General features: G+C 58.0%; 83 protein-coding genes, 2 tRNA genes and 5 pseudogenes. 45 read left to right on the forward strand and 45 right to left on the reverse strand.

Annotated features, from left to right (window positions below; genetic code table 11):
• Both ACR0KW_RS18960 and ACR0KW_RS18965 read left to right on the forward strand, forming a co-directional pair.
• On the forward strand, positions 1 to 162 hold a 162-nt coding region (locus ACR0KW_RS18960), incomplete at its 5' end, for a transposase (RefSeq protein ID WP_480806455.1).
• 263 nt (positions 163 to 425) lie between these two features.
• Positions 426 to 788, forward strand: coding sequence for a hypothetical protein (locus ACR0KW_RS18965; RefSeq protein WP_480806382.1), 363 nt, complete (start codon positions 426 to 428; stop codon positions 786 to 788).
• A 123-nt stretch (positions 789 to 911) separates the two neighbouring features.
• On the opposite strand, the gene ACR0KW_RS18970 is transcribed toward ACR0KW_RS18965, so the two are convergent.
• Positions 912 to 1,262 (reverse strand): DUF4238 domain-containing protein, encoded by a 351-nt coding sequence (locus ACR0KW_RS18970; protein WP_480806383.1) that lies wholly within the window; start codon positions 1,260 to 1,262, stop codon positions 912 to 914.
• A gap of 30 nt (positions 1,263 to 1,292) precedes the next feature.
• Positions 1,293 to 3,353, reverse strand: coding sequence for an adenylate/guanylate cyclase domain-containing protein (locus ACR0KW_RS18975; protein ID WP_480806384.1), 2,061 nt, complete (start codon positions 3,351 to 3,353; stop codon positions 1,293 to 1,295).
• Between the two features lie 160 nt (positions 3,354 to 3,513).
• On the opposite strand from ACR0KW_RS18975, the pseudogene ACR0KW_RS18980 reads away from it, so the two are divergent.
• A pseudogene (locus ACR0KW_RS18980) lies at positions 3,514 to 4,229 on the forward strand (IS5 family transposase).
• Here ACR0KW_RS18980 and ACR0KW_RS18985 read toward each other — a convergent pair.
• Positions 4,217 to 5,110 carry a LysR family transcriptional regulator gene (locus tag ACR0KW_RS18985; protein WP_480806385.1) on the reverse strand — a complete coding sequence of 298 codons (894 nt, stop codon included), beginning with the start codon at positions 5,108 to 5,110 and terminating at the stop codon, positions 4,217 to 4,219. The pseudogene ACR0KW_RS18980 and the gene ACR0KW_RS18985 sit on opposite strands and share 13 nt — an antisense overlap.
• 135 nt (positions 5,111 to 5,245) lie before the next feature.
• Between ACR0KW_RS18985 and ACR0KW_RS18990 the strand changes: the two genes are divergently transcribed.
• The 5 genes and pseudogenes from ACR0KW_RS18990 to ACR0KW_RS19010 all read left to right on the forward strand — a co-directional run.
• On the forward strand, positions 5,246 to 6,262 hold the full coding sequence (locus ACR0KW_RS18990) for a TRAP transporter substrate-binding protein (protein WP_480806386.1): 1,017 nt from the start codon (positions 5,246 to 5,248) through the stop codon (positions 6,260 to 6,262).
• Between the two features lie 71 nt (positions 6,263 to 6,333).
• The gene (locus tag ACR0KW_RS18995; protein ID WP_480806387.1) at positions 6,334 to 6,939 is read left to right on the forward strand and encodes a TRAP transporter small permease; all 606 of its coding nucleotides are present in this window, start codon (positions 6,334 to 6,336) and stop codon (positions 6,937 to 6,939) included.
• Positions 6,936 to 8,216: a TRAP transporter large permease gene (locus ACR0KW_RS19000; RefSeq protein ID WP_170327457.1), complete on the forward strand. Its 1,281-nt coding sequence runs from the start codon at positions 6,936 to 6,938 to the stop codon at positions 8,214 to 8,216. Before ACR0KW_RS18995 ends, ACR0KW_RS19000 begins: the two co-directional genes overlap by 4 nt.
• Positions 8,217 to 8,238: 22 nt before the next feature.
• Positions 8,239 to 9,204: an agmatinase gene (speB, locus tag ACR0KW_RS19005; RefSeq protein ID WP_480806388.1), complete on the forward strand. Its 966-nt coding sequence runs from the start codon at positions 8,239 to 8,241 to the stop codon at positions 9,202 to 9,204.
• A 471-nt stretch (positions 9,205 to 9,675) separates the two neighbouring features.
• Positions 9,676 to 9,756, forward strand: a pseudogene (locus ACR0KW_RS19010) (IS5/IS1182 family transposase); the annotation flags it as partial.
• Positions 9,757 to 9,880: 124 nt separating this feature from the next.
• On the opposite strand, the gene ACR0KW_RS19015 reads toward ACR0KW_RS19010, so the two are convergent.
• Complete coding sequence (locus ACR0KW_RS19015) at positions 9,881 to 13,165, reverse strand: adenylate/guanylate cyclase domain-containing protein (RefSeq protein ID WP_480806389.1); 3,285 nt, start codon at positions 13,163 to 13,165, stop codon at positions 9,881 to 9,883.
• A 245-nt stretch (positions 13,166 to 13,410) separates the two neighbouring features.
• On the opposite strand from ACR0KW_RS19015, the pseudogene ACR0KW_RS19020 reads away from it, so the two are divergent.
• Positions 13,411 to 13,799 (forward strand): annotated as a pseudogene (locus tag ACR0KW_RS19020) (IS5 family transposase); the annotation flags it as partial.
• A gap of 17 nt (positions 13,800 to 13,816) precedes the next feature.
• On the opposite strand, the gene ACR0KW_RS19025 reads toward ACR0KW_RS19020, so the two are convergent.
• The 4 genes from ACR0KW_RS19025 to ACR0KW_RS19040 are packed head-to-tail and all read right to left on the reverse strand — an operon-like array spanning position 13,817 to position 17,700.
• A complete protein-coding gene (locus ACR0KW_RS19025; RefSeq protein WP_480806390.1) occupies positions 13,817 to 14,614 on the reverse strand; it encodes an HpcH/HpaI aldolase/citrate lyase family protein in 798 nt (265 codons plus the stop codon).
• Positions 14,608 to 15,444 carry an HTD2 family dehydratase gene (locus ACR0KW_RS19030; protein ID WP_480806391.1) on the reverse strand — a complete coding sequence of 279 codons (837 nt, stop codon included), beginning with the start codon at positions 15,442 to 15,444 and terminating at the stop codon, positions 14,608 to 14,610. The genes ACR0KW_RS19025 and ACR0KW_RS19030 overlap by 7 nt, the downstream gene beginning before the upstream one ends.
• Position 15,445: 1 nt before the next feature.
• Positions 15,446 to 16,540 (reverse strand): CaiB/BaiF CoA transferase family protein, encoded by a 1,095-nt coding sequence (locus ACR0KW_RS19035; protein ID WP_480806392.1) that lies wholly within the window; start codon positions 16,538 to 16,540, stop codon positions 15,446 to 15,448.
• Positions 16,540 to 17,700, reverse strand: a complete 1,161-nt coding sequence (locus tag ACR0KW_RS19040) for an acyl-CoA dehydrogenase family protein (RefSeq protein ID WP_480806393.1) — start codon at positions 17,698 to 17,700, stop codon at positions 16,540 to 16,542. Before ACR0KW_RS19040 ends, ACR0KW_RS19035 begins: the two co-directional genes overlap by 1 nt.
• 107 nt (positions 17,701 to 17,807) lie before the next feature.
• Here ACR0KW_RS19040 and ACR0KW_RS19045 point away from each other — a divergent pair, with 107 nt between their 5' ends.
• Entirely contained in the window at positions 17,808 to 18,734 is a 927-nt protein-coding gene (locus tag ACR0KW_RS19045; RefSeq protein WP_480806394.1) for a LysR family transcriptional regulator, read from the forward strand.
• A gap of 190 nt (positions 18,735 to 18,924) precedes the next feature.
• On the opposite strand, the pseudogene ACR0KW_RS19050 reads toward ACR0KW_RS19045, so the two are convergent.
• Positions 18,925 to 19,114 (reverse strand): annotated as a pseudogene (locus tag ACR0KW_RS19050) (DDE-type integrase/transposase/recombinase); the annotation flags it as partial.
• A gap of 153 nt (positions 19,115 to 19,267) precedes the next feature.
• Between ACR0KW_RS19050 and ACR0KW_RS19055 the strand changes: the two are divergent.
• Together ACR0KW_RS19055 and ACR0KW_RS19060 are read left to right on the forward strand one after the other, a co-directional pair.
• Positions 19,268 to 19,552 (forward strand): hypothetical protein, encoded by a 285-nt coding sequence (locus ACR0KW_RS19055; RefSeq protein ID WP_480806395.1) that lies wholly within the window; start codon positions 19,268 to 19,270, stop codon positions 19,550 to 19,552.
• Between the two features lie 738 nt (positions 19,553 to 20,290).
• The gene (locus tag ACR0KW_RS19060) at positions 20,291 to 20,578 is read left to right on the forward strand and encodes a hypothetical protein (RefSeq protein ID WP_480806396.1); all 288 of its coding nucleotides are present in this window, start codon (positions 20,291 to 20,293) and stop codon (positions 20,576 to 20,578) included.
• 294 nt (positions 20,579 to 20,872) lie between these two features.
• On the opposite strand, the gene ACR0KW_RS19065 is transcribed toward ACR0KW_RS19060, so the two are convergent.
• The 3 genes from ACR0KW_RS19065 to ACR0KW_RS19075 are packed head-to-tail and all read right to left on the reverse strand — an operon-like array spanning position 20,873 to position 23,455.
• Positions 20,873 to 22,201 carry an ATP-binding protein gene (locus tag ACR0KW_RS19065; RefSeq protein ID WP_480806397.1) on the reverse strand — a complete coding sequence of 443 codons (1,329 nt, stop codon included), beginning with the start codon at positions 22,199 to 22,201 and terminating at the stop codon, positions 20,873 to 20,875.
• Positions 22,201 to 22,860 carry a response regulator transcription factor gene (locus ACR0KW_RS19070; RefSeq protein WP_480806398.1) on the reverse strand — a complete coding sequence of 220 codons (660 nt, stop codon included), beginning with the start codon at positions 22,858 to 22,860 and terminating at the stop codon, positions 22,201 to 22,203. The genes ACR0KW_RS19065 and ACR0KW_RS19070 overlap by 1 nt, the downstream gene beginning before the upstream one ends.
• Before the next feature lie 40 nt (positions 22,861 to 22,900).
• Complete coding sequence (locus ACR0KW_RS19075) at positions 22,901 to 23,455, reverse strand: PepSY domain-containing protein (protein ID WP_480806399.1); 555 nt, start codon at positions 23,453 to 23,455, stop codon at positions 22,901 to 22,903.
• Positions 23,456 to 23,661: 206 nt separating this feature from the next.
• Between ACR0KW_RS19075 and ACR0KW_RS19080 the strand changes: the two genes are divergently transcribed.
• Positions 23,662 to 24,651, forward strand: a complete 990-nt coding sequence (locus ACR0KW_RS19080) for a hypothetical protein (protein WP_480806400.1) — start codon at positions 23,662 to 23,664, stop codon at positions 24,649 to 24,651.
• A 225-nt stretch (positions 24,652 to 24,876) separates the two neighbouring features.
• On the opposite strand, the gene ACR0KW_RS19085 is transcribed toward ACR0KW_RS19080, so the two are convergent.
• Entirely contained in the window at positions 24,877 to 25,065 is a 189-nt protein-coding gene (locus ACR0KW_RS19085) for a hypothetical protein (RefSeq protein WP_480806401.1), read from the reverse strand.
• 298 nt (positions 25,066 to 25,363) lie between these two features.
• On the opposite strand from ACR0KW_RS19085, the pseudogene ACR0KW_RS19090 reads away from it, so the two are divergent.
• Positions 25,364 to 26,027 (forward strand): annotated as a pseudogene (locus ACR0KW_RS19090) (IS5 family transposase).
• Between the two features lie 421 nt (positions 26,028 to 26,448).
• On the opposite strand, the gene gph reads toward ACR0KW_RS19090, so the two are convergent.
• Positions 26,449 to 27,123, reverse strand: a complete 675-nt coding sequence (gph, locus tag ACR0KW_RS19095; RefSeq protein ID WP_480806402.1) for a phosphoglycolate phosphatase — start codon at positions 27,121 to 27,123, stop codon at positions 26,449 to 26,451.
• A 223-nt stretch (positions 27,124 to 27,346) separates the two neighbouring features.
• Between gph and hemP the strand changes: the two genes are divergently transcribed.
• Positions 27,347 to 27,514, forward strand: a complete 168-nt coding sequence (gene hemP / locus ACR0KW_RS19100) for a hemin uptake protein HemP (RefSeq protein ID WP_170328602.1) — start codon at positions 27,347 to 27,349, stop codon at positions 27,512 to 27,514.
• Entirely contained in the window at positions 27,511 to 27,987 is a 477-nt protein-coding gene (locus ACR0KW_RS19105) for a hypothetical protein (protein WP_170328601.1), read from the forward strand. Before hemP ends, ACR0KW_RS19105 begins: the two co-directional genes overlap by 4 nt.
• A 52-nt stretch (positions 27,988 to 28,039) precedes the next feature.
• Here the strand turns inward: ACR0KW_RS19105 and ACR0KW_RS19110 are convergent, their stop codons facing one another.
• From ACR0KW_RS19110 to ACR0KW_RS19135, 6 genes are all read right to left on the reverse strand, one after another.
• On the reverse strand, positions 28,040 to 31,105 hold the full coding sequence (locus tag ACR0KW_RS19110; protein ID WP_480806403.1) for an aminotransferase class III-fold pyridoxal phosphate-dependent enzyme: 3,066 nt from the start codon (positions 31,103 to 31,105) through the stop codon (positions 28,040 to 28,042).
• A 106-nt stretch (positions 31,106 to 31,211) separates the two neighbouring features.
• Positions 31,212 to 32,084, reverse strand: coding sequence for an NAD(P)-dependent oxidoreductase (locus tag ACR0KW_RS19115; protein WP_480806404.1), 873 nt, complete (start codon positions 32,082 to 32,084; stop codon positions 31,212 to 31,214).
• Positions 32,085 to 32,180: 96 nt separating this feature from the next.
• A complete protein-coding gene (cueR, locus tag ACR0KW_RS19120; protein WP_170328598.1) occupies positions 32,181 to 32,570 on the reverse strand; it encodes a Cu(I)-responsive transcriptional regulator in 390 nt (129 codons plus the stop codon).
• On the reverse strand, positions 32,567 to 35,044 hold the full coding sequence (locus ACR0KW_RS19125) for a heavy metal translocating P-type ATPase (RefSeq protein ID WP_480806405.1): 2,478 nt from the start codon (positions 35,042 to 35,044) through the stop codon (positions 32,567 to 32,569). Before ACR0KW_RS19125 ends, cueR begins: the two co-directional genes overlap by 4 nt.
• 102 nt (positions 35,045 to 35,146) lie before the next feature.
• Positions 35,147 to 35,308 (reverse strand): hypothetical protein, encoded by a 162-nt coding sequence (locus tag ACR0KW_RS19130; RefSeq protein ID WP_480806406.1) that lies wholly within the window; start codon positions 35,306 to 35,308, stop codon positions 35,147 to 35,149.
• Between the two features lie 41 nt (positions 35,309 to 35,349).
• The gene (locus ACR0KW_RS19135) at positions 35,350 to 35,970 is read right to left on the reverse strand and encodes a pyridoxamine 5'-phosphate oxidase family protein (RefSeq protein WP_480806407.1); all 621 of its coding nucleotides are present in this window, start codon (positions 35,968 to 35,970) and stop codon (positions 35,350 to 35,352) included.
• 280 nt (positions 35,971 to 36,250) lie between these two features.
• Between ACR0KW_RS19135 and ACR0KW_RS19140 the strand changes: the two genes are divergently transcribed.
• Positions 36,251 to 36,814: a TetR/AcrR family transcriptional regulator gene (locus ACR0KW_RS19140; protein WP_480806408.1), complete on the forward strand. Its 564-nt coding sequence runs from the start codon at positions 36,251 to 36,253 to the stop codon at positions 36,812 to 36,814.
• A 109-nt stretch (positions 36,815 to 36,923) separates the two neighbouring features.
• Positions 36,924 to 38,081 carry an acyl-CoA dehydrogenase family protein gene (locus ACR0KW_RS19145; protein WP_480806409.1) on the forward strand — a complete coding sequence of 386 codons (1,158 nt, stop codon included), beginning with the start codon at positions 36,924 to 36,926 and terminating at the stop codon, positions 38,079 to 38,081.
• Positions 38,082 to 38,238: 157 nt separating this feature from the next.
• Here the strand turns inward: ACR0KW_RS19145 and ACR0KW_RS19150 are convergent, their stop codons facing one another.
• A complete protein-coding gene (locus ACR0KW_RS19150; RefSeq protein WP_480806410.1) occupies positions 38,239 to 39,138 on the reverse strand; it encodes a LysR substrate-binding domain-containing protein in 900 nt (299 codons plus the stop codon).
• A gap of 161 nt (positions 39,139 to 39,299) precedes the next feature.
• Between ACR0KW_RS19150 and ACR0KW_RS19155 the strand changes: the two genes are divergently transcribed.
• The 3 genes from ACR0KW_RS19155 (at position 39,300) to ACR0KW_RS19165 (ending at position 43,834) form a co-directional block, all read left to right on the forward strand.
• A complete protein-coding gene (locus ACR0KW_RS19155) occupies positions 39,300 to 41,492 on the forward strand; it encodes a dehydrogenase E1 component subunit alpha/beta (protein ID WP_480806411.1) in 2,193 nt (730 codons plus the stop codon).
• Entirely contained in the window at positions 41,489 to 42,523 is a 1,035-nt protein-coding gene (locus ACR0KW_RS19160; protein ID WP_480806412.1) for an ACP S-malonyltransferase, read from the forward strand. The genes ACR0KW_RS19155 and ACR0KW_RS19160 overlap by 4 nt, the downstream gene beginning before the upstream one ends.
• Before the next feature lie 132 nt (positions 42,524 to 42,655).
• Positions 42,656 to 43,834 (forward strand): NAD(P)/FAD-dependent oxidoreductase, encoded by a 1,179-nt coding sequence (locus ACR0KW_RS19165; RefSeq protein ID WP_480806456.1) that lies wholly within the window; start codon positions 42,656 to 42,658, stop codon positions 43,832 to 43,834.
• 10 nt (positions 43,835 to 43,844) lie between these two features.
• Here ACR0KW_RS19165 and ACR0KW_RS19170 read toward each other — a convergent pair whose 3' ends face one another.
• Complete coding sequence (locus ACR0KW_RS19170; RefSeq protein ID WP_480806413.1) at positions 43,845 to 44,747, reverse strand: LysR family transcriptional regulator; 903 nt, start codon at positions 44,745 to 44,747, stop codon at positions 43,845 to 43,847.
• A 75-nt stretch (positions 44,748 to 44,822) separates the two neighbouring features.
• On the opposite strand from ACR0KW_RS19170, the gene ACR0KW_RS19175 reads away from it, so the two are divergent.
• From ACR0KW_RS19175 to ACR0KW_RS19195, 5 genes are all read left to right on the forward strand, one after another.
• Complete coding sequence (locus ACR0KW_RS19175; protein WP_480806414.1) at positions 44,823 to 48,035, forward strand: reductive dehalogenase; 3,213 nt, start codon at positions 44,823 to 44,825, stop codon at positions 48,033 to 48,035.
• A gap of 128 nt (positions 48,036 to 48,163) precedes the next feature.
• Positions 48,164 to 49,030 (forward strand): FAD binding domain-containing protein, encoded by an 867-nt coding sequence (locus ACR0KW_RS19180; RefSeq protein ID WP_480806415.1) that lies wholly within the window; start codon positions 48,164 to 48,166, stop codon positions 49,028 to 49,030.
• Positions 49,027 to 49,506 (forward strand): (2Fe-2S)-binding protein, encoded by a 480-nt coding sequence (locus ACR0KW_RS19185; RefSeq protein ID WP_170447616.1) that lies wholly within the window; start codon positions 49,027 to 49,029, stop codon positions 49,504 to 49,506. Before ACR0KW_RS19180 ends, ACR0KW_RS19185 begins: the two co-directional genes overlap by 4 nt.
• A complete protein-coding gene (locus ACR0KW_RS19190) occupies positions 49,506 to 51,761 on the forward strand; it encodes a xanthine dehydrogenase family protein molybdopterin-binding subunit (RefSeq protein WP_480806416.1) in 2,256 nt (751 codons plus the stop codon). The genes ACR0KW_RS19185 and ACR0KW_RS19190 overlap by 1 nt, the downstream gene beginning before the upstream one ends.
• A complete protein-coding gene (locus ACR0KW_RS19195) occupies positions 51,754 to 51,999 on the forward strand; it encodes a MoaD/ThiS family protein (protein WP_170547084.1) in 246 nt (81 codons plus the stop codon). The genes ACR0KW_RS19190 and ACR0KW_RS19195 overlap by 8 nt, the downstream gene beginning before the upstream one ends.
• Here ACR0KW_RS19195 and ACR0KW_RS19200 read toward each other — a convergent pair.
• Entirely contained in the window at positions 51,996 to 52,700 is a 705-nt protein-coding gene (locus ACR0KW_RS19200) for a lysophospholipid acyltransferase family protein (protein WP_480806417.1), read from the reverse strand. The genes ACR0KW_RS19195 and ACR0KW_RS19200 overlap by 4 nt on opposite strands.
• A 143-nt stretch (positions 52,701 to 52,843) precedes the next feature.
• On the opposite strand from ACR0KW_RS19200, the gene ACR0KW_RS19205 reads away from it, so the two are divergent.
• Both ACR0KW_RS19205 and ACR0KW_RS19210 read left to right on the forward strand, forming a co-directional pair.
• A tRNA-Trp gene (locus tag ACR0KW_RS19205) sits at positions 52,844 to 52,919 on the forward strand.
• Positions 52,920 to 53,011: 92 nt separating this feature from the next.
• Positions 53,012 to 53,470 carry a hypothetical protein gene (locus ACR0KW_RS19210; RefSeq protein ID WP_480806418.1) on the forward strand — a complete coding sequence of 153 codons (459 nt, stop codon included), beginning with the start codon at positions 53,012 to 53,014 and terminating at the stop codon, positions 53,468 to 53,470.
• Between the two features lie 64 nt (positions 53,471 to 53,534).
• Here ACR0KW_RS19210 and ACR0KW_RS19215 read toward each other — a convergent pair whose 3' ends face one another.
• Positions 53,535 to 53,747, reverse strand: coding sequence for a DUF1127 domain-containing protein (locus ACR0KW_RS19215; RefSeq protein ID WP_480806419.1), 213 nt, complete (start codon positions 53,745 to 53,747; stop codon positions 53,535 to 53,537).
• A 193-nt stretch (positions 53,748 to 53,940) separates the two neighbouring features.
• On the opposite strand from ACR0KW_RS19215, the gene lptF reads away from it, so the two are divergent.
• The gene (gene lptF, locus ACR0KW_RS19220; protein WP_480806420.1) at positions 53,941 to 55,080 is read left to right on the forward strand and encodes an LPS export ABC transporter permease LptF; all 1,140 of its coding nucleotides are present in this window, start codon (positions 53,941 to 53,943) and stop codon (positions 55,078 to 55,080) included.
• On the opposite strand, the gene ACR0KW_RS19225 is transcribed toward lptF, so the two are convergent.
• On the reverse strand, positions 55,077 to 55,904 hold the full coding sequence (locus ACR0KW_RS19225; RefSeq protein ID WP_480806421.1) for a LysR family transcriptional regulator: 828 nt from the start codon (positions 55,902 to 55,904) through the stop codon (positions 55,077 to 55,079). The genes lptF and ACR0KW_RS19225 overlap by 4 nt on opposite strands.
• Before the next feature lie 101 nt (positions 55,905 to 56,005).
• Between ACR0KW_RS19225 and ACR0KW_RS19230 the strand changes: the two genes are divergently transcribed.
• Positions 56,006 to 56,596 carry an HD domain-containing protein gene (locus ACR0KW_RS19230; protein WP_170328577.1) on the forward strand — a complete coding sequence of 197 codons (591 nt, stop codon included), beginning with the start codon at positions 56,006 to 56,008 and terminating at the stop codon, positions 56,594 to 56,596.
• On the opposite strand, the gene speB (ACR0KW_RS19235) is transcribed toward ACR0KW_RS19230, so the two are convergent.
• The 10 genes from speB (ACR0KW_RS19235) to ACR0KW_RS19280 all read right to left on the reverse strand — a co-directional run bounded on the left by speB (ACR0KW_RS19235) (position 56,593) and on the right by ACR0KW_RS19280 (position 67,638).
• A complete protein-coding gene (gene speB, locus ACR0KW_RS19235; protein ID WP_480806422.1) occupies positions 56,593 to 57,435 on the reverse strand; it encodes an agmatinase in 843 nt (280 codons plus the stop codon). The two genes, ACR0KW_RS19230 and speB (ACR0KW_RS19235), sit on opposite strands and share 4 nt — an antisense overlap.
• Complete coding sequence (gene nspC / locus ACR0KW_RS19240) at positions 57,432 to 58,601, reverse strand: carboxynorspermidine decarboxylase (protein ID WP_480806423.1); 1,170 nt, start codon at positions 58,599 to 58,601, stop codon at positions 57,432 to 57,434. The genes speB (ACR0KW_RS19235) and nspC overlap by 4 nt, the downstream gene beginning before the upstream one ends.
• An 84-nt stretch (positions 58,602 to 58,685) precedes the next feature.
• Entirely contained in the window at positions 58,686 to 59,909 is a 1,224-nt protein-coding gene (locus ACR0KW_RS19245; RefSeq protein ID WP_480806424.1) for a saccharopine dehydrogenase family protein, read from the reverse strand.
• Between the two features lie 25 nt (positions 59,910 to 59,934).
• Positions 59,935 to 61,824 carry a biosynthetic arginine decarboxylase gene (speA, locus tag ACR0KW_RS19250; protein ID WP_480806425.1) on the reverse strand — a complete coding sequence of 630 codons (1,890 nt, stop codon included), beginning with the start codon at positions 61,822 to 61,824 and terminating at the stop codon, positions 59,935 to 59,937.
• A 100-nt stretch (positions 61,825 to 61,924) separates the two neighbouring features.
• A complete protein-coding gene (locus tag ACR0KW_RS19255; protein ID WP_480806426.1) occupies positions 61,925 to 63,007 on the reverse strand; it encodes a DUF1513 domain-containing protein in 1,083 nt (360 codons plus the stop codon).
• A 3-nt stretch (positions 63,008 to 63,010) separates the two neighbouring features.
• Positions 63,011 to 64,021 (reverse strand): imelysin family protein, encoded by a 1,011-nt coding sequence (locus ACR0KW_RS19260; protein WP_480806427.1) that lies wholly within the window; start codon positions 64,019 to 64,021, stop codon positions 63,011 to 63,013.
• Between the two features lie 3 nt (positions 64,022 to 64,024).
• Entirely contained in the window at positions 64,025 to 65,566 is a 1,542-nt protein-coding gene (locus tag ACR0KW_RS19265; protein WP_480806428.1) for a di-heme oxidoreductase family protein, read from the reverse strand.
• Positions 65,526 to 66,011 (reverse strand): bacterioferritin, encoded by a 486-nt coding sequence (gene bfr, locus ACR0KW_RS19270; RefSeq protein ID WP_170328569.1) that lies wholly within the window; start codon positions 66,009 to 66,011, stop codon positions 65,526 to 65,528. Before bfr ends, ACR0KW_RS19265 begins: the two co-directional genes overlap by 41 nt.
• Positions 65,959 to 66,252, reverse strand: a complete 294-nt coding sequence (locus ACR0KW_RS19275; protein ID WP_480806429.1) for a (2Fe-2S)-binding protein — start codon at positions 66,250 to 66,252, stop codon at positions 65,959 to 65,961. The genes bfr and ACR0KW_RS19275 overlap by 53 nt, the downstream gene beginning before the upstream one ends.
• A gap of 114 nt (positions 66,253 to 66,366) precedes the next feature.
• On the reverse strand, positions 66,367 to 67,638 hold the full coding sequence (locus tag ACR0KW_RS19280) for an imelysin family protein (protein ID WP_480806430.1): 1,272 nt from the start codon (positions 67,636 to 67,638) through the stop codon (positions 66,367 to 66,369).
• A 232-nt stretch (positions 67,639 to 67,870) separates the two neighbouring features.
• Here ACR0KW_RS19280 and ACR0KW_RS19285 point away from each other — a divergent pair, with 232 nt between their 5' ends.
• Together ACR0KW_RS19285 and ACR0KW_RS19290 are read left to right on the forward strand one after the other, a co-directional pair.
• Positions 67,871 to 68,404, forward strand: coding sequence for a ZrgA family zinc uptake protein (locus ACR0KW_RS19285; RefSeq protein WP_480806431.1), 534 nt, complete (start codon positions 67,871 to 67,873; stop codon positions 68,402 to 68,404).
• Between the two features lie 96 nt (positions 68,405 to 68,500).
• Positions 68,501 to 68,869, forward strand: a complete 369-nt coding sequence (locus ACR0KW_RS19290; RefSeq protein WP_480806432.1) for a response regulator — start codon at positions 68,501 to 68,503, stop codon at positions 68,867 to 68,869.
• Positions 68,870 to 68,880: 11 nt separating this feature from the next.
• On the opposite strand, the gene ACR0KW_RS19295 is transcribed toward ACR0KW_RS19290, so the two are convergent.
• From ACR0KW_RS19295 to gntH, 6 genes are all read right to left on the reverse strand, one after another.
• Entirely contained in the window at positions 68,881 to 70,494 is a 1,614-nt protein-coding gene (locus ACR0KW_RS19295; protein WP_480806433.1) for an adenylate/guanylate cyclase domain-containing protein, read from the reverse strand.
• 3 nt (positions 70,495 to 70,497) lie between these two features.
• Positions 70,498 to 73,572, reverse strand: coding sequence for a response regulator (locus ACR0KW_RS19300; RefSeq protein ID WP_480806434.1), 3,075 nt, complete (start codon positions 73,570 to 73,572; stop codon positions 70,498 to 70,500).
• A 144-nt stretch (positions 73,573 to 73,716) separates the two neighbouring features.
• A complete protein-coding gene (locus tag ACR0KW_RS19305; protein ID WP_480806435.1) occupies positions 73,717 to 75,174 on the reverse strand; it encodes a pyridoxal phosphate-dependent decarboxylase family protein in 1,458 nt (485 codons plus the stop codon).
• 130 nt (positions 75,175 to 75,304) lie between these two features.
• Entirely contained in the window at positions 75,305 to 76,564 is a 1,260-nt protein-coding gene (locus tag ACR0KW_RS19310; RefSeq protein ID WP_480806436.1) for a HupE/UreJ family protein, read from the reverse strand.
• A gap of 4 nt (positions 76,565 to 76,568) precedes the next feature.
• Positions 76,569 to 78,479, reverse strand: a complete 1,911-nt coding sequence (locus tag ACR0KW_RS19315; RefSeq protein ID WP_480806437.1) for a hypothetical protein — start codon at positions 78,477 to 78,479, stop codon at positions 76,569 to 76,571.
• A 688-nt stretch (positions 78,480 to 79,167) separates the two neighbouring features.
• On the reverse strand, positions 79,168 to 80,499 hold the full coding sequence (gene gntH / locus ACR0KW_RS19320) for a guanitoxin biosynthesis MBL fold metallo-hydrolase GntH (RefSeq protein ID WP_480806438.1): 1,332 nt from the start codon (positions 80,497 to 80,499) through the stop codon (positions 79,168 to 79,170).
• 178 nt (positions 80,500 to 80,677) lie between these two features.
• Here gntH and ACR0KW_RS19325 point away from each other — a divergent pair, with 178 nt between their 5' ends.
• Positions 80,678 to 82,018 (forward strand): tetratricopeptide repeat protein, encoded by a 1,341-nt coding sequence (locus ACR0KW_RS19325; protein ID WP_480806439.1) that lies wholly within the window; start codon positions 80,678 to 80,680, stop codon positions 82,016 to 82,018.
• Positions 82,019 to 82,259: 241 nt separating this feature from the next.
• Here ACR0KW_RS19325 and ACR0KW_RS19330 read toward each other — a convergent pair whose 3' ends face one another.
• Positions 82,260 to 83,138 carry a LysR family transcriptional regulator gene (locus ACR0KW_RS19330; protein WP_480806440.1) on the reverse strand — a complete coding sequence of 293 codons (879 nt, stop codon included), beginning with the start codon at positions 83,136 to 83,138 and terminating at the stop codon, positions 82,260 to 82,262.
• Between the two features lie 161 nt (positions 83,139 to 83,299).
• Between ACR0KW_RS19330 and ACR0KW_RS19335 the strand changes: the two genes are divergently transcribed.
• The 10 genes from ACR0KW_RS19335 to ACR0KW_RS19380 all read left to right on the forward strand — a co-directional run bounded on the left by ACR0KW_RS19335 (position 83,300) and on the right by ACR0KW_RS19380 (position 89,318).
• Positions 83,300 to 83,914, forward strand: coding sequence for a nitroreductase family protein (locus tag ACR0KW_RS19335; protein WP_480806441.1), 615 nt, complete (start codon positions 83,300 to 83,302; stop codon positions 83,912 to 83,914).
• A 9-nt stretch (positions 83,915 to 83,923) separates the two neighbouring features.
• The gene (locus ACR0KW_RS19340) at positions 83,924 to 84,808 is read left to right on the forward strand and encodes a DMT family transporter (protein WP_480806442.1); all 885 of its coding nucleotides are present in this window, start codon (positions 83,924 to 83,926) and stop codon (positions 84,806 to 84,808) included.
• Positions 84,805 to 85,386 (forward strand): hypothetical protein, encoded by a 582-nt coding sequence (locus tag ACR0KW_RS19345; protein ID WP_480806443.1) that lies wholly within the window; start codon positions 84,805 to 84,807, stop codon positions 85,384 to 85,386. The genes ACR0KW_RS19340 and ACR0KW_RS19345 overlap by 4 nt, the downstream gene beginning before the upstream one ends.
• A 7-nt stretch (positions 85,387 to 85,393) precedes the next feature.
• Entirely contained in the window at positions 85,394 to 85,978 is a 585-nt protein-coding gene (locus ACR0KW_RS19350; RefSeq protein WP_480806444.1) for a hypothetical protein, read from the forward strand.
• A 27-nt stretch (positions 85,979 to 86,005) separates the two neighbouring features.
• A complete protein-coding gene (locus ACR0KW_RS19355; RefSeq protein ID WP_480806445.1) occupies positions 86,006 to 86,584 on the forward strand; it encodes a phage portal protein family protein in 579 nt (192 codons plus the stop codon).
• Between the two features lie 25 nt (positions 86,585 to 86,609).
• Positions 86,610 to 87,062, forward strand: coding sequence for a hypothetical protein (locus ACR0KW_RS19360; RefSeq protein WP_480806446.1), 453 nt, complete (start codon positions 86,610 to 86,612; stop codon positions 87,060 to 87,062).
• A 110-nt stretch (positions 87,063 to 87,172) separates the two neighbouring features.
• Positions 87,173 to 87,388 carry a hypothetical protein gene (locus tag ACR0KW_RS19365; RefSeq protein WP_480806447.1) on the forward strand — a complete coding sequence of 72 codons (216 nt, stop codon included), beginning with the start codon at positions 87,173 to 87,175 and terminating at the stop codon, positions 87,386 to 87,388.
• 99 nt (positions 87,389 to 87,487) lie between these two features.
• Positions 87,488 to 88,045, forward strand: a complete 558-nt coding sequence (locus ACR0KW_RS19370; RefSeq protein WP_480806448.1) for a phage tail-collar fiber domain-containing protein — start codon at positions 87,488 to 87,490, stop codon at positions 88,043 to 88,045.
• Positions 88,046 to 88,047: 2 nt separating this feature from the next.
• A complete protein-coding gene (locus tag ACR0KW_RS19375; protein WP_480806449.1) occupies positions 88,048 to 88,713 on the forward strand; it encodes a pyocin knob domain-containing protein in 666 nt (221 codons plus the stop codon).
• A 2-nt stretch (positions 88,714 to 88,715) separates the two neighbouring features.
• The gene (locus ACR0KW_RS19380) at positions 88,716 to 89,318 is read left to right on the forward strand and encodes a hypothetical protein (RefSeq protein ID WP_480806450.1); all 603 of its coding nucleotides are present in this window, start codon (positions 88,716 to 88,718) and stop codon (positions 89,316 to 89,318) included.
• Between the two features lie 250 nt (positions 89,319 to 89,568).
• Here ACR0KW_RS19380 and ACR0KW_RS19385 read toward each other — a convergent pair whose 3' ends face one another.
• A complete protein-coding gene (locus ACR0KW_RS19385) occupies positions 89,569 to 90,141 on the reverse strand; it encodes a hypothetical protein (RefSeq protein WP_480806451.1) in 573 nt (190 codons plus the stop codon).
• A 403-nt stretch (positions 90,142 to 90,544) separates the two neighbouring features.
• On the opposite strand from ACR0KW_RS19385, the gene ACR0KW_RS19390 reads away from it, so the two are divergent.
• Positions 90,545 to 91,144: a hypothetical protein gene (locus tag ACR0KW_RS19390; protein WP_480806452.1), complete on the forward strand. Its 600-nt coding sequence runs from the start codon at positions 90,545 to 90,547 to the stop codon at positions 91,142 to 91,144.
• A gap of 923 nt (positions 91,145 to 92,067) precedes the next feature.
• Here ACR0KW_RS19390 and ACR0KW_RS19395 read toward each other — a convergent pair.
• Positions 92,068 to 92,144: transfer RNA gene (locus ACR0KW_RS19395), tRNA-Met, on the reverse strand.
• A gap of 83 nt (positions 92,145 to 92,227) precedes the next feature.
• Positions 92,228 to 93,190: an alpha/beta fold hydrolase gene (locus tag ACR0KW_RS19400; RefSeq protein ID WP_480806453.1), complete on the reverse strand. Its 963-nt coding sequence runs from the start codon at positions 93,188 to 93,190 to the stop codon at positions 92,228 to 92,230.
• Between the two features lie 548 nt (positions 93,191 to 93,738).
• On the opposite strand from ACR0KW_RS19400, the gene ACR0KW_RS19405 reads away from it, so the two are divergent.
• Positions 93,739 to 95,562: a BCCT family transporter gene (locus ACR0KW_RS19405; protein WP_480806454.1), complete on the forward strand. Its 1,824-nt coding sequence runs from the start codon at positions 93,739 to 93,741 to the stop codon at positions 95,560 to 95,562.
• Positions 95,563 to 95,806: the final 244 nt, after the last annotated feature.

Genomic DNA, 95,806 nt, shown 5'->3' on the forward strand with positions numbered 1-95,806 from the left:
CCGGTCAAACACGATAAGCGCAGGTACAAACGCCGCAACCAGATCGAGATCATGTTTGGCAGGCTCAAGGACTGGAGGCGCGTCGCAACCCACTATGACCGCTGTCCCAAAGTATTCCTTTCTGTTATCGCGCTCGCAGCAACCGTCATCTACTGGTTATGAATCCTGACCCTAGTCGGTATGCTGCTACTAATAGCTTGGAAATTCCATTCCATTTGGATTTTGTTTGAACCCAAGCACTTAAAAAAGCCGTCAAGAACTTCAATATTTCCTATTTGCTTGCTTTGAAAGAAAACCTGATGGGCGTTTTAGCAGGTGATTTCGCCTATAGGATCGGGCCTGGAGCGGGCATCCACCTTTGATTTCAAAAGGACGAACTTGTTTCAACTGAGAACATCGATGGCGAAAAAACGGAGCAGTGGAAGATGCACGTTTCAGACGTGGAGTTCTCTAACCGGGAAGGAAACCGCATATTGAATCTCTCGCCCGACGTCCAAACAATGTTCTCAACTTGGGATCTAGAGGTGACGGAAAAACATGAGGAAGACCATATTTGGGTAAGTCACGTAGCGAGAGATATGGGTATGCAGTCCTGTCACACAGCGCTGGTTCGTCTGCTCGATTGGGCTAAACCGACCGATGCCAAAATGTCATGGCGCAGGGAGGCTGGAAAAGAAAAACTCAGTACCATTGAGGGCATCCGAACAGCTATGAAAACCGCTATTGATGAGAAAATCGTTCAGTATGTCATGGGTCAGAGACCGCATTCGATGCCTTTTTTTGAGTGACTAATACTCCAACCCGAGGTTCTCTGAGGAGTCATGCTAAAAGTCACTCTGCTGTTAAAAGCCGTTTTGCAGACCAGCAATTCGCAGCTAATTTAGGGCGCACGTTGTCGTTAGGGCGCGCATTTAAATATGCTTTTGTTGGTCGATGGCACCACGGTACTTTCTTATGACATCTTCGTTGTCACCAATGATATGCGCTCGGGCTTGTCTCGCGAGACTGAGGTTTATTTCGTCAACCAAACTGTTTGAAACCTTGTGGATGCCGGTTGGGAAAGCATCGGAAAAGCTCACTACAATCGCGCGATCTGGAGACAACGGGTAATAGAAATCGGCTTGGTCTGTTTCATGCTGACCATCACGCCGCGACAGGTTTGTTACTGGTACGTCCGAAGTAATGAAGGGTTCTGACCCATCGTTAAAGCATACCTTGAGATTGTTTGTTGCTGCAAAAACTCTCTCTGTTCCAATTTTCAACGGACATTTAGCGTCTACGGACCCCGCAAACTACTGCTTCTTATTGGTGTTCGTAACTGCATTCCAATCTTCCGGTGGCGGATTCTCCAGCAGAACTTGGGCGCGGGACATCATGACGGTTGAGGCGGGATCTCCGTTTCGCGCTTGATCAGCGGCCTTAAAGGCCGCAACAGCCTTTTCAAACTGCCCTGCGCGATAATGTGCAAGGCCTTCTTCGTAGGGCTCAATCCACGCAAGCGATCCGTCAACCCCATCCGCCATCGCGATCAGCTCGTAGACCACCAACTCCTTCGTGCGCCCAAATACTGTTAGCGTGTCCAGTTCGCGCACCACGATCGTATCAGCCGCTTGGCGTCGGGTTTCCGGACCAATCAGGATCAGTGTGTCGTAATCCTTATTGGCTCCCTCCAACCGGCTGGCAACGTTCACCACATCGCCAATTGCAGTATAATTCAAACGCTGCTCTGACCCTATATTACCGACCAGAGCCTCGCCACTGTTTAGCCCGATCCTGACGCGCAGGGGGTTGCCTGCGTCGTCTTCAATTCCGGCCTCTGCTACAGCAGTGACAAGGTCCAGTGCCGCGCGACAGGCATTTTCGGCGTGATTAATATCCTTGCGCGGCGCGCCCCAGAAGGCCATCACAGCGTCGCCCATGAATTTGTCGATAGTTCCCCCATTACGAGCGATGGCCGCAGAGGACGCGTTGAAGAAGGGTTCCATCATTTGGACGATCTTGGGGCCCAGTTTCTCAGACAGACCTGTGAAACCCGTGACATCGCAAAATAACACGGAAATCTGCTTTATTTCTCCGCCTGGCTGAGTCTTGATACCCTCGGCAACCAGCATGCGCACCAAGTCGGTAGGTACGTACTTGCGGAATGCTGATAGCCCTGCAGCCATACTAGCGGTCGCAGCAGAGAGGTTTGCAAGCTCAGAAAGTTTGGAGGGCCTGCGCGAAATGCGTTCGACGTCAAAGCGTTCTATTTTGCTCAGGTCTTCGGCGATATACGACAATGGGTTCGCGACTATTTTGCGAACCAGCCAGATCGCCAAGCCGGTGGCAACAATAACCACACCGATCAATATATAGATCAGGTTTATCAATGTCTTGTCGATTTCCTTAAGAAAGGCAGACTCAGGAATGACCGTGGCAACGCGCCAGCCGTAAAACCCCAAAGGCGTAAGAGCTACCGCATAGGGCACACCTCCCAGAACAACACGCTTTGTCGATGCGCCCGGGGCATTTGTTGCAGGGTCACCCAACAGCTTTTCTCCCGCGATCTTAGCGACCTCATAGAGCTCCCCCTCACCCATGCCTGCGGGTGTAATCTCATCCGCTTCCGCATCCGGTACCGCAATCACATTACCATCGGAATCCAGAATAAACGCCGCGCCAAACTCGCCGGGCGCAATAGTCGCCAAAAAGCGCGAAAGTCGATCCGTATCGATCGCCACAGCTAGAACACCTTGCCGAGTTCGGTTGACGTCTATCGGGCCAGCAAAGGCGTAGACGGTTTTGTCACTACCCGGGAGGTCGCGCGCTTCGATCCACCCTGTGGACTCGAGACCCATAAAATTTTCGAACCAGGCATGTCTGCGTGGATCGTAGGATGTTTCGGTAAAGGTTCGCTCTTCGAACTGAATGTCTCCTGGAATGAAGATATAGCGGTCATTTCGCAACATCCTTTCACGGATATCCTTGTCGATTTCAATCATCTCAAGCCCGCCGTCACCTAAACGATGTGACGCGAAAAAGTTCCCATCCGGCCAACCGAAGAAAATCCATGAAATATTCGGCTGCGCCTGCAGTTGAGATAAAAACACAAACTCTCTCTTGTCGGCTTGTCGCGTCGCGATAACGTTCTGGACAAAGATCGTGCGTACGGCTGCCCAGGCGGCTTCGGCTGACCTGAGCGTAACGCCCACCTCTATGCGGACGGTGTTTGCAATTTGACTGTTGATCTCGGCTGCGAGCATGCGGCTATTGTCGCGCGCTGTTTTCCACCACAGGGAGTGGACTATAACCGTCGACACGCCGATGGATATAGCAACCAGTATTGATACAGCGATGCCTACGCTAATTCGCACTAACACTCCGCAAGTAGCGACATGTGCTTTAGTATTGAGTTGAGACAGTTCGAAGAGCAAAGCTTACTTCGCTTTAACGCTGAAAATTCACGCAACTGTTAAGTTCAGCAAAAAGATCCGCTTGTGAAGCATTTGCCGGAGCTAGTATTCGGCTTTAGTTATTACCCGCACCGAAACAAGAAAATCGCACGGTAAACCACGCGTTGATGACAGGCGCGTGTTGAGCGGCATTATCTTCATCAACCGCAATGGCTTACGATGGCGTGATGCACCTAAAGAGTATGGCCCTTACAAGACGCTCTGCAATCGTTGGAAGCAGTGGGGCGATAAGGGTATCTTCGCCGCGATGCTCACCGGCTTGGCCGCTGATCATGGTGAGGAAAAGACCGTCATGATCGATGCAACGTATCTCAAAGCCCATCACACCGCGTCCAGCCTTGCGGTAAAAAGGCCGACGTGGACGCCTGATCGGCCCAACGAAGGGCGGTATGAACACAGAGTTCATGCCATCTGCGACAGCAGAGGCCGCCCGCTGAACCTTTTGTCACCGCCGGTCAGGTTAGCGACTACATTGGCGCAGGGGCATAGCTTTGCAGCCTGCCAAAGGTAGATTGGTTGCTCGGCGACCGGGGATATGACGCCGACTGGTTCAGAGAAGCGTTGAAAGACAAGGGGATACGCGCCTGCATCCCAAGTCGGAAGCAGCGCAAGACAACCGTCAAATACGACAAGCGCCGCTACAAACGCCGAAATCGGGTCGAGATCATGTTCGGACGGCTCGAAGACTGGCGGCGTGTGCCCACGCGATACGACAGGTGTCCGAAGGTCTTCCTATCCGCCATCGCACTCGCAGCCCTCGTTATCTATTGGCTATGAGTCCTGAGCCTAAGTACATCCTCAACAAAAAGCTCAACAGCCCGCCTGTGCAGGTTTGTTGCGCGGGTTGCGAGGTAGAAAGTAGAGGTCCAGTGCAACCTGTTCGGAGCCAGTTCCCGGAGTTTCCCATTCTTCGATCTGCTTTCCACAAAGTGAACCGGCAGTGGCCCAAGATAGTGCCCGGTCTCAATCAGCGTCGCCATAGCTTCCATATTTGCCACGACAGCCTTCGGATCAGTGGACTGAAGCTCTGGTGATACCAGCATGCTGTAGGAACGTTGGCATATCTGATACCCCGAGATGACGTCGAGATCGATCTTGTCGTTGGGCAAATCGAATAACGGGTGGTCGCGGCCGCAATAGAGCCTGTGTTCTTCCTGGCACAATTTGGTGTAGGTCAGATCGGCAACCTGATTACGGAACGGTGCAATCGCGACATGCAATTCGCCGGTGATCAACCGTTGTGTCAGTTCTGTCGGCGAGGCGACAACGATTTCCAAACGAACGTCGTTTGGTCGGTTCAGGAACTGTTTTAGCGACTTCCCAAAATTCAGATCGGAAAGTGTGTTGACGGCATCCACGACACCGATCCGCAGATCACCAGTCGTGACGTCCCGAAGTTCCAGAAGTTCCGCGTCGAAATCGCGTGCGCTGCGCAGGATATCTTTTGCCTTGGCATAGGCTATCTCTCCTCGTTCCGTAAGGCGAAAGCCACCGCGTCCGCGCTCACACACTCGGTAGCCAAGCGCCGCTTCCAGGTCGCGGATTCGGATGCTGATGGCGGATTGAGTGATACCCAACGCAAATTGTGCATCCGTGAAGCCGCCGCAATCAACGACTGCCACAAATGTTTCAAGAAGCGTATTTCTCAGCAGTTTCAAAGATCAATCCCCCCTGATCACATTACACGAAGTTTTTTAATGTGAACATTTATAAAATAGTATTTTTTCATGAAACAACTCATGATGTGATCCTCCCCAGAAGTGATCGACTTAGCGAAATGGGAGGACATTCGCGTGACATTCTCTTTCAACACAATGAAGACAACCGCAGCCGTTGCGCTGTTGGGGCTGGCACCGCTCGCCGCTCTGGCCGAGGACTGGAAATTCGCCATCGAAGAAATTCCAGGCTCGATCATGGACGCCTACGCGCAAGAGTTCAAATCGCGCATCGAGGCGGCTACGGACGGCGAAGTGACCGTCACCGTTTATCCGATGGGCACGTTAGGTACACCCACCGAAACGGTCGAACAGGCCGCCGATGGCGTCATCCAGCTCACCAACGTCTCGATCGGCAACTTGGGCACCGTTGTACCGGAAAGCCAGGTCTTCCTGCTGCCCTACCTGCTGCCTTCCGACCCGGCGGCGATTTCGAACATCCTGAGCAGCTCGGAAACCATCTATGGTCCGCTGAACGAGGATTTCCGCAAGCGTGGTCTGGAAGTTCTGACCATGTATTCCGAAGGCCCGCAGGTCTGGACCACCAACCGGGAAATCCGCACTCCCGAAGATTTTGACAACTTCAAAATGCGCGTCATGGTCTCGCCAATTCTGGTGGAAACCTACAACAACATGGGTGCCAGCCCGACCCCGCTGCCGTTTGGCGAAGTGTTCGGCGCATTGCAGCTGGGTGCCATCGATGGTCAGGTCAACCCGATCCCGACCATCGAAGAGATGAAGTTCTACGAAGTCACCAGCCACCTGATCTGGGCCGGCGAGCAGGAGCTTGTCACCACAGTTGTCGCCGGTTCGGATTGGTTCGAAACCCTGAGCCCCGACCGTCAGCAGCTGGTGCGTGATACCATGGCCGATATGACTGGATTCATCGACGGCGTTGTCACCGACTTCAACCAACAGCGGTTGGACATCATCAAGGAAGCCAAGCCTGACATCGGTCTGGTCGTCCTGAGCGAAGAAGAGCGCGACGCGTTCCGCGAGCGCAGCACCGGCACTTCGGCGACCTATGTCGAAACCGTTGGCCCCCGTGGGCAGGAGCTGCTGGACGCGCTGCAGGCGGAACTGTCGGGTAACTGATCCCTCCCAACCACTCACGTAAAACTTCCTCACGCGCCTTGCGCGTGAGGCTTTCAAAAAGGGGGGACACCATGGAAAACGGTACTGCCACTCCTTTCGGCTTCTTGGGAAAGATCGATGCTGTCATCGGACGGATCGAAGTCTGGATCCTGGGCTGGGGGATCATCCTGATGGCCGTAAACACGATCGCCAATGTCTTTGGGCGGTACGTGTTCAGCCAGTCCATCTATTTTTCCGAGGAACTGAACGAGTTCCTGATCGTCATCGTCACCTTCATGGGGCTGGGCTATGCCACTCGCAAGGGCATCCATATCCGCATGTCAGCGATCTATGACGCGCTACCGATCAAGATGCGCAAGGCCCTGATGGTCGTGATTGCCGCTACAACAGCCGTCGTCATGGCGGTGTTGGCCTGGTACGCGCTGGAATACGTTCAAAAAGTTGCCGCCCGAGGGCGCATCACCCCGGCGCTGCAGCTGCCGCTGTACTTGACCTATGTCTGGGTCGTGATCGGCCTGGCGCTGGCTTCGTTTCAATATCTGCTGACCGCGATCCGTAACCTGAACTTCGCCGAGGAAGAGGTCTATGTCTCGTATCTCGAAGTCGACAGTTACGAAGATCCCGAAACAGCGGCAGCCATCAAGAAATTCGAAGACTCCGCGGAGGCAGAAAAATGACCGAGTTGATGCTAGCCGTCATGATCATCCTGCTGCTGGCAGGGTTTCCGATGAAAATGCCGCTGATTTCGGCGGCGGTATTGGGGTTCCTTGTCTATTTCCCCACGATGAACATGCAGATCCTGATCCAACAGATGATCGGGGGTGTTAAACCAGCCGCGCTGATTGCAGTGCCGATGTTCATTCTGGCCGCTGACATCATCACACGCGGACATTCGGCAAACCGATTAATCGACCTTGTAATGAGTTTCATGGGTCACATCAAAGGTGGTCTGGCCATTTCGGTTACTTCAGCCTGCGCGCTGTTTGGTGCGGTGTGTGGCTCGACCCAGGCGACCGTGGTGGCAATCGGTGGGGCAATGCGGCCCCGGATGCTGAAATCGGGTTATAGCGACAGTTTCTCGATCGGTCTGATCGTGAACGCTGCGGACCTGGCCTATCTGATCCCGCCCTCCATCGGCATGATCATCTATGGCGTTGTTTCGGGCACTTCGATCTCACAACTGTTCATCGCGGGCATCCTGCCGGGGCTGCTGATTGTCGTCCTGTTCTCGGCCTATTGCATGGTCTACGCCTATCGCCACGACATCCCCGTGCTGCCGCGCGAGGGCTGGGGGCAGCGCTTTACCGCCCTGCGCAAGGCGCTGTGGCCAATGGGTTTCCCGGCCATCATCGTGGGCGGCATTTATGGGGGCGTCTTTTCCCCGACCGAAGCAGCCGCGATCTGTGTGCTTTATGCGGTCATCCTTGAGGTCGCGATCTTCCGCTCGATCAAGGTGAAAGACCTGTTCGACATCGCCCTGTCCACCGGAGCCATCACCTCGGTCGTGTTTATCCTGATCGCGGCAGGAGCGGCCTTCAGCTGGACGCTCAGTTTTGCGCAGGTGCCGCAAACCATCATTGCAGCGCTGGGTCTGGAAAGCGCCAGTCCGCTGATGGTGTTGCTGGCGATCAACGTGGCCTTCTTTGTCGGCTGCATGTTCGTGGACTCAATCGTGGTGATCCTGATCCTGGTTCCGATCTTTGCGCCCATGATCAAGGCCAGCGGGCTAGACCCGGTTCTGGTCGGCGTGCTGATCACACTTCAGGTCGCCATCGGCGCGGCAACCCCACCCTTCGGCTGCAACCTGTTCACCGCCATTGCGGTTTTCCGGCGGCCCTTTGTCGAGGTCGTGCGTGGGGTACCGCCCTTCCTGATCATCCTGCTGATCGTGACCGGGCTGTTGATGGCATTCCCACAAATCGCCCTGTTCCTGCCGGAACTGGCTTACCGATAAACCCTAAGAAACGGAGAAAATCATGTCGGGACATGGTTATGAAGCTGGTCGTCTGAACCTGCCCTTTGTCGGCATCTCGACCTTTGGCAAGAAACCTTATGTCGAGAACTGGGACGAGATCGACGCAGACGTGGCGATCCTCGGCGCGCCGTTCGATTTCGGCTGCCAGTTCCGCTCTGGCGCGCGGTTTGGCCCGCGTTCGGTGCGCGAAGCATCGACCCTGTTCAGCTTTGGTCATGCGGGTGCCTACGATCACGAGGATGACGCCACTTATCTGGGCGAGGATGTCCGTATTGTCGATCTGGGCGACGCCGACATCATCCACACCAAGACCGAGGAGAGCCACGCGAATATCGAATATGGCGTGAAGAAGATACTGGATGCAGGCGCGATACCGGTCACTATCGGCGGCGACCATTCGGTGAACATTCCCTGCATCAACGCCTATGCCGAGGATTGCGAAAAGAATGGCCCGATCCACGTGATTCAGATCGACGCGCATCTGGATTTTGTCGACGAGCGCCACGGCGTCACTGTCGGCCACGGCAACCCGATGCGCCGCGCGATTGAAAAGGACTATGTCTCGGGCATGACACAGCTGGGTATCCGCAACGTGTCCTCGACCGCGAAAGAAGGTTATGAGGACGCCCGCGCCCGCGGCTCGGACATCCTGTCGGTGCGGCAGGTGCGCAAGCTGGGCACCGAAGGTGTTCTGGACCGCATCCCCGAAGGTGCCCGATATTACGTCACGATTGATATCGACGCGTTCTGCCCCTCGATCGCGCCGGGAACGGGTACGCCCAGCCATGGCGGGTTCCAGTATTATGACGTGCTGGAAATCCTGCAGGGGCTGAGCAAGCGCGGAGACGTTGTCGGGGTCGATCTGGTCGAGGTGGCTCCGGCTTATGACCCATCCGAAAGCACGCAGATCCTTGCAGCTCAATTGTTGTTGAACTTCATCGGCTTCATTTTCCACAACAGAAAGTAGACTCCCTCCCGAGGCATTCTTCATCTTGAATGCCCAGATACCCCGGTATGCAGTCAGCCAGAACTGCGTGCCGGGGTTTTCCATTTTCGTGTCAATAATCGTTACGACAGGGAGGTCATCTGCTTGTCATCCAACCCTATAGCACGCCAGTGCTTTCCTTGCGCTTTGCAATTCATTACCTGACCGAGTCGTCGCCTCAAAATTCCTATGGCAGGTTTCGATCCTTATGCTGACATCAAATCGCAATTAGCGAAGTGTAGGTATGTTGCACGGAATCTGTTGCAGGCTTTGGCAGTTGGCGTTCCCGTGGTGAGTAGTCTCATCTGGCTGGCCTAGGGGGTGAAGAAAGCTCTGCCGCGCTGTGTCGTCGGGAGGGGATCGCCGAGAGCCTGTATTACGTTCTGGACCCAAAAATTTGGTTGCCGTGATCTCGCCGGCGTGATTCAAGCCCCTGAGTTTCAGGGGTGTATCATGAGCAATCTATTCTGGTTGACTGACGAGCAGATGACGCGTCTTCAGCCTTACTTTCCGAAGAGCCATGGCAAGCCTAGGTATTCAGTGCCGGTCTCTGATTAAACGCGTCGCGTTCAAAACCATGCAAAAACCGGGCAGGTTAACCAGAACCCAAAATCAAACCGCGCTTGTCGACCGCAAGCAGATCCTGCGGGAAATCCACTTACGACAAGTATTCACGCGCTGCTTTCAAATACCGGCTGTCGAACCCCTCTTCGAACTGCGACAGCAATGGTTCGATAAGATCACGCTGCGCGTCTTTGGCGGACAGCAACGACGCCAGCCCAAGCGCGGCGCGCAGTTGCCACGCCAATGCTGACCGGCTCTTGGCCGCATCAAAGGCTGCGCGGTAGTGCCGTTCCGCATCAATGGCATCACCATGTTTTTGCGCCAGTTCGCCTTTGACCAGACTCAGGTCAATTGCGTGGTTCAACTCACCACCATCCTGCAGCGGTTGTTCGAGTTCACCCAGAACACGCGCCGCTTCCTCAACCCGGTCCAGCGCCAAAAGAAGTCGCGCATGGTTGGCTTCGAAACACACCCGGTGGTAATGCACGCCCGCATTCTTGCAGGCGGCAACGGCTGTGGCCGTCATCTTTTCGGCTTCTTCCAATTGCCCAAGCTGTGCCATGGCACGGGCGCGCCAGAAAGAAGCCCAGACACCCAGGAACTTGTAACCGTATTCTCCGGCGACGGCGCTGCATTCCTCGGTCAGGACCATGACCTGCTCCCAGTTGCCATTCCAGTCGTGGATGCGGATCACACCGTTCGAGAGCGCATAGACCAGTGAGTACGGATCCGGCAGCGACCGAGTATACTCCAGAATGTCATTCCCAACCTTCTCGGCCTGATCGGGGTAGCCCAGCGACCAAAGCGCTGCCGCCCGGAAACATTCCGAGATCACCTTGGGTTCGGCGGCCGAAAGCCGGGGCCCCGGTTGGTCCCATATGCCGTCATCATAAAGCTGCAGCACCCGTTCGCCATAACGAGCTGATAGAACATAGTCGCCGCGGTTGAAATGCGACCACGCCTGCATTGAGGCTGAATACACCTCATACCGGGCATTGCCGCTGCGTTCGGCCTCGTCGGCCAGCGCGGCAAAGGTTTCGTGCCCGGCGCTGACATCGCCGCGCATGGTTTCAAACGCCCCAATCCCGTAAAGAACCGCGACGCGCAGGTCAGGATCGTCTACATCGACGAACAGTTCGCGGGCGCGTTCAAAAGCGGCCTGCGCCTGTGGTGAGGCATAACTGGTGGCGGCAAAATGCACGACGCCAATGGTCGATTGCAGTTGCAGTTCAAGCCGGGCGCGATCGGTAAGGTCATCGATCTCATCAACAAATTCCAAGCCCTGGCTGAGCTGCGCAAGCGCTTCCGTCATCGAAGCGCGGCTCCATGCGGATTTCCCGGCGGTCAACCAATAGGGAACCGACCGGTCCCCCAGACCTGCGGCGACAAAGTGGGTCGCCACCTGTTCAGGGCCGGATTTACAGCGCTCGGGAAACTTTTCTTCCAGCGTCTCCGCAATCTTGCCATGCAACTGTTGCCGCCGTCGCCGCAGTATCGATCTGTATGCCGCTTCCTGAATCAAAGCGTGACGGAACAGCAGACTGTTGCCGCTTTGCGTCGGGTATACCAAGTCCGCCTTGGCCAAAACCGATAGCGATTTTGACAGTTCCGGCAGCGGGGTTTTGGTCACCTGCGACAGCAGATCGATATCAACTTCGCGGCCGATCACCGACCCGATCTGGGCGTATTCGCGGACTGCGCCCAACTTATCAAGTCGCGCCATCAAACTGTCCTGCAGGCTTTCCGGCACCAGATCCGCGCTATTCTTGGATTCCAATACCGAGCGGGTCAGCTCTTCCACGAACAGCGGCACACCATCCGACCGCTCAAACAACTGTTTGCGCTGCTCGACAGAGAACGTGCCCGCGCCTGTCATGCTGTCCAGCAGTTCTTCGACCTCGGCAGGCGTGAGGCGGGACAGTTCACAGGTCTCCAGATGATCCACCTGCCATTCATGGGCAAATTCCGGCCGGCAAGTTGCCAGCAACAGAATCTGGTGATCGGCGAGCTTGGTGACGAAACTGCTCAGCAGCTCCAGCGAGGTGGGGTCGACCCAATGCAGATCCTCGAAATGTACAAGCAGCGGTGCCTGTTTGGCCTGCACGATGACCTGTTCGATCAGCATTTCGATCGTGCGGGTCTTTTGCAATGCGGGTGACAGGTTCAGGGCCCGGTATCTGTCGCATGGCAGCGAAAACAAGGACGCCATCAGGGCGCGGGTCTCGTCCAGATCGGTTTCGGCAACCACCAATTTTTCCAGCTTGTTCAGCCGGGTGTCGTCGTCGTCGCCATCGGTGAATGCAAGCAGGGTCTCGATCTGACGGCGGATGGGGTACAAGGCCGTGTTATTAAAATAAGGCGCAGACTGTAGTTGAAAGACCCGCGCCCCTTCGCGTTTGGCCTGGTCAACGACTTCGTAAGTCAGGCGGCTTTTGCCGATGCCTGCTTCACCTGTGACCAGACACACGCGGCCTTTACCCGATTTGGCATCGTCCCAGGCCAACATCAGGCGCGCCCGCTCGGGGCGGCGGCCGACCAAAGGTGTGAGCTGCCGACGTGCCGAGGTGACAGCGAACCGGTCCTGACGTTCCGCCACAGAAATGACGCGCCAAGCCACCTGACCGGGATCAAACCCCTTCAGTTGGATGTTCTCCAGCGCCTCATAGACGAACATGTCCCCTAGCAGAGAGCGTGTTCTGTTTCCGATGACAATCTGGCCCGGTTTTGCCAGCCCCTGTAGCCGCGCTGCAAGGTTGGGTGTATCCCCGGCGACAGCAGAGGTTGAGGCCGCCCCGGTCCCGTCAAGATCACCGGCCACCACCAACCCGGTTGCGATACCGATACGGGTCTGCAGGCGTTCACCTGCTGCGGTATCAAGTGCGGCAACGGCTTCCACAATTTCCAAAGCGGCACGGCATGCGCGCTCCGCCGCGTCCTCCTGCGCCACGGGATAGCCAAAATAGACCACAACGCCATCACCAAGATACTGGGCGACGTGACCGCCAGCCTCTTTAACCAACTGCGAAACCGAGTCCTGATAGAGCGCCATGAGGTCGCGATAGTCTTCCGGATCAAGCCGCGCCGACAATGAAGTCGATCCGACCAGATCGCAGAACATGATCGTGAGGTGCCGGCGTTCGGCGCTTTCTTCGTCCGCCATGGCTCCGATGGGCTTGGGCTGTTCCGGGTCAGGCTTCAGTGCCGCGATAGCTCTGTTGAGTTTAAGCCGATGACCAAGCACCGTTACACCTATTTCCCTGAGATGATCGCCTGTTACGTCCTCAAGAATTTCCAGGTCGATGCCATTTTCCTCAAACAATTCAGCGTATTGAGGGAGGCCAATATCACTCAACCATGCCGCAATCGATTTGGCCGTCATTAATCCCCTCTCGTTTGCGCGTGGTATTTCTTAGCTACTTTCGTCGCCTACCTTCTTTAGTGTAGTTCCAGAACAGTGGACCAAGGCCCAAAGCTCTTTTATTCCATTTTCCTGCAGGAAGCCAATCCGTAAACAATGACGTTTCTGGGTTGTGTCGCAAACTTTGGGCATTGGTTGACCTGGGCTCTGGGCATATTGATTTTCATCTGCTGGCTTGGTTCACGGCACAAAAACAAGCTGTGAACATGTCTGATCTTTTCTGGCTGACAAATGCGCAGATGGCGCGTCTTGTGCCCTTCTTTCCGAAGTCCCACGGCAAATCACGCGTCGATGATCAGCGGGTACTGAGTGGGGTTATATTTATCAATCGCAATGGTTTACGCTGGCGAGATGCGCCCAAGGAATACGGCCCGCTTAAGACGCTCTACAATCGTTGGAAGCGGTGGAGGGATAAGGGCATCTTTGCGCAGATGTTGATCGGGGTGGCCGCTGATCACGGCAAGGAAAAAACAGTCATGATCGATGCAACCTATCTCAAATCGCATCGCACGGCATCCAGCCTCGCGACGAAAAAGGGGGCCGTGGACGTCTGATCGGCCGCACTAAGGGCGGCATGAACACGAAACTGCCGGCGCGTTTCAACCAGTTGCCCTATTCCGCACCTGTAGACTTTGCGGCCAGAATGGTGCGGGCTCGGATGCGCACCGGCTCGTCCACCATTTCGCCATCGATCATCACCGCGCCCTCGGCAGCTTTCAGAACGCGCTGTGCCCACTGGACCTCAACATCGCTTGGCATAAAGGCATGCTTTACCTTGGAGATTTGGTTCGGGTGGATGCACATTTTCCCCGTCATCCCGAGTGCCCTCGAATGCTCAGCATCCCCCCCGGACACCGAAGGGTTTGCAACCTCGACTGTCACACCGTCAAGAGGTGCGGATATTCCAGCAATTCGAGATGCAAGAACAAGCTCGGCACGAGCCAGCAGAAGCGCGTCGCGCTGATGCTCACAACCCAAATCGGCGCTGAAATCAACCGACCCGAAGGCGAGCCGCGTTACCGCCGGAGCCGCTGCGATTTCACGCGCGCGGCCCAGGCCTTTGGCTGTCTCCACAAGTGCGATAATCGGCAGATGGGGAACCTGCGCGGTAATCTGATTGATGTCGCCGGGGTTTTCCGATTTCGGTAGCATCACAGCCGAAAAGCCGCGATCCTTCAGCGCCCGTACATCGTCAGCAAACCAAGGCGTGCCCACTGCGTTGATACGCAGAATGACCGGCAAATCCGTAAATAATCCGTCGACATTTGCGCGCGCCGCATCCTTGTCGGCAGGTGCCACGGCGTCTTCCAGATCCACGATGATGGCATCCGCACCCGAAGCAGCCGCTTTTGCAAACCGTTCCGGGCGCGTGGCAGGAACAAAGAGTGGCACTTGGATCGTATTCACCATGCCGCAACCGCCTCCATTGCGATCGGCCCACCAATAGCCGCTGTCCAAAGTTTCATGCCATCGCCAGTCGCCTCGGCGTTCAACGAAAAATCGGTGTCATCGAAGACAGGCGAATGACTGCGGAAGCGGAAACTCTTGGGCGGTGCGCCCTTCAGATTGGCTGCGTATTGGCACAGCATCGTGGCCTGCATTGGCCCGTGTACGACGAGGCCGGGGTAGCCTTCCGTGTCGATGCAGAACGGTTTGTCATAGTGAATCCGGTGTCCGTTGAAGGTAAGCGCGGAATAACGGAAAAGCAGCGTTGGATGTGGAGTGACTACCTTACTATAGGTGCCGATTTTGGCTGGTTCAGGCACCGCCTTTGTCCGCCCTTCCTTGGGCAAATCTCGGTAAACGATCTCCTGACGCTCGCTAAGCACGGCCCGTCCAGCTATCGAAACCTCGTGATTGACCGTGACGAAACACAGCGCGCCAGTTCGTCCGTTTTTCAGCTGAACATCCGAAACCACCGAGTGACGTTCGACTTTATCACCTATGCGAATGCTGTCATGAAATTCGATCGCACCGCCCGCCCACATACGACGCGGCAACGGAACGGGAGGTAGGAAACCCCCAAGCGCGGGATGCCCGTCGCGCCCAAGCTCTGACATTGGTGCGATGGGCTGACTCAAGCACCAATGTATGAGCAGCGGGGCTCGGTCTTGCGGTGCAGCATCGGAGGGAATGTCGAATGTGGCGTCAAACTGCGCCGCCAGCGAAGGGGACAGAGTTTCACAACCGGTTTCTTCCCGACCAATCCAGCTTTGAAGATATTGGATATCGAGTTCCACATCAGCCTCCAACAGGTTTAAGAGCCGGGACAGCGCCGAATGTGCGGTCCTCACCCATGAACCGTGCTCCCGGAGCGGGAAACCTGACAGTTCCATTCGGGCTGGCCACGCTGATCCGTCGCAGATGGGGGTGAGTGGAAAGCCCCGCCATATCGTTGACTGAAGCAAGAGCGATATTTGCCTCTGAAAGCATGGCAACCGCCTCTTCGGAGTCGTAGCGAGCAAATGCCTCGCTTACCAGTGCGTCTACCTCGGTACGGTTGCTGACCCGCGCAACGTTTGTCGCAAATCGAGGGTCTGTGCCGAGTGTCGTATCGCCTATGAATTCAGTGCAAAGTTTGATCCATTCCCGGTCCGACTGGATCGAAATCAGCACCGGTGCGCCACTCCTGGGATAGAACACCCCGTATGGCGCAATCGACGGATGCGCTAAACCGATGCGTTTGGGACTTTTGCCACCTTCATAGTTCAGAAGCGGCACAGTCAGCCAATCCGCCACGACGTCAAACATAGACACCGAAATCTCGGCACCGGTGCCAGTGACCCCACGCCGGATCAGCGCTTCGAGGATCGCGGAATGCGCAGCTGCACCTGTGGCGATATCGACAATGGAAATCCCCACGCGTGCTGGCTCGGACGGTCCTCCTGTAATCGAGCACAATCCACTTTCTGCTTGGATCAGCAGGTCATAAGCCTTGCGGTTCGCCATCGGCCCGTCTTCGCCGAAACCAGATATGGAACAGGTGATGAGCCGGGGGTTTTCTTTCCGAAGACGTTCGGTGGAAAATCCAAGTTTCGCCATGGCGCCGGGCTTGAGGTTTTGAATGAGCACGTCCGCTTCGGAAATAAGCCCTTCCAGCTCGGATTTGCCTTCTTCTGAAGAAAGGTCCAGCGTTACCGACTCCTTACCCCTGTTCAGCCAGACAAAGTAGCTCGATTGCCCCGAGGCAACGTCATCATAGCCGCGCGCGAAATCGCCCTCGGGTCGCTCGACCTTGATCACCTTCGCTCCGGCATCCGCCAGTCGACCGGATGCGAACGGGGCTGCAACCGCCTGTTCGATGGCAACTACGGTAACTCCTTCCAGCGGCAGCATCAGAACGACCTCGGCATGCCAAGCATGTGCTCGGCGACAAAGGACAGGATCAGGTTGGTCGAGATCGGAGCCACCTGATACAGCCTGGTTTCACGGAACTTCCGTTCGATGTCGTATTCATTGGCAAAACCGAAGCCGCCGTGGAATTGAAGGCAGGCGTTGGCAGCTTCCCAGGATGCTTTTGCCGCCAGATATTTGGACATGTTCGCCTCGGCCCCGCAGGGTTTGCCGGCATCGTACAGCGCGCAGGCTTTCCAGCGCATGAGGTTGGCCGCCTCAACCTCGATGAAGGCCTCGGCAATTGGGAATTGCACACCCTGGTTTTGTCCGATCGGCCTGCCAAAAACTTCGCGGTTGCTCACGTATTCCGTGACCTTGTCCGTGAACCAATACCCGTCGCCGATACACTCAGCCGCGATCAGCGTTCTCTCGGCGTTAAGGCCTGTTAGGATGTATTTGAACCCTTTGCCCTCCTCGCCGATCAGGTTCTCTTCCGGGATCTCCAAGTTGTCGAAGAAAAGCTCATTGGTCTCGTGATTGACCATATTGGCAATAGGCTTGACCTCCATCCCGGACGTCATCGCTTCCTTGATGTCCACGAGGAAGATCGACAGGCCTTCGGACTTCTTTTTGACCTCTGCCAGCGGCGTGGTCCGGGCCAACAGGATCATGAAATCGGAATGCTGTACGCGGCTGATCCAGACCTTTTGGCCATTGATCACATAGCGACCATCTTTCTTGACCGCCGTGGTTTTGATCTTGGTGGTATCGGTGCCCGTGGTAGGTTCCGTCACACCCATGGACTGAATGCGCAATTTACCTTCTGCAATCAGAGGCAAGTACTTCTGGCGCTGCTCTTCCGAACCATGCCGCACCAGCGTGTTCATATTGTACATCTGCCCGTGGCAGGCCCCCGAGTTGCCCCCGGCACGGTTGATCTCTTCCATGATCACCGAGGCTTCTGCCAGCCCCAGGCCAGAGCCGCCATATTCCTCAGGGATCAAAGCTGCCATCCAGCCTTCTTGGGTCAAAGCATCCACGAATTCTTCCGGATAGGCTTTTTCCTCATCCACTTTGCGGTGGTATTCCGCCGGAAACTGGGCACAGAGCGCCCGCACACCGTCCCGGATGTCCTGATAGTTGTCTGACACGAAGTTCATGGCTGACCTTGGATTTCATTGCTGTTGCATGATCCTAAATCGAGTCACCGCCATTGAACAAATATATGATTGTGATACATGCTATATAATAATTTTATGAGGCTGAAGTGGACATACGACAACTCCGATATTTTTTGGAAATCGTAGAACAGGGTTCATTAACCGCTGCATCGCGGACATTGAACGTCGCGCAACCGGCTCTTTCACTGCATCTACGCAACATGGAGGAACGGCTCGATACACCATTGCTTGTTCGAAAGGCCAATGGCGTTGAACCAACGGAAGCTGGCGAGATTCTCAGATCAAGGGCACGCAGTATCCTCAATGAATTGGAGCGAACCGAAGACGAAATTCGCAATCTGGACAAATCACCAGGCGGCGCCGTTCGACTGGGACTGTCGGCCACGATCAGCGAAATTCTAACCTTGCCGCTTATTGACGCTCTGCTGGAAAAATACCCTCGAATTACTCTGAACATCGCAGATGCAATGAGCGGTTTTGTCACCGAGTGGCTTGAGGAAGGCCGTGTGGACCTGGCTGTTCTTTACAATACGTCTGCGGGTGGTCAGACGAATGCAAACGTTCTCGTCGAAGAAGAACTTGTTTTGATACAGCCACCGGACAAACCGATCTCAAATGATGTTTCCCTTCGTTGCCTCTGTGAGGCGCCGGTCATTCTTCCATCAAAAGGCCATGGGCTGCGCGATCTGGTCGAGTCAGCTGCCAGATCAAGAAAGATCGAGGTAAATGTAGCGATGGAGATTGATTCCTATCGCAACATCAAAAACTTGGTGGCCAAGGGTTTTGGCAATTCAGTGCTGCCACTGCATGCTGTGATTAATGAGGTGTCTGAGGGCTCTTTGACGTATGCAAACTTCGCCAACCCAGAACTGCGCAGAGGCGCAATTCTAAAACGTTCCGGTATACCCAACCGTGCACAGCAAGCCGTTGAAGAAACGATTCAAGAGGTCGTTGCCGATTTGGTTCAAGGCGGCAACTGGGCGGGAGCCACTTTATCGGCCAGTTTGAGTTAAGAGATTGACGTCGCACGGTTTTTCCGCAAACGTTCGATAACGTGACAGTCGACATTTCGCAGGAAAAACCTATCCTGCCAGTAGGGCAAATTGGTGAAAGCAAGGATTCGTCGTGTCAGAGAATTGTCGTTTTCGGAGGTTGTGTCGCGAATTTTCGTAGAAACCGGAAATGCCCGACTGGCGGGCGCACTTATCCCGCGACTTCAGCAAATTTGCGAAACCCAGAGGTCCACGGCAAATCGAATTGCTTCTTGCGGATCATATTGGCGATTTCGATCGCCATCTAAGGTCGCAGAAGCAAATGATTTAAACCCGCACATGTGCCTAACTCTGCGTTTGATGAAACGGTGATCCTGCTCGATCAGGTTGTTCAGGAATTTCGACCTGATCGTCTGTATCGTCGCCCTGTAACCAACGCGCTCGAGCGATTGCAGGAAAGGCTCAACTGGGAGGTGGAAATCCAATGACTGACAGTCGCAGTGATCTTCTCGAACGCCTCAAGCCTAAATGGGAGGCCGTGGACAGGTTAGGGAGTGAAGGACTCCGGTTCTGATCTCAAGACCTTTCTCGACGAGATGTGGGGTGAGGAATACGAAACACAAACCGCCGTGTCGGAGATGGAAAAGAATCCGGATTGTAGGGACGAAGACCTTGCGGAAGATCCTGCAGCTCAGTTCAAAATGATTACAGTCGCTTATGCCACAGGAAAGGCGGATGAGATCGACCGGGTTGTAGGTTACATTGCGTTGATACGTCGCATGAAAAAGCAGGGTATCTATGAATTGGGTGGCTCGGATGAAGAATGTCCGGATGGGTGATGCGATGGATTGAAGACGCACAGATCGGCGGTGGATTAACTCGCATCTGGCCTTGGCTACAAACCTACCGGATCGGAGATAGGAGATAGCGGTCAAGATCGGCTGCGGTTTGCCGCGGGGGTATGGTCGCTTGCCTGGCGAAATTGACTCGGCTGACACCTCGGAAATACAGTATTTGATGTTTGACAGCGGTTTCGGGAGATAACGGCGATGACGAGATCCAATACGCCCTTGGACGCAGAGCTCTCCGCTATGGTTCGTGAGGTGTTGGCGCAATCGATAGAGCGAGCGAAAGTGCCCACTTGGCGAGTAGCACTGGCACCAATGTTGTTAGGGGCGGCATTCACCTTGACCCTAATGGTCGTAACAAAATGGCTCATAGATATCGGCTTGCTTTGATGGTTTCGGCTCAACGGGTGGCCGCGTCCGATACAGTGTGGTTTCCGGTTGTTGGGCACTTGGATTGTGCCACGCAGAAGCGGCATAGCGAGGAAGAGTTCTCTGGCTCGTTTCCATGTGTACGGACGAAACCGTAGAAATACATTCGAATACGATGAGAATGTAGTCTGGTGGGGTTATTTTTGGGCGGGCAGAACCTCCCACTGAATGAGCCAGTCGACGCGTGCTAGTACTGGCCACCACTGATCGGACAAGGATGTAGAAGCTACTTGACGATAAAATCGGTTGAACAAGTATTGCTTGTGTTGTTGCTATTCCCGGCCTGAAAGATAGGAAGATATGACTGACTACACAGACTGGTTGCGTCAGCAAGTATTGTTACAAGCCGAGACCTTGGCACCTGATGAATTTGCGAGGATTCCGACCACACGCGGGCTGACCGCCATTGTCGACAAAAAGTTTGCCAAAGCCGTCAGCCAATATCGATGGTTTGCCGTTCGTGCGCAGCCGGAACATATCTACGCAGTGGCTGACATTGATGGTCGCCGCATTTCCCTGCCGCGGCTGGTTTTGACGCTCGAAACTCCGGGTAAGACTGTGGATGACTTCAAGCAAGTGTCATTCTAGAACAAAATCAGCTTCGATTGTCGCTTGAGCAATCTTGAATTTCGGGTGGGTCGCCAAGCCGTTATGCGCAAGCGAAAACCCAAGCGAAACACATCCTCGAAATACAAAGGCGTAATGCGTGCCAAGTGAAACAGAAATTAAGGTTCTGAACATCGCTTGAACGGGCGATGCCAAAACGGCCAGATCTAACGCATTTGAGTTGGTCCAAACGAGGGACGCGAACGCGCAGCGCTAAGTCGGGACCTACCTGCGTAGGCCGTTACGCTTATGCAAATGCCGCTATAGGGTATTTGGTCAAATCGGGATGTCTATGCGGCAATTCAGGCCGCCAAGGGACGGTGATGTGCTCAGGTCCAGACGCGCCCCATAAGCGTTCAGTAAGTCGACTGCGATTGCCAGCCCCAGCCCGCTGCCGGTGACGGATGTGTCAAGCCGCCCGCCCGAGCGCAGGGCTTCGCGCACGTCGCCCTGCGGGATTCCCGGCCCGTCATCTTCGATACTGATGTCGATAGAGTTGTCTTTGCGTACTGCCGTCAGACGCACCGACTGTCGGCACCATTTGATCGCGTTGTCCAGAAGGTTGCCCAGGATCTCTTCGATATCCTGCGTGTCCATCCGTACCCAGAGGTTGGTGTCTCTTGTCACATCCAGCGTCTTGTCCTCGCGTTCGGCCATGAGGGAAAACAGACGCGTAAGCCGGTCAACCGAGTTGGATAGATCGGTGCGGGAATGGGTCAGCTCGGCCGTGTTTATCGCCCGCATCCGGGCCAGCGAGCGGCCGAGTTGCGCGTCGATCCGGTCCAGCGCTTCTCGGGCTGTCTCGGTTTCCGCGCCCGTTTCCGACAGGTTCTGCAACTCGTTCCGCAGGATTGCGGCGGGGGTTTTCAAAGCGTGCGCAAGGTCTGCCGCCTGCCGCCGCGAGCCGCTGACGATGTCCCGGTTGCGCCGCAGCAACTGGTTCAGGTCTTCGACCAGCGGGGACACTTCTTCGGGGTAATCCGCAGGCCTGAGATCCTCATCCCTGTCCCAGCGATGCGCCACATCGGACCGCAGCTTGCGCAGCGGCCCCAGAATGACAGACATCAGCAGCAAAGAACCCGCGACCCCGATCACCCCGACCAACGCAAAGACAGGCAGCAGGCTTTTCTGCGCCGCCCGTCTTTCGTTGCGAAGCTGAGCCCGGGATTCGGCGACGCTGACGCCCCAGACCGTGCCATCTTCGTAAGAGATTTCCTGGTAGACGCTGCGCAAGGCCTCGTCTTCCGGGCCGCGCGTGTTCCAGAGGACAGCCTCCTCGGACGCGCCCTTCGGTTCGGCGAGTGTCTCGTCAAACAGGGATGCCGATGTGAAAATCTCTCCGTCGCTGCTGGTGACCTGCCAATAACGTCCGGAATAGGGCGTGCCATAAGCCGGGTCGAACATGAGATCGCGCAGCGCGTCAGGGTCCTGGGTCGTGACGCTCAGCCCGACGACGACCTGCGTGTGGCGGTCACGCAGCGTGGTGTCGAATTGCTCGGACACACGTGAATCGATGTAGGAGAACACCGCCAGAGTCCCCAGGCCAACAGACACGGCGCCCGATGCGATGCCACCCAGCAATGCCCGTTGACGCAGGGATAACATCAGGCTGAATCGATCATGTATCCACGCCCGCGGACCGTGGTTATCAGGTCGGGGCCCAACTTTTTGCGCAGCCGGGTGATGAAGACCGCGATCGTGTTCGAATCCCTGTCGCCGTCATATTCATAGATATGCTCTGACAGTTCGGTTCGCGAGATCATTCGCCCGGCGTTATGCGCCAGATAGGTCAGCACGGCGATTTCCTGTGCGGTCAGAACGACCGGGATGCCATCCACCGTGACCCGCCCGTTCCGGGTATCGAGGATGACGTTCCCCATCTCGATTACCGGGTTCATCTGTCCGCTCTGCCGCCGCAGAATGGCCCGAACCCGCGCCGCAAGCTCAGGCATGTGGAACGGTTTGGTCATGTAGTCATCGGCACCGGCATCCAGACCGTCGACGCGTTCGCTCCAGCCATCGCGGGCGGTCAGGATCAGCACCGGTGTTTTCACACCTGCGCTGCGCCAGGCGCGCAAGACGGACAGGCCGTCACGTTCGGGCAGGCCGATATCCAGAATGATCATGTCGTAAGGTTCAGTCGAGCCCAGATGCAACGCGTCCAGCCCGTTGTGGACCACATCCACAACCCGTCCTTCTGCGTTCAGAAGTTTCTTGATCTGTTCGCACAGGTGCGGCTCATCTTCTGCCAGAAGGACTCTCATATTCAGGACCTATCGGCGCGTTTGGTCGGCAGGTCAACCATTACTTCCTGCCGCCGCCGTTTCCACCGCCGCCGCTGTTTCCACCGCCGCCGCCGTTTCCACCGCCGCCGCCGTTTCCACCACCGCCGCCGTTTCCACCACCGCCGCCGGAATTTCCGCCGCCATTGCCGCCAGAGTTCCCGCCGCGGTTGCTGCTATTCCCCTTGTTGCCTTTGCTGCTGGAATTTCCTTTGGATTTTGCATTGGCTGAGTTGCCGGGGCTGGATCGGGCTGCTTCAGAAATCTGGCGGCCGATGCTGGATCGGTTGGACACGACGACTCCGGTTTTAGCGTTAACGATAACGCTGATGATCTTACCGTTGGGTTTCTTGACCAGAATTCGGTAGTAGACTTGGTCCGCCCGGAAAGCGCGCGCATCGACCGGGGTCCCGCCAAAGGTTTTTTCGACCCCTTTTATGACCTTCTTCAGGCGAATTGCTCCACCCGAGGCGGTCGCCATGCGTAGTTCGGCCTGTTTCAGTTCGCGCGCCGCCGCATGCCCTTCAGTCGTCTGAAGAAGGGTGGCTAAACCAACCATGACCAATAGCTTTTTCATACCTAGTACTCTTTACCGAGCAAACGCACCTTAATCTATCTCTTTCAGCATGAACTGGCGGTGAACAGTCAGTTACGCGTGGGTTAAATGCAAATCGGTTTAAATGGGTTGTGGGGGTCGATTCCGATCCGCTTGGCAAGTGCGCATATTTGGCAGGCTGAGCTGCCCGGAGAAATGAAACCTGATTTCGGTAGATGAGGGCCGTTATGAAAATCAAGACGACCAACCTGATGAGGGCCACAGCCATTGCAATTGCCCTGCTTGGGTCTACGGCGATTGTTGGTGCCGTAGCTTTTCCTGATATTGCCTATGCGAAGGAAGGCAAAGGCGGAGGTAACGGCGGCGGCAACGGTGGCGGCAACGGCGGTGGAAATGATGGCGGCGGCAAAGGTAAGGGGGGCGGGTTTGGAGCGTCCAAGGGCGACGGCCAGAAAGCTGCGGGTAAATCGGGTCACAAAAGCAAGGGTTTTGGTGGTGGACGAACGATATCCTCAAAGGAAAAAGGGTTTTCTCTGAAGGGATTGTTCGGCGGCAAGAAAACACTGAGCCTGAAAAAAGCGCCCAAAACCGTCAGTGTGGTGCGCAAGGCTGATAAGCCCGTTCGCCCCGAAGCGCGGCCGAAGGGCAACAAGATAGCTGACATACTGGGCGTACACCCATCCGATCTGGGCGCGCTGAATGCGGCCAATGCCAGTGCTACCGCTCTGAACAATGCAGCACCTAATTCCCGCGTGGGCCGCATTGCACATTACCGCGATACGGTTCTCGCCGGAGAGGATCTGCGTGCCGATCTTGCAGAAAAACAGAGTCTGCTGGACGAAATGACCGTGCCGGACCGGACTGTCCCCGAGATTGAAGAGGATCTTGCGGCCGCACTGACGGATGTGCAGGAAAAACAAGACCGCGTGGCCGACCTTGAAAATGCTCTTGAAGAGGCTGGGGGGACCAATCCGGATATCGAGGCGCAACTGGATGATGCCAAGGCGGATCTGCAGGATTCGATCGAAACGGCCGAAAGCCTGAGCGCCGAACAGCAAGCAGCGCAAGACTATGACGATGCGGTCGCTGCCGTTGATGACTTGAACGAGGCCGTCGAAAACCAACCTCAGAAAGAACGCGAAGCCCTTGAGGCTGCGGCCAACAAAACCGTCACCGACGAGGTCGAGGCAGCGGTGAAATCGCTCCTCGGGCTTTGATCTTCGGGGCGGGGGCGACAAGACACTCACGGAGACAGGGCCAGCCACGCATGATGGGGATCATGTGGCTGGCCCTTTTGCTTACGATAGAACTAGGCGATCAGATTGCACGCTGTCCCAACCCTTGCTGAAAAAAGCCCGCTCTGGAGTGGAGCGGGCTTTGACCTTAAGGTGTTTTCCCGGGCAGGACGAAGCCTGGGAAAACTAGGGCATCTGGGTAACCAATCAGACGTCCCTTTTAGCCTCTTCAAGTCGTGTATTCTTGATGATGTCCAACAATGCACTCTCGATAGGTGGGAAGCGTCCACTGCTTGCATTCACAGTTTTCGACGACTCACGCTGCAGAGCGGTGCGACAGGAGTGCATGGCTGCTGAAGCACGGTTGGTAGTAACTTCGATGGCAGTTTTGATCATGCTGTTTCCCCTTTCGTGGAATCAGGCCCTTCGTATTCGGCCAAAGGCTACGCAGCCCAGTATGCGCGAAGGCGGTTGAACTCTTCACGAATGCCCTGTTCACGTTCGGTTCACAACGCCGCTTGAGCTTGGATACGGCTAAGAGGCCTTGATGCGGCACAGGGCCGGCCGCTTTTGCTGTACGGCCGTCCGTTTGGCATCGAAAAGAAAGGTTCCGGGCGCTAACCGAAACTAGTGTCAGGATGCATTGATTTTTAAAGCGCTGCGTGATTCACGGCCTGGAAAGCGGAGCTGTGATATGAGCGGCCTTTTCTGGCTGAGCGACGAGCAGATGGCCAGGCTTTCCCCTTTCTTCCCTAAGTCGCACGGCAAGCCACGGGTCGATGATAGAAGGGTGTTGAGCGGGATTATCCCCATCAACCGCAATGGGTTACAATGGCGAGATACGCCGGAGGCATACGGGACGCACAAGACGCTCTACAGCCGGCGGAAACGTTGGAGCGAGAAAGGCATCTGTGCCCAGATGATGGTGGGCCTGGCTGCCGAACACGGCGAGGGGAAAACCCTGATGATCGATGTGACCTATCTGAAGGCACACCGTGCCGCGACCAGCATGGCCGCGAAAAAGGGCGGCGTGAACGCCTGATTGGTCGAACCAAGGGCGACATGAACACCAAACTGCATGCTTTCTGTGACAACCAAGGGCGACCGCTCAGCCTTTTCGTCACCGCTGCTCAAGTCAGTGACTACATCGGCGCGCAAGCGCTACTGAGCAGCTTGCCAAGGGTCGACTGGTTGCCTGGGGATCGTGGCTACGGCGCCGCTACAAACGGCGAAACCGGATTGAGATCATGTTCGGCAGGCTCAAGGACTGGCGGCGTGAGGCGACACGCTACGACAGATGCGCAAAGGTCTTTCTGTCGGAAATCACTCTCGCTGCAACCGTCATCTACTGGTTATGAAGCCGGCCCCTAAAGCTCCGCGCGCCGGGCAAAGGGTGTTCAATCGGCAACTTCACGGCGATCGGCTTAACGAGCGGCTCTCAGGGTCGGCGAACGTCCCAGCAGCCCATGCTGTGGCGACGTTGGAGGGCTGTTTTCTCCGCTACTTTATTACCGAGATGGGTGTTGCCAGGTACTTTTCTGTTCAACCCTGATCTCAGGTGCGAAATCGCAAAAAATATTTGCGCAATTTCAATGGTTTTGGGTGGCCTACGGGAAACCCCCAATACCGGGATTTGGGGCAATTCGTTAACTGTAACGTATTGATCGGATCATTTCGAACGATACCACTTTTCCCCTATGAGGGGCTGGCTACTTACCCCCTCGGCCGGCCCCTCAGCAAACACCCGCGAACCGTTTCGATACCCCCCTAACCTGGTCGTCAGGCGTTTTTCCCCAGTGATTGCACTACCCGTGTGACCAGTGCCGGAAGCTCTGACGAGTCGCCATAGCTGGCGGTGTGCGGAATCTCGGTTACGGGTGATTTACGATAGCCTTCGGTGAACAGAAGAAACGGTACCTGTGCACGACGGGCCGTTTCGGCGTCGACCTCGCTGTCGCCTACAAACAGTTGCGGACCGGCGGGGGTGACGGCGGCAAAACTGGCCTCAAGATGGGCTGGGTCCGGTTTGCGGGTGTGCAGGCTGTCGCCCCCCAGAACGGCATCGAAATGATGCGCCAGGTTCATGGCTTCCAGCACGTGTCGCGCCGGGGCTTCGGGTTTGTTGGTGCAAACACCCAGAACACAGCCCATATCGCGCAACTGTTCCAGCGCCTGTACCACGCCGGAATAAACGACGGTTTTGTCGCTGGCACCAGCGTTGTAATGCGTCAGAGTCTGTCGGGTCAGGTCGGCATGGTGGTCCATCGACAGATCGCAATGCAGGATCACACGCTCGACCAGTTTGGGCAGACCGTTGCCTACGAACTGTTGGATTTGTTCTTGCGGAAGGGGCGCGACGGCGTTGTCCTGCAACATCCTGTTGGTGGCGGCGGCAAGGTCCGCGAGGCTGTCCACCAGCGTCCCGTCCAGATCGAACATAATTGTTGCGCTCATCGGTAGCCTCGTCTGATTTTGGTCCCCCACAAGACCTATCCCGCTGGATTTTGAGGCGCAATCACATTGGTTTGGAGTTTCTGTCAGAACTGGCTTGACATACCTGACTAAAATAATCAGATTAGCCGAGAAGTGAGCAGCCAACCCCATTTCGGGTCAGCCAGATCAAGAAAAACGCGAACAGATCAAGGCATTTCGCCTGAGACCACTTGGAGTTGTCCTGATGAACATGCAGACCCCGAATCCCAGCCAATCTTACGCTGTTTCCATGCTGCCTGCCCACAAGGCCGAAGACCTGACCAAGGGTGGAAACCTGGCCCATATCGAATTGGGCGACCAGCTGTACACCCTGCGCATCACCCGCGCCGGCAAGCTGATCCTGACCAAATGAGCGCGCCTTCCCCGCGGGGCGGGGCGGCCGTTGGCCGCCTTGCTGACCTAAGCCCTGTCGAGGCCGGTGCTGTGATGTATCTGCGGCTCTGGGGCGATGGCGCGCAGGGGCGTTCGGACGCTGCCAGTGATTTTCAAATCGCGTTGGGCGCAGAAAGCGGGCGCGCCGCGATGATGACACTGGACCAGTTGTGTTCGCTATGCGCGCATCACGGGCGCCGTCCGCTGATCCGCCACGGCTTGGGGTGTTCCTGTTTGGGCGCAGATGAGAACTGCTTTGCGCAGATGATCGCTGCGGCCTCGGAAGGGGACCGCGAAGACGCGATGATGATGGCATCCCTGATTGTGCGGGCGGATTTCGCCCCTGCGTTGGCTTCATTGTCCGAGGAACTTGGACTGGCACTGCGCCGCATGACAGCGCTTGTTCCAATGCCCACGACCGGGCACCAACCCCCCGCAGCCATGCTGCATTAAGCAGCAGGCAAGCGTAAAACCCCGGTCGCCCTCGCGCCGGGGTTTTTTTGTGTCAGCAGCACCCGCACCCGGCGTGGTGATGGTCATGATCGCAGGCCGGGGCAGGGGCATAGTCGCCCACCTCAGACAGCACTTCCCGCAGCGCCCAGAGGATCATGTCCACGTCCTCGGCCTCGATGGTCAGGGGCGGGCGGATCTTCAGGATGTTGTCCTTTGGACCTTCGCTGCCGATCAGGATGCGGTGGTCGCGCATCCGGTTCTTGACGTATTTGCAGATCTCGGTGCCCTCGGACCCGTCGGGGTTGATCAATTCGACGCCTAGAAACAGGCCCATGCCCCGCACGTCCCCGACGCAGCCGCAATCAGCCTCGATCCGGCGCAGGCCATCCATCAGGCGCGCGCCCATGTTGCGGGCGTTGCCCTGCAGGCTCTCGTCATCGACAATGTCCAGCACTTCTTTGCCGATCCGGCAGGACAGGGTCGAGCCGCCGAAGGTCGAGAAGAACTCGATCCCGTTGTCAAAGCTGCGGGCGATTTCCTTGGTCGTGACCAGTACGCCCAGCGGGTGACCATTGCCGATGGGTTTGCCCATGACCACGATATCCGGCAGCGCGCCCTGATGTTCGAAGCCGAAATAGTATTCGCCCAGACGTCCCAGCCCGGTCTGCACTTCGTCGGCGATGCAAACGCCGCCTGCAGCGCGGATTTTCTCATATACCGCAGGCAGGTAGCCCTTGGGTGGGATGATCTGACCGCCGACCGAGGGGAAGGTCTCGGCGATGAAACCGGCCACGCCCTGACCCTTGTCTTGCAAGGCGGCAATCGCCGGGTCGACCAGATCGGCGTATTTCTGGGCGCGCTCGGGATCGTCCCGCTTGAACGACCCGCGATAGTCGTCGGCCACCTCGACCAGCTCGACCCAATCGGCCTGACCGATCCCGCCCGGCTTGTTGAATTTGTAGGCCGAGATCGCAACAGCCGCGTTGGTGTTGCCGTGATAGCCGTGGTCCGGCGTCACGATCCCCTTGGCCCCAGTATGAGCGCGGGCCAGCCGCAGTGCGAGTTCATTGGCCTCGGTGCCGGAATTGACGAAGAAACAGACTTCGAAATGATCGGGCAGTTTGGACAATATCTTGTCGGCAAAGGCGGTCTGGGCCGGATGCAGATAGCGGGTATTCGAGTTCATCCGCTTCAACTGATCCGCCGCCACCGCCTGAATGCGCGGGTGTGCGTGGCCTACATGCGGGACGTTGTTATATGCGTCCAGATAAGGGCGCCCCCACTCATCGAACAGGTGATGCTTCCACCCGCGTACCAGCATGACCGGATCATCGTAGGTCAGGCTGAGGTTGCCGCCGAAATGATCGTGCCGCCCTTGCAGGATCGCCTGCTTGTCGGTGGGGCGGTAGAACACCTTGTCGTCGGGCAGATTCAACAGCGCCGCCGGGTTGGGGCAAACGGCATGCCACAGCTCCATCTCATCCGGGTCGCCGACACCGGGCCAGTCGGTCTGCATGCCGTCCGTGGTCAGGGCCAGCTGGAAATGCACATGCGGGGCCCAGCCGCCGTTCTGGTTGGCGTCCCCCAGCCGGGCAAAGGCTGCGCCCTGCGCCACCGGATCGCCCGGTTTCAGCCGGTCGTAAACCTCGGGGTCCAGATGGCCGTAGAGCGTGTAGAAGGGATCACCCTCGGGCGTTTCGTGATGCAGGATCACCACGCCGCCATAGTCCAGATGCGAGTCTCGGTTCTCGACCGCCTCAACCCGGCCACTCATCGGCGCATGCAGCACGGTGCCCGCGGGCGCAAACACATCCACCGCCAGGTGCACGGTACGCCGGTCCGAGGCCTTCCACGGCCCCTTGCGGAATCCGGGTTCGGCATAAATCAGGCGGGGTTCGTTGTAATAGCCCAGCCACAAGCCCTCACCGAATTCCTCACCCACGCGGGCGGCCTCTTCCAGCGGCATGTGAAACGGGTTCTGCGGCCAGGTCGAGTTTTCAACCGACAGTGAGCCCATAGGCACATCGCTCAGGTCTTGCTCGAACATCTGGGCAAACTGACCGCGATGCTCGGAGAGGTAAGCGTGGATACGCTCGGCCCCATCCGTGACCGGCAGGCCACAGGCGGTGCGCAGCCGGGCCGACATCAGGCCGCCATTCACGTCTGTATTCTCAAGGAACCGCCAGGCCGGGGCCTGACTGATGGTCACGTAAGGATCATCCGGATTTTCAGCCGCCATCAGGGTCGAGTTCACGACGGACACAGCCAACCGCATCCGCAGCAGCGGCCAGATCAGATCGATCTCATCCGCGCGCAGCCGGTTGGCCGCGTGATAGCCCCGCACCAACGCAGCCAAGGCGCGTTCAGGTTTGGGGTGGTCCAGAACGATATACGCCCCCGCAATCGCCAGATCGCAAATACGCGGGGCCGCGCACATGTCGCCCAGATCGATCAGGCCCGAGATGCTTTGGCGCTGGCCCAACTCACCTTCGACCAGGATGTTATAGTCGTTGGCGTCATTGTGGATGGCTTGTTTGGGCAGACCTGACAATTGACCGGAGATCGCGTCGAACGCGCCGCAAATCCCTGAAAGCAACGCGCGGCGTCCGGAATCAGCAATCGCATCCAATTGATCGGCGATCCAATCCGCCTGCGTCAGGTCCCATTTGAAATCCGTCCGGTGCAGTCCGTCATGTGAAAACCGTTCCAGCGCCTTGTCGGTTGCGCCCAGAACGCGGCCCAGTTTCAGGATCAGTTCCTCGGACTTGGGTGCCGTTTTGGCATAACACTGCCCCGGCAGGCATTCGAGCAGCCAGGCCAGCCGCATCTCTCCCTGCTGATCGGCAATCTCGGGCAACAGTGTACCGTTCAGGTCCGCGAACACCTGTGGGAATGGCAACCCGGGTGCCTCGCTTGCGATATGCGCCGACGCCTTGACCTGCAGGTCCACGAATTCGGCCTCGCAGCCCGCGCGCATGACCTTGAGCACGTAATCCTGACCGTTGGTGGCCCGGACCATAAAGTTCAGGTCATATTCGCCGTCCAAACGCTCCAATTTGGCGTCCAGCCCCCAATGGGTGCGCAGGGCAACTGCCCAGAATTCCGTCATGCCGCTCATACGATTTCCAGTCCCTTCATCATCGGGAGCCTCTTCATCGGGCTAAAAATATCCTCGGGGGTGAATTGGCCCGCCGGGCGAAAAGGGGCAGACAGCCCCTTTCTCATCAGTCCAAGGCGCGCAAACGCTTGATCAAAGAGGACGTATCCCAACGGTTTCCACCCAGTTTCTGCACATCCTTGTAGAACTGATCGACCAGTGCGGTCACTGGCAGCGACGCCCCGGTCTCGTTGGCCGTCTCAAGGCAGATCCCCAGATCCTTGCGCATCCAGTCCACTGCAAAGCCGTGATCGAAATGATCGTCCAGCATAGTCTCATACCGGTTCGCCATCTGCCAACTGCCTGCCGCACCCTGACTGATCACCTCAACGACCGAGCGCCCGTCCAGCCCGGCTTTTTCGGCAAAATGCAGCGCTTCGCTGAGGCCCTGAACCAGGCCGGCAATGGCGATCTGGTTGCACATCTTGGTCATCTGACCTGCGCCGCTGTCACCGATCCGGCGGCAGATTTTGGAATAGACCTGCATGATCGGCTCGGCCGCATCATAGGTTGCCTGATCACCGCCACACATGATTGACAGAACTCCGTTTTCCGCCCCGGCCTGACCGCCCGAGATGGGCGCGTCGACAAACGCGATTCCTTTGGCCTTGGCGAGGTCATACAGCTCATGGGTCACCTTCGCTGAAACCGTGGTGTGATCGACAAAAATTGCACCCTCGGACATGCCGTAAAAGGCACCAGCCTCCCCGGTGCAGATGTTGCGCAGGTCGTCGTCATTGCCAACGCAGGCAAAGACAATCTCGGCGCCCTTGGCGGCGTCTTCTGGCGTCTTGCCCATCGCGCCGCCATGTTCGGCAACCCAGGCCTCGGCCTTGGTGGTGGTGCGGTTGAAAACGGTTACCTCATGGCCCGCCGCCTGCAGGTGGCCTGCCATTGGATAGCCCATGACGCCCAGGCCCAGAAACGCAACTTTTGCCATTTGGTGATCCTCTCTGCTGTCCGGTCCCATTTCCTTCAGCAGGCCGGAGTGTTGGGCAGAGACAAAGCAAAGCCGCGCGCAAAGAGCAACCCCGCGTCAGGGTTTGCCGCCCAAATCCTGTAGGATCGGACAATCTGGGCGGTCATCCCCGGCGCAGGCATCGATCAGATGGCCCAGCGTGTCGCGCATCGCGTTGAGGTCGGCGATCTTGGCCTCGATTTGCACCAGGTGCGCCCGCGCGACCTTTTTGACATCGGCGCTGGCGCGGGTTTCATCCTCGTACAGTGCCATCAGGGTGCGGCAATCCTCGATCGTAAAACCCAGGGCACGGGCGCGGCCCAGAAAGTTCAGCTTGTGCACGTCCTGCGCGCGGAACCGGCGATAGCCGTTGTCGTCGCGCATTGGTTTGATCAGGCCTATATCCTCGTAGTACCGGATCGTCTTGGCGGGCAGGCCGGTCTGGGTTGCGACATCTCCGATATTCATGGCGTGACCTCCTGCGTTTCGTGGTCTTGCCGCGTTTCCGGCAGGCTGGCGCGCACGCGGCGCAGGCGCAGCGCGTTGGACACCACAAAGACGCTGGACAAGGCCATCGCCCCGGCTGCGAGGGCCGGGGACAGAAGGTGCCCACTGAATGGATACAGTGCCCCGGCGGCCACCGGGATCAGCAGGACGTTATAGCCAAAGGCCCAGCCGAGGTTCTGCCGGATGTTGCGCATGGTGCGGCGGCTGATCTCGACCGCGTTCGCGACACCGCGCAGATCACCGGACATCAGAACCAAATCCGCAGTTTCAATGGCCACGTCGGTTCCGGTGCCAATTGCCACGCCGATATCGGCCGCCGCCAGCGCCGGGGCGTCGTTGATGCCGTCGCCGACAAAGGCCAGCGTGCCGAACTTTTCGCGCAACGCGGTGATTTCGGCCAGCTTGCCATCCGGCAAAACTTCGGCCGTGACATGGTCGATACCCAGCCGATCGGCCAGAGCCTGCGCGGTGCGGGCGTTGTCTCCGGTCACCATCGCCAGCGTCAGGCCCATTGCGTGCAACCGCTCCAGCGCCTGCTTTGTGCCGGGCTTGATCGGGTCCGAGACCGCAAGAAGTGCCGCAGCCTGTCCGTCGATGGCGACGAACAGCGGCGTGGCCCCTTCGTTGGCGCGCTGGTCGGCCTCGGCGGTCAGGTCAGCCAGATCGACGCCATGCTGCGCCATCAGACGGGGCGAGCCGATCAGGATGTCGCGCCCTTCGACCGTTGCCTGAACGCCCAGCCCGGTCAGAGATTGAAACTCTGACGGCGATGGCAGATCCGGCGGGCCAGCCCGGGTGATCGCTGTGGCGATCGGGTGTTCGGATTGCGCTTCAACCGCTGCGGTCAGCCGCAGAACAGTGTCGCGGTCAAAGCCGTTTGTGACGGTGATACCTTCCAGTTCAGGCCGCCCCAGCGTCAGCGTTCCGGTCTTGTCCAACGCGATCACCTTGGCCTGTTGCAATTGCTGCAACGCGTCGCCTTTGCGGAACAACACGCCCAGTTCGGCCGCGCGCCCGGTGCCCACCATGATCGAGGTCGGCGTTGCCAGACCCATGGCGCAGGGGCAGGCGATGATCAGGACCGAGACACCCGTGACCAAGGCCATTGGCAAGGCGGGCGCGGGTCCAAAGATCAGCCAGACCGCGATGGTCAGCAGGGCGACGGCAATGACCAACGGCACGAACCAGGCGGTGATCTTGTCAACCAGCCCCTGAATTGGCAGCTTGGCCCCCTGCGCCTGTTCGACCATGTGGATGACCTGCGCCAGAACGGTGTCAGCCCCGACCCGCGTGGCGCGGACCCTCAATGCTCCGGTGCCGTTGACCGTTCCGCCCACGACCTGATCTGACGGCGCTTTGCCGACAGGCACGGGCTCGCCGGTGATCATGCTTTCATCGACGTAAGAGTTCCCCTCAAGCACGTCCCCATCCACCGGAACACGCTCACCGGGACGGATTTGCAGGATGTTGCCAACAGTGATGTCGGCAATCGGGCGGTCTATGTAGGTGCCGTCCATCTCGACCCGTGCGGTTTTGGGCTGCAGCCCCACCAGCTTACGGATCGCGGCGCCGGTGCGGCCCTTGGCGCGCGCCTCCATCACTCGTCCCAGCAGAATCAGGACCACGATGACCGAGGCGGCCTCGAAATAAACATTGGCGCTGCCTTGCGGCAGGATCTGCGGTGCAAAGGTTGCGGTGACCGAGAACAGATAAGCCGCCCCCGTGCCCAAAGCGACCAGAGCGTTCATGTCCGGTGATCCGCGCAACAGCGAGGGGATGCCCTTGGCATAGAAAACTCGCCCCGGCCCCAGCAACAGCACCGTAGTCAGCGCGAATTGGATCAGGTGACTGGTTTGCGTGCCGATGGTCGCCTGTATCCAATGGTGAAAGGCCGGGATCATATGACCGCCCATTTCAAGCACGAATACAGGCAAAGCCAGAACAGCGGCAAAAACTGTCGCTTTGGTCAGCGCGTGGGTTTCTTCGGTTTTTGCCTGATTGGTCGGTGTGTCGGCCCTGTCGGCCACACGTGCCGGGTAACCAGCATCCTCGGACCGTTTCGCCAGCGCCTGCGGGTCGGTAGCACCGTCAATATAGGAGACCGTGGCGCTTTCCGTGGCCAGATTGACTTGCGCCTCGACCACGGCGGGATCGGCGGTCAGGGCGCGCTCGATCCGGGACACGCAGGAGGCACAGTTCATGCCGCCGATCTTCAGCGTCGTTTCCCGTGTCGCTGCCGGGTAACCGGCGCGGTTTAGCGCTTCGGTCAGCGCGCCGATCTGGCCGTCATAGGTAACCTGCGCGGTTTCGGTTGCAAAATTGACCGAGGCCTCCGACACCCCCGTCACGTCGTGCAGCGCGGTTTCCACTCGCCCCACGCAAGACGCGCATCCCATGCCCGAGATTTTCAGCTGAATTGTCTGCGGCGTAGCCATTCGACTCATCCTGTAGAGAACTTCTCCCTCCAGATGGGGGTTCCAGTCACGGGAAGGTCAAGGGGTCACGACAGATTTCTGCTCAATTTCTCAGTGCGTTTGTCAGCGGTCCAATAGCTGATCCAACAACAGGGAATCGTACATCACGGGCGGAGAGTTGCGGACAGATTGCGGTGAGGCGAAAAAGGCCAGTGTCAAACCCGTCACCAACAGCAGCGCACCAATCAGACAAAGGCTGGCAATGTTCAGCGCGGATCGCAGCATGGGGTGCTCCTTGTGTCTGGTGTGACCTGTCCGGTCTGGGGTCAGGATCGTTGGGCCAGTTGTTGTTTCAATCTTTCATTCTCGGCCTGAAGCTGCGCTAATTGCTGTCCAAGCGCGTTCAGATGCGGGCGCAGTTCGGCCTCGGTAAAGCGCGGGGTGATGTGGCGCGGGCAATTCCAGTCCAGCGCCTCTACCCGGATGAGGGCAGCGCGTTCGGCGGGGGCTTCGGCGCCTTCGGGGTACAGGCTGGCAGCTACGGCCTCGCCCTCGGTGAATGTGACCCGACCCAGTATCTTGAGACGCCGCTGGTTGGCATAGTCCATCAGGATCAGTGCGATGCGGTCGTTCCCGTCCAGATTCCCGCGCGAGATATACTGTTTGTTGCCGGAAAAATCGGCATAGCCGATGGTTTGCGGGCCCAATACTTTCAGGAAGCCAACCGGCCCGCCGCGGTATTGAACATATGGCCAGCCGGTTTCGGACACTGTGGATTGATAAAACCCGTCGCGTGCCTGGATGAATGCCTTTTCGGCCGGACCGATCTGATGCCCCTGTTGCGGACCGCCTTCGATGAACTTGGCGTAGGTCCTGGCCGAACCCATTCTTTCCTGATGTACCCGAACGGCGGGGGTAAAGGTCAGTTCGGAAAAGGCGCGTGGCATGGCTTGTCCTTTCGAGGCCCTTGGGCTGGTCTTTCACGTCAATGCGGCGGCTATCAGCGCGAGGGTCAAAAGAATGGGGACGTACTGAGGGGAGAAAAGGCTGGCATGGCGTCTCATCTGATCGCTCCAAAGTTAACAGATCGGTACATCTTACGATCAATGTGTACTGATCGGTAAACTTTTGCAAGTCTTAATTTGAAATCTCGCCCGGGCTCTCTCGGATGTTGAGGTTTCGGCGATCGTCTATTATGTACTGATCTGTACACTAAGGAGCCCGTGAATGCGCCCGAACAAACGCGACGAACTGGTCCGCAAAGCTCTGCAGGTCTTTTACCGTGATGGCTTTCACGCCACCGGGATGGACAAGCTGGTGGTTGAAACGGGTGTTTCCAAAACCTCGATGTACAAGCATTTCCGCACCAAAGAGGATCTGATCCTGGCCGCGCTGCAGTTGCGGGACGAGAGCTTTCGCAAGGACTTCCTGCACCGTATCAGCGAGTTGTCGGACACCCCGGCGGGTCAATTGATCGCCAGTTTCGACGCGCTGGGCGAGTGGTTCAGTGAAGAAGACTATCGCGGCTGCATGTTCATCAAGGCTGGGGCGGAATATCAAGAAGAGGACCACCCGATCCATAAACAGTCGGCGGAACACAAACAGATCATGCTGGATCATTTTACGGATCTGGCCCGTCAGGCCGATGTGCGTGACCCGGAACATCTAGCTTGTCAGATCGTGCTGTTGCAGGAAGGCGCGATTGTGTCGGCGGTGTTTCTGAAATCCTGCGATCCGGCGCAGGATGCCAAATCGGCGGCGCAGATTCTGCTGGAAAACGCTCTGACTTAAACGGGGCCTGATCATCAAAACGACGTTGCGTTGCGATGCCTCTCAGTGGATTGGAATGCGAAACCTCCAAAGCTAGGCTGTTCAGGCACAGGCAAGGGGAGGATGTCATATGCCGCTGTTTACCACTTCTGCGGGTTGGGTGACCGAAGAGCATCGGATGTTTGCTGAAATGGCGGACCGGTTCATGAAAGATGAACTGGTGCCGAACCTCGACCGCTGGAACGAAAACGGTGTTGTCGATCGTGAAATGTGGCACAAGGCGGGCGACATGGGGTTGATGGCCGGTGCGATCCCCGAAGCCTATGGCGGCGTTGGCGGTGGCATCGGGTTTGATGCGGTGACGCTCTATGCGCAGGCTTCGCATGGGGATTCCGGGTGGGGTTATGCGATCCAAACCATCGTCGTTCACTACATCAGCACCTATGGCAGCGAGGATCAAAAGCAGAAATGGTTGCCGCGTCTGGCCTCGGGCGAGATGGTCGGCGCGCTGGCCATGACCGAACCCGGAACCGGGTCCGATGTGCAGTCCATTCGGACGACCGCAGACATGGATGGTAATTCCTATCGGCTGAACGGATCCAAGATTTTTATCACCAACGGCCAGTCGGCGGACCTGATCCTTGTGGCCTGCAAGACCGACAAGTCGCAGGGTTCAAAGGGTGTCTCGCTGATCGCGGTGGAGACCGAGGGCGCAGAGGGATTCCGCAAGGGGCGGAACCTGAAGAAACTGGGAATGAAGGCCAATGACACGGCCGAGTTGTTCTTTGAAGACGTCAAGGTGCCGATGACCAATCTTCTGGGTGCGGAAGAGGGGCAGGGCTTTTATCAGATGATGAAACAGTTGCCGTGGGAACGTCTGACTATCGGCATCGGCGCGCTGGGCGCGATAGACTTCGCCATCGCGGAAACGGTGAAATACACGCAGGAGCGTAAGGCGTTTGGCCAACGGGTGATGGATTTTCAGAACACCCGTTTTAAACTGGCCGAGTGCAAGACCAAGGCTGAGGTTCTGCGCAGCTTCGTGAACGACTGCATTGCGCGGCTCGAGGCGGGAACGCTTGATGCTGCCACGGCCTCGATGGTGAAGTACTGGGGGTCGGAAGTTCAGAACGAGGTCATGCACGAATGCCTGCAGCTATTTGGCGGCTACGGGTTCATGATGGAATACCCGATTGCTCGCCTCTACGCGGATGCGCGTGTTCAGATGATCTATGGTGGTACCAATGAGATCATGAAGGAACTCATCGCCCGGTCATTGGACACCTAGCCCGTATCGGGGCTCCTCCCGCCCGTCGTCGACGTTTCTGGCGAAACATCTCCGCCCCTTGGGCCAGGCAGGCGCGGGCGCAGCCCGCGCCTGCCTGGCCCCCTGCCGTCCGCAGGACGCAAGGCCGTAGGCCGCGCAGGATATTCTGACCCTGTTCTTATGCGTTGCCCGTTTGGTCAATCTGCCCTTGAAGCCACGCACGAAACGACTTGAGTGGTTCGGATTCCGCGCGGGATTGCGGCCAGACAAGGTAAAAGTCCCCAAGGCTGACCCCCGGTCCGCGCCAGGCCGGCACCAGCCGGCCCGCCGCCAGGTCCGCCTCGATCAGGTAGCTGGGCAGCAACGCCGCACCCAGCCCATGAATCGTGGCCTGCCCCATGGTCGAGAATTGGTCGAACAGCATTCCGTGTATCCCGGTAACCTCTTGGCCTTGCGCGGTAAACCACCGTTCCCAAGCGTCGGGGCGTGTCTCAAGGTGCAGCAAGGGGGCTTCCGTCAGCCAACCGATGTCCTCAGCGTCATCGGGCAGCAGATCGGGTGAGCACACAGGCAGCACATCTTCGCGCATGATGCGCAGGTAGTTCACACCGGCCCAGTCGCGCTGGCCGAAATGTATGGCCGCATCGAAGCGTTCGGTGTCAAAGTCAAACGGGCGCAGGCGGGTGTTCAGGTTCACCGTGACCTCTGGGTGGCGGCGCGCGAAGTCCTGCAGGCGCGGGGCCAGCCAGTGCATTCCGAAGGCGGGCAGGATCGACAGGTTCAGCGACCCTCCGGTGGGGTTGGCCTTCAACTTCAGGGACGCTTGCGCCAGTTGGTTCAGCGCCGTGCGCGCGACCTGTACGTATTCCTTGGCCGCTGGCGTCAGGTGCAGCCGCATCTGGCTGCGCTGGATCAGGTCCACACCCAGTTGCTCTTCCATCGATTTGAGCTGTCGGCTGATTGCGCTTTGCGTCAGAGACAACTCCTCGGCGGCGGCCGAGGCACTGCCGAGACGATCAACGGCCTCAAGCGCAAGCAATGATGGGATTGAGGGCAGAAACCGACGGGGGGCGATCATATGATGAATCCTCATACCTTTCGGATGGAATATCACTGGTATTTGCTGTCCGCCAGCCTGATACACATACAGGCTTTTCTTTTGGATGACCGGTTGAGAACCTGCGTGCTATCCAAGATGAAATCGCCCAGCTTAAGAATTGGAAGACCGGGGAACAGGCCATGGATCGCGCTCAGATCGTTCACGAAAATTTCCTGACCCGGGTGGCGAAAGGCGACTTTCCCGATGGTGCGGCTCCGCGGCCGGGTCTTAGCAACGCCGACGCGGTATCGCTTTTCCGCTCTCAGGTTCTGAGTCGGGCGCTGGATCGCACCAGCCGTGCAATGCAGAAGGCGGGGCAGGGGTTCTATACGATCGGCTCATCCGGGCACGAGGGAATGGCGGCTGTTGCCCACGCACTGCGCCCGACTGACATCGCGTTCCTGCACTATCGCGATGCGGCGTTTCAGATTGCCCGGGCCGAGCAGGTGCCGGGCCAGCAGATCGCCTGGGATATGCTGCTGAGCTTCGCTTGCTCGAAAGAAGACCCGACCTCGGGCGGGCGGCACAAGGTTCTGGGCTCCAAGGCGCTGATGATTCCACCGCAGACCTCAACCATCGCCAGCCATCTGCCCAAGGCGGTCGGCGCGGCCTACAGTCTGGGTGCAGCCCGGCGGCATGACCCTGAACATAGGGAATTGCCCGTGGATGGGATTGCCATGTGTTCCTTCGGGGATGCTTCGGCCAACCATTCGACAGCGCAAGGGGCGATCAACACCGCAGGTTGGACGAGTGTTCAGTCAACACCGCTGCCTTTGTTGTTTGTATGCGAGGATAACGGGATCGGTATTTCGGTGAAAACGCCGAAAGGCTGGATACAGGCGTCGATGGAACATCGCCCGGGGATCAAGTACTTTCAGGCCAACGGGTTGGACATCTATGAAACATATGCCGTGGCGCAGGAGGCCGCTGACTATGTACGAACCCGCCGAAAGCCCGCCTTCCTGCACCTGAAAACCGTGCGCCTTTACGGTCATGCCGGGGCGGATGTGCCGACCACCTATCTGTCGAAGTCCGAGGTCGAGGCAGACGAGGCCAATGATCCCCTGCTGCACAGCGTGCGCCTGCTGGATCAGGCGGGTGCGCTGCCACCTGCGGAGTCGCTGAAAGTCTACGAAGATACCTGCGCCCGTACCGATCGCATCGCGGTCGAGGCGGCAACCCGTCCGCATCTGGCCAATGCCGCTGAGGTGATGACTAGCCTGATCCCTCCGAAACGTACCTGCAAACCCACCAACGGCCCCAGCGCCGAGGCCCGGGCCAAGGCCTTTGGCGGCGACATGCGCTCGATGGACGATCCGCAGCCCATGAGCCGCCTGATCAACTGGGCGCTGACCGATCTGATGCTCGAACATGGCGAGGTCGTCTGCATGGGCGAAGACGTTGGCCGCAAGGGCGGCGTCTATGGTGTGACCCAGAAACTGCAACAGCGGTTCGGCCCGGACCGGGTGATCGACACGCTGCTGGACGAACAGTCCATTTTGGGGCTGGCCATCGGCATGGGGCATAACGGGTTCATTCCGATCCCTGAAATCCAGTTCCTCGCCTATCTGCACAATGCCGAGGATCAGATCCGGGGAGAGGCCGCGACGCTGCCGTTTTTCTCGAATGGTCAGTTCACCAACCCGATGGTGTTGCGGATTGCCGGGCTGGGCTATCAGAAAGGGTTCGGCGGGCATTTCCACAACGACAACTCTCTGGCCGTGTTGCGGGATATTCCGGGTGTGATCATTGCGTGCCCCTCGACCGGCACGGACGCGGCGCAGATGCTGCGCGAATGCGTGCGTTTGGCGCGGGAAGAGCAGCGGGTAGTGGTGTTTCTGGAACCCATCGCCCTCTACCCGATGCGAGATCTGCATGAGGCGCAGGATAGTGGGTGGATGACCACCTATCCCTCACCCGATCAACGCATCGCGCTGGGCGAGGTTGGCGTGCATGGGGACGGGACCAATCTGGCGATCGTGACCTATGGCAACGGGCATTATCTGTCGAAACAGGCCTTGCCCGAGCTTGAGGCGGCCGGCTTGAAGACCCGGATCATCGATATGCGCTGGCTCGCACCTTTGCCGGTCGACGCATTGCGTGAGGCCACCAAAACCTGCGCGCATGTTCTGGTCGTGGATGAATGCCGCCGCACCGGCAGCCAGTCCGAGGCGCTGATGACGTTCTTCGCCGAGGAAAGCCCCGATACCCCAACCGCCCGCGTTGTGGCTGAGGACTGTTTCATCGCCACCGGCCCGGCCTATGCCGCTCCGCTGCCGTCGAAGGACGGCATTGTTGCCGCAGCATTGAATTTGACCGGAGGCCGCGCATGACCCGCACTGCCGTTGTGATCTGTCCGGGGCGGGGCACCTATAACAAACCCGAACTGGGCTATCTGCACCGCCATCACGCGCAGCGGATGGACCTGTTTCAAAGCTTCGATACCATCCGCGCCGAGGCAGGGCAGGAGGCCGTGACCGCGCTGGACGGCGCCAGCCGGTACACGGTCAGCAAGTATTCCCGCGGAGACATCGCCTCGCCCCTGATCTATGCGGCCTCGCTGGCGGACGCGCAGGCTTTGGCAGAGGATATTGAGGTCGTCGCTGTCACAGGCAATTCAATGGGGTGGTACATCGCCCTTGCTGCAGGTGGTGCCCTGTCTCCACAGGACGGGCTTCGCGTGGTGAACACCATGGGCACGTTGATGCAGGACCAATTGATCGGTGGCCAGTTGGTCTATCCGTTTGTGGGGGAGAACTGGGAAAACGACGCCGCCCGCAAGGCTGAGTTGCTGGCCGATGTGGCGCGGATCAACGCGTCTGATGGGTGCGATCTGGCGCTGTCCATTGATCTGGGCGGGATGCTGGTTCTTGCGGGAAATGAGGCGGGTCTAAAGGCGTTTGAGGCTGCGTACCCCACAATTCAGGACCGTTTCCCGATGCGGCTTCCCAACCACGCGGCCTTCCACACCGCGTTGCAGGCCCCCGTTGCGGCCGAAGGGCGGGCCCGGTTGGGCGCTGAGATGTTTGGCCAGCCGGAACGCCCCCTGATCGACGGCCGCGGTAAAATCTGGTGGCCGGGAGCGACAGATACGCAGGCGCTTTGGGATTATACGCTGGGCCATCAGGTGACCGAGGCCTATGAATTTACCCGCGCGATCCAGACCGCCGCGCGCGAGTTTGCGCCCGACCTTTTCATCGTGACGGGTCCCGGTGCGACTTTGGGCGGGGCCGTGGCGCAATCGCTGGTTCTGGCCGACTGGCGCGGCATGTCCGACAAGGCGGCGTTCCAGGCACAGCAGGACGCGCAGGCTTTCCTGATCGCCATGGGCCGCGACGATCAAAGGGCGCTTGCAACCGGCTGATCCAGCCCTGATGATCCGCGCAAATTCAAGGAGCGTTGCATGAGCGGCTACGATCAGTCCCTCTGGCTGAAGACTTGTCAGGAGCATGTTGAAAGCCGTCCCCTGACCGGTGACCTGACTGTCGATCTGGCGGTGATCGGTGGCGGTTATACGGGCTGCTCCGCCGCGCTGACGGCGGCGCAGGCCGGGGCATCGGTCTGCCTGCTGGAGGCGCAGGAGATCGGTCATGGCGGTTCCGGCCGAAATGTCGGGCTTGCGAATGCCGGGTTGTGGCTGCCGCCTGACGACATTCGCCAACACCTTGGGCGTGAGGTCGGGGATCGTCTGATCGACCTGCTGGCCGCTGCGCCCGGCGATGTGTTTGATTTGATCGAAAAGCATGACATCAACTGCGAACCGGTGCGGAATGGGACACTCCACTGCGCGCACTCCGCCAAAGGACTACGAGACCTGCAGGCCCGGCACACGCAGCTGTCCGCAACGGGTGCGCCGGTTGAATTGCTGTCCGCTAGCCAGACGGAACAACGCACGGGCAGCGCAGCATTCCAGGGTGCTCTGTTCGATCCCCGCGCGGGGACAATCCAGCCGCTGAGCTATGTCCGGGGCCTTGCCCGCGCCGCCGCCGAGGCCGGAGCGCGTATCGCGACCCAAAACCCAGTTCAGTCCATGCAGTACAGCGACGGCGTTTGGACGCTGATAACCGATCAGGGGACGGTGCGTGCGAAAGCGTTGATCCAGGCCACCAACGCCTATCATCAGGGACTGCAGACCTCGGTCCCCGAATATGTGCCGGTCTACTACTTCCAGTTCTCGACTGCCCCGTTGTCGGACAATCTGCGCGCCAGCATCCTGCCGGGCGGCGAGGGGTGCTGGGATACCGGCCTGATCATGACCTCGTTCCGTATGGACGCCGAAGGGCGTTTGGTCATTGGTGCTATGGGCGATCTGGGACAGGCGGGCCGTGCCGCTCATACCGCATGGATCAAACGCAAACTGTCCGAGCTCTTCCCGCAACTGGCCGACCAGCCGCTGATCGAAGGGTGGCACGGTCGGATCGCCATGACTTCGGACCATATTCCCAAGATCACGCAGATCGGCCCCAACGCCCTGTCGGTGCATGGGTATTCCGGGCGCGGCATCGGGCCGGGCACTGTGTTTGGCCGTCTTATGGCCGAAAGCCTGCTGCAAGATGATCCGTCGCTGCTGCCCGTCCCTGCAGTTGCGGAATACCATGAAAGCTGGACCGGCCTGCGCCGGGCATATTTTGAAACCGGCGCGGCGCTGACCCATTTCGTCAAGGCGCGGTTCTGATCACGGAGACTTAGCCCTGCAACGCTGCGGCCACGGCCTCGATCCGATCACGCAGCCAGCGATGAGCCGGATCATTGGTCGAGCGCTGATGCCAGACCATGTAGATCGAAACCGGCTCACATTCGAATGGCAACGGCGCGCAATCCAGTGCCGACAACGGGCCCCGTTTCATCAGCAGCGTGTCGGTCGAGATCAAATCGCTGCCCTTAACAAAGGGCGGAATGGCATGAAAATGCGGCAGTGTAACGGTGGGCGGCATGATCTGGCTCTGATCCACGCCTCGCATCACTGCGCGCGAGCTGCGCCCGTCGGCAAAGCGCACCTCGACATGTTCGGTTTCGCAATAGCTCTGCCAACTGTCCGGTGGATTGCGCCGCGTAGCATCGTAGAAGATCATCAACGGGCTGATCAGAATACGTTTTTGAAAGATATCAGGCCCATCGGGGGGCAAAGGGGTCAGCATCAACTGACACCGATCACTGCGCAGCAGGTCCGGGTCGGGGACGCCGGAGGGTATGAACCCCAACCGCAGCCGGACGCCTTCGGCCCGCAATGCGCGCAGCAGCGGCGGAAAGATCAACTCGCGCGGCATGTCGTTGGTGGCGATCTGGATGCTGATCTCTTCAGCCACAGGGTCGAACGGGCGGCCGTCGGTCAGCGCGCGCATCCCGTCCAGAACTTGTTGAACAGGCTCTTTCAGAGACAGGGCGCGCTCGGTCGGTGTCAGGCCCTGACCTGAGCGTACGAACAGTGGGTCACCCAGCACCTGCCGCAGCTTGGCCAACGTGTGGCTGATCGCCGATTGTGTGACACCCAGACGATCAGCGGCTTTCGAAACCGAGTTTTCCTCGAGGATGATCAGAAAGGTGCGCAGGACCTTGCCGTCCAGATCCGTGAAATCAGTATTGCTCATACTATCTATGACTAGTCATGAATGGATTTGCAGTCTACCGCGCATTAGGTGACAGTCATCATCAGGAGGCACGCGATGGGAATCCGTTTTTTCTCGGACAAGAACCGACCGGTTCATATGGGTAAATACCCGCTGGAGCGGTTGGCGCGGCAACCATCCCTACCTGACTTGTCTGCGGTAAAGCCGATGCCGACCCTCAGCTTTCATCGCCCGGATCAGCCTGAGAGCATCGTCAACGCGATGGGTGAGTTTCAGGCGATGATGGACACCATCCGCGACGGGTTCGTGAATCCCGTGACTTCGGAGATCCCGACCGATCCGGCAAAGCGCGCCAACCACCTGAAGGCGTTTGGCTATTTCAACGATGCCTCGATGATGGGCAGTGGCCCGCTGCCGCCCGAGGCTTTGCTGCCCGAGCCCCGCCGCAATCCCGATATCGACCGTCTGGCCCACGCGCTGAAGACGCGGCAGACCAAGACGCTGGCCTCGGGCATCGACCTGATCATGGCCGATCTGAAGGAGAGCATGGAGGCCGCGCCCAAGCCGATGGACACGCACCGCCATGCCATCGTCTTTCTGTATGAATACAACCGCGACCCCGATCCGGACGAGCCCGGCGCAGAGTGGATCGTCGACGCGCAGGATCACCGGGCCTGTCTGTTGGCGACCGAGAACGCGGTGGTGATCGCCAACTATATCCGCCTGCTGGGCTTTGACGCGCGGGCGCATTCGGTGATGTCGTCCGAGGTTGATCTGGGCAAATTGGCGGTTGCGGCGGGGCTGGCCTCGGTCGAGGATGGAGACCTCGTGGCCCCGTGGTTGGGCAAGCGCTTCGGTCTGGCCGCCGTGACCACCGAGATGGAGATCGCCCACGACCAGCCCCTGCAATCGATGGCGCAGCAGCCGTGGTTCCGGACACAAGGGCCGGCGTGGTGGTTGGGCGCAGGGTTTGCCAAGAATGTGCTGAACCGTGACCCTTATGCCAAGCGGCGTTATATGGATGGCGCGCATCCGTTCGAGAACCTCAAGCGGGTCGATACGCCAACTACCTATATCGACGAAGAAAACGTCGCCCGCGTGCCCAAGCGCGCCGACATGTTCGCGCGGGCGCAGTTCGGGGACATGGGTAAGCACCTGCAGGACGCGGCGAAGGGTGGGTACTATGTGCGCAAGGCCGCGCCGAGTTTTGCTCAACGCCGCGCATTGGGCGCGTTTGTTTTGTTGCAGGATGGCGAGAGCGCCAATGCAACGCCTCCGACTGATGCCGCCCGCAATGCCGCCAATATCAAGGCGGCGACTTACTTCCTTGGTGTCGACGCAGTGGGCCTCAGCCGGTGCCCGGACTGGGCGTGGTATTCCCATGATGCAACGGGCGAGGAGATTACCCCTCCCCATGATCAGGCCATCAGCATGATCATCGATCAGGGCTATGAAACGATGGAAGGGGCAAGCGGCGACGACTGGATCAGCGTCGCCCAGTCGATGCGCGCCTATCTGCGCTTTTCCCTTTTGGGAGGGGTAATCGCGCAGCAGATCCGCAACCTCGGCTACAAAGCCAAGGCGCATACGGTGATGGATGGCGAGGTGCTGCAACCGCCGCTGTTGCTGCTCTCGGGCCTGGGTGAGGTTAGCCGGATCGGCGAGGTGATCCTGAACCCCTATCTCGGCCCGCGCCTGAAATCCGGTGCGGTGACGACGGATATGCCGATAGCGCACGACAAGCCGATTGATTTCGGTCTGCAGACCTTCTGTGAAAGCTGCAACAAATGTGCGCGTGAATGCCCCTCGGGCGCGATCACCGCAGGGCCAAAACTGATGTTCAACGGCTATGAAATCTGGAAATCCGACAGCCAGAAATGTGCCACTTATCGTGTGACCACTCCGGGTGGGGCCATGTGCGGGCGGTGCATGAAGACCTGCCCGTGGAACCTCGAAGGGATTTTCAAGGAACGCCCTTTCCGTTGGGCGGCGATGAACATTCCCCAAGCTGCGCCTGCGTTGGCACGCCTTGATGATGCGGTCGGCAATGGCGGGCTGAACGACGTCAAGAAATGGTGGTGGGATATCGAATTGCGGCCGGATGGCGCCTATCGCCCGACCGAATACCCGTTGAACCGGCGAGACCTGCAAACCGATCTGGACCTGAAATATGAGGATCAGACGCTGGCCGTCTATCCCGCCTATCTGGCGCCGCATCCGTGGCCCTATCCCTTTGCCATGGACCGTGAGGCCGGAATCGCTGCCTATGAGGCGATGGTTACGGCAGACGAATACAAGGCCCGCAAGGCTGCAGGCGATATGTCGGTGGTTCATCGTTACAAGATCGCGGGCGACGCGCCTGTTATGAGGGTCGAGTTGACGAAGGTCGACAAAATGACGTCGGACGTGACCAAATACGAGTTTTCGGCGCTTAACGGTGCGCCGCTGCCGAAATGGACCGCGGGCGCGCATCTGGACGTGTTGGTCGCGCCGGAGTTTCTGCGGCAATATTCCATGTCCGGTGACCCCTCGGATCGGGCGACCTATCAGATCGGTGTGCTGCGCGAGGATGAAGGGCGTGGCGGTTCGGCCCTGTTGCATCGGATTTTTAATGAGGGCCGCAAGGTCTTTGTCTCGAAACCGATCAACCATTTTGAACTGAATGAAGCGGCGACAAAGACATTTCTGATGGGCGGCGGTATCGGCATCACGCCGATGATCGCCTTTGCCCACCGCCTGCACAGCTTAGGCAAACCGTTCGAGCTGCACTATTCCGCCAGCACCCGCGCCGGGGCGGGGTATTTGGGCGATCTGGCCGCAATGCCTTGGGCAGATCACGTGCATTACCATTTTTCGGACGAAGGGACGCGCGCTGATCTGGACTCGATCCTGTCCGGCTATAAGGACAATTGGCATGTCTACACCTGCGGCCCGGACCGCTATATGGACGGCGTCATACAGGCGGCGGAACGGCAGGGTTTCCCCGAGGACGCCCGGCACCTTGAATACTTCTCGGTTCCCGAGCAGCCGGACTATGAAAATCACCCGTTCACCCTGAAGTTGGTGCAATCCGGGCGTGAGCTGACGGTCCCAGCCGAAAAAGACGCTGCTCAGGTGCTGAACGAAGCGGGCATTCACGTGGATGTGAAATGCGCAGATGGCATCTGCGGGGTCTGCAAATGCGGTGTGGTTTCCGGCGAAATCGAACATCGCGATTTCGTTCTGTCCAACAAACAACGCGAGAGCGCTATCATCCTGTGCCAAAGCCGGGCGGCGCAACCCGATGGCGTGATCGAGCTCGACCTCTGACACAAGGTCTGGAAACGACATCCAGTGAGGAAAAAATTGGTCGCTCCTGCCATGGACGCCGGGGGGTTGCTGCACTAACGTCCCCTGCGAACCCAGTGAATCCTGATCAACAGGTGCGAGGTATTTTCATGGATTATCACAGCCCCGCCAGCTTTGCCGAGGCGTCGGCTCTGGCCGCAAACGCGACGGGCATTACACGGTTTCTGGCAGGCGGCACCGATGTTCTGGTGCAGTTGCGCTCGGAACTTGTGACGCCCGATACGCTGATCGACATCAAGAAGATCGCCGGTGTGCGCGACATCAATCAAAACGCCAATGGCAGCTGGACGCTGGGCGTCGCCGCCACCGGTGCCGAGATGAGCGAGCATGCCGATCTAAGCGGTGATTGGCCCGGTGTTGTCGAAGCGATGGACCTGATCGGTTCGACCCAAGTGCAGGGGCGCGCGACGCTGACCGGCAACCTGTGCAACGGCTCTCCGGCGGCGGATTCGGTGCCTGCGATGGTCGCAGCGGGTGTGACCGTTACCGTAACTGGCCCGGATGGGGATCGCGAGGTTGCTGTCGAGGATATTCCCTCCGGTCCGGGTATAACGTCCTTGGTCAAGGGCGAGCTGATCTCGGCCGTTCATATCCCTGCGCGGGGTGAGAATGGCGGCGACGCGTATCTACGCTTTATCCCCCGGACCGAGATGGATATCGCCGTGGTTGGCGTTGGCGTCAGCCTGCGTCTGGATGGCGACACCATCACCGAAGCGCGTGTCTCGCTGGGTGCTGTCGCCCCGACCGTTCTGTTGGTCGAGGACTGTGCAAAAGCCATCATCGGCAGCACGCTGGACGATGCCGCGCTGGACGCTTTGGCCGCTGCGGCGTCCGCTGCCTGTAACCCGATCGACGACAAACGCGGCACGATTGCATTCCGCACCGAGGTCGCTGGCGTTCTGGCCAAGCGCGTCGCGAAAATCGCCTATGCCCGTGCCAAGGGAGAGCAAGCATGAGCAAGTTCCACGTATCCACCACCGTAAACGGGGACGCGGTCGAGTACCTCTGCGACCCGCGCGAAACCCTGCTGGACTGTCTGCGCGACAAGCTGAACCTGACCGGCGCGAAAGAGGGCTGCGGCACCGGCGACTGCGGCGCGTGCTCGGTCACTGTTGATGGCCGCTTGGTCTGTTCCTGCCTGATGCTGGGCGTTGAGGCGGATGGTAAACAGATCGAAACCGTCGAAGGCATCGCGGATGGCGACGTTCTGCACCCGCTGCAGCAGAAGTTCATCGAACATGCCGCCCTGCAATGCGGTATCTGCACTCCGGGCATTCTGGTTGCGGCCAAGTCGCTGTTGGAAAAGAACCCCAACCCGACCGAGGAGGAAACCCGGTACTGGCTGGCAGGCAACCTGTGCCGCTGCACCGGTTATGACAAGATCATTCGCGCCGTGATGGAAACGGCCGAAGAATTGCGGGAGGCTTCGTAATGGCACTCGACGATCGCAAATCTGAATTCACTTTCGTTGGCACCCGCCCGGATCGTCCGGATGGCTTGGACAAGGTCACAGGCCGCGCCAAGTTTGGGGCCGACGCCTATGCGCCCGGGATGCTGCACGCAGCCATTCTGCGCTCGCCCCACGCTCATGCGCGGATCGTGAAGATCGACGCCTCGAAGGCCGAGGCGCATAAGGACGTCAAAGCTGTTGTCACTCGCGCGGACTTCGCCGAAGTGCCGTTCAAGCCGGGTCTGGAAGGTGAGTTCTGGAATGTGCTGGAAAACGTCATGGCGGGGGAAAAGGCCTTGTATGACGGGCACGCGGTAGCAGCCGTTGCGGCCACGTCGGCCTTGGCGGCGCGCGATGCGCTTAAGCTGATCGAGGTTGAATACGAGGTTCTGCCCCACGTCACCGACGTGGACAAGGCGATGGCGCCCGACGCACCCGTGATCCGCGAAGGTGCTGCGGACTATTCCGTGCCCGAAGGGATGCACCCGAACGTCGTGCGCTATCACGAAAGCGGTCATGGTGATGTTGAGGCTGGCTTTGCCGAGGCTGATCTGGTGATGGAAGACAGCTTTGTCACCGAGGCGACCCACCAAGGCTATATTGAACCGCACGCCTGTCTGGGGATGCTGGGCAATGACGGCAAGGGAGAGCTGTGGTGCACCACCCAAGGTCACTGGATCGCGCAGAAGACCTGTGCGGCCTTGTTGGGGATCGAGACCTCGCAACTGCGGGTGACGGCGTCCGAGATTGGCGGCGGCTTCGGCGGCAAGACCACTGTCTTCATCGAACCCGTCGCGCTGGCGCTGAGCCGCAAGGCGAACCGTCCGGTCAAGTTGGTCATGTCCCGGTCCGAGGTGTTTCGCGCGACCGGTCCGACAGCCTCAGCCTCGATGGACATCAAGATCGGCATGAAGAAGGACGGCACGATCACCGCGGCGCGCGGCGAATTCCGCCTTCAGGGTGGAGCATTCCCCGGCGCTCCGGGTGACATGACGGCCATGTGTGCTTTCGCGGCGTACAACCTGACCAACGTCAAACAGATCGGCTATGACGTCATGGCCAACCGCCCGAAGCAAGCCGCCTATCGCGCGCCCGGCGCACCGATGGGGGCCTTTGCCGTTGAGTCGGTCATCGACGAGATGTGTAAAAAGCTGGGCCTGGACCCCATCGACGTCCGCCTGAAAAACGCGGCGCACGAAGGCACCAAAGCCAGCTATGGCCCGCGGTATGAGCGTATCGGACTGGTCGAAACGCTTGAGGCTGCCAAGGCACATCCGCATTACACGGCCCCGTTGAAACCGGGGCAGGGGCGCGGGATCTCCTGCGGCTTCTGGTTCAACCACGGCGGCGAGACCAGCGTTTCGCTGGCCCTGTCCGAGGACGGCTCGGCCCAGCTGATGGTCGGCACGCCGGATATTGGCGGTTCCCGCGCGTCGATGGCGCTGATGGCGGCCGAGGTTTTGGGTATTCCTTATGAGAACATCCGCGTCACCATCGCTGACACCGCGACGCTGGGCTACAACGACGTCAGCCACGGCTCGCGCGTGACCTATGCAAGCGGTCTGGCGACGATCAAGGCGGCGAAACACGCGGTTGAAAAACTGTGCGAGCGCGCGGCGGCCAGTTGGGGCATTCCGACCGACGCAGTGAAATGGGAAAACGGCTGTGCTGTTCCTTCTGGCCCAAATGCAGGGGACTTCGACCCACGCCCGCTGGCGGACATTACCGCTCATATGGGTTCGACCGGTGGTCCGATCTCGGGTCACTTCGAAGCCACGCCGGAAGGCGCGGGTGTGTCCTTTGGCACTCATATCGTCGATGCCGAGGTTGACCCGGAAACCGGCAAGACCAGCGTTACCCGCTACACGGTGATTCAGGACGCAGGTAAGGCCATCCACCCGACCTATGTGGAAGGCCAGTATCAGGGCGGTGCCGCGCAAGGTATCGGCTGGGCGCTGAACGAGGAATATATCTATGGCGAGGACGGTCGCCTGCAGAACTCGATCTTCCTTGACTACCGCATCCCGGTTGCCAGTGACCTGCCAATGATCGACACGGTGATTGTCGAAGTGCCCAACCCCGGCCATCCGTTCGGTGTACGGGGTGTGGGCGAAACCGGCATCGTGCCGCCGCTGGCGGCCATCGCCAATGCGGTCTCGCACGCAGCGGGTGTTCGTATGAAGCAACTGCCGATGTCGCCGCCCCGTATTCTGGCGGCGCTCAAGGACAATGGTTGAGGTCCACCTCTGGTCCGGCCTCCGGTCTTTGACCGGGGGCCTGCAGGTGGTCGAGGTTGAGGCCAAAACCACCGGTGAATTGTTGCGGGAACTGGTAAGGCTGCACCCGCAGCTTCAGGGGCCCGTGGATGCGGGTGTGTCCATCGCCATAGACGGACGCGTCATTGCCAGCGGATTGACCGAACCGATTCCCGAAGGCAGCGAGGTTTACCTGATGCAGCGTTTGAGGGGCGGTTAAGCCTTTGGCGACCACGGTTCGCGGCCAACCATGCGGTCGGCTTCGGCGGTGATGTCGTTCATATGTTGCTCAAGACTTTGGCGCAGGGCTTCGATCTGCTCTTCCGAGGCCTTGCGCGGCACGGTTTCCGTCCATTCACGGCATAGGAAAACGCCTTCGTTGCGCCAGGGGCGCGGCATCAGCAGCCGGTCCCATGTGCCCGCCTCGCGACCGTGCTTGGCGGAATATGTGATCCCGAACACCCGCTTGCCCGAGGTGCGCGCCCAGACCAGTGGAACGGTGGACAGCACCCGTTCCGGCCCGCGCGGACCGTCAGCGGCTATGCCGATGGAAATCCCCTGTTTCATCTTGCCCAACACCTCGCGGGACAGCGCGACATGGCGTTTCTGGCTGGCCATCGCAATCGTGTCCATGCCGAACAGTTTCTGCACCCGCCCCACCATGCTGCCCGCCCGGGCAGAGGAGGTGATCGAGCAAATCTGCGCCTTGTCCAGCGGGAAGAAATACGGCGACTGCGCCAGCCGTTGATGCCACAGGACAACGATGACCGGCTCGCCCTGTTCGGCCAACTGGTCCAGCTCTTCATACCCGATGCGCTGCCATGCCGTGTTGCGATTGACCATCCGGATATAGCTCGCAATCCGTCGAGCGGCCCAGTTCAGGACGGCTTCGCTGTCGGCGATCTTTTTGCGGATGTTCACGATTGGGGTCCCTCGCACTGGCCAAACCGTGTCTTATAGAACTCAACGCCGCGCGCAACTTGTTTGTCGGATGCATTAGTCGCGCAGAATCTGAAAAAGCCTCTTGAGTCCGCCGCGCGGCTGGCATATCTGAGGCGCACCTTAGGGGTATAGCTCAGTTGGTAGAGCGACGGTCTCCAAAACCGTAGGTCGCGGGTTCGAACCCTGCTGCCCCTGCCATTTCCCACAGCTCGCATCAGATTTCGGATTTTGCGGATAGTGCGCTATCCTGCTCTTTGTATTTCAGAAGTTGTATTTGCAGGGAGCGGCCAGTGCGGGTGTTTTTTAAGCAGAGTCTGGTGATTTTTTGGTTTTTCTGGTGGGCCTTTGCGTTCCTGACCGATTTCGTCGGCGGGCTGGAACTATTGGGCATGGCCTCCACCCCTTGGTTTGATGGCCACAACTACCCTTTCCTTGTCAAAACGCTGGAACAGTTCGGGTCGACGACCGCAATCAATGTAACCCTGTTTATCGGCATCATCCTGTGGGCTTTACTTTCAGCCGTAATGTTCCTGCTTGCGGCGATGACGCCTTATGTACGTAAAGATGTTTGGCTGAAACGGGCTGATATGGCTTTTGTCGTGTCGATGGGTTTGTGGTTGGCGTTCTTTCTCGCAGATCAGACCGTCATGAAGTTCGATCTGGAAGAAAACCATATGGTTCAAGGTGGATTTCAGCTGTTGTGTTATTTGACCATCCATCTCCTGCCGGACGAAACGGCAGCCAGCTAGCGCGATACGATGGTTTCAGCGCTCGGGCAAAACGCACCGAGCGCTTCAGGGCAAAGCACAGACCTCAGCCGCGGAAATGGTGTCGGTAGACCATCTCGTGCAAATCACCTCTGCAGTAGCCCAGATCCATCAATTCGCGATCCGACATCATGTCGATTTCACGCTTTTTCCTTTTGTATTCGGCCTTCTTTTCCCGTTTTGCCTTGCGATCTTCCGCAGACGCAAAGAGGTTGGAAAAGAAACCGTTCCCGGTGATGAAGTCCGCATATGCCATCATAACACCCTCCTTTGCATGATTGGCTGTACCTGAGGGTTAGATTGGTGGCGTGACTGAACTGTGCATGTCCAAGTTGTTAACATTCCTTTATTCCGATTCCGTCAGATCGCTCCGCGGGTGGGGCAAACCCGGTTTCCTCGGTCGTCGGAATGGCATATGGTTCGCCCCAATACGGACACGCGGATGAGGGTACATGTCGCGCTTTGATGGTTATTTCCTGCGGCAACTGCTGATTCTGTTCGGCTTTTTCACCCTAGTTCTGGTCGGCGTGTTCTGGATCACCCGATCCGTCAGCCTGTTCGACCGCGTGATCAGTGGCGGGCAATCGGCCATGGTGTTTCTGGAATTCACCGCCTTGACCCTGCCTACGCTGATCCGAACGGTGATGCCGATGGCGGTGTTCGCGGCCGCCGTTTATGCCACTAACCGCCTCAGCCGCGAAAGCGAGATGACGGTGATGTTGGCCACCGGCTCAAGCCCGTGGCGTCTGGCGCGGGCCGTCTTTGTGTTTGGTCTGGTGGCGGGGCTGATGATGGCCGTCATCAGCGTCTTTCTGCGCCCGGCTTCGGTCGAGCAGCTTGAACAGCGTCAGGCGGAGGTTGCCGGCGACGTCACCGCGCAACTGCTGAACGAGGGCGAGTTTTTGCACCCTGCCTATGGTGTCACGGTCTATATCGGTGAGATTGACCTGGATGGCACTCTGTCCGAGGTCTTCGTTTCGGACAGGCGCGACCCGCTGAATCCGGTCAGCTATTCGTCCAAGACGGCTTATCTGGTCAACAACGATACCGGCATCCACCTTGTGATGCTGGACGGGATTGCACTGCGTCTGAATCAGCAGGGCCTGACCTTGTCCTCGACCCTGTTCGAGGATGCCTCGTATGATATTTCCCAGCTGACCAATACCAATAATATGGCCAAACGCAGCCTGGAAGCCATTCCGACAATCGAGCTTTTGCAGGCCCGCGACGCCATCATCGCCGCGGAAGAGTTTACCGAAGGCGAGCTGATCGACGAATTGCACCAGCGGTTTTCCTGGATTGCCATTTGTGTCGCCGTTGCCATGGCCGGGTATGCAACCCTGATGCTGGGCAGTTTTTCACGCTTTGGGCTTTGGCCCCAGATTCTGGGCGCCTTTACCATTCTGGTCCTGCTGGAAGGCGTGCGCGGCTTTGTATCCCCTGTTGTGATCGACGATCCGAAGCTGTGGGGCTTGCTGTACCTGCCGGCGGTTATTGGAATTGCGATCTCGTGCCTGTTCTTGCTAATGGCCGGGCGGCCGTTGATGCGCAGGCGGCACAGGGACGTGCCGGGTGCGTTGTCCCAAGCCTAGCTCGCCGCGCGCAGGTCAACCAGACACGACAGGATGTCCTCGCAAGTGGTACTACCGTGACGGGTCACCAGAAACAGTGGCAGCATCAGGTCGATGGCTCCGGCCACAGGGATCAACTCACCCGCTGACAGGTGATCCCTGATGACATATTCCGGGAAGTAACCGGTCCCGCCCCGCCGCAGGACATAGCGCAGTGCCATCAGGCAATTGCCCAGAAACACAGTTTGCCCCGCCGCCTGCCGCGCTGCCGAGCGTACGTGATCCTGATAAACCTCGCCCAGTTCGAGATTGATGAAAACCGGGTCGCCGGTGGACGGCGTTTCAACCAGCATCAGGAGTTCGGGCTTCAACTCGTGGGCTTGAATGCGCGGGTCAGTGGGCTGTTCATGTGTCAGTGCCGCGTCCAGAACGTGGGTGGCGACCGCGTCTATCATATTCAGGTCGTGGTCATAGTTCAGTGTCAGCAACAGATGCCCCAGGCGCTTTTCGAACCGAACGGCCAGGTCGACCAGCAACGGATCCCAGATGCTCAGCTGCGCGCCGAGGCGCAGGGCGACGCGGTTCTGCGTTTGTGCAGGCAAATCGTGCGAGGCGAAGGACCACAGCGACAGCATCTGTTCCGCATAGGGCCGGAACTGTCGCCCGAAATCGGTCAGGCTGGTGCCGCCGGCGCCACGCGTAAACAGCGGCTTACCGGTTTCCTCTTCGATCAGACGGATACGGGCGCTGACGGCCGTCTGGGTCACATTCAGCTTTCGGGCGGCGGCATGAAAGCCGCCAGTCTCGGCCACGCACAGAAAGGTCTCGATTGCCTTGAGTTGCATGTCGAAAGTATTTTTTGATCGTATTGATAAAATCAATTCATTTTTTTGAGTATTCGATCCGGGCTAATCTGACGCCAACAGATCAGCCAAAGGAACGCGCCATGCTGGACAAAAGCCACAAACCCACCTGGACCAGTTTTGAAGAGGCCACAAAGGCCGACTGGGACGCCGTCATGGAGTATGAAGAGAGCTTCAACGCCGCCCTCCCGGACCGGATTCTGGACGCAATCCGCTCGTTGGACGAAGAGTGGACGCCTTATCCGGTCAATCGCTATCAGCACAGCCTGCAGGCCGCGACGCGTGCTTATGAAGACGGTGCGGACGAAGAACTTGTCGTTGCAGCTCTGATCCATGACACCGGAGATATCCTGTCGCCCTATAATCATGGTGAGCTGTCAGCGGCGATGATGAAACCCTATGTCAGCGAGAAGACCTATTGGATTCTCAAGCATCACTGCGTGTTCCAAGGGTACTATTACAACCACCACCTAGGCGGGGACCGCAACGCGCGCGACAAGTATCGCGACAGCCCCTATTGGGAGGACTGCCGCTATTTCTGCCATGAATACGATCAAAAAGCGTTCGACCCGGATTACCCGACCAAACCGCTGGAGTTCTTCGAGCCCATGCTGCGCCGCATCCTGAACAAGGGCGAGGGGCACATGGAACTCAATGAGACCGCCGAGGATTAACAGGCGGCCATCAGGCGATAGACGATCTGAGCAGCGGTAAAGTCCCAGGCGGCATTGCCGTCCGGGGCCAGCTCGACCACGTCGAAGCCCACACATTTACGGCCCTTCAGGGCGTGCTCGACCAGTCGCAGTGCCTGATAATACCCCAGCCCGCCGGGAACCGGTGTGCCGGTGGCGGGCATTTGCGACGGGTCCAGACCGTCGACGTCAAAGCTGACATAGACCAGCTCGGGGAAATCTTCGGGCAGGTCGACGGCGTGGATGTTGCCGGTCACCAGGTCCTCGGCATCCACGTGGAACACGCGGTTCTTCAAACGGCTTTTGGCCTCTTCGGTGGAAAAGGCGCGGACGCCGAATTGCGCCAGACGGACACCTTCCTCGGCCAGCAGGTGCATGACCGATGCGTGAGAGTGTTTTTCACCCTGGTAGGCATTGCGCAGGTCAGCGTGGGCGTCGATCTGGACGATGCCGATCGGCTGGTTCAACGCGCGTGCAACCCCCATCACTGCACCGTAGCTGAGCGAATGTTCCCCGCCCAAAGTGACCGGCACTTTGCCCTCACGCACGGCGGCCTCGGTGCGCTGGGCGAGGCGCTCCATGATCTCGGAGAGCGACGCATCACAATCCACGGGCTCTTCGGTAAATATACCTTCGACACAGGGCTCGGCATGGCCGGTGATGCGTTCCAGTTCGTTGCTGGCCTCGATGATAGCCTCGGGGCCTTTGGCGGTGCCCGATCCATAGGACACGGTGCGTTCCAGAGGAACGGGGATCACGCGGAACCGGGCGTCTTTGGTGCGCTCTGACGCGGTGAGTTCACTGTCGAGGAAAATGCTCATGAGAGTCTGTCCTTAAAGTCGTCATAGCCGAACTGTTTGATGATTTTCAGCTCGTCCGTTTCGCTGTTCCACAGGGCGATGGTGGGCAGGGGAACACCGTTGAATGTGTTGGTCTTGACCATCGAGTAATGTGCCTGATCTAGGAAGGCGAACCGCTGTCCGATCTCAAGCGGTTGATCCCACGTGTAGTCGCCGATCACGTCACCGGCCAGACAGGAAGGACCGCCCAGTCGGTAGGTATGGCCCGTCTCGGCCTCGTCCATCAGGGCGGGGCGATAGGGCGCCTCGATCACATCGGGCATATGGCAAGTGGCTGAGATATCGGTGATGGCAAGGCTCATGCCATTGGTTGGCAGATCGAGGATCTCTCCGACCAGAATACCCGCGTCCAGCGCCACAGCTTCGCCGGGTTCGAGATAAACGTCGATGTCGTACGTCTCGCGGATGGTTTTGATGAAGGCCACCAGACCCTCGCGGTCGTAGTCGTCACGGGTGATGTGGTGACCGCCACCGAAGTTCAGCCATTTGAGCTGGCTCAGGTAAGGTTTGAGTTTCGGTTCAACGGCGTCCCATGTGCGCTGCAGCGGTTCGAACCCCTGTTCGCAGAGCGTATGCATGTGCAGGCCGTCCACGCCGGTCATAGTCTCGGCGGTCAATTGGCTGACCGGCGTGCCAAGGCGCGAGCAGGGCGCGCAGGGATCGTATTTCGGTATCTCACCCTCGGAATGTTCCGGGTTGATGCGCAGACCCACCTGAACATTGGCGGCTTGGGCCTTTGCAAGGAACCGGTCCTTTTGCGCCGGAGAGTTGAAGATGATGTGGTCGGACAGCGACAGAATTTCATCCATGTCGGCGTCTTTGTACCCGGCGCAGAAGGTAGCGACCTTACCGCCGTATTCCTCACGGCCCAGACGCGCCTCGTAGATGCCGCTGGCGCAGGTGCCGCCGAGGTGCTGGCGGACCAGCGGGGCCAGCGAGAACATGGAAAACGCCTTGAGCGCACTTAGCACATGCGCGCCAGATCGGGTGCCGATGTCAGCAAGGACCGTCAGGTTGCGTTCGACAACCTTTTCATCGACCACGAAACTCGGGGTGGGCACGCGGTTGAGATTGAAATTGCGGAAGGCTCCGGCGTCCCCGGCTTGTGTGGTCATCATGTCGGACATGTCCGGCGTCTCCGTTAAGTAGAGAGGCCGGGGGGCTCTGCCCCCGGACCCCCGAGATATCTACAGCCAGATGAAGCTAGCGGGTCAGAACTCAACCGGCCCGTCGAGTTCGTGGACCTGCCACGGCAGACCATGTTCGTTCAGCATGTCCATGAAGTCATCCGGGTCGAGCTGTTCCATGTTCCACACGCCTGGCTCGGTCCAGTTGCCCTTCAGCACCTGCGCCGCGCCGATCATGGCGGGGACGCCGGTGGTGTAGCTGACGGCCTGGCTGCCGACTTCGGCATAGCATTCTTCGTGGTCGCAGATGTTGTAGATGTAATAGGTCTTCTCGCCCGAGCCATCCTTGGCCTGACCCGTGGCGATGTCGCCGATGCAGGCCTTGCCCTTGGTTTCCGCGCCCAGATCACCGGGATCGGGCAGCAGGGTTTTCAGGAACTGGATCGGGATGATTTCTTTGCCGTCATGCATCACCGGGTCGATGCGGGTCATGCCGACGTTTTCCAACACCTTGGCGTGGGTGATGTAGGCATCGCCGAAGGTCATCCAGAAGCGGGCGCGCTCGATCTCGGGGAAGTGGGTCGACAGCGACTCCAGTTCCTCGTGATACATCAGGTACATGTTCTTGGGGCCGATGGCGGGGAAGTCGAACTCGACCTTATGGGTCATGGCGGGGGAGTGTTTCCACTCGCCACCTTCCCAGTGGCGCACTTCTGCCAGCACTTCGCGCAGGTTGATTTCCGGGTTGAAGTTGGTGGCGAACTCCTGATCGTTCGAGCCGCCATTGGCGTCCAGAACGTCGATCTGACGGATCGTGTCCAGCTTGTGTTTCTTCAGCCATTTGGCGAACACGCTGGTCACACCCGGATCGAAGCCTGAGCCGAGGATGGCGGTCAGGCCGGCCTCCTTGAACCGCTCCTGATAGGCCCATTGCCAGTGATATTCGAACTTGGCCTCGTCCTCAGGCTCATAATTCGCGGTATCGAGGTAGTGGATACCGGCCTCAAGGCAGGCATCCATCAGCACCAGATCCTGATAGGGCAGGGCGAGGTTCACGAGGATCTCGGCGCCGGTTTCCTTGATCAGCTTGACCGTGTCTTCAACCTTGTAGGCGTCCAGTTCAGCGGTCGCGATGTCAACGCCCACACGCTCTTTCACCGCTTTGGCGATGGCGTCGCATTTTGATTTGGTCCGGCTGGCCAGAGTGATCTCGGTAAAGATGTCCGAGTTCATTGCCATCTTGTGCACGGCGGCGTGCGATACGCCGCCTGCGCCGACAACCAGTGTTTTGCCACTCAAAGTACCCATGGGGGTAATCTCCTCTCACAGGGGGTTATTCGTAATAGGTGTAGCCGTTGATCGAGTCGCGATAGGCGCTCATCAGGGTTTTACGGTCCTTGGCTTTCAGAGTACCGGTCGAGATCGCCTCGTCCACCATTTTGCGGAAGGCGGCGACGCAGTCCTGCGGGTCGAATTCGACATAGGACAGAACTTCGGAAATCGTGTCGCCCTCTTGTTCGTGCAGCAGGTCGAACCCGCCATCGGCCCGGAGGTCGATGGTGACCACGTTGGTGTCGCCGAACAGGTTGTGCAGATCGCCCAGCGTTTCCTGGTAAGCGCCGACAAAGAAGACGCCCATGTAGTATTCGTCGTCCTCGGGCAGGGAATGCACCGGAAGGCTGGGCGAGACGCCATCAGCCAGAATGAAGCGGTCGATCTTGCCGTCGCTATCGCAGGTGATGTCGGACAGAACCGCGCGGCGGTCCGGCGTCTGGTTCAGACTTTGCAGCGGCACGATCGGGTGAAGCTGGTCGATGGCCCAGACGTCGGGCAGGGATTGGAACAGCGAGAAGTTGCAGTGGTAGATGTCAGCCACTTTCTCAAGCTGGTCATCCACATCGGTTTCCATCTCGTCGCTGGCCGCCAAAGCTTTGATCCGAGCCATCAGCGACAGATAGATCCGCTCGCCCCGGGCCATCTGGCGCAGGTCGACATAGCCGCGGCGGAACAGGGCGCGCAGTTCGTTGCGATAGAAGTTGGCGTCGTTCCAACATTCCTGCAGCCGGTCGCAGGACAGGTATCCCTGCACTGCCGCGAGGTCAGAGAGGATATGGTGATCGTCTGCCTCGACCGCCGGTGCGGTTGCCGCGTCGTAGAGCGTGCTTTCCAACACGTTGAACACCAGCATTGAAGACGTCGCCACCACCGCACGGCCGCTTTCAGTGACCAGCGTCGGGTGTGCAACTTCTGCCTCATCCATTGCATAAGCCACGGTTTCCACGACGTTGGCGCAGTATTCTTCGACCGTGTAGTTGATCGAGTTTTCGGCGGCCTTTTTCTCACCCGTATAGTCGACGCCCATACCGCCGCCGAGGTCCAGATGGGTCAGCGGCACGCCTTCACGCGTCAGTTCGGTATAGTACCGGCAGGCTTCGCCCACGGCGCGGCGGACGTCGTTGACGTCCTGCACCTGCGAACCAAGATGCGAGTGTTGCAGTTTGAGGCAATGCAGCAGACCCGCGTCTTTCAGCTTGTCCACCGTCGCGACCAGTTGGTCGGTATTCATGCCAAAGGCCGAGCGGTCGCCCGAGCTTTCCTCCCACTTGCCGCTGATCTGGTTGGTCAGCTTGACCCGCACGCCGATCAGGGGTTCGATGCCCAGTTCGTTATAGACCTCGATTACCGTGTCGGCCTCTTTCGGGCTTTCCAGAACGATGACCGTGTTGAAGCCGATCTTGCGGCTGAGGATCGCCAGCTGAATGAATTCGGCATCCTTGACGCCGTTGCAGACGATCAGGGCTTCGCGCGACAGGCGATGGGCGAGGGCGATCACCAGTTCCGGCTTCGATCCGGCCTCAAGCCCGTATTGGTATTTCTTGCCGAACTCGACGATGCGGTCGACCACCTGCGCCTGTTGGTTCACCTTGATCGGAAACACGCCGCGATAGGTGCCCTTGTACCCGGTTCGGGCGATGGCGTCGCGAAAGCTTTCGTTGATATGGGCGATCTCGTTTTCAAGGTAAGAGCTGATGCGCAACAGCATCGGCGCCTTGATGCCGCGTTCGTCCAGATCGTGCAGGATGCCGGGCAGGCTGATCGCCGCTACCTCGGGTGCCATGGGATTGCGCAGACCGATCTCGCCAACCTCCGTCACCTCGATGAGGCCCTTGCCCCATTTTTCAACTCCGTAGATGGAATGCGGTGCGTCGGGCGTCTGTTTCAATCAAGTCGGTCCTTAACGTAGGGGTGCCAGTTTAGCGCCCGCCAATACGGCAGCAGTTTGATTCGTCCAAGTGTAATCTATGTGACGGGTTTTGCCGAATTTATGCGGCCGGCCGAATTGGGATCAGATGATTGTCCCATTGGCAGTCCGGGCGGGCGGAAATTTGGACCTCGGAGGTCAATTCGCCGACGATACCGGTGCCTGTGGTGAAAACGAAACCTCTGGGTCCGGGACCCAAGCCGCAGACATCCTCCAGCGGGAAGGCGCCGGTTAGCAGACCGCTTGTGACGTTGAACCGGTGCAGGGCGTTGCCACGGGGGCAGGTGATGGCAACGGCCTCTCCGTCACCGGAAAAGGAGATGCTGCCGGCATAACCTTGCAACATGCTTTGCTCGGCGTCAGGAGCCGACAGCAGGCGCGGTGCCCCGCCGCGACGATGCAGGCCCAGTAGCGGCGGATTTTGCGCCTTGTCCCCCTGCCATTGCATTGCAAACGCCACCAGCCCGTCTTGGCGCACGGCTAGGTGCCGGATCGAATTCTTGTGCAGGGCCTGCGGCAGTTCCACCTGTTCCAGAACCGTCCCGTTCAGGTCCAGATAGGACAGGCGCGGTTGCATGGTCGGCAGGTTCAGTTTGGTGCGGCCCATGTCAGGGTGGGTTTCGATGCCGCCATTGGCGATGACCAATGTCTGTCCGTCGGGCATCAGCCGCATGTCATGGGGTCCAATGCCGCCTGATGGGAATTCGCCTAAGCGTCTGTAGTCAGCAGCGTCCCATATGCCGATTACGCCCTCTCCTGCCTCATAGTCGTTCTCGGTGGTGAAAAGCCGTGTGCCGTCGAGTGAGAATACGCCGTGGCCAAAGAAATGACGGCCCTCGGGGGCGGTCAACCGGGTCAGCTCGGTGCCTGTCGCGCAATCAATGACCAAAGCGAAAGTGCCGGGGCGGCGGGCGAAGGCCACCGCTTGCGCGTTGACGGGATGAGCTGCAGCCGCATGACCGCGCGCGGGCAGGGGGAGTGAGAACAGGATATCGCCACCTGTATCCAGCCCGGCCAATCGGTAGCTGCCGTCCGGAAACAACGCTGTCGCCAGATAATCCGGAGCGCCGACCGAGGCCCAGCCGCGCAGTGGGGCCAGGCTGCTTGCGGCCAGTCCGGCCAGAAAATGACGGCGGTTCGGCATGGGTCAGTCCCCGTCCAATGAGTTGAACCCTGCGCTGATGCCCAATGTCGGGCCAAGCTCGGTTGACGCGATAGCACGGATATCGTTGATCGACTGCTGCAACGCCTCGATCCGGAAACGACCCTGGGGATCGGCCACGCCTGCAAGCGCCGGATCATCTAACGCCTGCGCCCGGGTGATGGCCTTGTCGAACGCGCCATCCAGATCGGCTGCGATTTCAGGGTGATCTGCCGACAGATGTGCCGCCAGATCGCGCAGTGCGATCAGAGACAGTTCAACATGGCGCAGGGATCGTTCAGAGCGGCGCGCCTCGGCGCGATTGGGGCGCGGGCGGTCGAAAGTGCCCATCGGGCGGCCAAGGCGGGTGTCGCCGGTGAATTCCAGACCCGTGACCAGCGCCTTGTACAGCTCTTGCATCGCCTCATTGCCGGACCGATACGGGCTGTTCTCGCCTGGTTGCGTCAGGGCCGTTGCAAAGCTTGCCCAATCGTCATCCATCGCGCGGGCATTCAGATCAATGTCTGTGGCGATCGCCCGTATCAGGTCGCAACGATAAGTGTCGCTGCCCTGATCCGCAAAGCGCGAGTCGTAGAGCATCTGTTCCAGTGCAAAGAACCCGCGTCCTGCGATGGAGGTTTCGGCAAAAGTCTCGGGGGTTTCGACGGCGTCATCTTCGACGGCAATCAGGCCGGACAGAGCCTTGGGTGTGAAGCCTTTGGTGTCTGGCCAGAAGGCCAGCGCAAAGGCCCGGTCGCCAACTTCCGAAGGGCCGAACCTAAGGTGGCTGACCGAAATCCAGCCGTTAAAGGCCACGTGATAGGCCGCGCGAAGATCGGGCGATGTTGCGGTGCAGTCGGACTGGGCCGCTTGCGCCAGCGCGCCGCTTGCGTCGGAAAGCGCGGCGAAGCCAGGCAGGATATGCTCATCGACCGTCGCGGTCAGGATCGGACCGCGATCTTGTGCCAGCGCAGACAAGGGCAGCGTCAAGGCCAGGGCAAAAGCAAGGAAACGCATGGGTCAGAGGCTTTCGAGGAAACGGATCAGGGCATCACGGTCTGGCTTGGGCATTGCCACAACCGTATCGCGGGCGGCCTGAGCCTCGCCCCCGTGCCACAGGATGGCCTCAAGCAAGGTTTGCGCGCGGCCGTCATGCAGGAACTGAGTATGGCCCGAAACCTGCCGGGTCAAACCAATCCCCCACAGCGGCGGCGTGCGCCATTCGCGGCCCGTCGCGCGGGCCTCGGGGCGGTTGTCGGCCAGGTTTTCACCCATGTCATGCAGCAGCAGATCGGAATACGGCCAGATCAGCTGAAAACTGTGCTCCGGGCGGTCTTCCATGCGATGGGTGACGAAAGCGGGCGTGTGGCAAGAGGCGCAGCCAGTGTCGTGAAACACCTGCTTGCCGCGCAATACTTGCGGGTTGTCCACGTCCCGACGCGCCGGAACGCCCAGATTGCGGCTGTAGAAGGCCACCAGATCCATGCCAAGCTGGTCGATTTCAAACACGCGGTCATCGCCGTCGCCATGCGGGGCGTTCACGCAGTCCACCTGCGCGTCGGTGCAGTCGCCATGACCCGCTGGATAGAGCGGGCTGGAAATGCCGATATCGCCTGCAAAGGCTGCCGACGATTGCTCCATAATCGTCGGCATCCCGGCTTTGAGGCCAAAACGGCCCATCATCGGCGCACCGAATTCCTTCGACCAGACAATGTTTGGGCGCCCGGAAATACCATCGCCGTCTGCGTCATCGGGATCGGCATTGGCCAGCAAATCCTCGACCGGGATCGCCTCGAGCAGACCCAGACCAATCATCTGCGGCGCCACACGGGGGCTGAGCATGGCCTCGGGGTGCAGTGGGCCGTATCCCAGATCCGCCGCCTGATAGGTCGGCTTGCGCAGTGTGACGATTTCACCATCGGACAGGGTTACGGGAACATCTTCATAGGTAATGTCCAGCCGGTATTCGGCCGGATGGCCGGGCAGGGCCAGATCCTGCATCTGTCCGCCATAGTTCGGGTCGGGCTGGGTGGCGATATAGTCCTCGATTTCGTCGTAGCTGTCACCGCCGGGGATCGAAATGCGCAGGAACATCGAGGTCGCATTGTCGCCGGGCCCGGTGGGTGCATGGCCGCGTCCGTCCTTGATGTGGCAGCGCTGGCACGAGCGCGCGTTGTAAAGAGGCCCCAGCCCGTCCGAGGCCAATGTGGACGCGGGCGAAGACACCCAGATTTTCTTGAACAACCCATTGCCGACCCTGAAGTCCAGCTCCTGCTCAAAGCTCAGATTGCCAGAGGGTTGCGAAAACGCATCGGCGTCGGTGCGGGCGCGGACGGTGGCGGCCCCGGCGGACAGATCCTCGAACCGTTGTGGGGTGCTGAAATCCTCGGGCGCAACGATGACGTTGGCGATCCGGGTGCGCTCATCTTCGGTTCTGGGTTCGAAATTGAGGTGAAGATCCTCCAGCTCGGCTGCGAGGGGTTGGGTGGCCGCAAGGGCGGCCACCGTCACGATGGCAAGGTTACTCGCCTTCGTCCATTTTCGATGCGTTGAGTTGCGCATAATTGGCTTCGCCAATCCTTTCGTACAGATCAAGCTGCGTTTCGAGGAAGTCGATATGTCCTTCTTCGTCGCGGATCAATTCCTCGAACAGGGACATCGACGCATAGTCACCAGCCTCACGGCAGTATTCGCGCGCTTCGACATACAAGGTCCGCGCGTCATTTTCGGCAGCCAGATCACATTCCAGGGTTTCCTTGGGGTTCTGGCCAATTCTCAGGGGGTCGAGCTTTTGCAGATTGGGGTGGCCTTCCAAAAAGATGATCCGCTCGATCAGCTTGTCCGCGTGGCCCATCTCTTCGATGCTCTCTTCGCGGCTTTTCTTGGCCATGTGGCCAAGGCCCCAGTCTTCCTGCAGGCGGTAGTGCAGCCAATACTGGCTGACCGCCGTAAGTTCATGCCGCAGAGATTTGTTGAGGTATTCTATGACTTTGGGATCGCCCTTCATCTTCACTCTCCTGTGATACTCCGGTGCGTAGCGCACGAAGCTGCATGGGTACTTCCAGATTATCGTTGGAACGCATCATGTCTAGGAAAAGAGGCATACAGCCGCCGCAATCCGCAGCTTTCCCAAGGGCGTGATAGATCTTTCCGGGGGTGATAATCGCCTGCGCGTCCGATGTACGCATCCAGTCGATTGCAGCGCGAATATCGTGGTCAGTTATGTTGGTGCAATGACAGACGATCATGGCGATTCTAAGTCCGGTAGATTTCCTACTTAATTAGTAAGGTATTGTCCTGCTGTCCAGTCAAAACTTTTGTGGCCGGAAGCATGAAGCCTCTCATGCTTCCGGCCCCATAGTTTACTGGAAGACCGCGTCGGGGTTATCCAGGCTGTCCGAGCCTTCGAAGCTGATCTGGTCCAGCCCCAGAGTGGTCACGATCCGCTCGATGGTTTTGGTCTGGTCGACCAGGCCATCGACGCCGCCCATGATCAGCAACTCTCCACCTTCATTGCCGCGTTCAAGCATCTGGTCATAGGCAAAGCCGGCCTCGGCGGTCGATTTCAAACGGCCCAGTGCCTGCATGGTGTTGGCCAGTTTGACCTTCATTTCAGCATCCAGCGAAGGATCGGAGGCGATCACCAGATCCGATAGCGACGCGCCGCTGACCGGGGTGCCGTCGATACGGGTATAGCTGCCCAGATAGACGTTCTGAATGCCCAGCCCATCATAGTAGTGGCTGTTGTGGGTGTTGTCCGAGAAGCAATCATGCTCTTCCTCGGGATCGTTCAGCATCAGGCCCAGACGCATCCGCTCACCTGCCTGTTCACCATAGGACAGCGAACCCATGCCGGTCAGGATGGCGCTTACGCCTGCGGTTTCATCCGCGGACAGCGCAGCGCGTGCTTCGCCGCCTTCGGCCCATTGAGCGGCCATCCATTCCAGATCGCTGACCAGCAACTGAGTTGCGGCGCTCAGATACTGAGCACGGCGGTCACAATTGCCGCCAGTACAGTCGTCACCTCGGATATAGTCGGTATACGGGCGGTTGCCTGCACCCGCGCCGTGGCCGTTCATGTCCTGACCCCACAGCAGGAATTCGATGGCGTGATAGCCGGTGGCGACGTTCGCCTCGATCCCGTCGGCTTCGTGCAGGGTTTCGGCCAGCAGCTCGGGTGTGATTTCGCTGGCGTCGATGGTTGCTCCCGACAGTTCGAAGCTGGGATTGGCGATCACGTTCAGCGCGGCGAATTCGTTTTCATCGCTCGGACCGCCATATGCCGCGTCGACATAGTCGATCAGGCCTTCATCCAGCGGCCATGCGTTCACCTTGCCTTCCCAGTCGTCAACGATGGCGTTGCCGAAACGATAGACCTCGGTCTGCTGATAGGGCACACGCGCAGCAATCCAAGCGGCTCGCGCTGCGTTCAGAGTGGCGTCGGACGGCTCGGCGATCAGGGTGTTCACCGCCTCTTGCAGGGCTTTGGCCGCGATCAGGCTGTCATCGTATTTGGCTTCGGCAATATTCGCATAGGTGGTCAGAATATCAGCCTTCGACGGGGCGTCGGTCGCAACGGCTGCGGATGCGATGCCAAGGGTCAAGGCGCTGGTGGCGGCGAAAAATCGGGTCATAAGGGTGACGCTTTCCTGTCAGATATAATTTCACAGACGCCGCCTGTGCGACGCATATGGGGTGCATACCTGAGTTATTTAGTCAGCTATGTCAACCTGAGTTTTATTATCGGGTTAGCTGACATTTGCCCTCCCCATATTTGGCGGGGTGGCTTGGCCCGGGCCGAGATTGCGCCGCTTTTGAAACATATTAAGATAAAACCCGTGATTCCTTGGTAGGTGGTGCCTGTTTATGAGAAGCGCAGCTCTCGCCCTGACTCTGATCCCCGCGGTCGCGCTGTCGCAGACACAAGCCGGGATTGAGCATGAACATGGTACCGGTCATTTGGATATAGCGATCTCGGGGGCCGAGTTGTCCTTGTCGCTTGCGGTGCCTGCTGCGGATATCATTGGGTTTGAGCGCCCGGCACAAACCGATGAGGATCGGACCCTGGTCGCCGGTGCGATTTCCGTTCTGTCCAAGCCGCTGGAATTGTTTGTCCTGCCAGAAGACGCAGAGTGTTTCACGGCAGCCGCCAATGTTACACTTCTGGCAGAAGGGCTTGGTCCCGAGGCCGATGTCGCCCCGGCATCAGATCAGGACCCGCACACCGAATTTCAGGCCGACTACCAGATTCAATGCCAAACGATCGACATGGTCGAGGCCATCAGGTTCGCCTATTTTGAGCGGTTTCCGAATGCTCAAAAACTGACCGTAAAGGTTGATCGGTCCGGCGAGATACAAATGCACGAGCTCACACGATCCATGCCAAACTTGCCCTTGTAGGCGCATGGTGCAACAGTTCTGTTAGCGGCGGCGGTCACCGAAACGGTGGCCTGAATCACTGGGCGGTCAAAAGGCGCTAAGGCGCAGGGGGGGGCCTTGACCAAAGTTCTGTTGGTTGAAGACAACGAAATGAACCGCGATATGCTGTCGCGAAGATTGGCGCGTAAAGGTTACCTTGTCGTTGTCGCGAAAGATGGGTTGGAGGGTGTTTCGATGGCCGACAGCGAAACACCGGACATCATATTGATGGATATGAGCTTGCCGGAAATTGATGGGTGGGAGGCGACGCGGCGTATCAAGGCGGCGCCTGAGACAGCTTCGATCCCGGTGGTTGCGCTGACGGCACATGCGATGGCCAGTGATCGCGAGAAGGCGCTGGAGGCAGGTTGCGACGACTTCGATACCAAACCGGTTGAGTTTAGCCGTCTGCTGGAAAAGATGGCAAAATTGCTACCTGCATCCTGACGCAGAATCGCTCAATCCGCAGAATTTTTGCGTTGGATGACATAGTAGGTTCTGACCCGACCCTTGCCTTTAATTCTTGTGTCGATGGGGTCGGAAACATCAAATAGATGCTCGACCCGTCTGGCGGTGGCCTCTGAAACCTGCACCCGCCCGGGCGCGCCGGTAGTTTCAAGGCGGCTGGCGACATTAACCGTGTCTCCCCAGACATCGTAGAGGAAACGGTGCGACCCGATTATACCGGCAACCACGGGGCCACTGTGTACGCCAATCCTGATGTGCATCGGGTAATCCATTTCACCGTTCAGCGATTCGACCTGCGAGAGCATCCGGAACGCCATCTCGACGATCACTTCGGCATGATCTTCGCGGTCATCCGGCACACCGGCGGCGACCATATATGCGTCACCGATCGTTTTGATCTTCTCAATGCCAAGTTCTGTCGCGATTTGGTCGAAGCCTGAAAAAATCCGGTTGAGGTAGAAAACCACACGCGCAGGGGGCAGTTTTGCCGACATCTCGGTAAAGCCAACGATATCCGAGAACAGGATGGTGACGTCGTCGTGGCGATCAGCGATTGCTGCCTCACCGTCATTCAGCCGCGTCACGATTTGTTGCGGCAGAATGCTAAGCAAAAGGTCTTTGTACTTTTGCTTTTCCGCTTCCATCTGCTCAAAGTAATGGCGTTCACGCTCGCGAAAGCGGTTCTTCTCCAACGAGGCGTTTATCCGGGCTTGTAGCAGGATCGGGTTAAAGGGTTTCGGCAGGTAATCCTCGGCGCCGGCCTCAATACAGCGCGCGACGCTCTCGATCTCATCCAGGGCCGAAATCATGATGACAGGGATATCCCGAAGGATGTCATCTTGTTTCAATAGGGCCAAAACGTCAAAGCCATTGACATCCGGCATCATCAGATCAAGCAGAACCAGATCGAACGGATATTGAGACATTAGTTCAAGGGCGGAGTACCCTCCGGCAGCGGTCCAGACCTGATGCCCATCCCGCTTTAACCGGCGCGCCAGCAAATCCCGGTTGGCCTCGACATCATCGACGACAAGGATGTTACCGGTTAGTGCACCGGTGTCGGCGATTGGGGCGAGGGGAGCCATGCTCTGAACCAGATTTGCGAACATCGCAGCGGAGTCTGGCGGTGCTTCGGGAACCGCGGCGTCTCCGTCCGGCGGATCGTCAGACAATGTCGCAAGCTCGTCGATTTGTTTCAGAAGGGCGTCGGTATGTTCGAGAAGCCCAAGCAAGTCCGCTTCCAGATGCTTGGCGTTCAGGTCATCCAGATCCTCCAGCAGCATCTCGCTGTAGCCCTTGATTGCATTCATCGGGGTTCGCAGATCATGGCGCAGCCGTTTTAAACTCTCGTCGCCGCCGCCCGTCAGTTTCAAAGCCATCTCAGGGTGCAAAAGCCGGTCGACCAGCGTGTTCAGTTCAGTCGTCGCTTGGGAAATCCGGTTCAGATCCGAAACTGCTTCGACCCTCGCCAGACGACCGGCTTCGCTTTGAATCATTTCGCTGAAGCCGACGATAGCGCTGACCGGTGAAATCAGGTTTTGGCGCAAATTCGCAAGCCACACCGCCTTTGCGTGCTGAGCTTGGTTTTCGCGACCACCATTCACGACTTAGGTTTCCCTTGCTGTTGCAGGCCGGGAAGTCGCCAGGAGTTTCTTCAATTGGTAGACGAGGGTTTCGACCTCATCCCCGTCCTTGCGGATCAGCACTTCGACCGATCCGCTCAGCCGCGCGCGATCCTCGTTTGACAGCGTTTTTGCCGTGACAACGATGACCGGTATCGCCGCCCAGTCCGGGTTCTTCCTCATCCCTGCCAGAAACTCAAACCCGTCCATCTGGGGCATCATGAGATCCAGCAGAATGGCGTCCGGCACGGATTTGGCAAGTTGTTGAAGGGCGTCCAGTCCATTGACAGCCTGTTCGACTTGCCAGCCTTCCTTGCCAAGGACGCGGCCGATCATTTCACGCGTTGCGGCCTCATCTTCCACGACCAGCGCCCGGCGGGATGGCCGGGTCGGGCAATGCTCTTTCAGAGCATTCAGAAGTTCGAGCGTGTCGATGGGTTTGCCCAAGTATTCACTGGCGCCCAGCGACAAGCCCTTGGTGCGGTCCTCTGCGAATGTCAGCATGATGACCGGTATGTCGGCCAGCTCCGGATCGTCTTTCAGCTGGGACAACACGGCCCAGCCGTCAATCTTGGGCATGAACACATCCAGCGTAATGGCGTCCGGCTTGGCCTCTCGGGCCAGCTTCAGTGCGTCCTCACCCTTGGTCGAGGAAAGAACCCGGTACCCTTCCTTGCGCAGCCGCCGCTCCAATAGGTCGTGCACTGTCGGGTCGTCGTCGATCATAAGAACCAGAGGATCATTTGGATCGTCTCGCGGATGGTCTGTTGCATACTCCACATCGCTAAGGTGGGCGATGGACGGGTCGCGGCAGATACTCGGAAGACGAATGGTAAAAGTCGACCCTTCTCCGAGAGAACTGGTGCAGTGAATGTTGCCGCCCAGTTGCTCGCAGAAGACCTTGGTGATCGACAGCCCCAAGCCGGTTCCACCATAATTCCGGGTGGTGGATGAATCCGCCTGAGTGAATGCGTCAAAGACCTTGTCGACTTGTTCAGGTGACATACCGATGCCCTGATCGGCCACTGCGAATTCCAGCTGGTCTTCCTCAGCCGACCGGCGAACCGACAGCGTGATCTTGGCGTGCTCGGTGAATTTGCAGGCATTGGACAGAAGATTGAGCAACGCCTGACGCACTTTGGTCAGGTCGCATATCATTTCGCCAATGTCCTCGGGGCACAGAACCTCAAGCGCGTTGCCGTTCTTTTCGGCCAATGGATGCACCGTTGTGCTGACGTCGTCAATCATACGGTAAACATCGAACGGCTCCAGATCGAACTCCATCTTGCCGGCTTCGATCTTGGACAGGTCCAGAATGTCGTTGATAAGGGCAAGCAGGTGTTTGCCGGCAGATTGTATTTTTCGCAGATCACCAAGGTTTGCTTCGTCATTCTGATCGATGGCTTCTTCCAGCATCAGCTCACTGTATCCGATGATCGCATTCAACGGCGTTCGAAGTTCGTGGCTCATATTGGCAAGGAATGTGCTTTTGGTCTTATTGGCCGTTTCGGCGATATCCTTTGCCACCCGCAGTTCGCTTTCCACCTGCTTTTGGGCGGTGATATCCCGGCCGTAGATATTTGCATAACCGCCTTCCGGAACCGGCCACAGCAACAGGGCATAGATCAGACCACCGGCCTCATATTCGAAATCTTGCCTTCGATCCTCGTGCAAACCTTTGGCAACGCGCTTGCGCCACCCCGTTCCCACCCGGTCGCCGACCTTCAGCTGAAGCGCTTCGACCAAAGGAGCGCTGGCCTTGTTGGCGTAGATCAGTTTGCCCTGATCGGTGATGCGCAAGACCGGGTTGGGGTTTTCTTCAGGAATGCGCGCCAATTCGCGCATCCGCTTTTCGGCCTGCCTAAGTTGCGTGACGTCCCGTCCGTATAGATTGACGTGCTTGGCGTCCGGGACCGGCCAGAGCAATAACGCGTAGACCATGCCATCGGCATGGCATTCAAAGTCCTGCCGTTTGTTTTCCTGCAATCCTGTCTTGACGCGCGCCAGCCAGTCCTCTGTGACCTTCGCCCCGACTTTGAGACCCAATGCTTCCAGCATCGGTTCGCTGGCTTTGTTGGCAAACAGCAGCTTTCCGTCTGCGCTGATACACATCACCGGATTGGGGTTTTCCTCGGGTATCTGGGCAAGCTCGGCATTGCGCGCTTCGACTTTTTTCAGCTCGGTGACATCGCTGTAGATTGCGACCGTTCCGTTATCAGGGGTCTTGCGCTCGCTGATCTTGATCCAACCCCCAGATGTCCGGCTTTGCATCTGGGTGCCTTGGGGATGGTCGTGACGTTTCAGCCGTTGCGCCAGCCACTCTTCCTCACGTCCGACCGCATCCGCGATCACATTGAGCGACAGAGCTTTTCGAACAACCTGTTCAAAGGTCATACCCGGTTTGACCAGATCTTCGTGGCCCGGGTACAGCATCTTTCGATAAGTCTCGTTGGCCAAAACCAGGCGATCATTGGAATCGTACAGGGCAAAACCTTCCGGGATCGTGTCTATGGCATCGACGATCCGGCCCAATGCTTGTTCTGGCTCCTCAAATCGCGTCTGACTGTCCAGCAAAGCCACAGCGCAGTGGATCGCAGCGCGTTGTGCAAAATCAATATCGTCCTCGGTAAAACCCGCAGAGTGACTGGTGCGAAAAGTGATGGCACCTAGGACCCGGCCAAGGGCTTTTATCGGCAGCACCAACGACGCAACGGCAGAGGCGGCACTGTTATCGATCGGCGCGTTATGAAGCAGTTGCAGTTTGCCGCTCTGCAAGACCTCGCCAACGGGGCCGGGTGACACCTGGATCGGCGCGTCGTTCCAAACAGTTCGGTCGTGGGGAGACCCTGCAACTGTGGCTTCGCGGAAAGAACGCCCACTTGTGTCGAGCAACGCCAAAGTACATTCATCAGCATTCAACGCAGCTTTCATGCGACGCGCTATTTCGAAAAGCAACTGATCCGATCCCGGCGTCTCAGCCGTAAGAGAGGCGATCTCGTCCAGCAGCGCCCATTTCGCGCTATCCCCTTTTGACACAGCGTGACCGTCGGATCGGTTCATATATGCGCTCTCCCGTTGGTGAGACCAGCACGTCAGTGAAACACCCGTACATGGTTGCCTGACTTTTTAGCAGTTGAAAGGAAATGCCGGAGCAAAACAAGGTTGTTGCATCCCGTCCATGCGTGCCGGAGGCCGCGGAATACTCTATCGGGCGTGTTCTGCGGTGATCTCTTCGCCCACGCGCACCACGTCGCGCAAGAAGCCGTCGATATCCTCATGTCGCGTTCGGTGGTTGTTGAAGGCACAGCGAAGCCCATGCTTGCCTTGCACAGTCGTGTCCGACGGAACAGCAAGGCCGCGTTCCTGAAGCCGCAGCATTATCTCCGTGTTCAGCGCTTTGGCCGCATCCTCATCCGCCGCCACATGGCGGAAGCAAACGATGTTGAGGTCTACCGGTGCGACCAGTTCCAGCATCGGGTGCGCTTCGATCTGACGCGCCATATAGCGCGCAAACGCGATGTCTTGGGAAATCAGGCGCCCGAACTTGGCGGCACCCTGTTCTTTGAGAGACATCCAGATTTTCAGCGCCCGGAAACCACGGCTGAGTTCCAAACCATAGTCGGCAAGAAACTCGCCTGCGAGCATCCCGCGCTCTTGGAGTTGCAGATAGTCGCCGTGCATTTCGAAGGTCGAGAAATGGGCACTGCGGTCCTTGATCAGAACCGCTCCGGCCTCAAATGGCGCATGTAGCCATTTGTGGGGATCGATCGCGACAGAGCCTGCCCGCTCGATCCCGGAAACAAGATGCGCGTGGTCGGGGGCAAGGCGCAGCACACCGCCGATACACCCATCCACATGAAACCAAAGCCGCTCTCGGTCACACAGATCGGCAAGGGCGGTCAGGTCGTCTATGGCTCCGGTGTTTGTGGTTCCTGCCGTGCCGATGACGCAAGCGGGCTGAAATCCCTTTGCGCGGTCTTCGGAAATCGCAACCTCCAGCGCATCGAGTCTGATCCGCTGGCGGTCGTCGCTAGGCACCTCCACCAGTGTTTTTGCACCAAGGCCAAGGGTCTCGAACGCTTTTTGGTGGCAGCTATGAACCTGATCAGAGGCGTAAAACCTCAGCGGCTTTTCCAGGGCTGCGATACCTTCTTTGCGCACATCAAACCCGGCGGCGAGGTTCCGGATGACCGTATGTGCGACGAGGTTCGCCATCGACCCGCCGCTGGTCAGGGTTCCGCTGGCACTTTCCGGAAAGCCCGCGATTTCCTTCAACCAATCGACAACCTGTTGTTCGACCTGCGCCGCACCTGTGTTCCCTCCGCCAAGATTGCTGCCCTCAACGGCTGCAAGGAAATCACCCAACGCCCCGGTGAAATTGCTTGCCCCCATGTACCACCCCCAGAACCGGGGATGAATATTGCCCATCGGGTAGGCACGCACGAGGTCCCGATAGTCGCCATAGACCTGTTCCAAAGAGCTGGGGGCTTCTGGCAAACCTGCCCTGAGCTGTGCGCGAACGTCATCGGGCATGGGGCGCCAAGCGGGGCGTTCGCGCACCTGTTTCAAATGATCGACAGCTTCATCCACCACGACATGTGCAAGAGCGCGAGCTTCCTCCCAATCTTCCGGGTCGAGCGTTTCTTCTTTGATATTCCTCATGCGCTGCAACCTCTCTTTCTTAGTAAAGCGTGCGGGAGAATTGCATTCGGAGCAATCTATTCCTGTCTTTGAACTTCCGCGCAGGCGGCTCTGGGCTGGTGCACCGGTTTCGGGAACCTGTGCCCAGTCATCACAGGAAAAACTCTGCCCGCTGAACGACCCAAACCATCGCGATCAGGCTGGCACAGACCGCCACAGCGGCGCGGGAATTGACCCAGACACGGCCCGGTTGGCGACGCAGAAACAACACCACTGGCCAGACCAGCAACACGATCATCACTTGCCCAACCTCGACACCTACATTGAAGGCCAGCAGGCTGTGCCAGACGTTTGGCGCATCCACGCGCAGGACCTGGTGCAACATGAAGGAAAAACCAAACCCGTGCAGCAATCCGATTCCTGAGGTGATTGCGAATGCCTTCAGGTCTCCGTGCCCTTTCTCTGGCGGCCAAACAGCCATTGCAGCGGCGTAAATGATGGACAGCGCAATCGCCAACTCGACGGTCGGGATGAACCACGCACCGCTTGGGGCGATGCCGAAGAAACCAAGGATCAGCGTGACCGTGTGGCCCAGGGTAAACCCGGTGACACGAGCGAGAAGGCTGTGCAGGTTCAGGGCGCCTATGATCATGCAGAGCACGAACAGGACATGGTCCGGGCCTTCCAGAATGTGCCGAACCCCCTCAACTAAAAAGGTCGAGGCGGCGGCGGTTGCTGATCCCGTTACATTGACGGGAGTATGCATCAACCCGGTGGCGCGGTACGTCCGAACATTCTGCCCGTTGTAGTCCAGGATCAGGTTCGCCGTATCTTCCTGTCCCTCAAGCCCAGGGTTCGAGGAATGAGAAATGCTGTAGCCCTGCACTTGCTCGGCAGCAAAATGAAGGTGCAGATCCACCATGATGCCGCCGACATAGGTCTCATCGGTTGATGGAAAGACATCCCCATCGGCAAGCGCCGCGCGTGCCTCGTCCAGGGTCGCAAAGCCGGGTTCCTGCCCCAGAGTGTGCAGACGCAGCGAAACAATGTCGGCGGCCTGTTCCTGACCCTCAACTGACAGCGAAAGGGCGTCGGCCGCGATGCGAGCCAGTCCAAGTGGATCATTTCGCAACGCGGACTGATCCAAATAGTGCATCAGCACACCGTCTTCGAGTTGGTTATACGTATAGGGCGCGGGCTCGGGCAGCCCGTCCGGGCCTTCAGGGCCGACAAGTTCGGCCACCACGTATGGCATCGGCAGGCGCAAATAGACATCAAGACCGCTCTCAGAATGCACCACGTGATGAATGCGGACATTCTGGTTCAGATTGAAATGTGCCTTTGCACTGCCCGCGCAAAAAAGAACCCCCACTGCCAGCAGTGCAATCAAGAAGAGCTTCGCGTTATTCATTGAATTACCCTTCCGTTTTCGCACTGAGTATCGTCAACCCGTCCAGTTTCCACTGTTCGCCGTGGCGCGAGACGTTGAACATACCACGATAGAAAACAGCGCGTCTGTGCAGGTGACCCCAATGGCCACCGCTGACGCGGGCTGTCCAATTGGCCAGGACCTGATGCTGGTTCTTTCCCCCCTGCGGCAGAAAACTCTCGACGTTCAAATCCGAGATATCTTCCACGCGTGCCAATGCACCTGATGGCAACGTCACCGACAAACCCCGGCGCATTTCGGCGCGCACGTCGTCGCGATTGCCCTCTTCGACGAATGGTTCCAGCGCGGCGGTGACCTTGTCGTTCTGCGTCTCAAGCATCGCTGTGCTCATATTGGTCAACAGGCCCTCTACAACCTGATGCGAGGCGACCTCGTCGGGTTGCGGTTCGGTGATCAAGGGCAGTGAGTGTTTCAGTGGATAAGCAATCGCTGCGGCGACACCAAGCGCACCTGCAAGACCCAGGGCAAGGTATCGCGGACGCGCTGTTCTGTTCCATGCGAGAATGGCGAAAACCACGGTCAGAAAACCCAACCCCAAAGTTAACAACGGCACTTGAACCAAGCCTGCCGTTCTCACGACGACCGGACCCGTTTTAGGGTCTTTCCAGGACGTCAGATGATTGTTCCAATTTACGATCGGATCGGATTGATAGATTTGAGACGGAACTGCCCCGGCTGGATCGCTGAGTGTTACCGGAATGATTTCCAAACCTTCGGGAAACAATTCCCAGGTCATATCCACACTGCTTGGCAATATCGTTGTCGGGTAGGACAGGACGACACCCAGCAGCATCGTATTTCGATTTGCCTCTGCCTCTTCCGGAACCAGACGTAAGCCTTCTGCTCCTACCTCGATACGGGAAACCTGCACCGTATCAGGAGTCTGCAGCTTGCCATCAATGATGAGCGGGTTCCGTTGTGCAAAAAATTCTGAAGCGTTCGCCTTGATAGCTGCGACCTGATCTGGTGTCAGACGCTCGCCTTGTCCAAGATCCAGATTGGTCCATTTCTCAAAATCTTTCAGGCGAAAAATGATCTCGTGCCGCACCACACGCGGTTCCATCGCAAGAAAGGACATCATCGGGGATTTGTGGTGACGGGTCAGATTGGGGTTTTCGAATGTTGTGAACCACGGGTCGTCCCAATCCGGCAGCATCGTCTCAGGCTGCGACAGATACCGGTAATCCGTAACCGGTACGCCTTGGTGCTGGGCGACCACGCCAATAGAGGCCAAGGGCATACCGTCAGAGTTCAGCGGAGGGGTAAATGTGATCCGTTCCGGTTTGCCCTGAAACGGAAATACCATATCCACAAATACCACGTTCTCGCTGCGCGGACGCGGCGCAACGAGAGTGCTGGCTGCTGTCTGCCTGAGAACTCTGGGCCGGACATCAATCGTCTGCGTTGTGCTTTCAAGTTCTTTTCCGTCAGCCACGATGTGGAAATTCCGCCCGGTGCGTTCCGCCAGTGACGTGTTTGAGCCACCCTCGGGAACAACAAAAATAGGATAGTCGCTTAGGTCTATCTCGAGGGTTGCCCGGACATGGTCACCTTCAACCGACAATTCGACAAAGTTGGGCGCGGTTTCGCCGCCGTAGGGTGACACAAGATCTGCAGCGACAGGGCTCGCACCAAAAACAAGACCTGCGAGCACTGGCACACGAAAGAGGCCGACGATACCGCGCGCGCAATGCTTAGAAATGAAACGCAACGGCCGCATAGATACCATTCTGATCCACGTCATACGCGAACTCCCCACTCGAACGATCGTTGGAATAATCAATTCCATAGAACTGGTAACCAAACCGCAAGGACGTGTTTTCCCAGCCTTGCCAGTCGAAACCGGCCAGCACCAGGTATTGAAGGTCATCGCCATTGACCCCAAAGCCGCTCAATTCAGTGCGGGCGGCGAAACTCCAGGTGTCGTTGATCTCGGTGATGTAACGCAGCGCTATCATCGGCTCGAACCACTCTTCCGTTCCGCCCAGCGTCATGCCCGGCCCCGGACCCGATATGTCGATTTCCTGCTTGAGCCGGTTCCATTGGACGCCAATCGCCGCATCCGCAGCATATCGTCGGCTCGAGGCATTGACACCGTTGGCGAACCGGTAGGCGCCCTGGATGTTGAAGAAGGTCTGTCGGATGTCGACATCTAAGCTCGCGCCACCAACCGGCAGCGCCGCATCTTGGCCGAGCTTTACGTAATAGATTTCGGATATGACCCCGAAATCGCCGTTCCACCCTTCGTAACGTACAGACGCCGCGCCCTGCAGAAGGTCCAGAACATCACTCAGGCTCAGGTCCAGATCGACACTGTTGCCATCAACCGTCGACGTACCCGTCGTGCTGAATGGCAAGAACAAGTACGGCGTGATCGAATGCCGCCACGCGCCTTCGTCCTCTTCGGAGCGGGCCAATGATTGCGCGCTTACGTTTTGTCCAAAGGCCAGAGCCAATACACCAGCCAAGATCAGTTTGTGCGCAGCGCTCCGCATTTTATTGTCCCTAACAGTTTGCAAAGAAACCGGCGCGTGCAGTTCAGCCCGCGCCGGTCAATCAGTTGGTTAGTTGTCGCCGGGATACGGGAACTCCTGACCCAGAACTTCCGAGGCCTCCTCGTAAATCGGGCGCAGCACGTCATCCACATCGTCAACGCCGCCAAGTGTGAACTCGGAAAATGTCATCGCATCCTGTGGAACACCGGCTTTTTCCGAGAAATTGAGCCTGTCCTGCATGTCTGGCGCTTGGGCCGGCGCTGCCAAGGGCGGTGCCCATGTGCGCTCTTCAGTGGCGGCCATGCGAACGGTGATGTCGTCCTTGGTCACATTCCAGACCATGAAGTCATCCGCCATGCTCAGAGGGCCGTCGTAGGTCGATCGAATTCTTTCATAGACGCCGTTGACGGTGTCGAAGTCGTTGAAAAAATGGTAGGCAACCGCCATGCGCGGCTGGATGTCGCTCATGACTTTTCCGAACGCTTCGGGGGCGGTGTGAACCTGTGTTCCGACCAGAAGGGCGGACTCGGGCGTGAATTTCATTTTCGTGACCAGTTCCGGCACCGCAATGAAGCACTCATGTATCGCGATATCAGCGTTCTGAGCATATTTCTTGAACCATTTGTTCGGGTAGGTGTCTGAGCTGAAGACAAATTTCAGACCGTTCCATTCCAGGGCATAGCTGACTGATCCGTCTATGGCATGGATTGCCGGGAACGACCGGATCGTCACGCCATTGTCCTCGTAGACAACTTGGTTCTCACCCTTGTAGTCGAATTCGTTGATTTCCAGGCTGTAACCTCGAAAATCCGTGTTTCCGGCCCGCGCAGCCAAGTCCCATGTCAGCATTCGGCGCATGTTTTCCAACGCGTAGGCTGTACCCAGTTCCTCTACTGGACCACTTGGCCCCCAGACGCGCAGAGGGACATTCCGACCCATTAGTGCACCGCCGATGAACAGATCGTGCAGCGCCCCGAAATGGTCGGTATGCAGGTGTCCGATGAAGACTTTGTTGAGGTAGTTGTAAGGAATCTGCAGCGACGAAATCCGCTCGGCCGATCCTGACCCGATATCGAACAGGAACTTGTCGCCATTCCCAAGTTCGACAAGGAAACACGCTGCGGCCTGGGCCGCCCGCGTCGTTGGCATACCGGTTCCGCATGCGATCACGCGCATCTCATCTTCGGCAAGGTCCTCGGTGTTGGGATAATAGACATCACGTGGGCGGTCGCGGACCATGGTCGGAGACACCTCTTCTGTTTCCTGTGCGTAGGCAGCAGACGGTGTCACAATCTCTATTACGGTTTCGGTGACGATCTGCGGCGCAACAGCCCAAGCCCCCAAAGCCAATCCGATCGCGAAATGTTTGCTGAATATCCGAAAGTCTGAACGTCGTGCCATAGGATTTCCCCCTTTTGGACGCGTGAAAAGGCGGCAGGAAAAAGTCAGGAAATGTCATTCCGCCGATGAAATCTCAGGGAATTGTGCGACTATAATTGAAAGCAGGTAAGTGACTCACGGTGAGAATTAAGGTGACTCACGCCGATTTAATTGCATAAATCGGAATGTGAGAGTTTCTATGGGCCAGATTTCAGATCTACAGAAACGTGACGCACTCGCCCGCCTTTTGGATGATCCACATTTGGAAGGCGCTGACCGATTTCGGGCATTTTTGACCTATATCGTCGAACAAGAACTTTCGGGCAGAGGTGCGGATATTCGCGGAAAGACCATCGCTCAGGACGTGTATGGCCGCGACACGGCAGATGGGGTTGATCCCGAGAATATCGTGCGCGTGGATGCGCGGCGTCTTCGTCAGCTGTTGGAGTTGCATTACGAAGGCAGTGGCAAGCACGACCCCATTCGCCTTTGTATTGATACCGGTGGGTATCGCCCTCGCTTTGAGACTGCCCTGACCAGTCCGGACATGGTGGACCCGGCAAAAGCCCGAGGGGCCTGGTTTCCAGTCGCCGCCTTCACGTCAGGCGGCATCATCGGCGCAGTTCTGGCGGCTTTTCTAATTCAGGATGAGAGGCCTGTGGTGCAGGAGCCGTCGCCTGGCGACCTGACTTCAGCTGAACCGTATTTGCTGCAACGCGCGGCAATCTATGAAAAGTCGCCGACGGCACTGCAGGCCTTCAACCTCGCCAATCAGGCAAGGGCGATGATTTTCCCAATCTTTGACCGGCCCCGCCAACTTCTTGTTTTGTCAGTTTTCGAGCGCGTGATCGAATTGGACCCCGACTATTTCGGTGGCTATGCAGGTGCCGCGCAGGCATTGGCAACGCTTGCGGTTTTGACACCGCCGTCAGAAGACAAAGACAACTATGCGAAGGCCGCGATGGAGTTGGCAAATGAGGCCGTCAGGCTCGCGCCGGATCAGGCCTGGAGCCAATCGGCCAAGAGCTGGGCCTATTTCGCCGACCGCGACTACGAGGCGGCCCTGACACTTGGCCGGCGCGCCTCGCATCTAGATCCGGACGACGGAGCAGTCCTGGATTTTCTGGGGGCAGTGGCGCTTTTCAGTGGCGAATTTGAAGAGGCTGTCGAAATTGCGGACCGGCAGTCCTTGCTGGATTCAAGCAATCAGAGATTTGCCAACCGAAACATCTCTGGCGCCGCCAATTTTCATCTTGGCGACTACCGCAAAACAATTGAAAGATTTGAAGAAGCCAAACAGCTTGGCGACCCTCTGAGTGCCCCATCGCTTGCCTATACCGTTGCCGCGATGTCCGCCCTTGGCCGCGATAGAGAGGCCCGCGCAAGGCTTGCTGATCTGGAACGCGCTTGGCCGAACGCTCCGATCGACAAGATGCTCAGAAATGTTCACAGCAATAAGAAACATGCAGATGCGGTTGTGCAGGAGTTGATCAGGTTGGGTTGGTCCACGCCAACAGAGCCACACATCACGAGCCAGTAGTATGGCGCGGCGGCTATTGAACAGCTTGGTGTGATTTCCCGGACAAAAAGCTAGTGCTGTTCCAGTCGTAGACAAAGGGCGTTAAAGCACCTTGAACCACGTGCTCGGCGCTAGAGTGACGCGCTAATCGGAAACGGCCTACGTTTTCCTGCGGAACACTATCCCATCCTGGCAGCATGGCGACATACACAGCATTTCTAGCAGCCTTAATGAACAGCCCCGGCCAGATAGATCGCGCAAACTAAGAACCAAACTCCTCGACCAGAAAATCCAGAAACACCCGGACCTTTGAGACGACATGGCGCCGTGAGGGATACACCGCGTATAGTGAGGTTTCGTTCGGTGCCCAGTGCTCCAACGCAGTACAAAGTCGGCCCGACGCAAGGTCGTCCGCGACATACATGCGGGGAATGAGGCTCAGGCCAAAGCCAGCGCGAAGGGCGTCGCGCACGGCAAGGCTGGAAGACACCTTGTAACGACCGTTAACCGGAACGCTGACCGAGCGGTTTCCGTTTTGAAAAGACCATTTCGCGGCATGGTCCGATAAGCTGAACTGAATGCAATTGTGCCGGGAAAGATCTTCGGGCCGCTCCGGTCTTCCGTGCGTGTCAAAATATGAAGGTGCTGCGCAAAGCACATGCTCCATGATCTTCAGCTTGCGCGCGATGAGGCCTGAATCCTCAAGATTGTCACTGCCGCGCAGGGCAATGTCGAAGCCTTCTTCGACCAAATTGACCCGTTTGTCGTCGAGATGCAGATCCAAAGATACCTCTGGATAGCGGTCAAGGAACTTCGGAATCGCGTCCGACAAGCCAACAAGTGTGGCAGTCACCGGAGCACTGACACGCAGTAGACCGCTGGGCGTGTTCTGGCCGGCTTGGAGTGTTTCGTCCGCGTCATTCAAATCGTCCAAGATTTGAACAACGCGTTCGAAATACAACGATCCCGCTTCGGTCAGGCTCATTCGGCGCGTGGTCCGGTTGATCAGGCGCGCGGAAAGGTGCGTTTCCAACTCACTGACATTCTTGCTGACCGCAGCTGGCGACAGGCCAAGATGACGGGAAGCCGCTGCAAAGCTGCCACGCTCTACCACGGTGCGAAATACGTTGAGTGCTGTCATGCGATCCATATTTATTCACTATCAGTGAATAGTATTGTTGCCAACTACTGAATTCTCCACCCAAGCCTGTAGGTGTATTTTTGCCTGAGATCGGCAGGGCGTCTGAACCGCGCGTGCCGTCCTGAACAAAGATCCAATGCAAACAAACACAAGAGCCTGAAATGCGCCCTGAAAGAAACACGGACCATCCGATTGAACCGCTTTTCCTGTCGCGTTGGTCGCCACGGTCCTATGACGCCTCTGCGATGCCCGAGGCACATCTTCTTACCACTCTGGAAGCCGGCCGTTGGGCGCCTTCCGCATTCAACGTTCAGCCGTGGCGGTTTCTCTATGCAATGCGGCACAGCGATCATTGGTCGGCCTTTGTTTCCCTGCTCGACCCGTTCAACCAGAGTTGGGCCACAGATGCCTCGGCATTGGTCTTTCTGGTATCGGACACGATGATGCCGGGAGACGAAGACCGACCAGACAAGCTCTCGCGTTACAACAGTTTCGACGCAGGGGCGGCGTGGGTGCAGATTGCACTTCAGGCTGCGGCGCTCGGATATGCAGCTCATGCGATGGCGGGTCTTGTCTTTGAACGAGTACCGCATGTACTGGCACTGCCGGATCGATTCCAGATTGAAATAGGGATCGCGATTGGGCGCCAGGCCGGCGCAGAACGCTTGCCAGAGGAGCTGAAAGTTCGGGAAACGCCAAGCGGGCGGATGTCTCTGGAACAGATTTCCTTTCCCGGCCCGTTTCCAAGCCGTTTCAACACAATTGCAGCAGAGTAGGAGTTCGTTATGCCGATCAGACCGACCAAATCTGTCTCGGACTTGCCGGTTCACGGGGTGATGCTGGCAGCGACCTTTCTGGTGGCCACGTCGTTTCCAGTCGCAGCTGCGATAACGGGTGGGCTCGACAGCGTCGTGCTTACTTTAATACGCTTTGCGCTTGCGACCCTCTTGTTTGCGCCAATCGTTTTATGGCGATACGGGCTGGTTATCCCCAAAGCGTCCGATTTTTTGCGGTACGGTGTGCTCAGCATCCTTTTGGTCACGTTCTTTTGGTGCATGTTCACATCTCTGCGCATGACCACCCCGCTAAACACAGCGGCAATATTTGCGCTGAATCCTATAATCACTGCAACCATCGCCGCAGTACTCTTGCGTGAGAAGATGTCACTGCAGGCGCGTGTCGCGTTGCCCATTGGGACAGTCGGCGCGATCTGGGTCATATTCCGGGGTGATCCCCAGGCGTTCAGGGGGCTTGAGTCCAGCGCAGGCGACATCGTGTTCTTGGCGGGTACTATTGCGCTTGCGGTCTACGGAACGCTGGTAAAAGCCCTTCACCGGGGCGAGCCAATGGCCCAAATGACCTTCTGGATTCTCGCGACCGGTTCGTTGTGGCTGCTTCTGCTGTCTCTTCCAAAACTGGGTGATATCCAATGGTCCGCGATCCCATTCCAAGTTTTCGTCGGAATCGCGTATCTGTCGATCTTCACCACGATCCTAACATTCTTCGCATTCCAGTGGAGTACGACCCGGATCGGGCCGACCCGGGTTGCCGCCTATACGTTTCTGAACCCGGCGCTGGTCCTAATCATAGGATTCCCCAACCACGGTGCGGCGTTTCAGGAAATCCTTGAGCCATTCGGCACTGAGATCGTGAAGGTCTATCAGGCATGAAGGCGCGCGAGTTCCTGGACGGCATTGCCGATCTGGCCCAGAGCTTCCGGGCCAAGATCGAGCTTGAGGTGGATGCTTTTGCTGTCGATGAGGCCGCCAAGGCTGACCGGCTGGAGCGCTTGCGGGATCCGGAGACCAGCTATCGGTTCTTCATGGAAGCCTACATGCCGCACTACCTAGGCAAGCCGCCCTCGCTGCTGAATCAGGAACTCTATCGCGATCTGCCCGCCATGGTGCAGGAGAAAGAAAGCCAGCGGCGTTTGGTCATCGCGCCGCGTGGCTCAGCCAAGTCCACCCATATCAGTCAGGGCTTTCAGCTGTGGTGCATCCTGACCGAGCAGAAACACTACATCTGCCTGATCATGGATGCCTTTGAGCAGGAGGCCGTAATGACCGAGGCGATCAAGGCCGAGCTGGAGATCAACCCGCGCATTGCCTACGACTTTCCCGAGGTCGCAGGATCGGGCCGAACGTGGCGCGAGGGCGTGATCGTCACCCGCAACAACATCAAGGTTGAGGGCTTTGGCACCGGCAAGAAGATCCAGAGCCGTCGCCACGGACCCTATCGCCCCGACTGACGGCACGATGGACGTGCTCTACGCGGGCACCGTGCTGCTGTTCGATGCTGTCATCGTCCGGTTTTCCAAAAAGCCGGGCTGGCAGGTGTCCCGGTATCAGGCGCTTCTGAAATGGCCTGACCGCATGGATTTGTGGGACGAGTGGGAGGAGCTGTACCTCAACGACGAACCAGTGGCCGACGCCTACTACCTGAAGCACAAGGTCGAGATGGGCAAAGGGGCCATCGTCAACTGGCCCGAGATACACAGCCTTTTGTTCCTTATGAAGGAACGCGCTGGCGATCACGACAGCTTTGAATCGGAATACCAGAACAACCCAATAAACGGTGACAACGCATTCCGGGACATGACCTACTGGGTCATGACGCGCCACGATTGGCTGTATTTTGGGGTTATCGACCCGTCGCTGGGCAAGAAGAAGAAAAGCCTCGATCCCAGCGCTATTCTTGTCGGCGGGTATTCCCCCGAGACCGGCGTGTTGGATGTGGTCGAGGCGTCGATCCGCAAACGCCTGCCGGACGTGATCATTGAGGACGCGCTTGCCATGCAGCGCAAATACGAATGCACGCTGTGGTTCGTGGAAAGCGTCTAGTTTCAGGAGTTCTTCCGGACTGAGGCGATGAAGCGCGCCGCCAAGGCCGGTCTGGCAATGCTCTGTTATCCGATCCAACCGATTACCGATAAGGAACTGAGGATCGAGCGCCTGCGGCCGCCGATGGTGGCTGGCCAGATCCGCCTGCACAAGTCGCAAAGCACCCTGATCGAGCGGGGCGGCGGTGAGGGATTGAAGATTTATGACGCCATCGAGCGGGATACCCATGCGTGGTCTGTGCTGCAGAAACGCAAGCACAAGCTCATCGGACGGGAATGGATCGTTGAACCCAGTGGTGAAGGCAGGGATGACTTGGCTGCGGCCGACTTCATTCGGGACGTATTTGCCAATCTGCCTTTTGATCAGATCTGCATGGACTTTCTGGACGCTACCAACAAGGGCTTTTCCCTGGCCGAGGCGAAATACATGCGGGACGGTCGGCACATCCGCCCGGAATACTTAACCGCGCTGGATCAGCGCCGGTTCGTGTTCGGCAAGATTTGGCAGCCACGCTTGTTAACCTGGTCGTCACCTGCTCTGGGAGAAAAGCTGCCTCAGCGCAAGTTCGTGGTGCATCGGTTCGGAGTGAAGGGCAACAACCCTTAGCCAACCTGAACCAAAGGAGATCACCGTGAGTGGAGATCCCAAAGACCTCGCAAATCGCGAGGCTGATCTGGCCAAGCGCGAGCGTGCGCTGCGCCACACCGAAAGCGTTGCGTATGCCGACGACCTCGTCGCCAAGGATAAGCTGCTGCCGGTCCAGAAAGACAGTGTGGCTGTGCTGCTGGACGAGCTGGGCGGTCTGTCTGAGACCGAGATTTCCTTCTCGGATGACGGCACCAACAAAACCTCAACGCCGGCCGACCTGCTGAAGGACATCCTGAACGCGCAGCCCGAGATCGTGCCGCAGGGCGAGACCGACCTGGGCGACGAACCCGGACCGGCAAATGTGTCCTTCGCCGCGCCCGATGGCTTGTCCGTGGATCGGGAAGATCTTGCGGTGCACGGCAAGGCTGTCGCGTTCCAGGAAGCCAACCCCGGCACAGCCTACATCGACGCCGTCGCCGCCGTACAGGGAGTCTGATCCACGGGGCCGCGTTTGTCCTCCATTTCCGTTCTGAGCATCTCCGTCACGCTGACGGACAAAGTCAGCGCGCACCGCTTTGTAACGGTAGCACGCACCGTCTGACAGTCATGATCGATGAGGTCATCCATCCTGACGACGATGGCTATTTCTCACCCCGTCAGACCCGCGCCACCCTGAAAATGATCGAGGCCACAAAGCGCCAGTCGCAGGGCACAGATTTCCGGATTGGCGTTCCGGCTCGGCCCGTCGCTTATGTCGGCGCGTTTGCTTTGACCCACATTGTCGCCGTAGCGGATTTTCAACGTCGCCGTAGCGGGTTTTAAACTGGATCCGCCACCTGTCCTGGACGCCGCTGCCAAGGTCGCAGTGGTGCCAACCACTTGCATCACCTCAATCGTATCCACCGCTTAGGAGCGCAACCCATGGCTCAATTTGCCATTCTGACCCAAACCGGGCGCAACAAGGAAGCCGCTGCTCTCGCCGGTGGCACCCCGTTGACCATCACCGAAATCGCTTGGGGCGACGGTACCCGCATTCCCGGCGGCAACGAAACCACGCTGGAGAATGAACAGGGCCGCAAAGCTGTCCAGGGTAGCGGTACTGTGCCTGATGCCCTCAACGCGGCGTTTTTTGAGGTTCTGTTGGATGTGGACGAAGGTCCGTTTGTCGTCTGGGAACCCGGCTTGTTCGATGCCGATGGTGATCTGATTGCCATCGCCCATTACGACCCACCTGTAAACAAACCGAAAGATACGGTTTCAGCGCTGGTGCGGGTGTATGTTCTGTTCTCCGATCTGCAGAACCTAGTGCTGCAGGTACAAGGCACCGATGCCTATGTGCCTGTAGAGCGTCAGGTTTCGGCTGGCAGTGGCCTGACCGGGGGCGGTGACATGTCGGGGGATCGGACGCTGGCCGTAAACTTTACCAGTGAGGCTGAGGCATTGGCGGGAACTGAGCCTGCAAAGGTGATTTCACCCTGACATTGGCTGCGCGCATCAATGCACTGCTGAACGGCGCGCCAGCCGCACTGGACACGCTGGATGAAATCGCTGCGGCGTTGGGCGATGACGAAAACCACGCCGCTACCATGCTCGCGCGCCTTGGCGGGTTGGGCGGTCTGGCGGACATGGTGACCAATCTGGATACGTTGGCTAAATTTGGATTGTTCCAGTTTGCCGACACGGCCACCGGCAACCCTGCGTCCGGTCAAACAGGTTCTGTCTGGCACACAGAAGCATCAGGGGAGCTCGCTCAGCAGATTGTCCTGTCCGATAGCGGCGACACCTATTCGCGCCGCCGCACCGATGCGACGCTGACTTGGACTGCATGGCGGCGCGTCTGGGACAACAAGCATGGTGACGGGCTGCTGGACGTCAACGGTTACGAAGTTCTGCCAAGCGGTTTGATTTTGCAGTGGGGTGGAGGAGTAGCAGCTAATAACCAGCGGGTTAACTTTCCTATCGCGTTTCCGAACACTTTTCTTCACGTGAAATATACTGGCGTTAACGGGAACACGAGTGCCGCTACCGTACATATTGTTGGTTATCGGAACGCCGATACGACCGGGTTTAATTTTACTGGCTATACCCATGCTGGCGCGACGGTAAGTGGCACCACTGGATTTTCATATTTGGCATTGGGGTACTGACCATGAAATACGCACATTACGACGACCAAGGCCTGATCACTTTCTATGCACCGGAGTTGTTGCCAGGGGACGGTGTTCCAGAGCCGTTCATTGCGGTGAGCGATGCCGATTGGTGGCGACATATCTTGGGCGATGTGTTCTGGCGTGTGGATGTTGGCGGCGATGAGCTGAAGCTTGTCGAAAGCGCACCGGACGCTGAGCCGACTTACCCAACCAAGCAGGACGCAATTTCAGCAATGACGTCACGGATCAATGGGTTCACGGCGCAGATCGACCTGGGTGTGCCTGATGCCGAGCTGCGTGCGCGGGAAAAGAAGGCCGAAGCGGCGCGGGCGTACCTTTCGGGCATTGCGATCCCTGAGCAGGTACAGACCTTGCAGCTTGAGACAGAATTGACGGGGGGAACGGTTGATGAACTGACCGTGACCATCAAGGTGCGGGCTGACCGTGACGACAAAATGAATGCCAAAATCTCGGGCTTACGCCGAAAGGTCAAGGCAGATTTGCTGGCCGAAACCGATCCGTTCAAATTCGAAGTCATTTTGAACGATGGCAAGGCAAAGACAATGGCGATGGCTGATGATCTGGGGATTAAGGTGCCATGACGTGCCGACCTTCGTTTCATGATCTGACCCCGGAACAGCAGGCGCAGTTTGGCAACGGTCTGGGGCCGTACCCTGCCTAATTCGGCGCGGTGCGCCATACCGAGGCAGAGCAAAGGCGAAGATTGGAAAATAACAAATTTACGGTCACGGGGAGCCCATTGCGGTCGTTGCTGTCGTCTGGGGCTTGGCTGGTGCGGCAAACCTCGAACGGCGAAAACCGGACATTACCTGCCTGGTCCACAGGTGAAGGTTATTCGCCATTTAAGAGAGGCGGCACTCTTCCCCTTGGAACTGGTTGCGTGATCAGAAACACATAACTGTATATGTCCCCTAAATCTTTTGTGTCTTGGACCAGCAAGCTTCCGTTGGAGAGCTGAATCGCGTACGCAAACTTTTTCGACGAGAATTTTTCTTCCGAAGCCGTCCCGACTTTGGAACGGGCAGCATTCAAAACTTCGGTCCCGATGTTGGAGAGCTGCTGCGAGTTTTTTACGTTCAAACCGCAAACATCAACGTCTGTTGCGCCAGGAAGGTTCATCAAGCGCACGAAAGCTGAACTACCTGGAACCAGATAGGCTGAATGGATGCGCCCAATGTCCTCAGATGATCGGAGAGAAGCACCACGTGCCTTCCCTCGAAAGTTCTCGAAGTTTGGAAGGCTCTCTAAGCATGTGTTCGAGAAAGCTAAGGTCGCCGGTTGGGTAACGCTTGCTTTTGTCGGCATTTGGCAGGCGGAAAGCGCACCGACAACAGCGAGGGCAGTGCTCAAACGGCGAATGTAGCGGCTGCGTGATGGCAGGTAAGAGCTTATCGGTGGATGCATTGGTTTCTCCTTCAAGCTGTTTTAGAATATTTTTTTTCTCGAAGTTGAAAGCAGATTTGTCTTTCTCGGTGTTTTCTTCAGCTTATCGCATAGACCGATAGTTTGAGCCCTGAGCGGACCTTGACCGATGTTTTGAGCTCGGCTCGTGCAGCAAGCCACGAAATGACGCAAACCGGACATTGGACGAACTGCATAGTAACGGCGAGTTTGCGGACGTAGCGTTCTCGTCATCTATTGGCTATGAGTCCTGAACCTAGGCAACCCGACCTATGCGGTCGGGTTTTCTTTGTTTTGCCGGTGATTATTGTCTGATGTTCAAAGGACGCACGGCAAATCCGCAAATATTGAAAAAATATGGTATAATTCCAAAGTCTGAATTTTCTTCAAAAATAGGAGTTAAGTCATGACCATAACAAATACTCTTAAAAGTATAGCTTCGATCTTTGCCTTCTGTGCTTTCGTTTTTGGCAATGCGTCGACCTCTCAAGCAGCGGAGTTTGTTGATGGTGATAATGAGCCGCCGACTCAACAAAACGGAATGCATAGCTGCCCTCCAGGGTTCCTGGTTGCCGGAGTGCACGTTGATCAGAACTTATTGCTATGTACAGGGCCTCTGGAATGGGCGCTGGATTTTCCGGCACGTCAAAGTTGGGGTATCAGGACGGACAATCAGTTCGCGTTTCCTGGCGGCTCGATGCATTGGTGCGGTCCAAGTGAAGCAGTAGTGGGTGTTCACGTCGATGGAAATGGGTTCAACTGTCAGTCTTATGATGTTGTCACACAGTCCTATTTTGGCGATTTCGGCACACCGGAAATCGACACTTCAACCCAAAGAAGCGGTATGCACGCCTGCCCGATCGGGAAAGTGCTCGTAGGCGCGCATTTTGACTCGAATACATTCTTGTGCGCAGAGTTGAATGTTTGCGTTCAGGATATTCACTGTGTGAGCGGGAAAAGCTGCGTGTTTCGCACACCCAACTCCATTCTGGGTCGCTGCGAATAATTGCGATTTGGTTAATGCCGTCTTTTATTGAGTGGTCTTCGTAAGTTCCACACTACGATTTTCCGTATGAGTGTCCGTTGGATAGTAACGTCTAAACGCCAAGGATGTTGAAGATCACGAAGGACGACGCGCCGTCCACATTGGCCCCTTGGGGAAGAATTAGGTCATAAAAATAAGGCGCGCCGCCCCATTTCATCAGGATGACACTGTTTCACCCTGAGGTCGAATCTCCATTGGTGGAAACACTGTTTACCTTTTGGAAACAGGTCCGCAACCATTTGAAGAGCCTTAGAGTTTGGTGCGCCTCACCGCTAGGCGAAAAGAATACCGGCAAGAAGGCCAACTGATACCCACGCCAAAGAAATTGAAAATGTCATCAAATAGTCTCGCACCCGGCTCTCCGAACCTACGCGTTGTCTGCTTGTCGCGGCATCGCCGCCACTACGACACATTTTCACTATAATGCTGCCGTTCGATGTGCTGGATGCTGCAGCCGCAGTGAACGACAGCTGTGTGGCCATCTTACTTTTTCACCCAGTGCTTAGCGCCTAGCCACTGCTAATAATCTCGCCGCTGCCTGCCAATTGGCGCGCCGCGCTACAGGCTCAATCAAAGCGAAGGTCAGTTGTGTGGCTGACCTTACCTAATAAGCCTTATTAAGTTGTCCGGAAAATCGAGCCAAATTGTCCGAAAGCTGCCGCCGCGCTACAAACTGGCGCCAAACAATTTGCTGACATCCGCGCCTTTCAGAGGCTCGTGGCCTCGATGGTCAATCCTGCGATGAAAGCAGATGCCAAAACACTGGACATCATCAGGTCCTTTGTTCCTGAAATCATTGTTTGCCCAGTGGAAAGCGATGCCATTCCAGCCGAGCTCAAGGAACACCCAGGCACTCCCGTCTCGAACCAAAAACCTAAGGGGGGTGGTAGCGGAGGAGGGACTTGAACCCCCGACACGCGGATTATGATTCCGCTGCTCTAACCAACTGAGCTACTCCGCCATGAGTGAGAGGCGATTTAAGGGAGGGGCCGGAGAGGGTCAAGAGGGAAAAGATGGTCAAAGCCGGATTCTTTTTCACCCTGATCAAACCGCCTTGGGCTCGGTGCTTGCGGTTTTGGCAATCCGGCGGATGAATGCGGCGCAGGTCTCTGGCGCTGTGATCAGGATCATGTGACCCGCCCCGTCGATCCGTTCGTTGCTCAGGCCGAACTGCTCCATCGGATCACCGTGTGCCTGAGGTCTCAGGATCACGTCCTGCGCGCCGAACAGAATCCCGCCGGGAACGCGCAGGTCACCGTAGCGTGCTATCTGTGCCTCAAGGCTGGCATCAAGGCCCACAACATCCTGCGACCCGGTGACAAAAGCCGAGGGCCGCAGCCCCAGCGCACCGCCCGCGCGGTCGAGGAAATCGACGGGGGCAGGGTCCGGGGCAAAAACAATGTCCAGCGTGTGCGGCGCGGTTTTGGCGGCCAGCGGTACGGCCAGAGTATTGCCGATCAGGCTCCGCAGCCACGCGGTGCGAATCTCCAGCGGTTTGAAGACCTGTGGCGTGGACGGCAGCTTTTGCGTCAGGGGGGCCAGCAGGGCCAGTGCCTTGGTCTTTTCGGGATGTTCCAGAGCCATCGCCAGAGAAACTGCGCCGCCCAGAGAATGGCCGACCAGAATAGCGTCCGTGATGCCCTTGGCGTCCAGAAGCTCCTGTATCATCCGCCCCTGTTCGGGCAGGCGCCCTAGATCGGCCGTATCCCGGGTCGAATACCCACAGCCGGGCCGGTCAACCGCGATAACGTGGTAGTCATCGGCCAGCAAATCGACCAAAGCATAGGTGAAATGCTGCAACTGTCCGGTCAGGCCGTGGATCATGACAATGGTCTGCTTCGACGGATCACCCCGCTCGACGTAATGAATGCTGCCGCCGTTTACGGGAATGATATCGCCAAGCTGCGGGACGCGCTTTTGCCCATCGGCAGTCAGTTTTCGGGTCCACAGGTTCATGCCGAGAAAAAACCCAACGATCAGCAGTAGGACTGTCAAGAAGGTGTACATCTAAGCGGTCTCCGCCTTGGGGCAGGGTGAAATTGTTCCAGCCCGGACCGGGCTATGCTTTTCATACTCGGATACAGGCCCGGGCCAAAGCGTAGTGTTGTGGCCTTGGCCTTCCTGATGCTGGGATGAACGCCCGCCTGTCTGCCTTGCGCAGTTTATGTGGCGGTTTCGGAATCATGATTTCAAGGTAACTTCCAGGCATCGCGTGAATGAAAGTAAATCGAGTGTTAGAATTTTTATGGGTAAAAACCCGAGTTCACCGCTTCAAATGTGTATTTTTTGACCCCGTCTAGGGGTATGTGTCGCAAAACTGCGGAATATGTCGGTTCCAGCCTAATCGTCTGGGAAGCGTCAATATAGGCAAGAAAACCAACAATTGCCGCGTATGGATTGCGGCTTGGGCATCATGCTCAACAGAACTTTCAGGAACCTGCCTGACCGTGGAGTGGTGAAAAGCCCCCACGGGATCGAGTCGAGGAAAAGATCAAGATTGGAGACTCTCCTTTGGGTGAGTTCAATCCAGCTATACCGTCAACACGGAGGAAAATATGTCGGTACCCGAACCATTTACGGATCTTGAGATAAAAACGGCGGATGCCGGTTTTTATGAGAATTACAGCACCCCTATCGCGCTGATCAGCAAGGGGATCATGGTTGCGCTGGTACTGTGGGCGCTGATTTTCCCGGCGAATGCAAACAGCACGCTGGGCAGCTGGAACTTCAAGCTGCTGGAAGTGTTCAACAGCTTCTACGTCATCATCGTAGGTTTGTTCTTCTTTTTTCTGGCCATTGTAGCCATCATCCCCGCCACTGGGCGCCGGATCATGGGGACGCCCGGGGAAAAGCCCGAGTTTTCGAACTTCTCGTGGTTTTCGATGATGTTTGGTGCCGGATTGGGCGTCGGTCTGATGGTGTTTGCCACAGCTGAGCCGCTGGGCCTGTGGGGGTCAAACCCCGTTGTGGTGTCCGGTGCGGTCGAGGCCAACTCGCCCGAGGCGCTGCCATCTGCATATCGCTTCACCTATCTGCACTACGGTTTCCACGCCTGGGCGATCTATGTCGTCACCGGCCTGTCGCTGGCCTATTACGCCTATACCCGCAATATGCCGCTGACTATCCGTGCGGCGCTGACACCGCTGTTCGGCAAGCTGATGAACGGCTTCCTGGGCCACGTGGTTGACGTTCTGGGCGTCGTTGCGACCATCCTCGGCGTATCCGTGACCATCGGCTATGGCGTCAGCCAGTTTATCGACGGTCTTTACGCCATCACCGGGATGGAGTGGATTATGGATCTGGGCGGCGAGGTTCCGACCCCCAGCAAAGTGGGCCTGATTTCCGGGCTGATTGTCATCATGGGGCTGTCGATCATCTCGGCTGTGTCGGGTGTTGGCCGTGGCGTTAAGTACCTGTCGAACCTGAACCTGGTGCTGTCGATTATCCTGTTGGGTACCTTTGTCGTGTTTGGCTCGTTCGTCTTTGCCATGACGACTTATGGCACGGCGATGGTCGACTATATCCTGCATTTCCTGTCGCTCAGCTTTGGCGCATATGGCCCGCTGTCGGCCGAAGCCTTCGCGGCGGCCCTGCCTGCCGAGGCACAGGCCCATGCCGCAGACCTGATGGGTGGCGCAACCAACGCGTGGGGCAGCTTTGACGGCTTCAAGAGCGGTCTGGAAGGTGCAGCCGCCGAGTTGGACGAAGCGACTCTGGCCGCGGCCTACGCCGCTGGCGAGCAGGGCCGTCAGTTCGGTTGGCAGGCAGGTTGGACCACATTCTACTGGGCATGGTGGATCGCGTTCTCGCCGTTTGTAGGCCTGTTCCTGGCGCGCATCTCCAAGGGGCGTTCGGTCCGTGAGTTCATTCTGGGCTGCGTCTTCGCGCCGGCGCTGGTGTGCTTTGCCTGGATGACCATTCTGGGTGGTACCGCGATCGATCTGGAACTGGCGGGTGCCGCGGAGGGTGCGATCATCGGGGCGTCGAACACCAACAAACTGTTCGTGACCTTGTCCTACATGATCGACGGCGGGCTGCTGTCCATGCTGAACGTCATGTGTGTGATCCTGATCATGACCTTCTTGGTAACCTCTGCTGACTCGGGCATTCTGGTGATGAACACAATCATGTCCGGCGGTAGCCAGGAAACCGGCATCAAGCACCGCATCATCTGGGGTCTGATCCTGATGGCCGTGATCGGTGCGCTGATCCTGGCGGCGGGTGAAAACAACCCGATGGATGCGCTGCGCAACGCAATGATCATCGGCGCGCTTCCCTTTACCATGGTGATGGGCCTGATGATGGTTGCTCTGGCAAAGGCGCTCTATCGCGACAGCCTGCGCGACAAGCACGGCGCCACGGCGCAAGCCGCCGAGTAAGAACGCCCCAAAGATCAAACCAGACGCCGCCCCGTTGGGGCGGCGTTTTTTGTTCCCAAAACCGGTATTGCGACCTGCAAGCAGATGTCGCCACCGGGCGGACTTACTCTGTCGCTGACGGGCATTTGGCCCGGCTTAGGCTGCCCGGGTCATTCGTCTCTTGCTTTCCATTCTTTCCATCTGAGTATGGCGTTTGCGCCGATTTCCCGGAAGGGTTGTGGTGGCAAGCGTTTTGGTTGATCCT

The sequence above is a fragment of the Ruegeria sp. CG11 genome (genome assembly GCF_056537245.1).

What these genes read in the sequence shown, in the direction of transcription:
- ACR0KW_RS19115 (WP_480806404.1), bottom strand. Translation starts at nt 32,084, where the DNA reads ATGGCAAAAGTTGCGTTTCTGGGCCTGGGCGTCATGGGCTATCCAATG.
- ACR0KW_RS19315 (WP_480806437.1), bottom strand. Translation starts at nt 78,479, where the DNA reads ATGGCGATGACCTTCAATACCTGGTGCTGGCCGGTTTCGACTGGCAAG.
- ACR0KW_RS19065 (WP_480806397.1), bottom strand. Translation starts at nt 22,201, where the DNA reads ATGTTATCCCTGCGTCAACGGGCATTGCTGGGTGGCATCGCATCGGGC.
- speB (WP_480806422.1), bottom strand. Translation starts at nt 57,435, where the DNA reads ATGAGCATTTTCCTCGACAGTGAACTCACCGCGTCAGAGCGCACCAAA.
- ACR0KW_RS19110 (WP_480806403.1), bottom strand. Translation starts at nt 31,105, where the DNA reads ATGAGCGGCATGACGGAATTCTGGGCAGTTGCCCTGCGCACCCATTGG.
- ACR0KW_RS19285 (WP_480806431.1), top strand. Translation starts at nt 67,871, where the DNA reads ATGAGAAGCGCAGCTCTCGCCCTGACTCTGATCCCCGCGGTCGCGCTG.
- ACR0KW_RS19135 (WP_480806407.1), bottom strand. Translation starts at nt 35,970, where the DNA reads ATGCCACGCGCCTTTTCCGAACTGACCTTTACCCCCGCCGTTCGGGTA.
- ACR0KW_RS19300 (WP_480806434.1), bottom strand. Translation starts at nt 73,572, where the DNA reads ATGAACCGATCCGACGGTCACGCTGTGTCAAAAGGGGATAGCGCGAAA.
- ACR0KW_RS19130 (WP_480806406.1), bottom strand. Translation starts at nt 35,308, where the DNA reads ATGCTGCGATCCGCGCTGAACATTGCCAGCCTTTGTCTGATTGGTGCG.
- speB (WP_480806388.1), top strand. Translation starts at nt 8,239, where the DNA reads ATGTCGGGACATGGTTATGAAGCTGGTCGTCTGAACCTGCCCTTTGTC.
- ACR0KW_RS19040 (WP_480806393.1), bottom strand. Translation starts at nt 17,700, where the DNA reads ATGAACTTCGTGTCAGACAACTATCAGGACATCCGGGACGGTGTGCGG.
- nspC (WP_480806423.1), bottom strand. Translation starts at nt 58,601, where the DNA reads ATGTCCGACATGATGACCACACAAGCCGGGGACGCCGGAGCCTTCCGC.
- ACR0KW_RS18965 (WP_480806382.1), top strand. Translation starts at nt 426, where the DNA reads ATGCACGTTTCAGACGTGGAGTTCTCTAACCGGGAAGGAAACCGCATA.
- ACR0KW_RS19000 (WP_170327457.1), top strand. Translation starts at nt 6,936, where the DNA reads ATGACCGAGTTGATGCTAGCCGTCATGATCATCCTGCTGCTGGCAGGG.
- ACR0KW_RS19390 (WP_480806452.1), top strand. Translation starts at nt 90,545, where the DNA reads ATGACCATAACAAATACTCTTAAAAGTATAGCTTCGATCTTTGCCTTC.
- ACR0KW_RS19025 (WP_480806390.1), bottom strand. Translation starts at nt 14,614, where the DNA reads ATGGTGAATACGATCCAAGTGCCACTCTTTGTTCCTGCCACGCGCCCG.
- ACR0KW_RS19060 (WP_480806396.1), top strand. Translation starts at nt 20,291, where the DNA reads ATGACTGACTACACAGACTGGTTGCGTCAGCAAGTATTGTTACAAGCC.
- gntH (WP_480806438.1), bottom strand. Translation starts at nt 80,499, where the DNA reads ATGGCACGACGTTCAGACTTTCGGATATTCAGCAAACATTTCGCGATC.
- ACR0KW_RS19145 (WP_480806409.1), top strand. Translation starts at nt 36,924, where the DNA reads ATGCCGCTGTTTACCACTTCTGCGGGTTGGGTGACCGAAGAGCATCGG.
- ACR0KW_RS19035 (WP_480806392.1), bottom strand. Translation starts at nt 16,540, where the DNA reads ATGCTGCCGCTGGAAGGAGTTACCGTAGTTGCCATCGAACAGGCGGTT.
- ACR0KW_RS19280 (WP_480806430.1), bottom strand. Translation starts at nt 67,638, where the DNA reads ATGACCCGATTTTTCGCCGCCACCAGCGCCTTGACCCTTGGCATCGCA.
- ACR0KW_RS19380 (WP_480806450.1), top strand. Translation starts at nt 88,716, where the DNA reads ATGAAATACGCACATTACGACGACCAAGGCCTGATCACTTTCTATGCA.
- ACR0KW_RS19335 (WP_480806441.1), top strand. Translation starts at nt 83,300, where the DNA reads ATGCGCCCTGAAAGAAACACGGACCATCCGATTGAACCGCTTTTCCTG.
- ACR0KW_RS19085 (WP_480806401.1), bottom strand. Translation starts at nt 25,065, where the DNA reads ATGATCAAAACTGCCATCGAAGTTACTACCAACCGTGCTTCAGCAGCC.
- ACR0KW_RS19150 (WP_480806410.1), bottom strand. Translation starts at nt 39,138, where the DNA reads ATGATCGCCCCCCGTCGGTTTCTGCCCTCAATCCCATCATTGCTTGCG.
- ACR0KW_RS19185 (WP_170447616.1), top strand. Translation starts at nt 49,027, where the DNA reads ATGAGCAAGTTCCACGTATCCACCACCGTAAACGGGGACGCGGTCGAG.
- ACR0KW_RS19385 (WP_480806451.1), bottom strand. Translation starts at nt 90,141, where the DNA reads ATGCATCCACCGATAAGCTCTTACCTGCCATCACGCAGCCGCTACATT.
- ACR0KW_RS19340 (WP_480806442.1), top strand. Translation starts at nt 83,924, where the DNA reads ATGCCGATCAGACCGACCAAATCTGTCTCGGACTTGCCGGTTCACGGG.
- ACR0KW_RS19080 (WP_480806400.1), top strand. Translation starts at nt 23,662, where the DNA reads ATGAAAATCAAGACGACCAACCTGATGAGGGCCACAGCCATTGCAATT.
- ACR0KW_RS19350 (WP_480806444.1), top strand. Translation starts at nt 85,394, where the DNA reads ATGGACGTGCTCTACGCGGGCACCGTGCTGCTGTTCGATGCTGTCATC.
- gph (WP_480806402.1), bottom strand. Translation starts at nt 27,123, where the DNA reads ATGAGCGCAACAATTATGTTCGATCTGGACGGGACGCTGGTGGACAGC.
- ACR0KW_RS19155 (WP_480806411.1), top strand. Translation starts at nt 39,300, where the DNA reads ATGGATCGCGCTCAGATCGTTCACGAAAATTTCCTGACCCGGGTGGCG.
- ACR0KW_RS19355 (WP_480806445.1), top strand. Translation starts at nt 86,006, where the DNA reads ATGAAGCGCGCCGCCAAGGCCGGTCTGGCAATGCTCTGTTATCCGATC.
- bfr (WP_170328569.1), bottom strand. Translation starts at nt 66,011, where the DNA reads ATGAAGGGCGATCCCAAAGTCATAGAATACCTCAACAAATCTCTGCGG.
- ACR0KW_RS19125 (WP_480806405.1), bottom strand. Translation starts at nt 35,044, where the DNA reads ATGGCTACGCCGCAGACAATTCAGCTGAAAATCTCGGGCATGGGATGC.
- ACR0KW_RS19370 (WP_480806448.1), top strand. Translation starts at nt 87,488, where the DNA reads ATGGCTCAATTTGCCATTCTGACCCAAACCGGGCGCAACAAGGAAGCC.
- ACR0KW_RS19195 (WP_170547084.1), top strand. Translation starts at nt 51,754, where the DNA reads ATGGTTGAGGTCCACCTCTGGTCCGGCCTCCGGTCTTTGACCGGGGGC.
- lptF (WP_480806420.1), top strand. Translation starts at nt 53,941, where the DNA reads ATGTCGCGCTTTGATGGTTATTTCCTGCGGCAACTGCTGATTCTGTTC.
- ACR0KW_RS19405 (WP_480806454.1), top strand. Translation starts at nt 93,739, where the DNA reads ATGTCGGTACCCGAACCATTTACGGATCTTGAGATAAAAACGGCGGAT.
- ACR0KW_RS19325 (WP_480806439.1), top strand. Translation starts at nt 80,678, where the DNA reads ATGGGCCAGATTTCAGATCTACAGAAACGTGACGCACTCGCCCGCCTT.
- ACR0KW_RS19075 (WP_480806399.1), bottom strand. Translation starts at nt 23,455, where the DNA reads ATGAAAAAGCTATTGGTCATGGTTGGTTTAGCCACCCTTCTTCAGACG.
- ACR0KW_RS18995 (WP_480806387.1), top strand. Translation starts at nt 6,334, where the DNA reads ATGGAAAACGGTACTGCCACTCCTTTCGGCTTCTTGGGAAAGATCGAT.
- ACR0KW_RS19245 (WP_480806424.1), bottom strand. Translation starts at nt 59,909, where the DNA reads ATGGGTACTTTGAGTGGCAAAACACTGGTTGTCGGCGCAGGCGGCGTA.
- ACR0KW_RS19305 (WP_480806435.1), bottom strand. Translation starts at nt 75,174, where the DNA reads ATGAGGAATATCAAAGAAGAAACGCTCGACCCGGAAGATTGGGAGGAA.
- ACR0KW_RS19190 (WP_480806416.1), top strand. Translation starts at nt 49,506, where the DNA reads ATGGCACTCGACGATCGCAAATCTGAATTCACTTTCGTTGGCACCCGC.
- cueR (WP_170328598.1), bottom strand. Translation starts at nt 32,570, where the DNA reads ATGAATATCGGAGATGTCGCAACCCAGACCGGCCTGCCCGCCAAGACG.
- ACR0KW_RS19365 (WP_480806447.1), top strand. Translation starts at nt 87,173, where the DNA reads ATGATCGATGAGGTCATCCATCCTGACGACGATGGCTATTTCTCACCC.
- hemP (WP_170328602.1), top strand. Translation starts at nt 27,347, where the DNA reads ATGAACATGCAGACCCCGAATCCCAGCCAATCTTACGCTGTTTCCATG.
- ACR0KW_RS19255 (WP_480806426.1), bottom strand. Translation starts at nt 63,007, where the DNA reads ATGCCGAACCGCCGTCATTTTCTGGCCGGACTGGCCGCAAGCAGCCTG.
- ACR0KW_RS19330 (WP_480806440.1), bottom strand. Translation starts at nt 83,138, where the DNA reads ATGACAGCACTCAACGTATTTCGCACCGTGGTAGAGCGTGGCAGCTTT.
- ACR0KW_RS19215 (WP_480806419.1), bottom strand. Translation starts at nt 53,747, where the DNA reads ATGATGGCATATGCGGACTTCATCACCGGGAACGGTTTCTTTTCCAAC.
- ACR0KW_RS19230 (WP_170328577.1), top strand. Translation starts at nt 56,006, where the DNA reads ATGCTGGACAAAAGCCACAAACCCACCTGGACCAGTTTTGAAGAGGCC.
- ACR0KW_RS19275 (WP_480806429.1), bottom strand. Translation starts at nt 66,252, where the DNA reads ATGATCGTCTGTCATTGCACCAACATAACTGACCACGATATTCGCGCT.
- ACR0KW_RS19180 (WP_480806415.1), top strand. Translation starts at nt 48,164, where the DNA reads ATGGATTATCACAGCCCCGCCAGCTTTGCCGAGGCGTCGGCTCTGGCC.
- ACR0KW_RS19140 (WP_480806408.1), top strand. Translation starts at nt 36,251, where the DNA reads ATGCGCCCGAACAAACGCGACGAACTGGTCCGCAAAGCTCTGCAGGTC.
- ACR0KW_RS19265 (WP_480806428.1), bottom strand. Translation starts at nt 65,566, where the DNA reads ATGCGCAACTCAACGCATCGAAAATGGACGAAGGCGAGTAACCTTGCC.
- ACR0KW_RS19225 (WP_480806421.1), bottom strand. Translation starts at nt 55,904, where the DNA reads ATGCAACTCAAGGCAATCGAGACCTTTCTGTGCGTGGCCGAGACTGGC.
- ACR0KW_RS19160 (WP_480806412.1), top strand. Translation starts at nt 41,489, where the DNA reads ATGACCCGCACTGCCGTTGTGATCTGTCCGGGGCGGGGCACCTATAAC.
- ACR0KW_RS19070 (WP_480806398.1), bottom strand. Translation starts at nt 22,860, where the DNA reads ATGAGAGTCCTTCTGGCAGAAGATGAGCCGCACCTGTGCGAACAGATC.
- ACR0KW_RS19170 (WP_480806413.1), bottom strand. Translation starts at nt 44,747, where the DNA reads ATGAGCAATACTGATTTCACGGATCTGGACGGCAAGGTCCTGCGCACC.
- ACR0KW_RS19175 (WP_480806414.1), top strand. Translation starts at nt 44,823, where the DNA reads ATGGGAATCCGTTTTTTCTCGGACAAGAACCGACCGGTTCATATGGGT.
- ACR0KW_RS19015 (WP_480806389.1), bottom strand. Translation starts at nt 13,165, where the DNA reads ATGACGGCCAAATCGATTGCGGCATGGTTGAGTGATATTGGCCTCCCT.
- ACR0KW_RS19105 (WP_170328601.1), top strand. Translation starts at nt 27,511, where the DNA reads ATGAGCGCGCCTTCCCCGCGGGGCGGGGCGGCCGTTGGCCGCCTTGCT.
- ACR0KW_RS19345 (WP_480806443.1), top strand. Translation starts at nt 84,805, where the DNA reads ATGAAGGCGCGCGAGTTCCTGGACGGCATTGCCGATCTGGCCCAGAGC.
- ACR0KW_RS19260 (WP_480806427.1), bottom strand. Translation starts at nt 64,021, where the DNA reads ATGCGTTTCCTTGCTTTTGCCCTGGCCTTGACGCTGCCCTTGTCTGCG.
- ACR0KW_RS19310 (WP_480806436.1), bottom strand. Translation starts at nt 76,564, where the DNA reads ATGAATAACGCGAAGCTCTTCTTGATTGCACTGCTGGCAGTGGGGGTT.
- ACR0KW_RS19400 (WP_480806453.1), bottom strand. Translation starts at nt 93,190, where the DNA reads ATGTACACCTTCTTGACAGTCCTACTGCTGATCGTTGGGTTTTTTCTC.